Source organism: Maccoyibacter intestinihominis (assembly GCF_040096355.1).
GTDB lineage: Bacteria > Bacillota > Clostridia > Lachnospirales > Lachnospiraceae > Maccoyibacter > Maccoyibacter intestinihominis.
Genome location: NZ_JBBMEX010000008.1, coordinates 57672 through 170037, shown reverse-complemented (window position 1 = coordinate 170037; position 112366 = coordinate 57672). Strand labels below are relative to the sequence as shown.

94 protein-coding genes and 2 pseudogenes (1 of these 96 running past the window's edge) are annotated in these 112366 nt (G+C 41.3%); 9 read left to right on the top strand and 87 right to left on the bottom strand.

What is annotated here, in order from left to right; all coding sequences use genetic code 11:
• Positions 1 to 494 (top strand): DUF6040 family protein (locus tag WMO43_RS09315; RefSeq protein ID WP_195371723.1); only part of this gene is annotated, 494 nt, incomplete at its 5' end.
• Positions 495 to 622: 128 nt separating this feature from the next.
• On the opposite strand, the gene WMO43_RS09310 is transcribed toward WMO43_RS09315, so the two are convergent.
• The 7 genes from WMO43_RS09310 to WMO43_RS09280 all read right to left on the bottom strand — a co-directional run bounded on the left by WMO43_RS09310 (position 623) and on the right by WMO43_RS09280 (position 8676).
• Positions 623 to 3283 (bottom strand): ABC transporter permease, encoded by a 2661-nt coding sequence (locus WMO43_RS09310; RefSeq protein WP_008707471.1) that lies wholly within the window; start codon positions 3281 to 3283, stop codon positions 623 to 625.
• The gene (locus WMO43_RS09305; RefSeq protein ID WP_008707470.1) at positions 3277 to 3987 is read right to left on the bottom strand and encodes an ABC transporter ATP-binding protein; all 711 of its coding nucleotides are present in this window, start codon (positions 3985 to 3987) and stop codon (positions 3277 to 3279) included. Before WMO43_RS09305 ends, WMO43_RS09310 begins: the two co-directional genes overlap by 7 nt.
• Before the next feature lie 73 nt (positions 3988 to 4060).
• Entirely contained in the window at positions 4061 to 4966 is a 906-nt protein-coding gene (locus WMO43_RS09300) for a sensor histidine kinase (RefSeq protein ID WP_055066700.1), read from the bottom strand.
• 4 nt (positions 4967 to 4970) lie between these two features.
• Entirely contained in the window at positions 4971 to 5645 is a 675-nt protein-coding gene (locus tag WMO43_RS09295; protein ID WP_008707461.1) for a response regulator transcription factor, read from the bottom strand.
• 227 nt (positions 5646 to 5872) lie between these two features.
• Positions 5873 to 6112, bottom strand: coding sequence for a DUF6061 family protein (locus WMO43_RS09290; RefSeq protein WP_020994096.1), 240 nt, complete (start codon positions 6110 to 6112; stop codon positions 5873 to 5875).
• A gap of 286 nt (positions 6113 to 6398) precedes the next feature.
• Complete coding sequence (locus tag WMO43_RS09285) at positions 6399 to 7424, bottom strand: ABC transporter permease (protein ID WP_353530973.1); 1026 nt, start codon at positions 7422 to 7424, stop codon at positions 6399 to 6401.
• 109 nt (positions 7425 to 7533) lie between these two features.
• Positions 7534 to 8676 carry a GGDEF domain-containing protein gene (locus tag WMO43_RS09280; protein ID WP_353530972.1) on the bottom strand — a complete coding sequence of 381 codons (1143 nt, stop codon included), beginning with the start codon at positions 8674 to 8676 and terminating at the stop codon, positions 7534 to 7536.
• A gap of 280 nt (positions 8677 to 8956) precedes the next feature.
• On the opposite strand from WMO43_RS09280, the gene WMO43_RS09275 reads away from it, so the two are divergent.
• Both WMO43_RS09275 and WMO43_RS09270 read left to right on the top strand, forming a co-directional pair.
• Positions 8957 to 10927: a methyl-accepting chemotaxis protein gene (locus WMO43_RS09275; RefSeq protein ID WP_353530971.1), complete on the top strand. Its 1971-nt coding sequence runs from the start codon at positions 8957 to 8959 to the stop codon at positions 10925 to 10927.
• Between the two features lie 18 nt (positions 10928 to 10945).
• Complete coding sequence (locus WMO43_RS09270; protein ID WP_177963144.1) at positions 10946 to 11392, top strand: FMN-binding protein; 447 nt, start codon at positions 10946 to 10948, stop codon at positions 11390 to 11392.
• A gap of 183 nt (positions 11393 to 11575) precedes the next feature.
• Here WMO43_RS09270 and WMO43_RS09265 read toward each other — a convergent pair whose 3' ends face one another.
• The 6 genes from WMO43_RS09265 to WMO43_RS09240 form a co-directional block, all read right to left on the bottom strand.
• Positions 11576 to 12364: an HAD family hydrolase gene (locus WMO43_RS09265; protein WP_353530970.1), complete on the bottom strand. Its 789-nt coding sequence runs from the start codon at positions 12362 to 12364 to the stop codon at positions 11576 to 11578.
• 3 nt (positions 12365 to 12367) lie between these two features.
• The gene (locus tag WMO43_RS09260) at positions 12368 to 15028 is read right to left on the bottom strand and encodes a calcium-translocating P-type ATPase, PMCA-type (RefSeq protein WP_353530969.1); all 2661 of its coding nucleotides are present in this window, start codon (positions 15026 to 15028) and stop codon (positions 12368 to 12370) included.
• Positions 15029 to 15127: 99 nt separating this feature from the next.
• Entirely contained in the window at positions 15128 to 15715 is a 588-nt protein-coding gene (locus WMO43_RS09255; protein ID WP_177963141.1) for a TerD family protein, read from the bottom strand.
• A 10-nt stretch (positions 15716 to 15725) separates the two neighbouring features.
• The gene (locus WMO43_RS09250) at positions 15726 to 16307 is read right to left on the bottom strand and encodes a TerD family protein (RefSeq protein ID WP_353530968.1); all 582 of its coding nucleotides are present in this window, start codon (positions 16305 to 16307) and stop codon (positions 15726 to 15728) included.
• A 24-nt stretch (positions 16308 to 16331) separates the two neighbouring features.
• On the bottom strand, positions 16332 to 17477 hold the full coding sequence (locus WMO43_RS09245; protein ID WP_177963139.1) for a toxic anion resistance protein: 1146 nt from the start codon (positions 17475 to 17477) through the stop codon (positions 16332 to 16334).
• A gap of 2 nt (positions 17478 to 17479) precedes the next feature.
• Positions 17480 to 19753: a YceG family protein gene (locus tag WMO43_RS09240; RefSeq protein ID WP_353530967.1), complete on the bottom strand. Its 2274-nt coding sequence runs from the start codon at positions 19751 to 19753 to the stop codon at positions 17480 to 17482.
• Positions 19754 to 19882: 129 nt separating this feature from the next.
• Here WMO43_RS09240 and WMO43_RS09235 point away from each other — a divergent pair, with 129 nt between their 5' ends.
• The 3 genes and pseudogenes from WMO43_RS09235 to WMO43_RS09225 all read left to right on the top strand — a co-directional run.
• Positions 19883 to 20863: an HpcH/HpaI aldolase/citrate lyase family protein gene (locus WMO43_RS09235; RefSeq protein WP_353530966.1), complete on the top strand. Its 981-nt coding sequence runs from the start codon at positions 19883 to 19885 to the stop codon at positions 20861 to 20863.
• A 41-nt stretch (positions 20864 to 20904) separates the two neighbouring features.
• Complete coding sequence (locus WMO43_RS09230; protein ID WP_177963136.1) at positions 20905 to 21756, top strand: AIM24 family protein; 852 nt, start codon at positions 20905 to 20907, stop codon at positions 21754 to 21756.
• A gap of 306 nt (positions 21757 to 22062) precedes the next feature.
• Positions 22063 to 22426: pseudogene (locus WMO43_RS09225) on the top strand (IS110 family RNA-guided transposase); the annotation flags it as partial.
• A gap of 53 nt (positions 22427 to 22479) precedes the next feature.
• On the opposite strand, the gene WMO43_RS09220 reads toward WMO43_RS09225, so the two are convergent.
• From WMO43_RS09220 to WMO43_RS08900, 65 genes are all read right to left on the bottom strand, one after another.
• Entirely contained in the window at positions 22480 to 23529 is a 1050-nt protein-coding gene (locus WMO43_RS09220; RefSeq protein WP_353530965.1) for a cysteine protease StiP family protein, read from the bottom strand.
• A 1-nt stretch (position 23530) separates the two neighbouring features.
• Positions 23531 to 24718: a phosphoribosyltransferase domain-containing protein gene (locus WMO43_RS09215; RefSeq protein ID WP_353530964.1), complete on the bottom strand. Its 1188-nt coding sequence runs from the start codon at positions 24716 to 24718 to the stop codon at positions 23531 to 23533.
• Between the two features lie 484 nt (positions 24719 to 25202).
• Positions 25203 to 26099, bottom strand: coding sequence for a PGAP1-like alpha/beta domain-containing protein (locus WMO43_RS09210; RefSeq protein ID WP_353530963.1), 897 nt, complete (start codon positions 26097 to 26099; stop codon positions 25203 to 25205).
• A gap of 196 nt (positions 26100 to 26295) precedes the next feature.
• Entirely contained in the window at positions 26296 to 26928 is a 633-nt protein-coding gene (locus WMO43_RS09205) for an ABC-2 transporter permease (RefSeq protein WP_353530962.1), read from the bottom strand.
• On the bottom strand, positions 26925 to 27431 hold the full coding sequence (locus tag WMO43_RS09200) for an ATP-binding cassette domain-containing protein (protein ID WP_434784176.1): 507 nt from the start codon (positions 27429 to 27431) through the stop codon (positions 26925 to 26927). Before WMO43_RS09200 ends, WMO43_RS09205 begins: the two co-directional genes overlap by 4 nt.
• A 75-nt stretch (positions 27432 to 27506) precedes the next feature.
• Positions 27507 to 27890, bottom strand: coding sequence for a DUF6262 family protein (locus WMO43_RS09195; protein WP_055247040.1), 384 nt, complete (start codon positions 27888 to 27890; stop codon positions 27507 to 27509).
• Entirely contained in the window at positions 27859 to 29379 is a 1521-nt protein-coding gene (locus WMO43_RS09190; RefSeq protein ID WP_117688050.1) for a tyrosine-type recombinase/integrase, read from the bottom strand. The genes WMO43_RS09195 and WMO43_RS09190 overlap by 32 nt, the downstream gene beginning before the upstream one ends.
• Complete coding sequence (locus tag WMO43_RS09185; protein WP_349084383.1) at positions 29369 to 31123, bottom strand: tyrosine-type recombinase/integrase; 1755 nt, start codon at positions 31121 to 31123, stop codon at positions 29369 to 29371. Before WMO43_RS09185 ends, WMO43_RS09190 begins: the two co-directional genes overlap by 11 nt.
• 6 nt (positions 31124 to 31129) lie before the next feature.
• Positions 31130 to 32260: a tyrosine-type recombinase/integrase gene (locus WMO43_RS09180; protein WP_055155865.1), complete on the bottom strand. Its 1131-nt coding sequence runs from the start codon at positions 32258 to 32260 to the stop codon at positions 31130 to 31132.
• Positions 32261 to 32417: 157 nt separating this feature from the next.
• On the bottom strand, positions 32418 to 34385 hold the full coding sequence (locus WMO43_RS09175) for an ATP-dependent DNA helicase (RefSeq protein WP_055155864.1): 1968 nt from the start codon (positions 34383 to 34385) through the stop codon (positions 32418 to 32420).
• Between the two features lie 517 nt (positions 34386 to 34902).
• Positions 34903 to 35337 (bottom strand): helix-turn-helix transcriptional regulator, encoded by a 435-nt coding sequence (locus WMO43_RS09170; RefSeq protein ID WP_055155863.1) that lies wholly within the window; start codon positions 35335 to 35337, stop codon positions 34903 to 34905.
• Positions 35338 to 35651: 314 nt separating this feature from the next.
• Positions 35652 to 36350 carry a winged helix-turn-helix domain-containing protein gene (locus WMO43_RS09165; RefSeq protein WP_015513358.1) on the bottom strand — a complete coding sequence of 233 codons (699 nt, stop codon included), beginning with the start codon at positions 36348 to 36350 and terminating at the stop codon, positions 35652 to 35654.
• An 81-nt stretch (positions 36351 to 36431) separates the two neighbouring features.
• The gene (locus tag WMO43_RS09160) at positions 36432 to 36839 is read right to left on the bottom strand and encodes a metal-dependent transcriptional regulator (protein WP_055155862.1); all 408 of its coding nucleotides are present in this window, start codon (positions 36837 to 36839) and stop codon (positions 36432 to 36434) included.
• 48 nt (positions 36840 to 36887) lie between these two features.
• Positions 36888 to 38630 (bottom strand): amino acid ABC transporter ATP-binding/permease protein, encoded by a 1743-nt coding sequence (locus WMO43_RS09155; protein WP_349084386.1) that lies wholly within the window; start codon positions 38628 to 38630, stop codon positions 36888 to 36890.
• Positions 38630 to 40369, bottom strand: coding sequence for an ABC transporter ATP-binding protein/permease (locus tag WMO43_RS09150; RefSeq protein WP_353530961.1), 1740 nt, complete (start codon positions 40367 to 40369; stop codon positions 38630 to 38632). The genes WMO43_RS09155 and WMO43_RS09150 overlap by 1 nt, the downstream gene beginning before the upstream one ends.
• A 20-nt stretch (positions 40370 to 40389) precedes the next feature.
• Positions 40390 to 40728, bottom strand: a complete 339-nt coding sequence (locus WMO43_RS09145) for a nitrous oxide-stimulated promoter family protein (protein WP_055155911.1) — start codon at positions 40726 to 40728, stop codon at positions 40390 to 40392.
• A gap of 4 nt (positions 40729 to 40732) precedes the next feature.
• Entirely contained in the window at positions 40733 to 41143 is a 411-nt protein-coding gene (locus WMO43_RS09140; protein ID WP_055155859.1) for a YbaN family protein, read from the bottom strand.
• A gap of 68 nt (positions 41144 to 41211) precedes the next feature.
• Entirely contained in the window at positions 41212 to 42066 is an 855-nt protein-coding gene (locus tag WMO43_RS09135) for an ABC transporter ATP-binding protein (protein WP_229092161.1), read from the bottom strand.
• On the bottom strand, positions 42056 to 43129 hold the full coding sequence (locus WMO43_RS09130; RefSeq protein WP_434784175.1) for a FecCD family ABC transporter permease: 1074 nt from the start codon (positions 43127 to 43129) through the stop codon (positions 42056 to 42058). The genes WMO43_RS09135 and WMO43_RS09130 overlap by 11 nt, the downstream gene beginning before the upstream one ends.
• Positions 43130 to 43143: 14 nt before the next feature.
• A complete protein-coding gene (gene isdE / locus WMO43_RS09125; protein WP_055155857.1) occupies positions 43144 to 44319 on the bottom strand; it encodes a heme ABC transporter substrate-binding protein IsdE in 1176 nt (391 codons plus the stop codon).
• On the bottom strand, positions 44309 to 45313 hold the full coding sequence (locus WMO43_RS09120; RefSeq protein WP_055155856.1) for a heme-binding Shp domain-containing protein: 1005 nt from the start codon (positions 45311 to 45313) through the stop codon (positions 44309 to 44311). The genes isdE and WMO43_RS09120 overlap by 11 nt, the downstream gene beginning before the upstream one ends.
• An 80-nt stretch (positions 45314 to 45393) precedes the next feature.
• On the bottom strand, positions 45394 to 52065 hold the full coding sequence (locus WMO43_RS09115) for an NEAT domain-containing protein (protein WP_353530960.1): 6672 nt from the start codon (positions 52063 to 52065) through the stop codon (positions 45394 to 45396).
• Positions 52066 to 52281: 216 nt separating this feature from the next.
• On the bottom strand, positions 52282 to 52794 hold the full coding sequence (locus WMO43_RS09110) for a hypothetical protein (protein ID WP_268805010.1): 513 nt from the start codon (positions 52792 to 52794) through the stop codon (positions 52282 to 52284).
• 336 nt (positions 52795 to 53130) lie between these two features.
• Positions 53131 to 53967, bottom strand: a complete 837-nt coding sequence (locus tag WMO43_RS09105; protein WP_349085160.1) for a hypothetical protein — start codon at positions 53965 to 53967, stop codon at positions 53131 to 53133.
• A 19-nt stretch (positions 53968 to 53986) separates the two neighbouring features.
• Positions 53987 to 54805, bottom strand: coding sequence for a metal-dependent transcriptional regulator (locus tag WMO43_RS09100; RefSeq protein ID WP_055155853.1), 819 nt, complete (start codon positions 54803 to 54805; stop codon positions 53987 to 53989).
• Positions 54806 to 54842: 37 nt separating this feature from the next.
• Positions 54843 to 55685 carry a helix-turn-helix domain-containing protein gene (locus tag WMO43_RS09095; RefSeq protein ID WP_055155852.1) on the bottom strand — a complete coding sequence of 281 codons (843 nt, stop codon included), beginning with the start codon at positions 55683 to 55685 and terminating at the stop codon, positions 54843 to 54845.
• A 191-nt stretch (positions 55686 to 55876) separates the two neighbouring features.
• Positions 55877 to 56689: a class B sortase gene (gene srtB, locus WMO43_RS09090; RefSeq protein WP_055155851.1), complete on the bottom strand. Its 813-nt coding sequence runs from the start codon at positions 56687 to 56689 to the stop codon at positions 55877 to 55879.
• A 72-nt stretch (positions 56690 to 56761) separates the two neighbouring features.
• Positions 56762 to 57178, bottom strand: a complete 417-nt coding sequence (locus WMO43_RS09085; RefSeq protein ID WP_055155850.1) for an MmcQ/YjbR family DNA-binding protein — start codon at positions 57176 to 57178, stop codon at positions 56762 to 56764.
• Between the two features lie 166 nt (positions 57179 to 57344).
• Positions 57345 to 57968, bottom strand: a complete 624-nt coding sequence (locus tag WMO43_RS09080; RefSeq protein ID WP_055155849.1) for a hypothetical protein — start codon at positions 57966 to 57968, stop codon at positions 57345 to 57347.
• Between the two features lie 7 nt (positions 57969 to 57975).
• A complete protein-coding gene (locus WMO43_RS09075) occupies positions 57976 to 58230 on the bottom strand; it encodes a hypothetical protein (protein ID WP_055155848.1) in 255 nt (84 codons plus the stop codon).
• A complete protein-coding gene (locus WMO43_RS09070) occupies positions 58211 to 67342 on the bottom strand; it encodes a DNRLRE domain-containing protein (protein WP_353530959.1) in 9132 nt (3043 codons plus the stop codon). The genes WMO43_RS09075 and WMO43_RS09070 overlap by 20 nt, the downstream gene beginning before the upstream one ends.
• A gap of 191 nt (positions 67343 to 67533) precedes the next feature.
• On the bottom strand, positions 67534 to 67746 hold the full coding sequence (locus WMO43_RS09065) for a GHKL domain-containing protein (RefSeq protein ID WP_243187882.1): 213 nt from the start codon (positions 67744 to 67746) through the stop codon (positions 67534 to 67536).
• Between the two features lie 12 nt (positions 67747 to 67758).
• Positions 67759 to 68808: an ATP-binding protein gene (locus WMO43_RS09060; RefSeq protein WP_243187884.1), complete on the bottom strand. Its 1050-nt coding sequence runs from the start codon at positions 68806 to 68808 to the stop codon at positions 67759 to 67761.
• Positions 68805 to 69518, bottom strand: coding sequence for a LytR/AlgR family response regulator transcription factor (locus WMO43_RS09055; RefSeq protein WP_015513340.1), 714 nt, complete (start codon positions 69516 to 69518; stop codon positions 68805 to 68807). The genes WMO43_RS09060 and WMO43_RS09055 overlap by 4 nt, the downstream gene beginning before the upstream one ends.
• A 403-nt stretch (positions 69519 to 69921) precedes the next feature.
• Positions 69922 to 70482 carry a hypothetical protein gene (locus WMO43_RS09050; RefSeq protein ID WP_006426967.1) on the bottom strand — a complete coding sequence of 187 codons (561 nt, stop codon included), beginning with the start codon at positions 70480 to 70482 and terminating at the stop codon, positions 69922 to 69924.
• Positions 70483 to 70562: 80 nt separating this feature from the next.
• Positions 70563 to 72824, bottom strand: a complete 2262-nt coding sequence (locus tag WMO43_RS09045; RefSeq protein ID WP_007884642.1) for a glycoside hydrolase domain-containing protein — start codon at positions 72822 to 72824, stop codon at positions 70563 to 70565.
• 170 nt (positions 72825 to 72994) lie between these two features.
• Complete coding sequence (locus WMO43_RS09040) at positions 72995 to 74686, bottom strand: lysozyme family protein (protein ID WP_353530958.1); 1692 nt, start codon at positions 74684 to 74686, stop codon at positions 72995 to 72997.
• A gap of 29 nt (positions 74687 to 74715) precedes the next feature.
• Complete coding sequence (locus WMO43_RS09035; protein ID WP_151165045.1) at positions 74716 to 75066, bottom strand: hypothetical protein; 351 nt, start codon at positions 75064 to 75066, stop codon at positions 74716 to 74718.
• Positions 75066 to 77396 (bottom strand): VirB4-like conjugal transfer ATPase, CD1110 family, encoded by a 2331-nt coding sequence (locus tag WMO43_RS09030; RefSeq protein ID WP_229027113.1) that lies wholly within the window; start codon positions 77394 to 77396, stop codon positions 75066 to 75068. Before WMO43_RS09030 ends, WMO43_RS09035 begins: the two co-directional genes overlap by 1 nt.
• Positions 77389 to 77829, bottom strand: coding sequence for a PrgI family protein (locus WMO43_RS09025; RefSeq protein WP_015513337.1), 441 nt, complete (start codon positions 77827 to 77829; stop codon positions 77389 to 77391). Before WMO43_RS09025 ends, WMO43_RS09030 begins: the two co-directional genes overlap by 8 nt.
• A gap of 3 nt (positions 77830 to 77832) precedes the next feature.
• Positions 77833 to 78264 (bottom strand): DUF4313 domain-containing protein, encoded by a 432-nt coding sequence (locus tag WMO43_RS09020; protein ID WP_195257200.1) that lies wholly within the window; start codon positions 78262 to 78264, stop codon positions 77833 to 77835.
• A gap of 4 nt (positions 78265 to 78268) precedes the next feature.
• Complete coding sequence (locus WMO43_RS09015) at positions 78269 to 79111, bottom strand: VirB6/TrbL-like conjugal transfer protein, CD1112 family (protein ID WP_172590441.1); 843 nt, start codon at positions 79109 to 79111, stop codon at positions 78269 to 78271.
• An 87-nt stretch (positions 79112 to 79198) separates the two neighbouring features.
• Positions 79199 to 79516, bottom strand: coding sequence for a glutamyl-tRNA amidotransferase (locus WMO43_RS09010; RefSeq protein WP_044927371.1), 318 nt, complete (start codon positions 79514 to 79516; stop codon positions 79199 to 79201).
• Between the two features lie 87 nt (positions 79517 to 79603).
• Positions 79604 to 81328: a VirD4-like conjugal transfer protein, CD1115 family gene (locus WMO43_RS09005; RefSeq protein WP_154301185.1), complete on the bottom strand. Its 1725-nt coding sequence runs from the start codon at positions 81326 to 81328 to the stop codon at positions 79604 to 79606.
• 23 nt (positions 81329 to 81351) lie between these two features.
• Positions 81352 to 81630, bottom strand: a complete 279-nt coding sequence (locus tag WMO43_RS09000; protein WP_353530957.1) for a DUF4314 domain-containing protein — start codon at positions 81628 to 81630, stop codon at positions 81352 to 81354.
• A gap of 16 nt (positions 81631 to 81646) precedes the next feature.
• Positions 81647 to 81991: a hypothetical protein gene (locus WMO43_RS08995; RefSeq protein WP_007884627.1), complete on the bottom strand. Its 345-nt coding sequence runs from the start codon at positions 81989 to 81991 to the stop codon at positions 81647 to 81649.
• A gap of 49 nt (positions 81992 to 82040) precedes the next feature.
• The gene (locus WMO43_RS08990; protein ID WP_349084916.1) at positions 82041 to 83015 is read right to left on the bottom strand and encodes an ArdC family protein; all 975 of its coding nucleotides are present in this window, start codon (positions 83013 to 83015) and stop codon (positions 82041 to 82043) included.
• Between the two features lie 5 nt (positions 83016 to 83020).
• Positions 83021 to 83827, bottom strand: a complete 807-nt coding sequence (locus WMO43_RS08985; protein WP_007884625.1) for a PcfB family protein — start codon at positions 83825 to 83827, stop codon at positions 83021 to 83023.
• A 2-nt stretch (positions 83828 to 83829) separates the two neighbouring features.
• Positions 83830 to 85119 carry a relaxase/mobilization nuclease domain-containing protein gene (locus WMO43_RS08980; protein WP_007884624.1) on the bottom strand — a complete coding sequence of 430 codons (1290 nt, stop codon included), beginning with the start codon at positions 85117 to 85119 and terminating at the stop codon, positions 83830 to 83832.
• 6 nt (positions 85120 to 85125) lie between these two features.
• Positions 85126 to 85434, bottom strand: a complete 309-nt coding sequence (locus WMO43_RS08975; protein WP_024852688.1) for a plasmid mobilization protein — start codon at positions 85432 to 85434, stop codon at positions 85126 to 85128.
• Positions 85413 to 85583, bottom strand: a complete 171-nt coding sequence (locus WMO43_RS08970; protein ID WP_117482321.1) for a DUF3789 domain-containing protein — start codon at positions 85581 to 85583, stop codon at positions 85413 to 85415. Before WMO43_RS08970 ends, WMO43_RS08975 begins: the two co-directional genes overlap by 22 nt.
• A 138-nt stretch (positions 85584 to 85721) precedes the next feature.
• Entirely contained in the window at positions 85722 to 86045 is a 324-nt protein-coding gene (locus WMO43_RS08965; RefSeq protein WP_015513330.1) for a DUF7768 domain-containing protein, read from the bottom strand.
• Positions 86046 to 86126: 81 nt separating this feature from the next.
• Complete coding sequence (locus WMO43_RS08960) at positions 86127 to 86930, bottom strand: DNA-methyltransferase (RefSeq protein ID WP_330670155.1); 804 nt, start codon at positions 86928 to 86930, stop codon at positions 86127 to 86129.
• 20 nt (positions 86931 to 86950) lie between these two features.
• On the bottom strand, positions 86951 to 87697 hold the full coding sequence (locus WMO43_RS08955; protein WP_147591783.1) for a hypothetical protein: 747 nt from the start codon (positions 87695 to 87697) through the stop codon (positions 86951 to 86953).
• 6 nt (positions 87698 to 87703) lie between these two features.
• Positions 87704 to 88681 (bottom strand): DUF3991 and TOPRIM domain-containing protein, encoded by a 978-nt coding sequence (locus tag WMO43_RS08950; protein WP_147591781.1) that lies wholly within the window; start codon positions 88679 to 88681, stop codon positions 87704 to 87706.
• Positions 88681 to 89841, bottom strand: a complete 1161-nt coding sequence (gene metK / locus WMO43_RS08945; RefSeq protein WP_147591779.1) for a methionine adenosyltransferase — start codon at positions 89839 to 89841, stop codon at positions 88681 to 88683. Before metK ends, WMO43_RS08950 begins: the two co-directional genes overlap by 1 nt.
• 88 nt (positions 89842 to 89929) lie before the next feature.
• The gene (locus tag WMO43_RS08940; protein WP_353530956.1) at positions 89930 to 94300 is read right to left on the bottom strand and encodes a SpaA isopeptide-forming pilin-related protein; all 4371 of its coding nucleotides are present in this window, start codon (positions 94298 to 94300) and stop codon (positions 89930 to 89932) included.
• A gap of 73 nt (positions 94301 to 94373) precedes the next feature.
• Positions 94374 to 94865, bottom strand: coding sequence for a gamma-glutamylcyclotransferase family protein (locus WMO43_RS08935; RefSeq protein WP_329753537.1), 492 nt, complete (start codon positions 94863 to 94865; stop codon positions 94374 to 94376).
• Positions 94862 to 95824 (bottom strand): amidoligase family protein, encoded by a 963-nt coding sequence (locus WMO43_RS08930; RefSeq protein WP_349085843.1) that lies wholly within the window; start codon positions 95822 to 95824, stop codon positions 94862 to 94864. The genes WMO43_RS08935 and WMO43_RS08930 overlap by 4 nt, the downstream gene beginning before the upstream one ends.
• Positions 95825 to 95832: 8 nt before the next feature.
• The gene (gene dcm / locus WMO43_RS08925) at positions 95833 to 97122 is read right to left on the bottom strand and encodes a DNA (cytosine-5-)-methyltransferase (RefSeq protein WP_349085842.1); all 1290 of its coding nucleotides are present in this window, start codon (positions 97120 to 97122) and stop codon (positions 95833 to 95835) included.
• 69 nt (positions 97123 to 97191) lie between these two features.
• On the bottom strand, positions 97192 to 97710 hold the full coding sequence (locus WMO43_RS08920; RefSeq protein WP_349085841.1) for a hypothetical protein: 519 nt from the start codon (positions 97708 to 97710) through the stop codon (positions 97192 to 97194).
• 154 nt (positions 97711 to 97864) lie between these two features.
• Entirely contained in the window at positions 97865 to 98155 is a 291-nt protein-coding gene (locus WMO43_RS08915; protein ID WP_139010013.1) for a plasmid segregation centromere-binding protein ParR, read from the bottom strand.
• Positions 98152 to 99060, bottom strand: coding sequence for a ParM/StbA family protein (locus WMO43_RS08910; protein WP_186856092.1), 909 nt, complete (start codon positions 99058 to 99060; stop codon positions 98152 to 98154). The genes WMO43_RS08915 and WMO43_RS08910 overlap by 4 nt, the downstream gene beginning before the upstream one ends.
• 190 nt (positions 99061 to 99250) lie before the next feature.
• Entirely contained in the window at positions 99251 to 99589 is a 339-nt protein-coding gene (locus tag WMO43_RS08905; RefSeq protein WP_227209889.1) for a DUF5720 family protein, read from the bottom strand.
• 37 nt (positions 99590 to 99626) lie between these two features.
• Positions 99627 to 100022: a hypothetical protein gene (locus WMO43_RS08900; RefSeq protein ID WP_349084075.1), complete on the bottom strand. Its 396-nt coding sequence runs from the start codon at positions 100020 to 100022 to the stop codon at positions 99627 to 99629.
• A gap of 119 nt (positions 100023 to 100141) precedes the next feature.
• Between WMO43_RS08900 and WMO43_RS08895 the strand changes: the two genes are divergently transcribed.
• Positions 100142 to 100378 carry a helix-turn-helix domain-containing protein gene (locus WMO43_RS08895; protein WP_004614531.1) on the top strand — a complete coding sequence of 79 codons (237 nt, stop codon included), beginning with the start codon at positions 100142 to 100144 and terminating at the stop codon, positions 100376 to 100378.
• A gap of 215 nt (positions 100379 to 100593) precedes the next feature.
• Here WMO43_RS08895 and WMO43_RS08890 read toward each other — a convergent pair.
• The 3 genes and pseudogenes from WMO43_RS08890 to WMO43_RS08875 all read right to left on the bottom strand — a co-directional run bounded on the left by WMO43_RS08890 (position 100594) and on the right by WMO43_RS08875 (position 101733).
• Positions 100594 to 100990: pseudogene (locus tag WMO43_RS08890) on the bottom strand (ATP-binding cassette domain-containing protein).
• Positions 100991 to 101082: 92 nt separating this feature from the next.
• Entirely contained in the window at positions 101083 to 101460 is a 378-nt protein-coding gene (locus tag WMO43_RS08880) for a GntR family transcriptional regulator (RefSeq protein WP_353530954.1), read from the bottom strand.
• A gap of 93 nt (positions 101461 to 101553) precedes the next feature.
• Positions 101554 to 101733 (bottom strand): hypothetical protein, encoded by a 180-nt coding sequence (locus WMO43_RS08875; protein ID WP_177963129.1) that lies wholly within the window; start codon positions 101731 to 101733, stop codon positions 101554 to 101556.
• Between the two features lie 156 nt (positions 101734 to 101889).
• Between WMO43_RS08875 and WMO43_RS08870 the strand changes: the two genes are divergently transcribed.
• Complete coding sequence (locus WMO43_RS08870; protein WP_353530953.1) at positions 101890 to 102483, top strand: hypothetical protein; 594 nt, start codon at positions 101890 to 101892, stop codon at positions 102481 to 102483.
• Positions 102484 to 102599: 116 nt separating this feature from the next.
• Positions 102600 to 103835, top strand: a complete 1236-nt coding sequence (locus WMO43_RS08865; protein WP_353530952.1) for a 6-phosphofructokinase — start codon at positions 102600 to 102602, stop codon at positions 103833 to 103835.
• Between the two features lie 88 nt (positions 103836 to 103923).
• On the opposite strand, the gene WMO43_RS08860 is transcribed toward WMO43_RS08865, so the two are convergent.
• The 6 genes from WMO43_RS08860 to WMO43_RS08835 form a co-directional block, all read right to left on the bottom strand.
• Entirely contained in the window at positions 103924 to 106023 is a 2100-nt protein-coding gene (locus WMO43_RS08860) for a beta-propeller domain-containing protein (protein ID WP_353530951.1), read from the bottom strand.
• 2 nt (positions 106024 to 106025) lie between these two features.
• Positions 106026 to 106502: an RNA polymerase sigma factor gene (locus WMO43_RS08855; RefSeq protein WP_177963125.1), complete on the bottom strand. Its 477-nt coding sequence runs from the start codon at positions 106500 to 106502 to the stop codon at positions 106026 to 106028.
• A gap of 299 nt (positions 106503 to 106801) precedes the next feature.
• Positions 106802 to 107209 carry an RrF2 family transcriptional regulator gene (locus tag WMO43_RS08850; protein WP_353530950.1) on the bottom strand — a complete coding sequence of 136 codons (408 nt, stop codon included), beginning with the start codon at positions 107207 to 107209 and terminating at the stop codon, positions 106802 to 106804.
• 25 nt (positions 107210 to 107234) lie between these two features.
• Positions 107235 to 108515 carry an O-acetylhomoserine aminocarboxypropyltransferase/cysteine synthase family protein gene (locus WMO43_RS08845; RefSeq protein WP_353530949.1) on the bottom strand — a complete coding sequence of 427 codons (1281 nt, stop codon included), beginning with the start codon at positions 108513 to 108515 and terminating at the stop codon, positions 107235 to 107237.
• 249 nt (positions 108516 to 108764) lie between these two features.
• Positions 108765 to 111350 carry an ATP-dependent chaperone ClpB gene (gene clpB, locus WMO43_RS08840; RefSeq protein WP_353530948.1) on the bottom strand — a complete coding sequence of 862 codons (2586 nt, stop codon included), beginning with the start codon at positions 111348 to 111350 and terminating at the stop codon, positions 108765 to 108767.
• 260 nt (positions 111351 to 111610) lie between these two features.
• Positions 111611 to 112366, bottom strand: the 3' portion of a protein-coding gene (locus WMO43_RS08835) for an amino acid ABC transporter ATP-binding protein (protein WP_353530947.1). The gene runs 3 nt beyond the window's last position; 756 of the gene's 759 nt are visible here — the last part of the coding sequence; its start codon lies off the right edge, out of view — the gene reads right to left on this strand; its stop codon occupies positions 111611 to 111613.

The window sequence follows — 112366 nt, the reverse complement described above, 5'->3', positions numbered from 1 at the left end:
TGTTCCAAACAACCTTGTTCCTTCTTGCATGGTATTCGCTGACAACCACTCTTTTTCAGGCAGTACAGTCAGATGTGCTCCTTTCCGATTGTAAATCATTCTTCCATGATGCAGCGTCATTCATACAAACTTTTATCGGATGGACGATTGATGCTGGGCAATCTGTGGCACAGATCAGTACAAAAATTCCCAATGCGTTTATAGCCGGAATCATATATTGGTTATTGCTGATATTAGTTGTTGGAATATACGTAGCAGGAACAGGGATACTTGCGATACTGATAGAAATAAAGATTATAGAATTATATAAGAAAAACTGTTGGGATGTTATTACTCTACTAATGATACTGACAAGTGCTGTTGTCATCATTTATTTTGGAGAATCAATCAAAAAAGTAATGCCCATAAATCTTTTGTTTCTTTTATTATTTATACAGGGAATATATCTTGGAATCCGGTGTTATCTGAACACTCTTTACTGGACAAACCGATAAAAGAAAGGGCGGCAGTATTTTACTGTCGCCCTCTGGTTACTTATAAAGATTGGGTATTCTCTCTAATTCTATTGCTATATCCAATGATACTAACCACTAAAGAAATTCTAAAAATCCTGATTATAAATCTATCTTCTAATCTCACTTATGATATTCTCTTTTCCCATCTTCCAAGCCGGAAACATTACTGCCACTACTGCAATCACTACATTCAGCACCATAATTCCATTCAGAACCAGATTCGGAATATTAGTAGTATAATGTAAAAACTGCAGCACATGAGCCAGATAATAATTCATCACTCTGCGAAGAACTCTGTTATAAATAAGATAGATAAATACATCCGCCAACAATCCATACAGAATACCTGTCTGTAAAATCATCTTGTAAAATCCGCCGTCCGTAATCCCTATTGCTCTGATAATCCCGTACTCTCTTCTTCTGGTCAGAATCGTATGACTCATGCTGTTTACGATATGGAACAGGCTGATAATCAGCAGAATCACTGCAATACTGGAAAAGAAGATCTGCTGCTGTCCAAGATAACCTTTCTGTGTTGCAATTGCGGTCGTATAATCCTGCAATACTGCCTTGGGAACATCTCGGATTACTTGTAATAACTGATTGCTCACGATCTTTGCATCCGCACTATCAGCCGGCGATGCATTGATAAAACTATAATCTGTAATTCCAAAGTTTTCTTCCATCTGTTCGCCTGTCATAATCACACTCTGCGCATTTTTCCAGACTTCTGTATTCAGAAAATCTTTCTCCTGCGCCAACGGTCTGTTTACGATTGCCGCAATCTCAAACTCTTTTTCAATATAGTTTTCTTCGCCACTTTGGAATTTTAACAGTTCATCTGTATAGTTTTCTGTCTTTGGTACTCGAAGAGTAATGGTATCGCCCGGCTTCTTTCCATAAAAAAAGTAATTTCCCTGACCGTCCATATTCGCCGTCACAATCACTTGATTATTATTCTTTATTGTTTCCGGCTGAATCTCTCCCTCCAGAATAAAATCCCGAAGCTGTTCTATCATCGCTTCATCGTAACCGTACACATTATATTTAATCCGATAATTTCCATCTTCCTGCTGCTTACAGATCCCATCATATCTCTGGATATAATACGGCTCCTGATTTTGATATTTGAAATAGTCACTCCATTCTTCTTCTGACAAAAATTCGTTTTTGGAAATCTGTAATTCCCCCATCGTATACTTTGTCGCATATACATTCTCTGTTTCCGGCATGTTTTTAATCTTATCTGCTACCGCCTCCGGAATCGTATCCTTCAGCGAGTCAGATTTTAAAGAAATACGGTACTCAGAACCAAGCCCATCATCCGATATCAGCGAAAGTTCTGCGTGAACCTTCAAATTTTCTACCATATAGGTGGTACATAAGAAAATGCAACCGCCGATAGACAAGGATAATAAAATCCCTATTACCTTTCGTTTATTGGCAAACATGAATTTCCGCACCACTACATTTGCCATATTAACATTTCGCATAGCGTATATTTTTCTTCTTTTTACAAAAGAAGTATCTCCACTCATCACAGTTTTCAGCGAATCTTTCCGCATGGAACGAACCACGAGAAAGGCAACGAGTGCTAACGAAATCAGTAGAAATACAAAACCAAACACAACAGCTTCCTTTGAAACAAAAAACTCTACTGTATTTTCTCCTTCTGCTAACGTATGGTCCGCAACAGAAAGACCATTCCCTGCTCCACTGATTCCTTTTCCACCAAATACACCGCTAAATTTCTGATACATAAGGCTTAAAACACCATTTCCTAAAAGACATCCTAACGGATATCCAATGAAAAATAACGTCCAAAGTTCCAAAAGTAAGGTGCCACCAATCTGCGCTTCACTGATACCTAATGTCTGTAATATTCCGTACTCAGAAGTTCTCTTCGATACAGAAATACTGAATACGCTGTAAACTACGAAAAGACTGAACAGACATAACAGGAAAATCATTCCGTTGTAAGCCAGATTGTAGTCGCTCTGCAATTTCAAAACGATATAAGTGAAGTTTCCTTCTTCTTCAAACAGACCAAATTTCACGATTTCAGAAATGCTGCTTGGTGCTTCTCCGCCAAGATACTGTATTACTTCATCATTTTCTGCTACCGATTCAGAAGATAATTTATGTTCCTGTAAAAAAGCATCCAACTGTTTATATAACTTCTCATCTTCATTAAAACTGAGATATAAAAACGTCTGGCTTCCTCGACCTTTAAAAGAATCACTTACAAAAACTTCCATTTCACTGGAACTTGCCGCCCATTCGCTTTTCAGAACACCAGTAACAATATACTCTTTTTCACCAATGCGAAGGGAATCTCCTAAATTCCCTGAAAATCCAAGATTACTAAGCACAAATCCATCCGCTGCAATTTCATTTTCTTTCTCAGGGAATGTTCCTTCCAACAAGTCTCTGTGTGCCATTTGACGATAAGTTTCATCGGCATGGATAAAACAGATCATAAATTCTTCTGCCACAACGTCACGGATTTCCATTTTTCCACACTGTTCCAGCGTATATCCTTTTCCTTTCTCACCGCTTTCTACAGAATTAAAAAGTTCCTTATCCGTTTCAATATAATAATGCCAGTCTCCGTAAATAGTTTTGCTGTTCGCCAGATCACTTTTCTGACTGCTGTAAATCAAAGAAGAAATCCCGGAAAGCAATGATGCTGTTAATAAAATACTTGCAAAAATTGCAAATGTCTGGCTCTTGTAATACCGCATATATTTCCATGCCAGCTTTAACATACGACATCACCGCCTTTTGCCGGAAATCTTCTCTTTCCTGTAACAATCTGACCATCTTCAATATGAATTACTCTGTCGCAAGTCTGTGCAATGGCTTCATTATGCGTTACCATGAGAATCGTCTGATTGTACTTACGACAACTCGTTTTTAATAACCCCATAACCTCAATGGTTGTGGCTGAGTCCAAATTACCTGTCGGTTCATCGCAAAGCAGGATACTCGGTTTATTTGCCAAAGCTCTGGCGATTGCAACTCTTTGCTGCTGACCGCCGGATAATTCGTTTGGATATTTCTTGCGTTTCTCCCAAATGCCCAGTTCCCGCAACAATTCTTCGATATATTTGCGGTTAATATGTTTTCCACAGTCAAATGTAACCGGCAATGCCACGTTATCATACACATTCAACACAGGCATTAAACTATAATTCTGGAATACAAACCCTATATTTCTTCTACGGAAAATCGTCAGTTCTTTTCTTGAAAGAGAACCAATCTCTTTATTCTTTATAAAAATCTGTCCACTTGTCGGATTATCCAGACCACCGATTAAATTAAGACAAGTAGATTTGCCTGAACCAGATGTGCCTACAATGGCAACAAACTCGCCTTCTTCTACTTTTAGATTGATATTCCGTAGTGCCTTTACCTGATTATCTTTTTCTCCATATATTTTCTCAACATTTCGTAATTCTAAAATACTCATCCGTCATCACTCCTCTTTTCTTGATACATCCAGTATAACTGCCGTATCTTGCAATTTCTTTACAAACGGATGATTAGTTCTTACAGTTTTGTAAGAACACAGAAAAACAGCTTCCCTTTCCATACTCGGAATCTACCGTCATATATCCTTTTTCTTTTTCCAAAATCAGATTAGAAAGATACAAACCAATCCCAGAACCTTCCATATTCTCAACTTCTGGGCTTCTATAAAATCGTTTGAATATATCGGTCATTTCCTCCTGCCGGATACCACGCCCATTATCTGCAATCTGAATCTCTGTGTATAAATCATAACTTTTTACACAAATGGAAATAGTTCCTCCTCTATCGGTGTACTTAACAGCATTTTCCAACAAATTTACAAATACTTCTGCTGTCCATTTTCGATTATGATACAGTAATCTGTCCTCAAATGGTTCCAATGTAAAGTTGATTTCCTTTTTTTCCAGTTTCTCATAAAGCGTATCTACTGCGTCTAAAATCGTCTGCTTGATCCCTATTGCTTTTCCTTCAAAGCCATCAATATTTTGCTCCAATTTTACCATCTTCGATAAAGACTCCACAATCCAACTCAGCTTGTCAATCTGTCGTTGCATTTTTTCAGAAAACAATGTTTTCCGTTCTGATGTAATTTCCTCTTTACTTAAGATTTCTGCATAGAGAGAAATATTCGCTAAGGGCGTTTTTAATTGATGAGACATATTAGATACCAGACTTTTCACCTGCTCTTTTTCTTGTTCGGCACTATTCACGTGATTATCAAGCACTTCCTGTATCTGCTTGATTTTACTGACAAGGGCAGAATATTCTCCTTCTTCCACATCAGAAGCTGCAATCATTTCCCGATTTAACACACTGTCCAGCAAACGGTCAATCAGGCGATATGTTTTTCTTTTTTGATATATGCTATATCCAATCGACAAACACAAAAGCACTGCTAAAAGTATCGTAATCCACATCTCTTTATTCCTTCCAGATATATCCGATTCCATGAACTGTTTGAATCCATTTTGGTTTCGATACATCATCCTCTATCTTTGTACGAAGCCTGCTGATATTCACAGACACCGTATTGTTATCTACATATTTTCCATCACTATCCCATATCTTCTCTAAAATCTGCTCCTTAGAAAGGATATGATTCTTATTTTCAATCAAATACACCAACAGACGGTATTCCAATTTGCTAAGAGAGATTTCTGAACCTCTTTTATATACTTTACAAGTACTCTGGTCTATGCTTAATGAACCTGTAACAATCTTTGTACTTTCAGATTTTTCTTGAAGTATCCGCTTCATTCTTGCTTTTAATACACCCAGAGAAAATGGTTTTGACAAGTAATCATTTACCCCTAATTCTAAAGCCTTTATCTCATCCATTTCTGTATCACGAGCAGTCAGCATAATGATTGGGATATTGCTGTAGCTACGAACTTCTTTACAGAGTTCAAAGCCCGTTCCGTCCGGCAGGTTACAATCCAAAAATACAATATCATAACCACCGTTTGCGATTTCTTGTAAACCATCCTTTTTTGTCCCTGTCTCTGTCACATCATATCCATCACCAGAAAAGGAGAAGGAAAGTCCCTCTCTCAAATCAACATCATCTTCAACTATTAGAATTTTATATTTTTCCATCATGTATTTCCTTTATTGCTTCATATCAAATTACTGCTTTTTACTTCATATTTCATTATACAGTAACCACCCTCGTTGTAAAGCAAAAAGCAAGCCATTTCAGACTTGCTTTCCACCATACAGTTTTAAAAATTAAACTCTATTGTAAAATGCGTATTAGCAATCATCTTGCATCTTAAGAACCCTCAAGAAATGAGATAGATCTACAACAATATTTCACTTCTTGCTTAATAAAGTTCTAATGAATCTTCTGCATCCACCCACATCTGTAAATTGCCATCAAGATATAATCTTGCATATTCCAAAGGCTCATCCACAGCCAATGAAGTAAGCGCACATTCTGATCCATATGTGGTTTTTAAATTTTTTTCAGCTTCCCAGCAATCAATGCGAAGCATATATCCGGCACTTGTGTAAACATCAATACTATCGTGGTTTATGTTGTATTCTGCATAAATTGTTCTCATCGTATCTTATCTCCATTTTCTTTTGATAATCAGTTATAAAGTTAAATATCGAAAACATTTCAATCAGTTCACCATGTCGTTATTGTTATATGTTATATTGTGTTATGAAATTTTCTTTCCCTTAATTTTTCCCATATTAAGGTTCATAAAAACCAATGGGAGAATGTAACACAAGGGAAAGAGTAAGGGAAAGTTCACTTGCTACAAACTTAGTATTTTCAAGGGTTTGCGAAGAATTTGATAATCAAATATAACAGTTATTAAATTTCCTAAAATATGTGAAATATCAACTGTAATTTTCAAAATCGATCGAACCATCGGCTACCTCATAGACAGGTTCTTCCGGGTTCTTCAGACTGCTCTCTTCTTTCAGGACTTCCACGATACGATGTGCCGATTCATTTGCAAGCGTGACCATGACAAATACCATCGAAAGCATCATCAGACTGCTTAAGATCTGAAAGCTGTAGGTTAAAAGCGCGGAAAACTGTCCGACATCTAAATCCAGACCTTTCGTTGTAATGATCACATAAGAACCGACCGTCAGCACAAAGATCATGACGGTATACAACGAAAACTGCATTAATGGGTTATTCCATGCCAGGATTTTTTCTGCTTTTGTAAAATCCTCGCAGACATCTCCTGCCGCCCGGTCAAACTTTTCTTTTTCAAACTCTTCCCGCACATAGGATTTTACGACACGCATTCCTTTGATATTTTCCTGGATGGAATTGTTCAGTTCATCATACTTGTGGAATACTTTACGGAATAACGGCATCGCCGTACGGATCACCATATAGAGTCCAAATCCCAATACCGGTACTACCAGAAGAAAGATACACGCCATCTTTCCACCCATGATAAATGCCATGACAAACGCAAAAAGAAACATCAGCGGACACCGCACTGCGATACGCACGATCATCATATAGGCGTTCTGCACGTTGGTAACATCCGTGGTCAGACGTGTTACCAGTGAGGAACTTGAAAACTTATCGATATTTTCAAATGAAAATTCCTGTATTTTTGCATACAGATCTTTTCGTACATTTTTCGCAAATCCACAGGATGCCGTTGCACAGGCATTTCCTGCTCCGATACCAAACATCAGTGACAAAGTTGCCATAACGATCAGCAGCAGTCCATATTTCACTAATACGGAAAACTCTGCCCCTGCCTTGATCTGATTGACTAACATTGCGATCAAAAATGGTATGGTACACTCCATGACTACTTCTAGTGACACCAGCACCGGTGCTAAAATAGAAGGTTTTTTATATTCCCTGATACACTTCATCAGTTCTTTGAGCATGATCATTCTACTCCTTTTTCTTGTTTTTACTCTATTCTTTTATTTCATCTTTTTCTTTTTATGCTGTTTTTTATCCATTCTGTTTTTCTCCGGCTTTTGTCCTACTTTTTTACTTGGCAGACTCTCTGCAGATACGCTTATTTGCATACATATCTTTATCCGCGGCTGCGATAATATCTTTTAGCTGTGAATGTTTTCCTAATGCATAACCGACCGAGGCCGAGACCGGAAACTCATAGTTCTCCCGCTTCTTTTCCTCTTCTAAACGGACTTTCCACGTTTTGATCAACTGCTCTGCAATCTCTTTGGTTCCATTTGCTACATATAATAAGAACTCATCGCCTCCGTAACGGATGACAATATCCTCTTCTCTTGCAATGCTTTGAATGGTTTTAGCAACCTCCGTGATCAGGCGGTCCCCGCACAGATGTCCCCAGTTGTCATTGACATACTTCAACTGATTGACATCCCAATAGATCACGGCAATGTCCTGTCCATCCCGCTCTCTGTTGTTCAAAAGCTCGATCAGTCTGTTTTTGTTATATGCTCCGGTCATATCGTCCGTTAATGCCTTATATTCCATCTGTACGGCATTTTCTAATGATTTACGGACCACATAATTCACTTTGTTGCACAGATATTGAAAACAAAACGTTGTAAAAGAACGCGGGAGTACATAATATAGAAAAAGCGTAATAACCGGAGATTCATTTACTTTTGTTAACAAAAATGTTCCATCCTGCACTAAATGTCTATAAGAGGTACAGGTGATCAGTACCATATTGGCGTCACAGATTCCCCAGTAATAACCTGCATAAGTGCTGACCACAATACAAAATACAGTCAGCCAGAATGCATATTTTCTGAGCCGCATTTCATCATACATGCTTGCAACTACGATAGGAAATGTGAGAAGGATGATCACATGATATGTAAATGCTGTAGAGCTGACTAATACGATCAGCCCAATGGTTGTAATACTGATATACGGTATGCAGGTTCTCTCTATTCCTAATAGTAAGATCAGCACAAAATAAAGGATAGAAACCACACAGATTCCCATGTACCCCCAAGTCATAATTTTATGATCTACAATAAAAATCCTAGAAATATTCAGAATTACCATGCTCGTACAGATGACAAAGCAGAACAGTATCACGCGGAAAACACAAATATTCTGCATCACATTATTTTGTTCAGTTTTTATATCTTTTGAAAACAACCTTTTTAAGGTAACAATACTACGCTCCATTTGCAACCTCCTCTATTTAAAAAACAGTCTTATGATCCGTTTTCTTATTTTTCTATATCTATATAGTATAATATATACATTTGCAACAATCAAATTTTCTTCTTATTTTCTTCTTATTTTCTTCTTACATATTTCTCCAGAAAAATCTGCTGTTATTACTACTACACATTTCAAAATCTGTCCAATTTTTTTGTGAAATTCGCACATATTTCCATGGAATTTCAGTTAATTTCATGGTAAAATATGTAAAAGACGCATTTTGACCAAGAAGGAACAATCTATGAAAAAATTCCGCAATTTAAAGCAGAAAATTATTTTCTATGTGATGTCCGTCTCAATTCTATTGACTGTGCTGATTACTGCGGTTATGTCCTTTGGCAGCATCCGTTCTACGAATAAACTGCAGCTCGACAACATTCAGGTGACCACCCGGATCGCATCCCAAAGCATCAGTTCCAATCTTCATCTTCTGACGGAACGCATTTATAACATCTCGACAGATGCCGAACTGACAGATGATTCTCTGTCTAAAAAAGATAAGGCAGCATATCTGCAGGATTTTGAACAGGAGATCGAATTTGTCTGGCTTTCTGTCTATGATGCCGATGGTAAAAAACTTTACGGCGACAAAACCGCACCGGATTCCATTGCCGATACGAAATATTACTCCCAGTTAGCTGAGACTGCAAATACCGTTATCGGAGAACCTCACTATGATCAGGACGTATTACAGCTCTGTGTCGGTGCTCCGTTAAAAGCAAACGATGAGGTCTGCGGTTATGTGATCGGAAGTTACAAATACGATCTTTTAAACGACGTATTAAGCATGCTGATCTTAGGTGATACCGGAAGTGCATGTATCATTAATGAAAAAGGTACGATCATCGCTGACCAGGACGAAAAAAATATTGCAGATCAGGTCAGCATTTATGATAAGAATTCTTCCTCTAAAAATAAAGAGATTTATGACCGTATTTTATCCTATCAGACCGGTTCCGTTACCATGAAGCTGCACGGTGTCAGCCATTATGTCGGCTACACACCGATTCCGGGAACGAACTGGGTTCTCTTAGTGGATGCACCAAAACGCGAATTTATGAATTCCGTTTATCTGTCTATCGGAATTTCTATTGTTTTGGCAGCAGTCATGCTGATCATTGCCGCTTCGATCATTGTACCGCTTTCTAATGGTATTTCTAATTCACTGGCTTCTGCAACCAAACGTCTGCAGGATTTAGCGGATGGAAATCTTTCCGAAGAGGTTGTACACTTAGCTACCAATGATGAAGCAGAACTGTTAACGGAAGCATTAGCAAAGACCGTAGACAGTCTGAACAGTTACATTCAGGATATCCAGACTTCCCTTGGTTCTCTTTCTTCCGGTGACTATGCAATTGCTATCCCGGACAATTTTGACGGAGACTTTATTTCAATCCGGGATTCCCTGTCGGATATTACGGATTCCCTGAATAAAACCATGCTTCGGATGAATGATTCCTCCTCTGCCGTAAATCAGAATTCCACCGAGGTTTCTAACTACGCAAGACAGCTCTTTGACGGTTCCCAGAACCAGGCTGCCCTGTTAAAAACTCTTGAAAGCAGTATGCAAGATATCACTGCTACGATTGAAAAGAACAAAGAAAACGCCGTGCAGATTGAGAACTTCTCCAAAGAAGCTGCACAAAAGACTGCACAGGGTGACAGCTATATGCACAGCATGTTAGACACCATGAACCAGATTCATGCCGGCATGGAGGAGATCACTTCGATCAGCCAGCTCATTGCAAATATCTCAAAACAGACCGGACTGCTCTCTTTAAATGCTTCGATCGAAGCTGCAAGAGCCGGAGAAGCCGGCAGAGGCTTTGCTGTGGTTGCCTCCGAGATCGGAGACTTAGCACAACAGACTTCCGATGCACTCAACCAGTCCAGTGCTATCATTGAACGCTCTGCCGAGACGATCCAACAGGGACTTGACATGGCAATGCAGACTGCACAGTCCTTTAAGGAGATTCAGGATGTTACTGACCAGTACGAAGTCATTTCCGCACAGCTTGCTGAAATTGTAAAGGCACAGACCGACGCTGTTACGGAGGTTAACGAACAGTTAGACTCCTTAAAAGATATTGCCAGCCAGAATCAGAACCTTGCCGAAGAAACGGACAAGATGGCAACCAACTTTCTTGTACAGTCTGAGGAGTTGAAGGATTTCGTTTCACAGGTAAAACTAAGAGATCATGGCAATGCATAGCAGAAGGAGGTTCAACTTATGAAGAAAGCAATATGTGTTTCTCTCATTCTCATCGCTGCACTTTTAAGCGGATGCAGTTCAAAAAATGAAATGAAAGATGGTTTTTATACGGCAGAAATGTCCGACTATTCCTTTGGCTGGAAAGAATATCTTTGTATCATGGTAAAGGACGATAAGGTTGTCTATGCGGAATTTAATGCAAAGAATCCAAGCGGTTATATCAAAGCCTGGGACAATGCCTATATGAAAAATATGAAGCCTGTTTCCGGTACTTATCCAAATGAGTACACCCGTACTTATGTGTCAGAATTGATCGAGACACAGGATCCGGAAAAATGTGAGACCTTAACCGGTGCAACCTCTTCCGGCACGAACTTCTCCAAACTGTCCGTTGCCGTAGTAGAGCAGGCAAAAAAAGGAGATTCCAAGATTAAGATCGTAAAATCTGAAACAGCCGAAGAATAAACCGATGTCAGGACTCAACAGGAAATAATGCACGCATAAAATAGTGCTACTATAAAATATCACAACGATATGTCAAAAGAGGAGTATCACATCAACTTATCCCTGCAAAGGGTGTTGTTGACAGGATACTCCTCTTGTTATATTGTTTTTATTCTGTACCATGTACCGGATTCCGGCAGCCTGCTAAGAAAGACATTCTAAGAGATATGCTAACATCTGATCTGAAAAAATCTTCTTTTCTTCATTCTGTATCTTGTTCTCTGTCTTCTCTTTGAAATTTCCCGTCTGTGGCAGCTCGTACTGCTCTAACAATTCCTTTGGTGCCATTCCGATATCTGCCACCTGTATCATTGGAACATCAAATGCACTGTCGCCTGCTGCATAGACGGTTTCGGCTGCTACTCTTTTCCGGAAACGTCTTACGGCACTTCCCTTATTCAGCTTTTTCGGTAATACATAGACTTTGATCCCATTACAGAATACCTCTACCAAAGACAGGTTCAGATGTGCTTTTAACATAGCCACCGATTTTTCCGGCTCATTGCTTTTGGTAAAGAGAAATAAAGAGCGGATATTTCGTACCTCAAAGCATCGGTTTACATCCTCTGTCATCCACTGTTCTGCTCTTTGTAATTCGCTCTGCGCATCTGCGATCAATGCTAAGGATTCCTGATACCAGACCGGATCTTCCTTGCCCTGATGCAGCAGTACACCGCCGTTGCAGACCAATGCATACTCCGGCACTCCGATGCCAAGATCGATCCTCTGATACTGCTCTAAGGTTCTCGTCGTCGTTGGGACAACCAGAACTCCCGGCTTAGAACAGAGCTGCCCCAACAGCCTGTGGGAAGTCTCTGTCATGAAAGAGATTTCTCTTCCCTGATAGATTTCCACACAAGTTTTGGGGCCTCCAATCTCATGTTTATAAGAATAGATCAACGTATTATCTAAATCTGTATGAACAATCTGCATAAGTTAATTTTTCTTTCCTACAAAACATTTACGGATCAGGTCTACCGGGATCATGGTGACTGCCAATAAGATGACTGCGATCCAGCCTTTGATCCCAAACGGTACGCAGCTGAACATATTTCCGATCCAGGTAAATACCTGAAGTGGAACAAGCGGTGCGTTAACGATCAATGCCTGTACGAAAATAATTGCAAAGAATACTTTTAAGAATCCGGTATTCTCATTCAAACCTTTAAAGATTCCAAATCCATCATCGCGGACATTGAATCCATTGAACAATGCACTGACAATAAAGAGGACGAAATATCCGGTCAGGTGCTGTTCTTCATTTTCAAACAGTCCTGCAAAAAACGGATGTTTTAAATAGACAAAGCTAATAACCGTCAACCATGCTCCCATGGTCAAAATCTGTGCCATCATGGCTTTGCTGATGATGCTCTCATCTCTTCTTCTTGGTTTTTCTTTCATATATTTTTCTAACGCAGGCTCATTACCAAGCATAATTGCACCAAGCCCGTCCATAACTAAGTTTACGAATAACAGATGCGTAACCTTCAATGGTTCTTCCACTCCAAAGAATGGAGCGATCGCACTGACAATTACTGCCGTTACATTGATGACAAGCTGGAATTTACAGAATTTCAAAATATTATGGTAAATCGTTCTTCCATACCAGATCGCATCCTTGATCGATTTAAAGTTGTCATCTAAGATAACAATTTTTCCGGCTTCTTTGGCTGCTTCGGTACCACTTCCCATTGCAAAACCGACATCGGCTCTCTTTAATGCCGGAGAGTCGTTAACACCGTCACCGGTCATTCCGACTACTAAATTCATTTCCTGACAGAGTCTTACCATACGGGATTTATCTGTCGGAAGTGCTCTTGCGATCACACGGATATGCGGAATGATCGCTTTTACTTCTTCGTCAGACATCTCGTTTAACTGCGCAGAAGAAAGTGCCTTATCTGACTCATCCTTTAACAATCCTGCATCTTTTGCGATCGCAACGGCTGTCTCTAAACGGTCACCGGTGATCATAACTACCTGGATTCCCGCATTCTGAACTTCTTCGATTGCCTCTTTTGCCTCCGGACGGACATCGTCACGGATTCCGACTAAACCGATGATGACAACATCATCATTGATCGTATTTTCTACCAGTTCTTTTTCGGAGTATCCAAAGGCAAGAACACGCATTGCCTTGGTTGCTAACCCGTCAATTTTCTGATTTAAAACATCCAGATTTAACTCTTTTACATTGCCTTCTGCATCCAGATAATGCTTTGCAACTGCAAGCAGACGCTCCGGTGCTCCTTTGTAAAAAGTCTTACCGAGACTGTCGATCCTTGCCTGACTGAATTTATTCGTAGAGTTAAATCCCTGTGAACAGGAAACGACACAATCCCTGTCTGCATCAAGCACACGGAAAGTCTCTTCTCCGATAAACTTCATCAATGCCTGATCGGTTGCATTTCCACCGATCACCCTGTGGGTTGCATCGAACATAGACCGTGTATTTTTTCCAATTGCCAGATCTACCAGTCCGTTTACGGCACTGTGATGCTCAAGCTGTGACAGCTCGATCGACTGTCCGTCTGCCGTAAAGAAATCTACCACTTCCAGACTTCCCTTCGTGATCGTACCTGTTTTATCACTAAATAAAATATTTAAGGAACCTGCGGTTTCAATACCCTCTGCCTTACGCACCAACACGTTGTGGTCTAACATCTTGCTGGTGTTCTGCATCAGAACCAGGGAGATCATCAGAGGAAGTCCCTCCGGCACTGCACAGACGATGATAACGACTGCTAAGGATACGGCTTCTACAACATCTTTGATGATCTGCTCTGCACCCGCTGCAAAGTATAGCGACGGGCCGCCTGCGGATACGATAAAATATGCAAAATAGAGCACTGCAATGACAATGGCTCCGATGTATCCGAAAGTGGAAATCTGTTTTGCTAATTTTGCTAATTTGACCTTTAACGGAGAATCCGGTTCTTCTTCCTGCATCTCCTCTGCCATCTTACCCATCATGGTCTGTAAGCCGACTTTTCTGACATCTAAGATACCTTCACCGTCAAAGACCACTGCTCCACGGAACAGAGAATGCTGATCTACGAAAGTTTCTCCGGTAATATCATCTGCTAACTGAAAATCTTGTGGTGCTTCTGTCTTTTTACACTCTTCTGCTTCTCCGTTTAACGCAGAGTTGTCCACATGCAGATTCCCGGAGATCAAAATACCGTCTGCCGGAATCTTATCTCCTGCCTGCAAGAGTACCTTATCTCCTACAACCACATCGTCTACATCAATGACTACAACGACACCATTGCGGTGCACCTTACACTGGTCTTTTTTGGTACTGTCCTTTAATTCACGATATTTCGTATCACTTGCCACACCGGTCTTTGCAGACACAAATGCTACGATCAATACTGCAACGATCGTTCCTAATGGCTCATAGATTTCTGCATAGCCAAAGAAAAACATAACGATCATCAAAGCTGCGATCGCTAACAGGATCTTGATCATCGGATCCCCGAAAGTCTCCTTAAATTCCTGCCAGAAAGTGGTTGGCTCTGAATCAGGGATTGCATTTGACCCATGCTTTTCTCGGGATTCTTCTACTTCCCGGTCTGTGAGTCCGTTAAACTTCATTTCTTATACTCCTCCTTCAGTATGATTTTGTTAACTATATCATAGAAAAGAAGAAGAAACCAGTTATTTTTAGTCTCTCCTTCTTTCTTAGCAAAACTTTTATTTATATCTTGTTGCTAATTCTGCGATTCCGGGATCTTTGGTACCCTGACCGATGGCATTGAATTTCCACTCGCCATCATGACGGTAAACCTCTCCGAAGATCATCGCTGTCATATCGCTGTAATCTTCCGACAGATCATATTTACACATCTCACGGTTATTCTTTCCATCTACTAAACGGATAAACGCATTCTCGATCATACCAAAATGCTGCTTTCTCTGTACGGCATGATAGATATTTACCACAATGACGATCCGGTCATATTCGGCAGGGATCTTTGATAAATCTACCACGATCTGCTCATCATCTCCGTCACCCTCTCCGGTTAAGTTGTCACCTAAATGCTGTACGGTGCCGGATTTGTGATGTAAGTTTCCAAAATATACGATATCTGTCTTATCTGCTAATTTTCCATTTTTTAGAAGAAAGGCAGAAGCATCACAATCGATTGGCTTTGGCTTCAGTCCGAAGAGTCCGCCTCTTCTTTTTGCCTCATCCCAGCCAAGTCCGATCAATACGGTGGAAAGTCCTGCACTTTCTTTGGACAGGCTTACCTTCTGTCCTTTTTGTAAACTGATTGACATATTTTTCCTCCTATGCTACATCAATTCCATAGTGACCGCAGAGTGCTGCAAGACCACCCTGGAAGCCGCTTCCGATTGCGTTAAATTTCCACTCGCCGTCATGACGGTATAACTCGCCTACGACAACGGCTGTCTCGATTGAGAAGTCCTCACCTAGGTCATAACGGATCAGTTCCTGATTGGTTGTCTCATCGACAATACGGATAAATGCATTCGATACCTGTCCGAAGTTCTGTCTTCTTGTCTCTGCATCATAAATCGTTACCGTAAATGCCACTTTTGAGATATTTGCAGGGATCTTGCTCAGGTCGATCTGAATCTGCTCATCATCTCCGTCACCTTCTCCGGTCAGGTTGTCTCCCATATGTTTTACGGACTCACTTGGATGTACCAAGTTTCCATAAAATACGAACTCTTTTTCTGTCGGGCATTTTCCATTCTCCCCTACCAAAAATGCTGCTGCATCTAAGTCGAAATCGGCTCCTGAATCAAATGCATTGACATCCCAGCCTAAGCCGACCATGATATTTTTTAATCCCGGATTTCCCTTTGTTAAATCTACTTTCTGTCCTTTTGATAAATTAATTGGCATATCTTGTTTCCTCCTTGTGCAATCTTATTTGCCTTGATTCGGCATATGATACATCCTGTTGAACTCTGCTTTGATATTTTCAAGTCTTGCCTGATCCTCAATACGCTGTTTTCTCGCATTTTCCTGAATCTGCTTTGTCTCGTCAATACCATTGACAATGGTTCTCCAGGTTGTTTCTAAAGTCTCTATTTTTATGGAGCTGCCGGAAGCTAACTGTGCAGTCATCTTTGACTGCTCTACGGTATTGCGGGCATTTTTGATCAGCATCTCATTGGTCTTTTGATCCAGTGCTGACATTGCCTCTGCCTGGATTTTCTGGCGTTTTAACATAATTGCCTGTGCCAGTGCCTGCTTAAATACCGGAAGTGTTACGATAAATGCGGAATTGATCTTACGCACTAAATTCATATTGCTGAATTCCATGGTCTTTATCATAGGAACAGACTGCATCGCTACATTTTCCGCAGTTCTTAAATCCTGTGTTCTCTGCTCTAACATCATCAAAGACTGCTGCAGACTCTGGATCTCAAACTGAATGGAATTATCTCCGGTTGCTTCCATGTCTGCCTGGCGCTGTGCGATATATGCTTCTAATTCCCGACAGCCCTGCTCTCCGGCTAAAATATATTTTACCAGTTCGTGATAATAACCGACATTGGCTTCAAACATCTGGTTCAATTTGCGGTTCGACTGTTTGATCTCTGATTCATACTGCTTTAACTGCACATAGATCTTATCAACTTCGTCTCCCATGGTATGATACTTATCGAGGATCTTATCTAACTGTTTTCTCATATTTCCAAACAGTTTTCCGAAAAGTCCCGGATTGTCTTTTATCTCTTCAATATCGAACTTCGACATAATCTTTGCAAGTGTATTCAACATCTCACTTGAATCATCCAACTGAGACATATTCATACTGTTTAAGACGATATCCGACGCTTTCGAAATCTCTTCTGCCGCCTCTGCACCAAACGATACGATCGTCTCAAGATTATGTACCTCAATCGTACTTACTAAGTCATCCACCTCTTTTGAGTTTACCAAATCTGCATTCATCTGCTGTCTGTCAGCTACAATGTCATACTCTTTGACTACCTCAATCTCGTTTTTTTCCTCCGGCACGGCTGTCATTGTCTGCTGTGCGGTTTTTCCAAAATCAAGACCCATTGTCAACCTCCTCGTTTAAATAGTCTGTCACGCCATGACTGACGCGTTCCTGATGGAATCAGCTCAAAATTCGGAACCTGCAGATCATACAGGTATTCCCCGATCTGATGCTCTTCCATCACTTTTGTGTTAAAATACTTTTCCACGCTCTGATATCCGGTCGGTACAAAAAATACCACATCAAACCCGAGCAGGCTCAGAAACGCCGTCAAAATACTGTCCTCGAGAGATATTACTGTCTCTGTCGTATTGATATAGATAAGTTTCGGATTCTTCTTCGTAAAATCAAACTTCTGAATCATCCTTATTATATCCTTATTCATGTTCAGAACCGTAGAAATGATCGTATATTCCGTACCGTTCTCTCCTGTTCCCCTGATCGTCTTCTGTGCGATCAGAAGTCCTAATTTATCTAAAATATAATCCTGCATCTCTTCGCGTAAGACTCCATAGCGGTATACAGGATGCGATTTGATCTTTTCCCTTTGCAGTCTGTTGTTTTTATAAAATTCCGTCGCATGTGCCTTGATCGGATTGGCATCCGTTGACTCAATAAACGGTGCTTTGGAAATGACATATGTTTCTTCCGTCATCAGGCTTTTGATCCCTGACCAGTACGGTGCTAACTGTCCGTCTTTGACTCCCGACACTTTTGCAAAAATCACCGGGATATTGACTACCGAATCCGTAACACTGAAATTCGGACGGTACTTCACTTCCTGATCCCACAGAATCGGGATTTCTTCATACATCGTCCTTAACATGACTGCATTTGCTTTTCCATACTGCTGGTTGCGATAGATCCCGGAGTCCTGATACATGATGGTATCTAATTCCCGCTCCGCATGATAAGCGGCAGTGCCCATCTGCACTTCCCTGCCTTCATTTGGAAAATGCTCCACTGCTAAGGATTCCGTATAATGAATCTCATACAACAGCTTATCACTTAAACAGCAGGCGGTATCCTGATTCGGATTTAAGATCAGCACATCCACCGGCAGCCTTGCTAACATCCTTACAAACAGTGCTTCATTCTCATTCCTGCATCCACCCAGATAGATAAAACAGCCGATCTTGGGCATTTCCCAGCCTTCAAACAGCTCCTTTTGATATCTTTTTAACCAACAGAGCAGATAGACTGCTTTATTTGTCAGCCGGTTTACATTCATTCCTGAAATTTCCAACTCTTCTAACATTATATCAATGAAAGCCTGATTCATCAATCGCTGCAGCTCTATATTTTGTGAATATTTAATGTTTACAGACAGATCGAACAACATCTGCTCCACATTATTATAGGTATTTCTTCGGATCGCACTGATCTCTTCCATGGTCGGAACCGGAATTTCCCGCTCTAAGATCAGCATATTTCTGCCACTGTTTTTTAACTCTAAGCGGAACTGATACAGTTCATTCAGATAGGTCAGTTTATCCTCTACGCCTGTCATCCTACAAAAACAGTTGTAAAAAAATCCGGTATCTTCGCCACGCAGACGTGCCGCCATTTTAAAATCCTCTAAGCCCTCTCCGTGAATCCATGCATTCGTACATGCATGTACGGTCGGTAAAGTTCCATACAACCGTTCTTTGTCTTTTTCTTTTTCCATATCTTCCTGAAGATTTTTCAGGCTGAATCCCTCCGGAAACGGCTGCATATTTTCAAGCACCAGTTCCTTTGAAATCTTTGAGCCTGCATCTAGCTTCTGATACGGTGCATCTCCCTGATACTGCAACAGCAGAATATCACAGCCGGCACCCGCTAAAATATCCAATATCTTTAATTCATAATTACTGATCGTTCCTTCGTATAAAATCTTTGGCACATTGTTTTCACCCAGATTATTGACCATACACTCAAACTTATAATAAAACCAGCACATAAACTTGATATAGGCATTTTTCAGCATATTCTCGTTTTTGCCCTCTTTTCGCATTGCATCCAACGTATCGTAAAATGCTGCTGCCACATTTTCTCTCTGATAATCGTTCATGCGGGGAAGCCATTTTTTCAGACTTGTCAGTAAAAATCCCATGCTCATCTGAAAATCCATCCCCATGATTTCTTCATAATAGGAGAGATTCTGTTCAGTCGGATTTGCAATCTTTCCTTCAATGACAACACCGGATTTTCTCGCTTCTTTCGCATATTCTCCGATAAACTGTCTGCACTTGTCATTATATCCATTCATCCGGTAAAAATAAATGCACTTGTCCGGACGCTGATTTAATTCTTTAAAATAGTCCTCTGTATTTTGAATGATTCCGCGTGTAAACATACGGTTATCCCTTCCTTGTGTTATGCTTTACCTGCACTTATTCTAGCACACTAAATCTAAAAATAACACTGTTAATTTATTTCCGGGAATGGTACAATAAAAGTGATTATGTGACAAGGAGTTACTTACATGAAAGATTCTATTCTGTATTACAGCGTGGGGCCTCTGCTTTACTGTCCGGCCAACCACAAGTCACTGGCAAATTCACTGATCCACGAACGGTTTGGCAGGCATTTTTCTCTTGCGGTCTGTTTAGAAGATACGATCCGGGATGACCGCATTGCGGAGGCAGAGCATGAGCTGGTACAAACGATTCATACACTTTTTAATGAAAAAAAGAAACATCTTTTTTTTCTCCCAAAAATTTTCATAAGAGTACGCTCTCCACAACAGATTCCTGATCTGATGGAACGTTTTGGGGATGCCGGTATTCTGATCACAGGATTTATTATTCCAAAGTTTTCTTTGGAAAATGCAGATTCCTATATTTCTGAGATTCTTTCTGTAAATGAACGTTACAACCGTGCGATTTATATGATGCCGATTTTTGAAAGTCCTTCTATGATCCACTTACAACATCGTCATCAGATCTTATATACTTTAAAAGAAAAATTAGACGCTATCGAACCACTCGTTTTAAACATCCGTGTCGGCGGCAACGACTTATGCCATGTTTTTGGCTTTCGCCGCCACGTTACCCAGTCGATCCACGATATCCGTCCGATCTCGGATATTTTTTCGGATATCATTACCGTGTTTGGCATGGACTATGTGATTTCCGGTCCGGTCTGGGAATATTACAACGGCTCCGGCTGGGACCGTGGTTTAAAAGCGGAACTGGCACAGGACAGGCTTTGTGGATTTACCGGAAAAACCGTGATTCATCCAAACCAGATTCCTCTGGTCAACGATGCCTACCGCGTATCTAAGGAAGATTATGAGGATGCCAAAGCCATTTTACACTGGGAGGAAACTGCTCCTTCTCTGGTCCATGGCAACGTTAAAAAAGCCCGCATGAACGAATGTAAGACACATTCTAACTGGGCAATGCAGATATTGATGCTGGCAGAGGCTTTCGGAGTTGTCGACAGCGAATCTTCTGCACTCTGATGTCGTACCCAAAAACACCTATACTAGGAGGTTATTTACATATGAAAACAGCAACAGGAACAAGAGAAAACGTCAAAGTAATTGAAGAATTTACAAGTGGAGGATTAAAAGTTGAAGTCTTAGAATATGAAAAACTTCTCGGACTCTCAAATGCTTCCATGGCACAGCAGATTTACTTCATGGAACAGCAACACATCCATGTACGTCAGATCGCACTGTATCTGAACAACGAAAAAGTAACGATCGAGCGCGGTGCAATGAGCTATTTCCAGGGAAATATTGAAATGGTCAGTGGTGTCACTCTCGGAAATGCCCTTGGAAAATTAGTCCGTGGTGCCGTTACCGGAGAACAGATGGCACAGCCGGAATACTCGGGAACCGGACTTTTAGTATTAGAGCCTTCTTTTAAGCATTTCTTGGTGTTAGAGCTTGCAGCAAATGAATCCATTATCGTGGATGACGGCATGTTCTATTGTGCACAGGGCAGTGTTTCCGTAAAAGTGATCTCACAAAGAAACCTCTCCTCTGCTGTCGCAGGCGGTGAAAGTTTCTTCCAGCAGCAGCTTACCGGTCCTGGTATCGTCATCTTAGAATCTACGGTACCAATGTCCGAAGTGGATATCATTGATTTAGAAAACGACACCTTAAAAGTCGATGGCAATTTTGCTGTTTTACGTTCTTCTACGTTAGATTTTACCGTAGAACGCAGTGCCAAGACTCTGATGGGTTCCGCTGTCAGCGGCGAAGGTCTCGTCAATGTATATCGTGGTACCGGTCAGGTCTGGTTAGCACCGACGATCAAGGTTTACGATACACTCGATCTGGCACAGATGCTTGGTCTTTCCAGTACGAAGAGCATGAATATGAATACCAGTCATTCTAAAGTAAAATAAAGATTGCTGTTTATATCTTCGATATTTGATGCAGCAATGTAGTAAGCCGCTGCCATAAGAATCCTCTGTAATGGGATCTTACCGGCAGCGGCTTTGTTTTGCCTGCAGCTTTTATTTCTTATAAAACTCTACCCTTTTTCTTTTTTTCATATACAGTAACACCAACTGCTGTACCACTGCTGATGAGCAGCAGGGCTAACCATAGTGGATACCGCAAATGGCACAGACTGCCTTCTCTTTGCAGGTCGCTACTACAATATATTTATGGTTAATATCCCTTACAGCTAGTAAGGAATTATCCATTGCAATAATCTTATCGGCATCCTTGATCAGACCTATCCTGGTGTGAATACTTACTTTGACAGTCCTGCACGCAGTGACGGCAGCCAGAAATGGGTTGATTTTGCATCTACATACTGGCATGTGGACTGTGTCCGTAAAATGTCCCTGAATGCCTTTATCGACCATTATCAAAACTGGTGCAAACGTAAGAAGTACAACTTCAGCCGATCCAAAGCTGAGGAAATCTATGGAAAAGGCAAAGGAACTTGTTCCTGTACTTCCTAAGGATGACATTACAAAGCTTATTATCAAGCAGGCTGTAAACCAGCTTAACAGTACCTCTACAACAGTTGAATCACTACGCACACTTATGAATGAAACTAGATCCTGCCATAATAATTGGAATTTATTGAAAAAAACAAACGGTTTTTGGCGTCTTTTTTATGCATCTGCCACTTTCTTTATCAGTCCACAGGCTTTGTAGTTCTCCAGTGGATACCACTCCACCGGCACTTCTTTTTCTTCTGCTAACCGCAAAATATGTTCTAGGGATGCATCTTCTTTATATTTTTCATTGACTAAGACTTTCCACGGTACTCTGCGAAGCAGGACTCTGGTCGTTTCGCCGATCCCCGGTTTGACCAGATTGATATTGTCTATCCCATACTCTCCTGCGATTTTTCTTACCTCGTCAATTCCATGTCCTTGTGGCTGCCAGTCATCTTTTGGCACTTCTAAAATAAATTCTTTTTCAATCGCTTCTAAAAATTCATGCGACAGATCGGCTTTTTCCAATTCCCCATAATAAACAGCCCCATGAAAATCCTCTTTTCCTATGATATCGTCCCGCAAAAAAGTTCTGCTGATGAGTCCCGATACCGTACAGTTCAGACAGGAACTTGGGATCAGCAGATCGTGGTGGGTGCCACATAATTCCGTGATATTTGCCGGATCTGCAACTACGGCAAGCTCCGATGATACACCAAAATAAGGTGCCACATCTTTTTGCAGTTCCCCTAAGATCGCACCTTTTCCGATCCAGCCGTCCACAAATAATATCTGCTCTGCCGGGTAATGAGACAACAGATACTTCATCGCATTTTCATCAATCCCACGTCCTCTGATGATGGAAATGGAATAATGGGGAACGTCATATCCGTATTTCTTTTTGATATAATGTTTGACTAAAATGCCAATCGGTATCCCGGCTCTTGCAAGGGAAACTAACACCACTTCCCTGCCACGTTTTTTTATGATCTTATCTGCAAGCCTTCCTACCGCTTCTGCGGTCGGCTTCGCATAATCTTTTAATGCCATCCGATATGCTTCCATATATTTTTCACTTGGGACATATTCGATCGGGAGCATTTCACAGTAGTGACGGCCTGCCTGTATCAGTCGTTCCCTCTCTTCGGTTGGCTGCGGCTGTACCAGTCCGGTAATATCCTTTAACAGTAAGATCACATCTTCGTTCGAATAAGAACTTCTCATTTTAACACCACCTTATTCCTCTGATCTGACGGTTCTGGTTCAGGGCCAATGCTCTTTGCAAAGACTCCCAGCCTTCGGTTTCTTGATTTTGTGCATCCGTCAGCACCAGTACTTCTTCATACTCTGTCAGATCATAGACAAAAGTTATCCTGTTTTTGTCATAGAGACTTGCTAATTCATAACGCGTATGAAGCGGATATTTTTCTTCTTTACTGACTGCGATCGGACTTCTGGTTGTGGCATGCATCCGCACTGTATAGCCTGCCTCTTCTAATTTTGCCCCGACATATAATGCCGGATACATGAATTCTTCCGTGCCAAGGACCAGTATCCGTCTGCCTGTTTCTGTCTCTTTTGTGTATTTTGTGTAACCGTATTTTTGCTGTATTTCCTGCCAGAGCTGCTCGCACGCCTGTTTGTAGGTATCTGCCGTATGGAGTCTTCTTGCATTTATCCAGCCCGAAATCTCCTGCACTTCTATCGGTTGCTGTGCTTCTTTCGTCTGTTGCATCTCTATCTGCTGTTGTACTTCTTTCTGCTGTTCTACTTCCTTTTCCTGAGGTTTTGTACAGATATGACAGGTGCCGTCTGCCTGATACTGCTCTGCAATCTCCGTATAGGTGTCATGTGCTGTCTTTACCAGATAATGTACCGGGATTTTTAGGTTTTTATAATTCTCTAATGCTTCCTCATTCATTCCATTTAAAATGGATGCCACCGCAAACGAAACCGGCTGTGCGTAGGTCTTTTGGATCAGACGGACGATATTTAAGATCGTATTTCCGGTTGTTACCTCATCCTCTATAAAAACGATCCGGTCTGTCTTACCTATGATCTTATCTAAATCCGTCTTTACTAATTTCTGCTCAGTGGCATGGCTGTGGGATTCCGAAAAATAGAGATAGTCCACGCCATCAATGACTTCCCGCGTAGTCTGCATATAAGCTGCCTGACACTCGATCGCCACTGCTGCTCCGATCGCTGTTGCCGTTTCTGCAAATCCGACCATCAGAAGCCTCTCTGATGGATATGCCTCTTTTATAAGTTCTGCTAATGAGCGAAACATCTGTAATGCCTCTTTTGGACTGACCGGTATATGCTTTCCCTGTAACCGGTTCACCACTAAATATTTTCGTCTGGTATTATTTTCTCTCTTTGCGATCCTGACCAGTTCTGCTTCTGTATACATGCTTTCTCTCCTCGTTATGATCTCTGCCATCTATTATAAAATAATTCTTATAAAAAACAAAGCATTGCTTTATAACTTAGTAGCTGGCAACTTGCACAAAGCCGGAGCTGCTTTTGTGACTTTGAAAGAAAATTAGTAAATCTTAGTCTGGCTGTTCATGTCTAGTGTTTTGCTGCCATGGACGGCAGCAAAAGTCTTAGCACCCCATGGACGGGGTGTCTAAGATGTACACGTCACTCCATCATAACCAGGCTCAGCCAGACTTAGATTTTCTTATTTTCGTACAACGGAACAAAACAGACCCGGCTTTGTGCAAATTACCAATCCCAAAACTTGAAACCGTCTTTTGCTCCCCAATCCTATAGAGCAAAAAGATACCGATGCAAAGCAACCCCTTACTTTACATCGGCATCCATAGTATCCAGATTACAAGGTGTCTGTACAGACTTTTTTTACCTTCTTCTACATATATTATGAGCTATGCTTATTTTTTTAAATGCAGCCAGCTGATTCCAGGAGCTTCATAATAAGCTGCTGCTCCCATATCAAAGGTCATTGTTGCGTTACCACCTTTGATACCCAGCACATCATAGCCTCCCCAAACGTCCTGGCGCAGATAACTTTCGTTGTGTGCTGCAAGCCATTTGCTGTTATATCCACCATCCTCTGAGAAACGTTCGCTTCCCCAATACTGAATTACTGCAAGAGGTGTCAGTGAATATACGCTTAATACAGGAACAATATCAGATGTATCGCACATTCTTCTTACTAAGCCTTCACGTCTGCTTAACAGTTTGATCAACGGAGAACCGAATGTAACTGTATTTGTTACATTGTACATTCTCTTGATCGTCTTGTCCGCTGCTGCTTCCTGTGCGATCATTCCTCCAAGACTGTGTCCGTAGAACACTACATCAGAACCTGCCGGAATATTCTGTTTCATTGCTTTTACAACAGCTTTAATATATGGGTTATCTAAATTAAATCCACATAATAAATCTGTTACTGCACCAGTTGACTGCAATCCGGTGTAATCACTCCAGATTAATTCCGTTCCGGATAATGCCACGATATAGACATTTTTCTCTTTTCCATTCTGGTTTAAAACAGCCTTTACGATTCCGATTGGTCCGTTGTACTCGTCTCCCATAACGAAAGTCTTAAGAGTGTACTCTAAAAGTCCGAGTGTTGTGGTTGGAGTTGGCAGTGTTCCATTATTATACCCTTTAAATGTAAACTTTGCCATCTCTGATACGTTTGTATAGGTTTCTGTGCCATCTGCCGGTGTCTGCTCACTGGCAAATGCAGTCAGGGATGTTCCCAATACCATTGTTCCTGCTAATAAGATACAGATTGTTTTTTTGATTTTTCCAAATTTCACTTTGATTCCTCCATCATTGACAATCTGTACAAATCACCCTTCGTAACTGTAACCCTAGGACTATTTTACGCCTCTTTTAACAGATATATCAATACCCTTTTTCTTTTTCGTCAATACTGCTATCATTTTGTACACTTGCCTTGTTGTGTCCTGATGTTTTTTGTGCAGTTTTGCTAATATATTTTTGCATTCGACATTAAAATTCTTTTTTTTCGAAAATTTTCTGACTGATTAAAACGGAAATAATGAGTAGTGCAATAAATACCGGTGGAATACCCCATTGAAAAACTACCGCTATCTCGTCTGTGGAAATAGCACCAGTCTTTTCCGCTAAATACACCAATGCAACAATCAGGATTATCGGAATAAACACTGCTCCTAACAAAATGATCCTTGCCTTTTCTGAACCATATTTCAACAATAATGGAAGAAACAGGCAACCCACTGCCATGGAAATGCCGAATCCGAGCAGCCCTACCTGCCATAACGGACCTTTAAATCTCATTCCCTGGAACCAGTTCGCCACTACTGTAACTGTTGTACCGGCCGCTACTCCCAACAGAGAGAAGATCATATGCAAAACATATTTTTCTAACACATACGCTTTTTTTGAAATTGGCAGGATCATCGCATATTTTTCCCAGTGGCATTTATCATCAAAGGTAAAAGTCGTCGCCGTCATCATACCACATAAAGAAGCACACATAATAATGTAAGTGCTTCCATCGCGTCCCGGCAAAAAACAGACTGCCCAGATCAGCAATATCAACATCATCTGTTTTGCATTATGTCCAATGGTATAGAAATCTTTTAATAATAATCCGCTCATTTTCGTTCCCCCTTTATATATAGAAGCATAATCTCATCTAACGTTGCATGATCTACGACCATGTCCGGGTATTTTCTTTTGATCTGTTCTTTGTGATCTACTAATACTTCATACTGGTATTCCTGTTTGCGATATGTAAGTATTTCACTCTGATTCATCTGCAAGAACTGGCTTTCTTTGCACCGCGCAATGCCATATTCATAGATCAGTTCATCCTTAGGTTTGCTCATAAGTACCCTGCCGTTGTCAATAAACGTAATGTAATCTGCGATTTTTTCTAAATCACTGGTGATATGTGAGGATACCAGAATAGAATGTTCTTCGTCCTGTACAAAGTCTAAAAAAATGTCCAGTATCTCATCTCTCATCACCGGGTCTAAACCGCTGGTCGCTTCATCTATAAAATTGGGTAACTCTCCTTTATCCCTTGTAAACACTGGCTTTAACGGGAAACACATCCGTGTATTGTGTTCCTTTTTGTGAGAAGTCTGACCCTTTCTCATGGATTCGTGTTTTATTCCAACCACAACAACCGGGAGTATTTTCCCGGCTGTTGCAGATTATTTTCTTAATTTTAATTACAGATTTTTTAGTAGATTCAAATCTTTTTTATTCAATGCTTTTTGTAATCTGACGTTCTCTTTTTCCAGTTGTTCTTTTTCTCGTTTTAATTCCCTGACCTGTTGCTCCAGCAGTTCGATTCGGTTTTTCATCACAATGTCCCCGATATATCTTTTTGGATCAATCATTCCGGCCTGCTGCTCTAATGCCCGATCCATTTCTTTTCTGACGGTTTCGTTCTTGTAAAAGAATCCTCTGGATAATCCTGTCCGCTTTACTAACTTTGGTACACTCACCTTTTCTCTGTCTGTGAGCATTTGTCGGATTTCTGTCACTGCGCGGTTTATCTTTTCCTCACTCGTTTTCCGGTTACAAGCTATCATCGTGTCGTATTTGTTCATACTCTTCCTCCCATCCGTCCAGACATTCCAGGACCATCTGTGATAACCTATTTCTTGCTTTTCTGGTATCATTCGCCAGTATCTGGTTACTCATTTTTCTGTAATATTTTACGTTCTTTAGGCTTTTGTGTCCGAGCAGCCTTGCTATCGTCCAGTCATCCAGATGCATTTCTACAAGCTTTACTCCGTAGACATGCCGGTACATGTGCGTGCCGAATGTAAAATAATTTTCATTATCGTCCCTGAGATTTTCCCGATAAATTGCTGTTGTAATTCTCCCTTGGATCAGTGAGTAGGTCATCGGTTTTGTATGGTCATTTTCATTTGTAAAAATATATTTGCATTTTCCATACCTTTCTTCCGTATAACGGATGGCTTCTCTGATCAAAGCTGCCAGTTCCTGACTGATCGGTTTTTCATAGTAATGTGTTTTCATCTGGTAGATTCTGATCAATATCTCACCGTTTTGTTCCATCAGGCAGTCAGTCCGCAATGTCAGTGTATCTGAGATTCTTGTTCCCAGCATCTGATGAATCGTCATGACTCTGGCTGTCTGTATATCTACTTTTGCAAGGAATTCATTAAAACGCTTTAATTCTGCATCTGAGTAGACTTTAAATTCTGATCTGATATTGGGTGGGATGTCCCTGTTCAATATCAGATCTTTCACCTGTGGATACTGGTAAATATCTGCTACCATATTAAGGATTGATCTGAGTCTTGTTATTTCCGCCCGGTACTTCTTCGTCCCGGTATCTTCTGTTTTCATATATACCAGATATTCTTCTATGATCGTTCTGTCCAGATCAGCGCAGGATTGTATATTTTTCTTATGCTCATTCAGATATCTGGAAAATCTCCGGATGGCTGTCAGTTCCTTTTTTACAGTCTCCAGACTTTCTATTCTCAGTTGAAAATATACTGCTTTTTTAATTTCTTCCTTCAACTCTGGCTGACTGATTCCTGTAAAAGATATCGTTTTCCTTGGACGTATCAAATCCTGCTTCACCTGTATGTCAAGTTTTTTAATTTTCCAGACATCTTTTGTTATTTCGTTTACATCCACATCTCTTAAGTCGGTTAAATAATCAATCAGGCATTCTATATACCCCAGTGTTCTGGCACGTTGCGTTCCTCTTCCGCCACACTTATTTTTAAATGGTGCTGTTAGGGGCAATCCTTGCTGCAGGAGCCAGATTTTCATCTGCTGCATCCATTTTTCTTTACCCCAGTCCAGAAAACTCTCCGGCCGGTTATTTTTTTCTTTCAACATCCTGCATAAATGATGGTAAAATCTTCGTTCTGTATAAAATTTTTCTGCTACGAGGTTTTTACCTCTGTATTGCAGGAACTCCCACATTTCTTCCTGCATCTGCTTTGTCGGAAGAAGTTCCAGATCATAATTGGGGTTTGTTCCCATACGTTCTTTGCTGAGATCACTTGCTTTCTGATAAGAATCCAGTTCCTTGATATAAAATCTATTTTCCACGCTTGCACCTCTTTATTCCGGAAGCAAGACTACTTCCTTCTTTTGCGAAAAGTTCCTGATTTGCTTTGGAAATTCTCTTCGGCATATAGTCCACATATTGCTGTGTCATTTCTTCATAATCATGTCCCAGATAATCTCTGACACTTTGAAGCGGCACTCCATCTTCATAAAACATAGTTGCTATCGTATGCCTGAAATCATGGGATTTGAAATTATATTCCTGAAACAGCTCATGATTTTCATTAAATATTTTCTTCATACTCCATCGAAAACTGGAGTAATGATATGCTTTTCCCTTTTGATTCTGGAAAATATAATCCTCAGCACCAATTCCGTATTTTTTTATATATACTTTCATGATTTTATATAGAATTTCCGGGATGGGGATTCGCTTATATGTCCGCATTTTTATTTGATATACCTGTATCCAGGCGTCTCTCCCCTGCCAGTAATAAGCATTCCCTTTCAGGCAGCATACTTCACTGATTCTCAGTCCTAACAGCATAGAGTGCAGTAAAATCAATCTCGGCTTTTCCGGAAAATCTTTTAAATGTTTTAAAATACTTTCATAGGTTTCCTGTTCTACACTCCGGTCATTATGATGCAGGATTTCCTTTTTCAGATAATACTGGTAATTAAAAGGAACTTCTTTTATGATATTTTTCGTCTGCAGATATTCATAAAACTGATAGATTGCTATGATAATATCATTGAAATAGCTTGCTACCTTGTAGTCAATTATTTGAAAATATTTCTTTATTTCATTTTCTGACACTTGTTTCAAGTTGATTTCCGTTGTTTCTTCCAGCCAGACAACAAATTTTTGAATTCGATAAAATTCAGTATGTATTACACTTAATGCTAAGTGTGTGACTCCCAAACAGTATTTTATATATTCTTGAACAAGTTCTCTGTTATCTGTCCTTTCTATGCTCATAAAAGAAATCGTTTTTACAGGATTAGACGGATTCACCCGGTATTCTTCCAGATACAGTCTTTCCATAAACCAGACCGTGGAATCCCATGCAATATTTTTTGCATGGCAGAAAATATATTCCTGACACGCTCTAAGCTCCTGTTTTGCGCATTTCTTTTTATAATCCGTGTCCCCATAGTTTTCAATTTTGTCGAACTGCTTCTGTGTAAGATATCTGAGATCTTCAATCTGTTCCTGCATGCAAAATTCATATACACTTTTCAATCCGTTTAGATGTCTGGTGCATTCTTTCATAGTTATTTTCTGTTGCACGATATCTTCCAGAACCGTTAAAATCTGCTGTTTGCATATATCTGAACCTTTTACCCTGAAATCCCAGACCAGCTTACTAATATCTGTCGTATATTCATATCGTTTTGCAATCGCCGGATTGGGATGATACCGCAGGAACAGAATGTCATGGAGCAGCTCCGGATGATTCTGGGCATTCCACTTTCCTTTTAAGGTCTGCGCATTTTCTATGATCAGCCGCAACTTTACACGATCTATTCCGAGCAGATAATTACGCACCGTCGAATCCACATAATATTCTCTCAGATATTTTTGATATCCGGCTCTCACCTGATAATTGATCTCTGACAAGTGCCAGATCTCATTCTGAATCAAATATGTTTCCAGACTGCCTTTTCCACATTTTTGTTCATAATATTCATCTAATTCCCGTTTCAGTCCTTCAATCAGTTGTTCCCGCTCTGCATTGGATAGGTTCTGCTCTTCCGGCACAAAGGCATACAATCTTGCCGGCATTTATTTTCACCTCCTGCTTTCCAAAAATTGATTGACATTATAAAGATTGGAATATCGACGGTAAAATTCCTGACTTGCTGTCCTTAGCTTGTCATCTAAAACATTCAGATACCGTATGGTTGTGTCCAGATGTTTATGGCCTAATGCCTGACTGATCATTTCCAGTGGCCAGTCCGATTCCCATCTGGTATTTGCATAATATCTCCGAAGCATGTGTGGGGTGATCTTGATTCCGGTCTTTTTCTCCATCCTCTCAAACATATCGTAAACACTGTCTACCTTCATTGGTTTTCCTGTCGTATCCCCTTTGATGTTGATAAACAGATATTCCTGTTTTTGCAGGATGTCCCAGTATTCTCCGATGTAATAAAGCAGGAATTCAAAGGTGTCATTGCTGAGACGTCCTCTTCTTTCTTCTGCATTTTTTGCCCTTGCATCATTCTCGTTGTCCTCTCGGAAATTCACCCTGATTTCATGGGTTTCGTAGTCGATATCTTTTGTATAATCGATTCCTAAAATTTCACCGATACGAAATCCGAGTTCTGATGTCAGCAGAATCAATACCTGATCCCGGCAGTTTGTGCAGGCTTCCAGAATCGTAATGATTTCATTCTTTTCGGCTGCCCTCACATCCCGTTCCTCTTCTTTCAGATACCCTTTAAAAGAGCGGGAACGCAGCGTTCTTCTGACTCCGATAGCATTTGCTCTTGTAATAGGCTGGTTATAAGAAAGAACGGATAAATAAGAACCGTTATTTCTGACCGCTTCTAAAAAACAATAAAACCTGAACACTTCTTTTAAGTAAGCGTTACAGGTTTTATTCTGTGGTCCATTTTCTAAATTGTCAGTATGTTTTCCGGCTTTCAGCCATTTTAGATATTCTGCGAAATAATCATATTGTGTTTCGTAATCCATCTCATAGATATCTTCTGCTTTCTTTTCGTTTTCCAGCAGATATTCCCAATAATAGGCAAGGGCAAATGCATTTCTCCGTATTGTGTTCGGAGAACGATTCGCCCTGACCTGATGCATTAGATATTTGCTTGGGAGCAACACGATTTCCAACGATTCCATATCCCGGATAAAGAAATATTTTACCGAGCCTTCCCTCTGTGTTTCCACTTTGTATCGTTTCATGCTGCTCACCGCCTTTCCTCTAACGCTATACACAGTATACCCACTTCATGCCGAAATAGCTATTCATCAATACCAACAATCCCACCGAAAACGCCCTTGAAATACGACCAAACTTTTCGTGCTAAATCTGCTATTTCTGTAGCAGAACCACGAACGGTTACAGGTAGTATTCCACGCCTTTCCGGTTTCGGATAAAGTGCTGGATATCCTTGATGTCTTTTGCCATCTTGCAGCTTGGAAGCGCACACATCACTTCCTCATGATACCTGCCGCCTTCTCCTGCACGCTCGTCTAAAATGGACACGACACAAGTATCTGTCTCGGTGCGGAGCGCCCGTCCGAATCCCTGTCTTAGTTTTTTCTGCATGTCTGGAACAATCACTGCCTGAATATAATCTTTCAGGCTGGCATATTCCTTCTTCTGTGCTTCGCTGATGGGATCAGGAACAGCAAAGGGCAGTTTTACTATAATCAGCGAAGATACCATATCTCCAGGGAAGTCTACTCCTTCCCAACAGGAGCCGGCTGCAAAAAGGACAGCATTGTCCATCTGTTTAAATCTTGTGATCTCTTCCGGTGAATGTCTCCACACCTCTATCATCGGGAACGGAATTTCATCCCTTAACATCTGGTAAACGTTTCCCATCAAATGATAAGATGTGAACAGCACCAGCGTATGCCCGTAAGTCGAACAGATCAGTGAATGGATATGGCCTGCTATCATCTCCGCCTCTTCCTGACTTCCTCTTCTGGATTTTTTCAAATTCTTAGGCAGATATAAAAGACAGTTCTTCTGATATTCAAACGGGGAATCTGCCACATATTCCCGGACTCTCCGCACTCTCTGTAATCCTGTCATTTTCCGAATGTGGGAAAATCCCTGTCCGGTTTTTAAAGTTCCGCTTGTAAGAATCGCTCCCATTCCTCTGCTCCATAACATCTGGTCCAGATACTGTGGAATCCGTCTGCTGGATGCACACAATATAATCCTGTGATCATGGTCCTGCTTCAGATGCAGTACATACTTCTTATCCTGATGGAAAAAGTATTCCAACACACTTCTGGTTTCTTCCAGCTTGTTTCTGATCCACTTCGGAATCTTCTTTTCTAATTTTTCTATGATCTTATTCATGGTCTGTATCCCCTCACATAAATACATTGCACACTCTTCTGTCATGTGGAATTCTTCTTTTATCCCATATCTGGTTCTGTGGTTTTCTCCTATGATGTCCAGCACCATACGGATCGTCCCAGACAGTTTTCTTATCTCCGGGCCTTGGTACTCTTTCCCAAGATAAAAGCAGATTTCCCGGATATCGTCATAACAGAGGCTCTTCCCGAACATCTGCTTTGCCGCATCCGGCAGCTTATGTGCTTCATCGACAATCAATGCCCGGTAGTCTTTTAATAACGGGCGGTAATCCTGCAGCCTGTGATAACCATCAGCCAGCAGATAATTGTGATTACAGATCTGAATGAACATTTCACGATCTCTGGAACGCTCCAGATACTGCTGATACCTGCATGAGCCTCTTTTCGGGCAATCTCCCGAACAGAACTTCGGTACACTCACCATCCTTCTGTCAAACCCACTTAAGTTGGACACTTCGTCCATATCATAATGTTCTTTCAACGACAGCAGAGCTTCTTTCTGCAACGCATTTTTGTTTTTTTCTTCGATTGCAACGATTCGTTGCTCCAACCTCTCATCGCAGACAAAATGCTCTTTCCCTTTTCGTATCACAGCTTTAATAGGGGCCTGAATCGTCCCGTTCTCCTGAAGAATCCGGGAGAGAAAAGGGATATATTCTGTAAGAATTGCTTTCTGGAGTGTAATGCTGGAAGTGGATATCACGATCGGACGCTGCTCATAAGGGGAACATCCTTCTGCAAGGAGAGAATATTTTCTCATCAGAACACAGGCCACCAGATAGGCATACGTCTTGCCGATACCGACACCCGCATCACACAGTGCTATGTTTCTTCCCAGCAGGTTATCCAGCATTTCGTGGCATAACATAATCTGTTCTTCCCTTACTGCCATTCCATGTTCTGGAAACAGCACACGAAAGATTGTATCAATTTCACGATGCGCTCTTTTTAAATATTCTTTTGTGTAATACATAATTTGTTACCTGATATGCGTGCTGATACCACATCAATACGGCTGTAAAGGATTTCTCCCTACAGTCGCATGTATCTGATATCAACGACACATTCTCCCTTGATTTCTTATACTTTTGTTTTTTGGCGTTGTATTTGTCCTCGACTCCCCCATTGCCTTACGGGAACATTACAGGCGGGTGCTTGGCATTGCACCACTCATGGATTTTCTAAAGGTCTTGCTGATTACAACCCAAAGTCCATCCTCTGCTCACTGGCAGTTCCTATGTATCATTATCCCCTCGTAAGTGATCCTTGCAAAAGACCGCCACGGTCCTGTTTCAGTTAAAGTGGATTCGCTCGAAACAAAAACACCAGCAAAGAATTTTTTATATTCTTTCCTGTCATTTTCATTTGTCCTCGCGCCTTCCTAACACGCTTCTACTTACGGGAACGTACCTGTAATGCTGGTATAGGATTGTCAAAGTACACTGGCAAAATTTACCTGCCTATTAAATAGCCGATGAAAAATGCTGTTATTATTCAATTTTCGACAAATTATTTAATTTTTTTCTTAAACGGTTTCTTTTGGTATAAACGGTCTGTTCTGCCATTCCCATAATTTTGGCAATCTCTCTTCCTGAATATCCCCATGTACTAAGCAAAAGTATCTCTAATGTCTGATGTTCTGTGCCCTTTAATAATTCATAGATCCGTCGGTCTCCAATGTTGTCTAAAAGTTCTCGGATATCCTGTGCAAACCGTCCTCTGTCCCTTTGTTTTATGGAATCCATATCCTGCATCATTTCATCCAGATGTTCCCGGTATCTGCGCTCTTCCAGAAAATCTTCCCTGTCCATCTGGCGCAACTTTTGGATCTTCTCTTCTTCCATTCCCAGTTCACGCAGTTTCTTTTCTTCCTGTTCTTTCCAATAATTCCACTTTCGTTCTTCACTTGTCTTGTTATAAGCCATTTATCTTTCCTCCGATCTGATTTTTGGTATAGAAATCAAATCGGAGCATGGCGGTGACCGGATATGTACGTTATAATGTTCGAAAAATGTCGAATAAAAAAATGCTGCAACCTCTTCGATTACAGCACTTCTTTTTCCCTTACTCTTTTGTTTTTTTAAGGACTTCCATTGATGCAAATATAACTCTTCTCCTTGTCATGCCTTACTAAAACACCACAAAAAGAAGTATATAGAAAAAGACTGTCAGAACTGTGTAATGTAACAGTCATCTGCCAGTCACTTTTCGCATAATTCGACATTTTTCTACATTTTGCTCAATGTCTGTCTATATCTAAATAATATCCCACCTTTCGTATACTCTGAATTATCTTTGCAGCCTCCGGTTCTGTCTTTTCCATTTTTTTGCGGAGTCTGCGTACAAAACACCAGATCATGTTGGCAGAGTCATCTCCATATGGTTCTTTCCATAACTGTTCAAAGATAATCTCATGGGTAACTACCTGTCTGGAGGCATCTGCCAACAGATACAGGAATGCCTTTTCTCGCTCATTTAGGGTTGCAAGCTCATGCTTCCCCCAGTAAACAGTATGATAACGGCAGTCAATTAGAAGTTTTCCTTTCCTTATGATCTCCTGCTTTTCTCTTTTTCTTCCAGTGTTCCATGTGATATCGGAACGTCTGAGTAATGCATACAGGTACGTGTTGATCAAGCTGACCGAAGGATGTGGAAATACCAGGTCTGCACCCCATTCGATATACTTTTTTACCGCCTGAATCCCCGGTATCACTACAATAATCGGAGCCCTGCTGTACTGCCGGACTTCCCAAATCAGCCTGCCCAGCTTTCCGTTATCATTTCTCACAAGCATCAATACTGCGTCATAGACCGCTATGGTATGGAATTTTTCAAACACATCCAGATTAACGGTCGTACATTCCCACTCATTTTTTAACCCTTCACAAAGTTGACTCCACTTATCTACCTCATCCGCAGCAATCAATACTTTTTTCATTTGTATCCCTTTTCTTATGTTACTTCATTTTTAAAGCAGAAAAGGCAGTGAAATCTCTCCACCGCCTTTCCTGTTTTTGATTTAATTCGTTAATTTCATTTCTTCGTTTAACGTATTCTCTTCCTTCATCTTCCGTACCAATTCTTGAATCTTTTTATAAGATTCTTCGCTGATTGTATGTTCCATCCGGCATGCATCGTGATTTGCAGTTTCCGGAGATACTCCTATCAGTTCTAAGAATTCTTCCAAAAGCAAATGCCTTGCATAAACCTTTTTAGCAATCTTTTTCCCTTCCGCCGTCAGTTCAACATAGCCATGTTCATCTTTTATTACGTATCCTTCTGCCACCAATCCACGTATCGCAACTGAAACACTTGCTTTGGAATAGTTCAGATAATTACAAAGCAGAAAATTACGGACATATCCTTTCTGACGTTTCAAGATGTACATCGCTTCCAGATAATCTTCTCTGGATTTTCCAAGTTTCATCTACTACCTTCTCCCCTTTCGGAAAGTATTTCTTCTCCATTCCTGCTGTTAAGAAATTCTGCCGTTCTCCATTTCATATACCACATCTGCCACATTCATTGTGGATACTCTGTGGGATACCAAGACAACTGTTTTCTTCTCAGCCGATTCTTTCAATGATTTTAAGATAATTCCCTCATTTAAAGAGTCGAGGTTCGATGTAGGCTCATCGAGTAGAATGAGGGGGCATTCATGGAGAAATGCTCTTGCAATTCCGATTCTCTGTTTTTCACCACCGGACAGCGTATCACCCAGTTCTCCGACTTCTGTATCATATCCTTTCGGAAGTGTCATAATGAAATCATGGATAGATGCTTTCTTTGCGGCTTCCATAATCTCTTCTCTGGATGCTCCCGGCTTTGCGATGGCAATGTTGTTTGCAATGGAATCATGGAACAGGTGTGTTTCCTGCGTAACATAACTTTCCATATCTCTTAAATGCTTGGTTGGAATCTTGCGGACATCTGTACCGTCTACCGATACACTTCCATCCTGCACATCCCAGAACCGCATCAACAGCTTTAAGAGTGTAGATTTTCCGGAACCGCTCGCACCATGAATCCCTGTGATTTTACCCGGCTGTAATTTCCGTGAATAGTTATCTAAAATAACTTCTTCACCATAAGCAAATGTTACGTTCTCTGCCTCTGCTCCTTTAAATTCATATTCCATGCTCTCTGCACCGGAAGTTTCCACATCCCCCGGAATTTCTTCCACAAGCGGCGTCTCTTCCAGAAGGGAGAGAACACGTTCACCACTTGCCAATGTCTGGTTCAGGTTGTTGGAAAGGCTTGATAATGCTACTACCGGTCCGAAAGAACCCATCATTGCGATGGTACAGGTTAAGATTCCCTCGAATCCCATCGCACCTTTGTCGTACAGCCAGATTGTCAGTGCCAGCATTCCAAAGGATGCAAGCAGGATAACCATGTTCGTAAATGAACGCTGTGAGCCTTCCATTTTGCTTAATGACTCCTGCATTCCTGCAAGATTTTTGGAACGCTCAGACATCTGCTCTTTTCTCTTTTTACCCTGTCCGTACTGGATGGTCTCGTCCAATCCTCGTAAAGAGTCCAGAACAAAGCTGTTCAGTTCTCCGAAGTTTGTCCGAAATTCCATTCCCTTCTGGCTGCCACGTTTTCCATTCCACATCGGGATGGCTACTCCGACAATCAGATAAGCTCCCAGTGCAAGCACGCCTGCTAACCAGTGATATCTTCCGATAAAAATCACCATAATAATTGAGGTCAGTGTTGCAATCGCAATCGGAGAAATGGTATGTGCATAGAACACTTCCAGTAATTCAATATCAGTTGTAATAATCGAGATCAGATTTCCCTTATCCCGTCCTTCCAGTTTTGCAGGGCAGAGCTTTCTCAGTGCTGCAAACACTTTATGGCGGATGATTGCCAACAGCTTAAATGCGATAAAATGATTACAATACTGTTCCACATAATGCAGGATTCCACGAAGCACTGCAATTACGATCATGACTGTGATAATCGTTTTTACTGGAGTAAATACCAGCCACATATTGTCCACCGGAACAATCATTCCGGCTACTCCTGTCAGAAGACCATGCACGATGACCTGTCCTGCCAGTATCGTCAGGAAGATTGCACATAAATAACCCAATGTTCCAAGGATGATTGCTGCCAGCATGATATGGAGCAGGGGTTTTACCAGACCAATCAGACTTCCCATGATCTGGAGGGCACTTCTGCGTTTTGTTGTATTCGTATTTTCACTCATTATGCCACTCCTCCTTTTCCATAGTTTTCCAATGCCATCTGGCTTTCATACAGATGTCTGTACGCACCATTCCGGCACATCAGTTCGTCATGCTTTCCGCTTTCTTTGATTTCTCCGTCTTTTAAGAAATAAATCTTGTCAGACTTCACAACATTTGCCAGTCTGTGAGAGATCAGAAGCACCGTCTTTGTCTTTGCCAGTTCGTGAATCACATTCATGATCAGTTCTTCACTTTCTACATCGATATTGGATGCGGCTTCATCAAAAATATAAACCGCACTGTCTGTCCGAAGCAACGCTCTGGCAATCACCAGTCTCTGACACTGACCGCCGGACAGGTTACTTGCTTTTTCCAGCAACTGTGTCTGCAAGCCATCCTGTGTCTGTAAGAACCCTAAGAGATTCACTTTCTGAAGGACAGCTTCCATCTCTTCTTTCGTTGCGTCCGGTTTTGCCATCTTCAGATTTTCTTCTACTGTACCTTTGAACAGGTAGCTGTTATGGCGAACCAGAACAACCCTCTGCATCAGATTGGTTTCATTCACTTCATTAAGCGGTACGCCACCGATGGTAATTTCTCCGTTATATCCCCGGTTCTTTGCTGCAAGGATTCCGGCAATCGTACTCTTACCACATCCGGATTCACCAACCAGTGATACAAAACTTCCTGCCGGAAGATTTAAGCCTATTCCTTTTAAAATCTCTCTGTCCTCTTCATAAGAAAAGTGCACATCTTTTAATGTAACATCTAACGCGACCTCCGGCAGTGTTTTTTCTCCGGCCTGTGGTTCCGGCAGATCTAAAATCTTGAAAATCTTATCACTCGCTGCCATACCATTCATTGCGATATGGAAGAATGAACCAAGCAGTCTGAGCGGCAGGAAAAACTCGCTGGCAAGCAGAACGATACATAACGTTCCTGCCACACTGATATTTCCTTTTAAGAACTCGGACACCGCGACTGCCATACCGATCGCAGCTCCACCATAGGCAACAATATCCATCACGCTTGTGGAATTGAGCTGCATGGTCAGCACCTTCATCGTAATCTTACGGAAATTCTGGGATTCCACATCCATCTCATCTGCTTTCTGCTGGTCTGCCTGATAAATCTTCAGTGTGGTAAGTCCCTGTAAATTTTCAAGGAACGAATCTCCCAGTCCAGTATAGATGCTCCAATAGTTATTTAATAATCTCTTCGCCACTTTCTGTACCACCACAATAGAAATCGGGATCAGTGGTACACAGATCAGCAGGATCACACTCGCTTTCAGGCTCACTCTGCAAAGAATGATAAATAATGTCAGTGGTGCAATCAGGCTGTAAAATAATTGTGGAAGATATTTTCCAAAGTATGTCTCCAACTGCTCCACACCCTCAGTTGACACCTGTACGACCTCCGAAGAGGATACCTGCTCACTGTAGGAAGCTCCCAACTTTAACATTTTCTCATAAATCTTTTCACGCAGAATCCGCTTTACATCCACACACGCCAGATAGGAAGACCTTGCTCCCATCCGTTCACAGATAAATCGAATCACCACAACCAGAACTAAAATCAGTATTGTCCGCTCAATGATCGGTACGGTTACTGCCCGGTACACTACCCGTTCCAGTAAATCTGCGATAGAAAAGACTGCCAACACTTGCGACAGGAGGGCTGCCCACTGCCACAAAATCGTATACACGATATACTTTTTTGCGTGGGACAACAGCCCCACCAGTCTTGTTTTAATCATAGTTTATCTTACCTTTTTGTTTATTTTTTCGATTCTTTTTTACTGCATATCAAATGCCATACTGCAAGCACCGGATGATAAATCAGCATCCTTGGTCCTGAAAACCGCATAACCTGCCTGATCTGTTCTCTCACCTCTGGCTTATAGCAATGCACTTTACAGTTTGCGCAAAATGTCTTTTCTGTCATAAAAGGACACTTTTCACTTCGAAGTCTTGCATAATCCAAAAGTTCCTGACAGACAGGACAAATCTGCCCTGCCTGCCTGTCTTCTTTCGGATGTTTTTTCCGGCAATACAGCCGGATCATCTCTTCCACGACATGCTGTTCCTTCTGTCGTTTCTTTTCTACTTTATCCATCATATTATTCCACTTCTGCACCTTCCGGTAATTCTTCTCCCACTTTTAAAGTTTTCACTCGAAGTAAGAAGTATAACAGGTGGCATACCCAAACCACTGCGATACAGATTCTTCCGATTGGTACATTCTTCATGCAGATAAAGCCGATTGCCATGACTACCGTTACCATTCCGATAATCTTGCATTTTGTTCCTATTGTCATGGCTCTTTTCTGAACAAAACTGTCCAGATGTTTCTTATAAAGATTCGTTCCTACGAACCAGTCGTGCAGTTTCTTAGAACTCTTTGCAAAGCAAAACAGTGTTGCCATATAAAACGGAACGGTTGGCAGGATAGGAAGTACAATTCCTATCGTACCAAGTCCCAGGCAAAGAAATCCAAGCACGATCCATACTACTTTTAAAGGATTTTTCATCTTCTTTCTGTTCTCCTGTGGGAGTTTTCCTCCCCTTTATTTCTTGTCGTTCTACTACTATTTTCTTCTTACACCGCCAGCACAAACTTCCGTCCATCAACCCTTGTCACACCAAGCTCAATGCCATACAGTTCCCGGATGCTCTCTTCCGTAATCACTTCTTCCGGATCACCTTCCACCAGCACTTTTCCATCTTTCATGCCGATGACATTATCTGAATATGCGATTGCCTGATTGATGTCGTGCAGTACCATGATGATGGTTATTCCAAATTCCTGATTAAGTTTTTTCACCAGTTGCAGAATCTCAATCTGATACCGGATATCCAAATAGGTAGTCGGCTCATCGAGGAACAGCGTCTTTGTTCCCTGACAAAGTGCCATTGCAATCCATACACGCTGACGCTGTCCACCGGAAAGTCTTGACACTTCTCTGTCACGATATTCTGTCAGATTGGTTACTTCCAATGCCCACTGAATCATACGCTCATCTTCGGCACTGTCTCCCTGCATCATTTTCTTATGTGGGGTTCTTCCGAATGCCACCAGATTCTCAACGGTGATATCGTCTGATGCACTGTTATACTGCTGAACAATCGCAACCTTTCTGGCAAATTCTTTTAAATTCAGGTTCTGGATATTCTTTCCTTTGAGGAAAATATTTCCTTTTCTCGGATATAAGTTTTTCGTCATCAGGGAAAACAATGTAGATTTTCCACATCCGTTTGCTCCCATAATCGTTGTGATTTTACCTTCTTCAATCTTCAGGGATACGCCCTTTAAGACTTTATTTTTTCCATAGGAAAAGTGCAGATCTCTAACTTCCATCGCAGGCTTGTCTGCCCACTTATCCGCTTTTTTCACTTTCTTTGCTGCTTCATTCTCTGTAGAAGTCAAATCCATATTCTTTTCTTTACTTCGCATACTTCTTAGACCTCCTTAACAGAATGATGAAGAATGGGCCTCCGACCACACTCATAATGATGGATGCGGATACCTCATACGGAGCAGCTATCGTTCTTCCGATGGTATCTGCCAGCAGGAACGTAAACGCTCCGAACAAAGCACTAAATGGAACTAATGCCTTGTGGTCGCTTCCTACTAAAATTCTTCCGATATGCGGAACAATCAGTCCTAAGAAACTAATCACTCCGGCTACTGCTGTGGAAATACTTGCAAGCAATACTGCTATCAGTGAAATCACGATACGCATTGCATTGACATTGATTCCAAGGCTTCGTGCTGTCTTATCTTCCAGTGCTAACAGATTACACATCTTCGTCATAATCAGTGCCAGAACCAGTCCGATAATTACATACGGTACTAAGGTTTTCACATCATCCCAAGTTTTCATTGTGATATTACCATTGACGATGGCTGCCACGCCAGACATGTTTCCGCCATTCATTGAATTCAACGCACTGGATAATCCGGTGAACATTGCATCGACTGCCACACCGACAAGGATAATTCTTAAGGGACTTAATCCCCCTTTCCATGACAGGCTGTAAACTAAGACAAATGCGATCACACCGCCAAGAAATGCAAATAATGGAGTGAAGAAAAATAAAGTCGGTGCAAATGCGGTAATGAGTACCGCCGCAAAACTTGCTCCACTGGAAATACCGATGATTCCCGGATCGGCAAGTGGATTTTTTAATACCGCCTGAAATAACACACCCGATACCGCTATCGCAGCTCCGGCTAACATGGAGATTACAATTCGTGGGAATCGTAAGTCATAGATTGTTGCCACGTCTTCATTGTACTTTACAAATAATCCTTTCAGTAGTTCCGGGAAGCTGACTTTCAGGCGTCCGATATTCACTGCCGCAAAGAATAATGCAACCAGCAATACGATCATTACAATAAAGGAAATTGCTGCTTTTGCTGTTTTCCGATGCTTTCTTGCTTTATCCTGACCGGAGAGGTTCTGGACTTCCATTTCAGAAGTCTCAGAAGTATTGTTTAACTCTGTCTCTTTCATCTGCCCTCTCCTTTCTACTTGCTCTGCTGTTCGTTGTATTTCTCAGTTGCGTCAGAATCCTTTGCTTTCTTCTGTGCATTGTCACTGGCTTCTTTTGCTTTTGCTGTATCTTCATCACTTTCCGGATAAAGGATTGGCTGTAATTCTTCCAATGCCTCTGGATATTTGAACGTGGCGCTCATGCCGAAATACTCATAAGTCAGATCATAAACTCTGCCGTTCTTCACCGCATCGAAATGCTGCCAAATGTCATTCTCCGCAAAATCTTTATTGAACATCTCTACCACCTGATCCGGCAGTGCATGTGCGGCACGTAAGATAATATCCGGCTCTTTGGTTTTCATGTCCTCTGTATTTACCGTCAAAAATTCCTGATCGGTGTCAGAGTATACATTCTCTCCGCCTGCCAGTTCCACCAGACTTCCCACATAGGAATTCGGTGTTGCAATAATATAAGAGCCAGGAAGTCCCATCAGGATCATAACCTTCGGATGGTCTTTTCCTTCATTCTTTTTCTTATAATCATCGTAAAATTCAGTAAATTCGTCCACCAGTTTCTGTGCCTGATCTTCTCTGTCGAAAATCTCCCCCAACTCCTGAATGGAACGGTACATTCCCGGCACACTTCTGAGATTCAAAAACGCCCAGTCAGTATCGATTGCCTCATATTTCGGCTGCAGATCACTCTGCAATGACACCGGACTTAAAATCCAGTCTGGATTAAGTGAGGATACAATCTCCATATCCGGACTCATGGCTGTTCCGACTGTCTCTACATCTTTGTATCTGTCTGGAATTGTGGATACGGTACTACTGCAAACACCTACCAGATCCAGTTCCAGCTTATCGCAAATATCTGCGGTTGCCGGAGAAGTCGCTATGATTCTTGGGCTTTTTTTCATTGCCTGTACTTTTTTCTTGGCTGCTTCTACGGCTGCCTTTTCTTCCGGATCGTCAATCTCTAAGAGAGACTTGGCATCTTCATCGGAAGAATCCTTGTCCGATTTGCTGTCAGAAGTCTTTTTATCTGCCGTCTTACTGCTGGCTGTCTCATCTGTACTGCTCTCTGTCTGCGTAGCAGAATCACTGCTTTTCTTTCCCTGACTCTGGTCTACACAACCTGCCAGAGAAAAAATCATGGTCATTGCAAGGAGAACGGCCAATGCTTTTTTCAAACGCCTATTCATCATCGTCCTCTGCACCTCCCCAACGTTTCCAGTTCTTACGGAAGAAATAAATCACTCCGGATACTGCTCCAAGCAGAATCAGACCTGTTACTACAACTGCCAATGCAATCTGGAAAATCCGGTTGCCGGAAGAAGTATTTCCGCTATCGGAATCGCTGTCACTTGTTCCATCTTTCGCAGTAGAAAGACTTAATCCTTCTGAAGAATTTACTGGATTTTCTGTATCCAGTGAAGAAGAATCACTACTCGGTTTTGCTGCTTCCTTGATACTGCTTTCCAGTTTCTTTGATGAGCTGGAAGAACTGCTTTTATCAGATGAGCCGGAACTCTGAAGAGAAGAATTACCAGAACCCAAACTGCTGTTTCCACTTGAAGTAGAACCTGAATTATCTACTGAACCAGAACCACCGGACTCTGCCGCTGTTCCATTCGAGCTTTCTGTTACCATAGTTGCGTTCATATCGGTATTGTTACCCTCGCTGTAGTCACTCGGATACAGATAGAAAATAACATTTCTTCCCATCGGCTCTACATACATCTCGCCTCTGACAATACAATTTTCACTTGGCACACGCATACACACATCGGCTGTTGTACCGTTGCTGTCTGAACCATTTCCTGTAATACCGATTTCTGATGGTGTAGACCAGCCGGAATCTCCTACATTCTGTACCTGAAAACTATGTCCACTGGTGTAGTCCATCAGACTCATGCGGATTGTCAGATAATAAGCTCCATCGTCTGATACTTCCAAGATACCATTGCTGTATACACAACCTTCTACCATGCCCTGTCCTGTTGCATAAGAACTCTCTCCACCGGAATCTTCGATTACTCCAGTAACCGGGTGTGCGTAACATCTGTTAATTGTACAGCTATACACTGTCCCGCTTGCGGCATAAGCCTTAACAGCAGGAAAGCCTGCCATTAAAGTAATGGCAAGCACACAAGTCATAATGGCAGACAATATTTTATTTTTTTTCGCTGCTAATTTCATTCCTTATCTCCTGTTAAATGAGTTTGGCAGACTCCCAGTCCCGAAGGAATGGGAGGGTTCGTCTGCCAAATCACTACTTATTATTTTACGTTTGCTCTTTTATTTTTGTTGTACTCCATGATTCCTGCCAGTAAAGCGACTCCTCCGAGAAGAAGGATAGCTGCCCACAGGGTATTGTTCTGTACAACATCATTAGTCTTAACATTGGATGCTGATTTCAGGCTGGAACCTGATCCAAGGCTTGATGTTCCACTCTTTAATGATGAACCACTTCCAAGGCTTGATGTTCCACTCTTCAATGACGAACCACTTCCAAGTGAGGAAGAACCAAGTTTGCTGCTTCCAAGAGAATTGCTTCCAAGGGTATTATTTCCAAGTGAGCCGTTTCCAAGAGAAGAGCTGTTGTTGTTTCCGTTGGAATTATTATTGTTGTTGTTTCCGTTGGAATTATTATTGTTGTTATTTCCATTGTTGTCATTCTTATCAAAATCTGGATCATCAGCTGTTGTTGCTTTTAATGAGCTCCAATCCAGTTTCAGGAATACTGGCTGTGTACCTGTACCAGAGCTGATAGCGTCCATAATCGGTACGAATACCTGTAACGGAACATATCCATCCTTCAGAGCTTCCGGGATCAATTCGAATGTTACTTCATCTGGATAGTTTGTTCCGTACTGGTCAGAAACCAGTGAGCCATCGCTGTTCTTCTGATAGCTGTCAACTGTAGCATCCGCAAGTGTTCCCTGCGGATTACCATACTTATCAAGTGTGTAACCTGTTGTGAAGTATTTGAGCTGGCTTAAATATCCAAGTTTCTGGCTAATAGTGAGTCCATTGAAATTCAATGTAATATAATATTTTCCGTTTTTAACGGTTAATTTTATTGTATGATTGATAGCTGCATCTGACATAGATGCTGTAGTCTTATCAATTTTCACCATATTTCCGGTAATGGAATATACACCATCCGTAAGATTTTTTATATCTAATCCACTGCTATTTCCATTATTGTTATTACCGTTATTGTTATTTCCTCCGTTATTATTGCCACCGTTATTATTATTTCCATTATTGTTGGAATCCGATGGTTTTGCTTCCAGATTCATAATAGCAGAAACAAGTTCATTGGACTGTGCAACCACTTCATCCTGTGTTGCCTTTTTATTGTCATATACTTCTTCAGCAGCTTTTATTACTTTTTTCAATGCTGAAATAGATTCTTTAGTATAAAGATCTTCTCTTCCTGCTAAATTTGACGCCGTTACTAACAAATCATGTAATCCGCTCTTATCTACTTCTATTTCAGAAACTTCTGACATGTGATTCATCAGGTATTCTAATACTCGAACCTGTGAATCCACATCATCCTGTGAAGCATTTGCATCATCATAAACACCTTTTGCTGTGTCGTATGCAGATTTTAACGCTTCAATTGATGCTGCTGTATACTTTGATGTCTCCTGCAAATATTCTTTTGCATTTTTCAAGGCTTTTTTCAGATCAGTTTTATCTGCACCTACTGTTTCTAACGATTCGATTGCCTTGTTAATTGCATCAATGCACTTATTTACCTGTGTCTGAGATGCATTTTCATCATCAAATACTTTTTGTGCTTCATCTCTAGCCTGCTGTAATAATGCCTTTGATGCATCTGAATATGTAATGTCTGAATTATTCAGATAACTGTCAGCGGCCTTTATCGCTTTCTTTAATTCTGATTTGTCTGTTTTTACCTCATCTTTTGTCAGTGCATCAATAGCTGCCTGTAATGCTTTTACTGAATTATCTACAGAATCTTGTCCGGCATTCATACTATTATAAACATCTGTTGCTGCAAGGATCATTTTCTGCAAAGCTGCAAAACTTTCGTCAGATGCCTCGCCCTGTTCCAGTTTTGATGCCTCATCAATCAGTTTTTTCAGTTTAGACTTATCTGTTTCAACACCTGAAATCTGCTTTCTACTATCCCAGTCTAATTGAATCTTTGCATACTGACGACCACTTCCTGTATTAAGTGCTTCCATAACAGGGACATAAACCTGTACCCACACTTCGCTATCACCGAGTGAATCCAATGTCAGGTTCATAATATGCGGATATAATTTTCCTTTTACATTACTATCTGTTCCTGTCTTTGGATCATTATAGGAATCGTAAGTATCTTCATAGTAAGACTCTACAGTTGCTGGAACTGGTGTTTCACCATCTGGCATATCATATCCAGTTTTTCCACCTTCCCAACCAGGGAAATAATTTAATTCCGCTAAGTAACCTTCAAATCCACTTGTTGTTAATGGCGCATACTCCATACGCAATACTGCTGTCGTTTTTCCAGTCTCTTTATCTGTTGAAACAACTACCTGCATTGGTTTTAATAATGCAGCATTTCCCATAGACGGCTGGTCTGCTGATGCGTGCCACATTTTTCCATCAATTGTGTAAACACCATCGTAAACAACATTTTCTTTCTCTTTTTCCAACATAGCATCTGCGGCTGCCTGAAGAGCAAGAATCTGTTTATCAACATCATTTTGTGATGCATTCGGATTATTTACAACTGCCTGTGCTGCATCAATTGCTGCGTTAAATGCATCAACACTGCTTTGCATATATGCACTTGTATCCAATGCTTTTGCATTAGAAATCATTTTAATCAGTTCACTCTTATCTACCGATCCCTGAAGATTTGCAATTGCTGTTTCCAGTGTTTTTGTCATTGCATCAACCTTATCCTGTGTCGCATCTGGATTTTCTTTTAATGCTTTTGCTTCAGCTATTACTGTTTGTAATGCATCCCAGCCCGGATAATTTGCATCATTCGTAATTCCTGTTGCTTTTTCATACATTTCATCAAACGCTGTCCAATCTGATGCTCTTTTCACCAGACCTTTAATAGCAGCATTCAATTCTAACGTCATTTTATCAATTTCTGTTACTGAGGCACTCTCATTTTTAACCAATTCCTGTGCCTGATTCAGCAATTCTTTCATTGTATTGTAAGACGTTGCTGTATATTCTTCTTCATTTTTACTTTCAGCTTTTTCAATTGCTTTATTCAGTTTATCCAAACTTGCAACTTTAGCTAAATTATTAATTGCTACATTGATTGCATCAACCTGCTCATCTACTTCACTCTGAATAGAAACCGGATTTTTAAATACTTCTGTTCCATTTGAAACTGCTGTCTGTAATGCAGATACAGCTTTTGAATCATAATTTTCCGGATTTTCTGCAGCGTCTTTTAATTTTTCCTGAGCAGTATTAATAATTTCTTTTAAGGAATCTTTATTCACTTCCTGCTTAGACATATCTACAAATGTTAATAATCCCTGTGCAGTTTTACCATCTGCCGTCTGATATCTAATAGATACAGAATTTGCCATCTCATTTAAGCTGAACTCAATTCCAGCAACTTCTTCTTTGTCATTCTTAATCAGTTTAGCCTCTTTATATTCCTGAGATGTAAGATCATAATATTCAAACTGCTGAATATCTTTTGACTTCAGATATATGTCTGATTTTTTACCATCTTCCCCTACAAGGAATCTTGTATCAGTAATATATTCCGTATCATCAATTTTTCCAGTCGCAGTATAGACACCCTCTGTAAGCTCTGGTGCTTTTTCCTTTTCAAGGCTATCTATGGCTGTTCTTAAACTTATATAAGCATTTGTCAGTTCCTCTTCAGAGGAAGAATCATTTTTATAAATTTTTTCAGCTTCATCGTATGCCTTTGTCATGTTTGCCCATGAATCTGCTGTATACTCTGCCTGAATAGCTGTTTTTTCAATTGATAACAGTTCTTTTAATCCGTTCTTAATCGGGACATTTGGTACATCATCCGATGTTTTTTTCGCATTAGCCCAATCTAATGTGAGCCATGCGTCCTGTTCAAAGTTTCCACCACCAATAGCGTCCATAATCGGTACTTTAAATCTTGCCGGCCACTGAGCCTTATCACTCACCAATTGAACATATCCCGTCTTAGGATAGTAGTTAAGTGTTCCCTCATTAAAAGAATCCGTCAAATAGCTTCCATCTTCATTCTTATAATAAGATGTGAATACAACTGGAATCAACGAACCTGTTGGCTGATTACCCTTCATTTCCATGTCTGCACCATAAATCCACATCTTTGTCATATAAGAAGTAAGTGACATGTTTTCTACAGATGTATAATCCATATATAATGTTTTTACATCATCATTCACTACCAATTCTGCCGTTCCACCGAGGCACCTGTTTGCCATAGATAACTGCCCCTCTTTTGTCAAATGGTAAACCGATACAGGAATTTTATATGTACCATTTTCTAATTTGTCAGCATCCTGTGTAGTTTTTGTTTCATAAAGAGCATAATGACCTAATTTATTGGTTGATATTACAAAATAATTTCCATCATCTGTTTTTTCAACTGATCCACTTACATTTGGATTTGTTCCCAGATTGTCAATAAACGTTGCTAACTGAACTTTATCTGCATTCCAATCATCTGGAATTTTAAATTTCAAAGTAACCTTTTTACTTGTATCGATCAGTTTGCTGCCATTTTTATATTGAATTTTATATGTTGCCATATAATAATTTTTGTATAATCCATCAATATTAGCCATCAAACAATCATACGGATCTTCTTTGTTGTCTGGATCATCTACAATTTCTTCACTAATCAACGATGCATCTGGATTTACAATATCACTTGTCGTTTCCAATTTAGTTCCTGTTTCTTTATCAATTAAACTGACTTGTGTAATTTTGCCAGTTTTAGGAACAAGAGTAATCATGTAAGTTGAAATTGAATTTGATATTTTTTCTTGATATATGATAGATCTTCCACATGCTAACGTTGTATAATCATTCAAGTCGTATGTCAGTTCTACATGACCTTCGCTTAAATCGATTGTATTTCCTGCATCGTCCTTAATCCATCGAATATTTTGACTATGATTTTCTAACCAGTTTGTATCAATTGTATATGTTGCCGTTCCGACATTGTCAGTTACATTCCATTCTGCTTCTCCATCTGTAAACATAGAAAAGCTGTCTCCATTAGCTGTATAAGAAATTGTTCCGCTTGTCGAAATATTGTCTTTATCAATTTTTGTAGCATTCTGAGTATCTATTGTTAAATTTTCTCTATAAATTTTTGATGTTGCACCATTGTAACTGCTAGATACCGTTTCATAAATAAGAAGTTGTCTTTCAAGATCATCCATCGAAAATGAAATCGTTGCATTTCCATTTTCTTTATTTATTTTCCACTCAACATCTTGCCAATATTTATTATTTTCATCTGTTGCGCCATTTCTAACAGCTTCGGAATATTTTTTAGTATCCACAATTGCTGAATCATTCAACCAGCCTTTTGTTCCTAGCTTGTTTTGATAATTATCATCTTGATCGTATTCTTTATTAAGGACATCAAAATACTCTATTGTATTACCAGCAACCGCATTTAATGTGATTGTGTATTTATGATTTTTTGCAGTAATCAATGCTGTTCCACTAATTCCACCTGTTGAGTATTTCTCCAATAAATTCCCCTTTTGAAAAGTTCCACAAGTTAAATTAGCTATGTAATATCCATCATCAAGCTGTAATTTCGTATCATTTTCAGCTTTTTTCAATCCATCTATTGCATCTTGCAAATTCTGCAAAACTGTACCAACATATTTATCTGGAATCGCATCTACATCTTCAATCGCATCTCGTACTTCCTTAAATTCTACCCAGCTTTCTGCGGTATAATCACTTTCATTCAGTTTATCTGCTTTTTCAATCAGTGCTTTTAACTGTTTTCTTTCTTCGCTTTCTGCTTTCGCTGGCTCTAAATTTTCTATTGCCTCCTGCAGATTTTGTAATACTATCCCAACATACTGATCAGGTATTTCATCCACATCATCTATGGATTCTCGTACTTCTTTAAACTCTGCCCAGCTTTCTGCGGTATAATCACTTTCATTCAGTTTATCTGCTTTTTCAATCAGTGCTTTTAACTGTTTTCTTTCTTCGCTTTCTGCTTTCGCTGGCTCTAAATTTTCTATTGCCTCCTGCAGATTTTGTAATACTATCCCAACATACTGATCAGGTATTTCATCCACATCATCTATGGATTCTCGTACTTCTTTAAACTCTGCCCAGCTTTCTGCGGTATAATCACTTTCATTCAGTTTATCTGCTTTTTCAATCAGTGCTTTTAACCGTTTTCTTTCTTCGCTTTCTGCTTTCGCCGGCTCTAAATTATCTATTGCCTCCTGCAGGTTTTGTAATACTATTCCCACAAATTTATCCGGTATTTCATCTACATTTTCTATAGAATCCCGTACATCTTTGAACTCTGCCCAGCTTTCTGCGGTATAATCGTTTTCATTCAGTTTATCTGCTTTTTCAATCAATGCCTTTAACTGTTTACGTTCTTCATTTTCTGTTTGTACTAATTCCAGATTATTAATTGCTTCCTGTAAATTCTGTAAAATTACTCCCACAAATTTATCCGGTATTTCATCTACATCATCTATAGATTCTCGTACTTCTTTAAATTCTGCCCAACTTTCTGCGGTATAATCGTTCTCATTTAATTTGTCTGCTTTTTCAATCAATGTTTTTAGTTGATCTCGTTCAGAAACATTTTGTGTTTCATTTATCGCATTTACAGCACTAGCATAGCTTGTAATGGGTGTTTGAACCACTCCCGTTATCATTGTGCTCGCCAGAAGAATCGCAGTTAAACTTTTATAGATTTTTCTTCTCATATCTTTTTCTCCTTACAGAATTCATTTTTGTTATTTGCTCTTACTAAGTAAAAAGGCGATTCTTGTCGAACCGCCTTTTATGGTCATATCATTGCTTATTTTTCCCAAATCATTTGTTGTTATCACAATTACATGGACCATTTTTTAATCTCTCAGCTTTACTCGTAACAATTATTCAGACCTTCTGTATTTTTCTAAATAACCGGAAAATTATTCTTATTCTGTTACTCCTGGCAAGATTACGATATCTCCTTCTGCATTAACCGGCATTACATTTAATACATTAATCGAAAATTTCGCATCATATTTTGTATTTATAGTTGGAATAGAATCTGTTGTAAAAGTAATTCCAATAACGGCTTTGGAGCTGTCTCCATCTAAATGAACAACTTCATAATCATCATTTCCAAATGTACCATCCTGATTTGTATCCACATCCACTTCTTTCAGGTAGCCTTTCATTCCCATAGCCTTGAAAGATGATTTAAAGTTCAATGTAACTGTATATGTTCCATCACTATTCTCTACATACGTTGTGTCTTCAACAGCACCATTTCCCATAGACAGATTACTGTCAACAGCTGACGCATTATACTTTCCATCTTTATACAGATTTGTGGCTAATGTTGTAGTGTCTCCTGCCGCTGCAAACGCAGACACACTCATACCCATAGCCATTGTTGCCACAGTTGCTACCGCCGCTAATTTCTTCACAAATTTGTTCTTCATAAAATCCTCCTTCTGAACGCCGTCTTTGAGTACGTTCTAAAAATTCTAGTTTAAAGTCATCTAAGTTAGCCACAATATTGCTTTGGTTACTTGTATCTAACTCCTTGTCTGAAAGATACCATAATTTGCCATTCAATGTCAACACCATTTTTTACAAGTTTGTTGCCTGAATTGCAACAAACAGGCCGTTATTTCCTTTGATTTTGTTGTTATTCAGACAACAACGGACGCAAAAGTGCTGTTATTGATAGTATTTTATCAACAACAGCACTTTATTGAAATTTTTTCTTATTTTGTTACATGATATGCGTAAATGAGAATTTTTCTCATTTCAATTTATACCCAGAAATATAATAGTGCAGTGCTTTCCGGCATGTGCATTGGTCCTACACTGCAGGTTACGGTAACTGGTACAATTCCCATCGTGCCAATCCCCGTCCATCGGTGGATTCTGCACGCTTCCATCGGGATTTTCACTATATTATTCTCTATTCTTGCTTCTTCCAAAACTTCATTATGCTCATACTTCAATGTTTTCAGTTTTCCAGCCATCATTTCACCACTCACTCTGGAGTGTGCTGCCATCTCTTTCAGCTTTAATTCCAGATAGCTTTCTCCCTTCTCCTGAACGATTTTGGCTATATCTTCAAATCCTCTCATCGCCATAGAGTCTCTTCCCTGCCCCTGCTTTTTATTCATCCGGTAAAGCCGGAACACTACCGGATGCCTTTCACATTTCTGCAGATTGTGCTGTATCTCCTGATCCAGTTCATTCTCTTTTTTCTTGTATACTGATTTTTTCTCTGTATAGGCGTTAATCATCAGTTCCAGCATGTGGATGTCGATATTCTCCACCATAACATCCAGTGATTCCTCGATTTCTTCCGGTTTTGCACCGATTTCTTCCAGATATTTTTCAAGATTCTCATACAGCTTGGTATATCTTTCCAGCCATTCTTCACCTGCTGCGGTAAATTCCAGTGATTCTGTCAGGATTCCTCTTTCTATGCAGTTCTTAAAATAACGGTTTACCGTTGATCGATTCACGCCATAAGATTCTGCGATACTTCCCTGAGCTCCACGTTTCTTTTCTACTCTTGACAGGCGTTGTAAATATTGCAGTTGCAGCATTGTAGGTCTGTTCTGTCTCTTTAGATGTTCACCTTTTTCCATTTTCTTGTTCCTCTCTTCGTCACCATACATGAATATTCAATTCCCGATAATCGATTGGCAATGGCTTCTGATCAAAGCGTGTAATCGCAATGATTGCCACTGCTTCTGTAATCGGGATTCCTGTATTGGCAGTATAAGTACAGATGTCTGTCGGTAACTGATAAACACCTTTTTCTTCTTTCGCCTGTATCCATTCATCATCTCTTCTGTACCATACATAGCCGATGGATTCGTCCTTTTTTGTCCTGAGCAGGAAGCAGTTCTGGGACTTTTTCACTCTTAATATAACAGAATGTTCCAGTTTCCCGTACTCTGGTGCAAGGAATCTTGGATTGCGTCGTTCCGGTTCATACAGTCCGAATGCCATCGGGAACTCACCATCCTCATAAAAGGTATACAAGTCCATATCGTCATAAACTCTGTCGTATACGTCACCGTACTGCAGAAAGTTTTCAATTCCTTTTAACCCTTCCGGACTGATATAATGTTCCACTCTACAGGCATCTTCCTGCGCCCTCTGCTGATCCATTCCACTTACCATCTGGAAGAACTGTGTCAGTTTCTCATGGCGTGCAAGGCACTCCATACCTTCCAGTTTTCCCTTATCGCTCAGTTCCAGATGTCCGTTTTCCGGCTCACACAAAAATCCTTTTTTCACCAGACTCCGCACCAGGCCTGCCGCTTCATATCCGGTTATATTCACTTCTCTGGCATACTCTTTCGATGTGATCTGTCTGCCTTGCCTCCACATCCGGTAGACATATTCCAGAAGATCTTCTTCCAGTTCGCCTCTGGCTTTTGTCACATCAATATTTCTGTTTTCAATCTTTCTTCCCATGTTACCTTTCCTACCTGTCTTTTTTAATATCTATCCGCTACACGATATCCGGTATTTTCTGCAAAAGACTTCCATCCAGTAAGCATATCGTTTTTTTCTTGGAGCCTTTCTTTTTCTCTGCGACAAACCCCATATTACAGGTGAAATGTATTTCACCCAACCACTGCTGTTCGTACTCTATGTGAAATGCTGTGGCAGGAATTTTAATACTGTGATCATTTACTTCTTCCTTCTTCCAGATTCCATGCATGTTCTGATACCAGATTGTTCTGTCATCCTCGTTCTCTGGATGCTCTGTTAGTTCCAGCCATATCTCCCAAGGCTCTATGTGCAGCCAGCCATCCCGTTCAAACCGCATATCTTCGATAGCTGCTTTTCTCTCTTTTCCAATCTCTGTGGTGTAAAAGGAATACCACATCTGATACTTTCCCGGTTTCAACTTCTTCCAAAGCGTGTGGCAGTCTACACTTTTCGGAATGGAACTTCTTCCACCTTCATTGATAAATTTCCATAAATTGTCGATTTTGTCCGGATCGGATACTTCACACGCCATGAGTCTGCCGTCCCTGTCTGCTGTCTTTTCATCGACTCCGCTCATTTGCAAGAACTGATTCCAGCCTTCAGCTGCCCGTTGCAGTTGTCTCGCATACTCCGTTCCGCTTTCTGTCAGTGCCGGAATCTTCGCATCACTGTCCGTTTCCAGAAATCCTTCCTCTTGTAATTTCTTAATGTTCGTTTTCCAGTGATACTCGGTCAGGTCATAGTCTAATACGATGATTCTTTTGATCTGCTTATCATCCTCCTGCCTTTTCCTCATCTGAAAAATCGTACGCAGAATATCTTTTTGCAGGTATTCTTTTGCCACTTTCTTTGTTTCCATTGCTTTTTCCTCTGTTTCTCGTTTTCCGATTACGTTTTGGTTAGTTGGTTCAAACCATGTAATTTTAATTATATTGTCCTTTTTTCAGGTTTGTCAATGCATTTTCCTCTACAACATTATAATTCCATATAAAAATATCCAAAAACATGTTTTTGGATATTTTTTCGACATACTTTTGGATATTTTCATAGTTAATTTCCTGTTTCCTTTAATTTTGACTCATCCGTAGTCTGTGCGTCAACGCAGACTGCATGGATGGCAAGCCGCTTGCTGTATCCGTTCCCTGTACAGGTAGAAAGTGTCAGTATCTTGTTACTGGTCTGCGGCTTTACTCCTGTATCAACATCGGAATCTTTTATCATCTGGTCGATAAATTTCTGATACTCTTCGCCCGGCTGGTATCCTACTTTGTATACATCACCGCCATTGACTGCATCCTCATAAGAGAAGATTCGATAACGGTAGGCGGTTGTCTCAGAATATACAGTGAAGTATTGATTCTCTTTCCAGAAACCGTCATCCTTATATTTTTTCAGGCTCCCGAACATGCTTCCGTCATTCATATTGTGACCGTAAATAATGTTGTAATAATCCGAAAAATCAGATTTGTTAAGACCTTCCAAAAAGATACACCCCGCGATGTGGCTGTTGCCATGCAGGTCGGTTCTCAGATATTTCTGATTGTCACCTGAATACAGAATCGGATAATTGATGCCAAGTTCGTCCTGATTATCAAACCGTATCCACCCGATGGCATCTGGATTCTCGGCTTTCAGCTTGTCAAATTCTACTTTTACATCTGTAGCCCACCAGTCTTTTTTCTTCTGTTTTCCATCATTTGGTTCGGACTCATCATTTACATACTCTTCGGCAAGTTTGTCATAATCTCTGGCAGATTTCCATCGGTCGATGTATGGGGGCAGGATATGCATAAGTGCTACCCCGATTAAAACCACTGCCAGAATGATCCATATCAGCCATCGGTATGAGCTTTTTTTCTTCATGTTGTCTCTCCCATTTTTCCTGTTAGTTCTCTCGAACCACTATCGTCATTATGGAATGTGTGGTCAGAATTGTCAATCTTTTTCTTCTGGCGTACTGTCTGTTGCCTGTCCGTCTGCCCCTATCTGTCTATCTGCTCCTGTTTCTCCATCTGCTTCTGCCTGTCCGTCTACGAGGTCGTAGCTCATATCGAGTAAATCCAGAACTTTTGAATCGCTGACAGAACCGTCCAGCGGAACTGCCAGCCAGTGCTTCTTGTCCATGTACTTTGCCGGAGCAAGGTGATACATTTCGATGTAGTTGCCTATCATGTCCGGCTCTGCCTGAACCTCCATGAAAGTTGTTCTTTCGGCTGGTTGGTAAAAGATGGCATAAGGTGCGGCGGTTCTTGGGTTTTTGAAGATGGTGACGGGGTATCCGGATTTGTTGATGGTGTCTGGATGGGTGGGGTATTGCTTTTGGATGTATGTGAATATTTCTTGTTGGTTCATGTGGGATCCCTTCTTTTTCTCATAATGAATGGATGACCTCTGCCATCCATTATCATTTATTATAACTTTTCTGATTCGCTTATTACAATAGCTTTTTAACAAGTCTCTGTTTTTGAAACAAAAGAAAGCTACCAGTTTTTTTCCTCTGATAGCTTTCCATTCATTCTTATTCTGTTGGAAACATCGCTGTTTCCAGCTTACTCATCTCTGTATCCGAAAGACCATACTTTCCTGAATTATCTTTTTCCACTGATACTTTTACAGTAACAGTTTTTCCATAACTGTTCTTTTCAAGACTCTTCTGGACACTTTCTGTTAATACAGCTGCAAAGACTTCCGGATCATTTCCATCCAATCCCTGCTTTATTTTTTCATTGCTTACCTCTGTAGAGCTTTGTTGCAATGTCTGAAATACATTGGATGGTTCAACTTGTACACTTACTGTATAGACTCCATCCTCTTCTTTCACATCCTGTACTTTGTATTTTGCCAGTTTCTTTACTTCTGCCAGTTTTTCTGCATAATCAGCAATTCCTTTATCCGTAATGTTATCGGAATCATCAAATTGCTGTTGGATACTCTCATTAAAATCCTCTTCGATTTCTTTCTTGGCATCTTTTTCCGAGATTTCTAACAGATTCGCATAGTCCTTATATTCTCCATGATAGTATGCATCAAGAGAACTTTGGACGTAGGATTTGGAATCGAAGTCTGGTTGTTTGGTACAAGCATTTACTAACAAACTTACTAATAATATATTTGATATAAAAAATATCTTTTTATCTTTCATTATTTTTTCAGAATCGTGTTACCACAATAAAATCTGAATCCTCCTTATTCCATTTATTACTCCAGTCTCGGAAATGCGAATGGCACATATCCGTTTTTTTTGCCACCTTACTATGTTCTTCTTGGACAGTTTTTAAAAAATCAATCAAATCTTCTAATTCTTCTAAAGTTCCATCAAACGTTGCTTCACTCAACTTCATTAATTTTTCACTATCTTTTTCATATCCAAAAAATTTCATTTTTTTAATTTCCTTTCCAGCCATTTTCTTCCAGCCATTTTCTTGTACTATTTGTTAAATTAGGCGTTCCTTTATGTGCATCATGTACTGTTCCATCTTGATTTAATGATGTTCCATCTTTAAAATGAACATGTGGTTGCTGTCCTTCAGTATGAGCACCATCAACTCGATCCACCTCTTTTGGAGCTTGCCCCTTTTCTACTTGTTTTTGCATTTGATTTCGGCTAGTTGGTTTCTTGTTTGAATCTGTACTTCCCTTGTTTTTACTTGATTTCTGAATTCGTACATCAAACATATTAGATAATGCACTTCCAGCAATAGCTACACCTGTTCCTGCTACACCAACTCCTGCAACCGCTGCTGGGACACTAACTTCAGCGGCCAATCCGCCACTCATTACTGTTCCGCCTCCACCTAATATTGTTAAGCCCGCTCCGCCGATTATCATTGCTATACCGGTGCTTAATTTTAAACTGTCTTTTAATGTTCCAGTATACTCAATACGTATATTCGGGAATTTTTCTATTAATCGTTGCAATTCCATATTGCTCGTAAAAATAATGCTTAGTCCTGCAACTATAGCTCCAGTCTTTATTTGTTTTTGTATTCGTTCACTATCTTTACTACATAGCTTTCTTTTAATTTCCTGACGGATTTCGCTTGTTCGAGCCTCTGCATACGCATGAAATGAAGTATAAATTCCATTGGCTTTCCCATTACTATTAGTTTTTACAAATTTAGTACCGTTGGAAATTTTATTTCCACTATACCTACTCTTATTACCTTGATAAGAATTACTATAACCATTTCCAGTAAATTTTACTGAATTTTTCTTTGATGAATTACTTACCAATGCATTCTTTATTCTCTGATTTGGACGGCTGATTGCATTTTTTACTGTCTTAACAACATTTTTTACAGTTTTTATAACTGTTTTTGCTGCTTTTACAACCGTTTTTGCCACCTTCTTAGCTGCACCCTTAATCCTGCTCCACAGGGAATGTCCTGTCGGATCACTGTAATTCAGCGGATTATTGGTTGTATAATCGTAGCGGTTTCTGGTTAATGGATTTTCTGTCGTTCCAAGATCACTATCTTCAGTTGTAAAGGTTCCGTTCTCTGCGTTATAGTATCTTGCCCGCAGATACTGAAGTCCTGTTTTTACATTTGTGGACTCCCCATTGTAACCGTAGTAATTGACACCGTCTGCTGTTCCCGATGTAAGGTTACCGTATGAATCATACTGATAACTGTTCGTCAGATTAGCTGTTTCGGTCAGGATTCCGGTCACGCTGTTTCTTCCGTCATATAAATAATAACTGCTTTCTGTGGATTTATCAACGCTTATACGTTCTCCGATTCCACTTTCTCCATAAGTATAAGCCTGACGGACTTTCTCGTCTGCCCCATACTCTGCGAGGACTTCTGTATTTTCACGATTGATATCGTTGATATACTCTGTCAGTGTATAACCTTTAGCATTTGAACCACCTTTTACCAGAGATGCAAGCTGCTCTTTCGGGCTGTTCCCATCTTCGGTACGCTGGTTCTCCGGGATCAGGACTTCATCGCCATAACAGTCTTCCCATTTATAGGTGTTATCAAGTTCGAATACCCGGTTGTTATCTCCATCGTACATGGCTGCCATCAGGACTGTTCCACCCTGTTTTACGACTGCCAGACGATTCTCTGCTGTGTATTCATAAGTAACCGGATCTGCACTGTTTGTCTTATCACATTCCTGGATCAGATTGCCATCTTTATCATAGCTGTAGGTTGTTCCCGGATCGCCCCAGATCTTTGCATTGGTGCGTTTGATGAGCTGGTTGGAATCGTTGTACTTGTAGTTATATTTTGCTTTGCTGACACCATCTTCGATCTTCTCATAAGAAGTCCGGTTTCCGATCTTGTCATACGTATAATTATGGACTGTCTTTTTACCGCCCTCTGCTTTTTCTGTACAGCGTGTCAGTTCCCAGTTGTCATCATACTCATAAGTACGTGTTGTCTGGATCTCTTTTTCCTGATGCTCACAGTCTGCTTTGTCTGTCTCTTTCTGTGTATCGCCCCAGTTGTACCAGTCTTCCCAGCTTGGCATCTTTCTTGTTCCTGCTTCCAGTTCTGTAGCTGTTTCTCCCACTACATATCCCTGATCATTGTACTTGTACTCATAAGTACTGATTACTTTTCCACATGAACCACAGGTGTTGACAATCTTTGTAATATGATCTTCTGCATCGTAAGACACTTCCGTCTTTGTTCCGTTGCTTCTAACGACTTCTGTCACACGGTTCAGCGCATCATGCTTGTAAGTGGTTACTTTTCTATTACGGTCTGTCAATTTTACCAGATTGTCATTTAAATCGTATTCATAGCTGACCTTTGTCCCATCCGGGTATACGATTGCCTGCAGATTATCTGCGTCATCATAAACGTAGCTGACATCCTTTTTCGAACCGCTTGTCACTTTGGTGATTCTTCCAAGTGCATCGTATTCGTAGCTGCTCTTGCCTGTCTGATCCTTCATGGATACCCGTTCCCCGGCACTGTTATATGCGTAGGTCACGTCCTTTTCGGATGTCTCGCCTTTTGCGTCCTGATAAGATTTCTCCAACAGGTCATTCAGTTTGTCGTAATCATACGTGGTTTTCTTGCCGCTTGCCTGTGTATGTCCGGTCAGTCTGCCTTTTTCATCATAGTCGAATTTCTCCGTTCTTCCTGCCGGATCTTTGATGGATGTCAGGTTGCCTTCTAAGTCATAAGTATAATTCGTTGTCTTATTTGCTGCATTGGTGAAGGTCACCAGGTTATCCATGTTGTCGTAACCATAAGTTGTTACACCGCCAAGGGCATCAGTTACTTTGGTCAGGTTGTCATTCTTGTCATATTCCAGATGGCTCTTTAATCCGGTCTTATCTGTAACAACCTGAATATTCCCATGTGCATCGTAATCAAATCCCGTTGTGAATCCACGCTTGTCTGTAATAGAAGTTACCCTGCTGTCCTTATCATAGGTATAGGATTCCTTCTGCCCCAGTGCATCGGTCTCTTCTGTTACACGGTTGTCTTTATCGTAGACTGTCTTTGCAACATAGCCCATCGGATCTGTTACAGATGTCACATTATAATTCTTATCATATCCATAGCTGGTCTTTCTTCCACCCGGTTTGGTGATCTCAGTAATATTTCCTGCCGGGTCGTAAGTGTAAGCAGTTATCTTACCAAGCGGATCAGCTGCAGAAGTCATCTGACCTGCCAGGTCATAACTGTAGGTATTGCTCCGTCCAAGCGGATCTGTCTCCTTCACCAGATTGCCATACTTATCATAAGAAAAGCTGGTTGTTCCATCCAGTGCATTGGTAGAAGACTTCATGTTATGGAGCTTATCGTAAGTATAAGTGGTGGTACTCTTTAAGCTGTCGCTTTCTTTTACCACGTTGTCCACTTTATCATAAGAGAAATTTTTAGTATAACCCAGTGGACTGGTCATACTCTTCAGACGTCCGGCTTTATCATAACTGTAGGTATACTCTCCGCCATTCGCCTGTGTCATCTTTGTGACATTGTCATTCAGGTCAACACTGTACTGTGTCTCATTTCCCTTTGCATCCGTTACAGAAATGACATTGCCATGCTTGTCGTAATCATATTTGGTAACTGCTCCCTTTGGAGAGATCTGTTCCGTCAGATTACTTAAGCTGTCATATTTGTATTCCGTAATAAGTCCCATCGGATCTTTTGATTTGGTAAGATTTCCAATGGCATCATAACGGTATTCATTTGTTTCTTTTAACGGAGAAGTCTCACCGATCTTGCGGTCCAGTTCATCATACTGGTAGGTTGTCGTATTTCCATTTCCGTCTGTCTGGGATACGAGATTGTCATTTTTATCGTAAGCATACTTGGTAACCGTACCGTTTTCATCGACAGATTCCGTCACATTATCATTTCCGTCATACTTAAAGGTGCTGGATGCTCCCAGTGGATTTGTCTGAGAAATAACCCGGTCTTTCTTATCGTAAGCGTATTTATATGTGGCTTCCTCTTCTTCTGTCATGGATAACTGGTTGCCGACTTTATCGTAGGTAAAGGTTGTTTTATGACCTTCCGCATCCGTTACCGCTGTAATGCGGTCCATAACATCATATTCATAAGATGTGGTACTTCCGTCTGCTTCAGTAAGTTTCAGGAGTCTGCCGTACTGATCGTACTTGTATGTTGCTGTCCTGCCAAGTTCATCGGTCTGTGTCAGTACATTTCCGGCACCATCATAAGTATAATCCATGCTGTTTCCACCATTGTCGGAGGAATGGATCAGGTTGCCTGCTCCGTCATACTGATAGGTAATTACGAGTCCCTGTGCATCCGTACATTTTACAAGCTGTCCGATGGCATCGTACTCCATCAGCACCTTGTCCCCTGTCGGCAGTATTATGGATGTGTTATTTCCCTCTTTATCATACACATAGCTGTACGCATTGCCGAGGGCATCCGTCATCTTTGTGCTGTTGCCCTGTGAATCGTATTCGTAAGTGGTCTTTCCTTTCAGGGCGTCCACCGTCTGTTCCAGATTGTCGGTGGAATCATATTTCATTGCTGTAATGTTGCCCTTTGCATCGCTTACCGATGTCATGTTTCCATTACCATCGTAAGTCATGGTACTGGTATTTCCATTTTCATCGGTAGAGGATACCAGATTTCCATTTAAGTCATACTTCATGGATACGGTATATCCAAGGGCATCTTTGGATGAAGTCAGATTTCCTGCCTTGTCGTAAGCATAAGTATCTGTTCTTCCCTCTTCATCGGTAGAAGATACCAGATTTCCTGCTTTATCATAAGTATATGTGGTAGTTCCACTTTCTGGGTTGGTTTCACTTAAGCGGTTTCCTGTATTATCGTAGGTATAAGTCCAGGTTCTTCCACTGTCATCTGATTTTGATACCAGATTGTCTGCCGCATCATAAGTATAAGTGGTAACTGCACCTAATTCATCTGTCTCTTTAGCGAGTCTTCCGCAGTTATCATATTCCTTGGAATGGCTGCTTCCATCTCCATAAGTAATCTTGGTTTCATTTCCTAATGCGTCATATTCATATTTGGTTATATTACCAACTGCATCTTTGGACTGAAGCACCTGTCCAAGAGAATCAAACTTGGATACGGTTGCATTTCCATTTCCGTCGGTATATTTTTTCAGATTTCCTGCTTTGTCATATTCATAGAGCTTTGTTCCAAAATCTTTATTACTCTCTTCTATGACACGTCCCATGCTGTCATACTTATAAGTAATTGTATTTCCTTTTGCATCGGTTGCTTTGACCTGCTGATAATTCTTATCATAAACGTAGCTGATCTGATTTCCTTTCGGATCTGTACCACTGGTCATGTTGTACATCTTATCGTAAGTATAAGTGGTGGTATTCCCCAGTGCGTCAGTACTTGCTGTAATATTTCCCACGCCATCCAGTGTATAAGCGGTCACACCGCCATCGGCTGCTGTCTTAGAAGTCAGATTACCATTCGCATCGTAACTGTTCGAGGTTACATTTCCAAGTGGATCTGTCATGGTAACTGCACGATTCATCGCGTCATACGTGAATCCCCATGCTGCTCCATTTTCATCCACATATCCGGTCATGTTCGGCCCGTCATACGAATACGTTGTTGTGACACCTCTGCCGTCTGTCTGGGATACCATACGATGTTTGTCATCGTAAGTATAGGTAATGGCTGTTCCATCCGGTTTTGTAGATGTGACCATATTTCCATTACCGTCATAACTGTAAGTAACCGTTGCTCCGTTATATCCAGTTGCACTGGTCAGCTTATTCTGCTCATTATAAGTATAAGAGGCTGTCTTTCCATCCTCTCTTGTCTCCGTTGCTACATTGCCAAATGCATCATAAGTGTAAGTTTTTGTTCCGGCTGCTGTCGTTTCGGAAGCAAGTTGATTTTCTGCATTATAAGTCTTTTCACAGGTTGTTCCATCCGGATATTCAATGGATGTTGTGCGGTACTGATCATCATAATGATAAACGGTCTTATTTCCTTCGTTATCTGTTGTTGTAGTAGAACTCTTTCCGTACTTGAAAGTTGCCGTTCCTTTTTCTGCATCAGTCTGCTCTACAACTCTTCCTTCTTTATCGTAAGTATTCTTTACAACCGTATTGCCATTCTCATCTTTCCAGCTTGTCATACGGCTGTCATCATCATACTGATATTCTTTTGTTGTTCCATTCGGGTCTGTTACAGATATCAGGTTTCCCTGCTCATCATATTTGTAAGAAACTTTTCCACCATCTGGAAGAGACAGTTCCTTGATATGCCCGAATTTATCCTGTTTTACCCCGAATGTTTTTCCGGATGGTGTTGTAATCTTACTCAGATTATAATCATCGTCATAATCTAATACTGTCTTAAATCCATTCACATCCGTTACATAACGTAAAATTCCATATTTATCAAATGACCAGACGCTCTGATCCGCATCTGTCAGTTCCCATCCGATGTAGTCATGGTCTGTATCTTTATAGCTGACTGCTTTTAAATCATATACATAACCATCCGGAGTAGTGTAGCTTCCATCTTCATTCTTATCAAAGATCAGATAACTTCCGTCCCCTCTCATATACAGAAGACTTCCGTCCTCCATTTGAGAAAGTGACTGGTCATAGTTAAAGCTCCATCCACGTCCGAACATGGAATGCTGGTCTGTTCCTTTGGAATTGTAGCTTCTTGTAATGGAGAATTCTCCATTCAGTTCATTCATCGTCGCATCGGACTGATCCATGTAGAAGTTACCAGTATTTAAGTTGACTGGTTCAAATCCAAATTCACAGTGCAGGCCTCTTCCCATCAATGCTCCGTCAATCCGCATCTTATCCTGATCGGTAAGCGGTGCAGGACTATATGGAACATTTGTCTGTGGGTTACGGATAAAGATCGTGTTATTTGCGACTACCAGTGCGTCCATAACCTGATTGTCTTTCATAATGTTCTTAAGCGGAACACCATAATATTTTGCAATCTTCGGGAATGTATCAAACTGCTTCACTTCATAGATCACAAAGCTGTCACTGGTCACTTCTTTTCCTGTTTCCAGCTTTCCATCAATCTCTTTCGATGCTTTTGCTTTGATCTTATAAAGCTTGTCCTTCGTCAGCCCTGAATACAGTGCACTCTGCCAGTTGGAATCTTTGCTGTAATACTTATTCGCCTCCGGGAACTGCTTATTGTATTCAGTACTGTCTGGATAGGAATACAATGGTTTTGCATCTGTTTCGTGATGTTCTTCATTTTCCTCATCTGGAAGCAGATAATATTCTACTGTAGATTTGCTCTTTGCAATTCCGTCTGCAAATACGGCATCAAACTTCAGCTTTCCATTTGTATTCTTTTCTGTCATCGGGCGAAGCAGGATCGTTGTTTCATCCAGTGACATATCTCGCAGATATGGATCTTCAGCCGGTGACCACTGGATGCTGAGTTTCGGTCCATAAACGGATGCCCTGTTATTCAGTACCTCACACTGCATAGAAGCTCCAAGGTTATTTGCCTCGGCAATGGCTACCAGTGCAAATCCGTTATTCGCATGAGTTCCCTGCACCCAGTCATTGACCAGATCTTTGACGTCATAATTGATATAGCTGTTCCTGCTGGTACTTGCATTCTGTACATCCTGAAACGTAAGATTTACTGGTTTTGTTTTCCATGTGATGGAGGTGTTCCACGACTGATCTACACGATAAAGTCCAAACTGGGATGCACCACCACTGTATGCAGTTTTCTGACTGACTGCAAATGTTGCACTGTCAATTTTGGAATCTTTCGGAATCTGACTAAAATTTGAATTTACTTTGATATAAGTCCGGCAGTTCTGGTGTGCAGTACCAAATCCTGCAAGGTTCCCAGACTTAATACCATCATCAAATCCGACATACGGATAATTGTTGTCACCAATCTGACTGGTAGGACTTCCCTCTTCCACACCGATCATGTTAAAGGAACTCTTCTGAATCTCTACTGGTGTCGGATCGATCCTGACCGGATACTGACGTTCTTCTGCCGAAAGCCAATCCCTATCTGGTTTTACGGTCAGGATTGTTTTTCCATCTTCTTCCCGAAGTTCCAATGTGATCAGGAAACTGATTTCCCCGGCAGCATCTTCCATTGATGGCGTCTCCAGAAGATACTTCGCATCTTTGATTGTCTTCCCTTCCGGATAGATATAGACCTGATTGTCTTTTACTTCTGCCTGATACCCCGGAATCTGCAGCTCGTATTCATAGACTTCCCTGTCTGTTGGCTGCTGAAGTACGATATCTTCCTTAATGCTGGAATCCAGTACTGTATACTGAACATCTGCGCCCTCGTAAACTTCATTATAAAGGATCGCATTGTCTTTAATAACGGAATGTGTATAATCTCCATCTACCGGAATGATCCCGATTCTGGTCTTTCCATTTTCAATCGTTACACCATTCTCTTCTGACATCTGTTCCGGAAGAAGGATAGCATAATCGTTTGCCTTGTTCTGATAAACTTCTGTTTTCTCTTCCTTTTCTTCAGTTGCCACTACACTGCTGGCTTCCTGTGCTTCTTCGGATGCCGGAGTATCTGCTTCTTCTGGTTTTACAAGTGTATTATCAACCAGCTCGGTATCTCCATCCTCATTCTTATAAGTTCCGACATAACCTCCATAAACGGTTGTATACTGCTTGTCCCCTGTCTTATAAGTCTTGGAAATGGCATCATAATCAATCAGTTCACCTTCCGGTTCTTCTGGAATCGGATAGTAATCCTGTGGTTCTTTCAACTCCACTTCTTTTTCCTGCGGATTTTCTTCTGTTTCTTCCGCTGGAGTTGTCTGTTCTTCCTGCGTCTCTGTATCTTCTGATGGCGTCGTTTCATTTTGTACGTCCGCATCAGACTGCTGACTCTTATCTTGTTCTCCAGATGTGGAATCTGTAATCCCTGCTTCCTCTTCCGTCAAAGCCTCTGGTCTGGAGAAATCTGCATTCTTCTGTACATCCTCAATGGCCTCTTTTGCCTGTACAAAAATAGGCTCTGTTCCCTGTAGTGCCATCAGGAGTGCAAGTACTAAGGCTATAGCCGACTTTCGAAATCTCTTCATAGTCTCTTTCTCCCTCTTGTAATCTTTTTCTATAATTCCTTTACAAAATAACCGCTACCCTCCTTTTTTCTGACTTTGGCACTACTATAATCTAAAAAATCACAAAATTTTCATAAATGGTAAAAATGCCCCTTGAGGTGGCAAAAATAGACGAAATCGGTCGAAAAAAATAGTAAGACACCATCGCCTTACTATTTTTCATCTAATTTCATATATAATAATATTTTCACTTGAAAGGATTTCTCCGTATGGCAGATCTCCATCTGACCATGATATTTTTCTACTACGAGTTTCACATTTTGTAATCCTATTCCATGTCCTTCTTTCCTGCTTTTCGTTGTCAGATAAATTCCATTCCGCACTTTTGGTGTATCTTTTATGCTATTCTCAATCTGGATATTCATGATTCCTTTTCCTTAATACATCTGAAACGATAATCTCCTTTCATCTGAAGCTGCTGTCCCACGAATAGCATTATCCATAAGATTTCCCACTATTATACTTATATCAAATAATTCTTCCCCTATATGATTCGGTATTTCTACAGAAATCTCCGGATTTTCAATTACTGATTTCGAATCTTCCAAAATATAATTCAGCAGATTATTCATATTACGGTTTTCTGTATATAAATGATGACATAAGGCTGTTCCGGCTATATTCTCCATTTGTTTCAGATACGATAGAATCTCTTCATTTCCTCCCGTTTTTGCCATTGCCCCTATTGTTGTAAGATGGTGCTTGTAATCATGATGTATCTTATTCAGCCTGTCCTGTGATTTCATCATCATCTCCAGTTCTTTTGCATACTGGCTCATCTGAATTTTCATCTCTTCCTGTTTTGCTGTTTCAATATAACTTTTCTGAACCTCATCGTGCAGATAGAAAATAAACACATTGATAAACAGTAAGAATAATACAATCGTAGACCGCACACCTCTTCTGTCTGGCAGCAATATCCTGATACAGACTATAATGCTGATCACCGGGACAGAAAGCATAGCAAGCCAATGACGGTTCTTTATATAATAACTTCTCTTTACACCTACTTTTCTTTCAATAATGACTTCCAGTAAAAAGAATATAAAATTTCCCATTACAATAGTTCCCGGTCCCATGTGATGATGCACCGGATTTCTTGCTACCGCATACCGTTGAAAGAACACGATTGGAATCCCATCACATAAAATTCCCATAATATATACCATAAGTGTATTCCAGACATGATGTTGCCAGTCTGCCTGATATGCCACTGTTATAATTAACAGAGCTATCAGCTCAAAGATCAGATCTCCGTACATCGTTCCCCACTGCATGCTTCCCCAGCATGAAAGCAGATATGCACAAAAATATGCAAATAGCTTTTGTGTATCCTCATTTTTTGGATACAGGATGGTATTGTAACGGAACACAGTATAAATCCAGAATAATTTACTTGTCAGATAAGTGATCAAATGGATATTCATAATCTTTTCTTCTCCGTTTGTAATAGTCTTTCCCTGACCTTCTTGCGATTTGCTTTACTGATACTGAGACGTGTCTTGTCTTTCATAACCACGTTGTCATATTCGTAATGCTCCACGTGTTCCATATTGATGAGATAGGACTTGTGAATCAGTAAGAAATATTCTTCTGTTACATCCGCTACATCCTTTAATTTTCCTCGATATTCATATTCTTTTTCCGATGTCACGATATGTACTCTTTTTCCCAGACTATAAAAATACAGGATCTTGTCATAAGAAATCTTGTGGATTCCTTTTGTATCCGTATATTCAAATATTTTCTTCCGTTCTTTTAACAGTTCCCGTAATTCACCTATCACCCGGAAAAGTTCTTCCTCTCGGATTGGCTTTACAAGAAAATCAAATGGATGAATACGGAATAATTTCATAGCATATTCCTGATATGTTGAAATATAGGTAATCCGCAGTTCTTTTCCATAATTTTTCTTTCGTATCTCCGTTCCGATATCAATTCCATTCTCATGTTCCAGACAAATATCAAGGAATAACATATCGTAGGATTCTTCTTCCAGCCTGTTAAGAAGCTGCTCCGCAGAATAGTATATTTCTATAGATATCTGACAGTCATTCGCTTTCCCATAATGGAGCAGCTTCTGTTCTAACCAATTACATAGGATGATGTCATCATCACAGATTGCAAGTTCTAGCATATTTTCTTACCCTCAGTCTTTCGTAACACGACAAATGGGGAAAAGAATCCCCTTCAATTCTTTTCCCGAATGGACATCACTAATTTTGTGTCATTTTTCCGATGCAACAGCACCACTTCCTTTGCTGTCTTATTTTGTCCTCTATATAATAAACACTTGAACAAGAAAAAACTGTCGCCATTTTATAATTTATTTATATTTTTTATGTTTTATTTATATTTTATCCAAATATTACAGCGATAACTAATAATGTCACCCCCTGCATTATTCTTTTTATTTTTAGCGTCATTTGATAAAACATCAACGTTTTTGATGGCAAAAAGGGAACCTGCAAAACCAGATTCCCTTTAAAATACATGCTCTTCTCTAAAAGGATGATAAATCCACCATCCTCTGCTTATTTTTAAAAACTTTTTCCTTTTTTACAATACTTATAAATATTAAATGGTTTTTCTTTTTTTTCAAATAAAATCCCTGTTGTTTTAATAATTTTTATAAGTTCATCCGACTCCATATCTGTCGTTTTAAATATAAATATTTTCTTTTCATTTGTTATGAAAAAAAAGAAGTTTTTATATAAGAACATTCTATCAATATTTTTAAATTCATAAATTTGATCTTCATCTATTTTAATTGCGTTTTCATCGATATCCACCGTTTCATATCCTGATCTACCCCAGACAAATTCATGAACATTTTTTTCAAAATTTTTACCAATCATTTGATACCAAATAATCCAAGCCACACAAGCCACACAAGTTCCAATCCCTATTCCAAACATCAAATAACTTTCCGACAGATAACAATTAATCGACAGTAAAAATTCTACAGGTGTAAAAATATAGATAATCATTCTACTTTTCTGTCTTGTTTTAAATAATTGATTAGGAATTATAAACCCAAGCGAAAGCATTCTTTCTAATTCTTCCCTATCCTCATCTGACACAATTGATTTAATATGCATTCTTCTTAATCCCCCTTTTGCCAGAGGTCCTCTTTATAAAATCGAACCTCTGGCCATTGTCTCTTTTATTCTTTTACAATTTACAGTGCTTGAATCAACAAACCAAAAACAGTACCTGCTCCAGCTGAAAATAAAGCAATAATTGACGGAATTGCATTTACAACTAATGCACCCGCAAGAACTAATATTACGGCTCCTGCCAGTATATTACTATGCTCTTTTGTGAATTCTACAACATTAAATTCAAGACCACTATTAGAATTTAATGTCATTGTAAAAATCAAAGCAACCGATATTGTCCACTCTTTTTCCTCTTCTGGCAGCAAATCTGATGTACTAAATACAATGGAAAACTCTACACTATTGGCAAAAACATTATTTATTTCAAAAGCAATATTACCAGATTTAACCGATAAAGCAATTTTTTCTATCGTATTTCCAAAGTTATCTGCTCCCTCTATACCTGTATCTGATAAATTTGATGAAATCTCCATAATTTGATTTTTGCAAGTTTGTGTCAATTCTCCATCATTTCCTATATCCACTTTTATATTATAAATTTTACCAGTTGAACTTTCAAGCGATGTGGATATTTTAGTAGAAATATCAATTGCTCCTTGAGGACTCATCATTGTTCCCAGTGAAATTTCCTTATCATACTCCACACCCACATCCATAATTTTATTCAGATAACCAAGCGGCTCCATTACATTATAGACATATTGATTTCGTGCTATTTTTACCTTTGCCCGAAGATTTTCTTGCGCTATTTCCTCATCTGTTTTTGTCGATACGGCATCGAACTTTTTAAATCCAGTATCTCTCCCTGAATATGCATCTTTATCCAGTGGGAACGAAGGTGATGAAGAAAATGAGTTCAACTCACAAAATTGATCAAATGCCCAGTTCTTCGGCATCGAATATCCCAAATTACAGCTAAATCCAGTTGACATATCTGCCACAAATGATTTACTTGCCAATCCTGCTTCATAAACTTTAGTACATACATATCTTGGTGCATAAATGCCGACTTTATAATTTTTATCATTTGTCGAACTGAAAAAGATCATGTGAATCTGTTCAAAATAAGGTATAATAAATGTATCAATCTGATATGAATAACAATCAAAATCCACTGCAAAGTATATAGTCGTTCCACTTGGTATACCGATTCTCTCGGCTGCTAAAATTGCTGTCTGTGCATCAACACTTCCCTGGGACGGATCCTTAAAATAGTTTAATTCATATCCTCCATCCTGATATATCGGGAATACCGATAATCCTGCATTTTCAATGTTTTTCACTTCTGTTGATGTCAAATATTTCGGTGTATGTTCTTTTCCAACAGAACCTGTCAGATAACGTCCTACATGAGTATACCCTGCATTTTTTATATCTAATGCCTGTTGTTTATTTAATACTGTTGCACAGTCACACGCTTTTGCTGCCCTGTTTGTATCGCCTTTACTCGTAAGCAATGATTTCATAGTAGAAACATTTACTTTTCCTTTTGTTACAAGTCCAATTCCTGTCAGACCATAAAACTCCTGAAATTCTGACACCTTTGACTCTGTAGTCGAATCAAACACGCCATCGAATCTTCCCGGATTATATCCGTTAAAATATAGTCCGTATTGAGCAATCTTATTAAATGGAACATATTTCGTCGAGTTCTGTCCGTTCTGTAATGTACCCGGAAACGCATTTGTTGTTGCATCGCCAAAATTAACTGAATTCAAATCTGTAATTAATTCAGTTGTAACTCCTTCAGCCGCCTGCAATGCACCAACTAAAGACAAAATTGTCTGTCTTGAGGCAATTCCATCACAAGGTCCAACACCAATAACATCTGACCAGTCACTATTTAATTGCTGTTGAATAAGAACAATATTGGAATCCCCACCAGAAACCTTTGTAAACCAGTTTAGGGATAACAATCCAGACCAAACTTTCCAATCAATTTTGCCCGTAACTTCCAGTCCTGCATTTTCCTGCATCTTTTTAACTGCATTTACTCCTGATGTATAATAAATTCCAGTAATTCCTCCAGCAGCATATCCTTTGCAAAACAGAGCACACTGAATCAAGCATACATTAACCTGCGGAGTATCATTCGGATCCATTTTTGTAATAATGGCTAACTTCTTCATGGTATTAATAGTAAGTGGTCCAACCGTTCCTGTAATCGTTGAGATTCCATTCTGAATCTGAAATGCACGAATGATTCCCTGCATCACGGCTGTTCCGGTCTTTCCATCTTCATCCAGTTTTACCCAATCCTTATGTCCACCAAACATCGCATTTAAATATTTTTGTGCTGCTTTTACATTCTGATCACTCATATTCACTACCTCCTAATTCAAGTCAATTATAAAGATTTCTAACTCTTTATATGTCTATCACTAAAAGTTACAATAACAATTTATCAATCAACTGTGCCTATTTTGTGACTATTTTCCAAAGGATTCATTAACTCCCTTATAAAATCCTTAACAAATTATGAAAGAAACCATCAATTTATCACCCCATATCCCATTATAGAACTGTAATCTACTGCATAATTTCTCTGCCGTACCTGATCACTGGAATTTCCCTCAATCGTGTAAACTCTTCCACCTTCACACTTTTCTACTATTCCTACATGATCCGATGTTCCATCATGATCCCAGTCAAAAAAGATGATCATTCCAGCTGTCGGAGTTGTTCCGCCACTCTGCCACTTATTCTTTCCCTGAAACCAGGACACTCCATCACTGCACAATGAGAATTTAGGAACATTCCCACTTGCAATCAGACCGCTCTGATCCGCACACCAGCTTACAAAACAGGCACACCATTCTACCCGACTGTCAAATCCGTACCAGCTCCAGAACTTCTGACCGCCACTGTTTCCAAGCTGCCCCATTGCAACCGACACAATCTGCTGATTACCAAACAAACCAGCAAACAGGCTGCCACCGGAATAATACCGCATCACATGGGGAACGTATTGGGGATCTCCGTAACTGCTCCATCCATGCGAAGCTGCCTGTTCCTGTGAAAACTGCAATGCATTGGCTTCTGTATAACCGCCTCTTTGCAATGCCCATCCTATGTAGCCATTTCCATAGTTATATCCCTGCCATGCAAGTTTCAGCTTGTCCAGATCCTGTGGACTGCTGCATCCTGCCTGTCTGATACAGTCTGCAAAGGTCTGTACTCCAACCTCTATCGAATAATCCGGATCAGTAATAGAACCAGGAGTGTGTGGGAATCTTGTATTATATGGACTTTCCGAACACTGCATCGGGTCTGTTCCCCTGCCTCCAGATTCCTGCATCATGATGGCCTGTATCGCAGACACATATTCCGGAATGCCGTATTGGGATGCATACTGCTGTATCACAGAAGTATACGCAAGCACTTCTTCACTTAGGGATTCGGAGCTTTCCGAATTACTGCTGAAAGCTGCTCCTGCAATGATTCCCACAATCAGAATAAATACCAGAAGAAATGCACTACCTCCGGCAGCAATCCATTTTCCCATTTTTTCAAGAGCTACTACCCCTTTTTGAATCGCTGCTGTAATTCCCTGTACGGATAACTTTGAACCCTTTCCAGTTACCTGAAGGACTGCTTTTCCACTTTCTGCCGATGCCTGTGCTGACTTTCTTGCCATCTGGGCTGCTCTTGCTTTCTGCATCGCCTGAAGACTTTTTTCCATCTGCTGTTTCTGCATGGATGCCTGTGTCTTTATTTTTTCTTGAGACAGACCGGATACTTTTACCACTCTCGGTGCTGCTTTCACCTGCCGTTTACCATTCTCCTTGGCAAAGGCGACCTGCTCCGGTTTCAGCTTGATTAATTTCTTTCCGCTTTCTGCCCCCTGCTCCATTGCTTCTTCAGCGGCTTTCACTTCTTCCTGTCTGTTTTTTCTTTCCTTTATCTTCCTGTAGGTCACTCCGGCAAGTTTTTTTCCACCTTGATATGTGGTTTTCCCTATAGTTTTTCCTGCCACACTCGCCGCCCTGTACTGTACGGATTCTATTTTTTCAGTTCCATACTGTGTTGGGGAGTCTGACTGCCCACTGCTTTTTTCATGTTGTTCCCTTGGCTTTTCTTTTTCTTCCAGTACCGTCTGGCGAACCAGCTCTTTCGGAAGCCGGGCAGCCGGATTTCGAATCTTCGGATTCTTATCCTTTACCCGTTCCTTGATATCTCTCATCCGGTCACCCTCTTTCCGTATCTCTTATCTCATCGGGCAACATCCCGATGTTTCTTTTTTTCCTGCTGTTTCTGCAACTGCTCCAACTGTCTGATTGCTTCATTTACCAGTGGATGCTCGTTGTAATATGGCACAAGTTCCAAATCCCCCCTGTCTTTTGATGACAACGGTAATGGATATTCCATGTCTGAATAAATTGATTCTGGATCATGGATAGAAAACTCAATAGCAGGACACATATTGGCAGATGTTCTACAATACTTCTGGTACTTTTTATATGCCTCTTCCAGCGTTCTGCATTTTGTATATTCTCCTAAATCATGGAACTCACCGCACTCTGCAGCATAAAAAGTTATCGTTACTTCTTCTTTTTTCTTCATTATGATTCTCCCGGTTTTGTTGTCATTAGTTTATAAAGGTCTGTATTCTTTGGGAATGTATTCTCAAATGGTACGATATTCCCAGAGCAACGGATCAGACCACTGCCGACCGATACATTTGTAATATAGGACAGTTGGTTTTCGGAAATATTCAAAAGAGCTGCCAGTTCTTCCCTGTCTGTACTTGCCTGATTCAAAAGAATCAAAAACTCACTGTTTGCCAACATCAGTCTTGCAGTGTCCGATTTCAGAAGTTCCTCAACATTTTGGGTTAAACCTGTCACGAATCCATTGTATTTTCTGATTCTCTTGTACAGTCGGTAGAAGAAATTTGCACTGTATTCATAGCGGAATAACAGATAGAACTCATCGGCAAATATCCATGTCGTTTTTCCTTCTTTCCAGTTCTGAATTACCCTGTTGAAAATACTGTCTAAGGTAACCAGCATTCCAAGAGGCATAAGCTGTTCCCCCAGTTCCCGGATGTCATAATCCATGATCCTGTTCTTCTTATTCACATTGGTCGGCTGTGCAAAGGTGTTCAGGCTTCCATTGATAAAAAGTTCGGATGATAATGCCAGTCCTCTTGCCTCTTCTTCCGGCTGTAACATCAGCTGTCGGTACATATCTTTCAATGTCGGAACTTCTCCGGTATAACCACTTCGGATATAATCCCGGTACACATCTGCAGCACAGCGGTCCAGAATCGACTTTTCTTTTGCCGACAGGTTTCCTGCTCCAACCAACTGTTCAAATACAGACAGAATAAACTCCGATTTTTCAATCAGTGGATTCTTTTCATTTCCGTAGGCTGCGTCCATATCCATTGCATTCAAGTGATTGTCTGATGTCGCAGATACTTTTACAACCTGTCCACCCAAGGCCTCTACTAATTTTGTGAATTCGGACTCCGGATCAAGAATCAGGATATCGTCATCGGTACTCAATGCCAGATGCACAATCTCTTCTTTTGCTGAAAAGCTCTTTCCTGATCCACTGACACCCAACCGGAAACTGTTTCCATTCATCAGTTTCTTCCGGTCGGCTACCAGAAGGTTCTTGCTGACTGCATTCTGCCCATAATAGATACCTCCCGGCTGCAGGATTTCCTGTGTATGGAACGGGATTAAAACAGCCGTTGATTCCGTTGTCAGTGTACGCAGGGCATTGATCTTTCGCAGTCCATAAGGAAGCACTGTATTGAGTCCGTCCACTTGCTGCCACTTTAATGTTGCCATCTGACACAGATGCTTTCTTGCGATTGACAGAATCAGTTCCGTATCGGAATCCAGTTGCTTTTTGCTGTCTGCCAGATGTACCATTGTCAAAATCCCGAACATCATACGCTGGTCTCTGGTTGTCAGATCATCGAGCATTTCCTTGGTTTCTTTTCTCTGAAGTTCCATATCGTATGGTACGATTGCCGAGAAGTTATTATTAGCGTTCTGCCTTCTCTGCCAGTTGGTCACGTTAGTTTCCACACCAAGCAGTCGGTTCTGGATTTCCCTTACCGCTTCATCCGTAGGGACTGGCAGGATATCAATCGACAACATCAGATTCCGGCTGAAGTCACACAGTTCTGAAATCATGTCATCTTTAACATAACTTGCATAATCCTGCATATACAGGACTCTTCCGTACCTGTCACCGATTTTAAAATGGTCACGTTCAAATTCCATAGAATCCGGACACATCCAGTCCTTGAAACTTGTTCCCTTCTTGGCAAATTGTTTCAGATCAAATGGGAATGCCTGTGGGACATCTCCCTTGAAGAAATCCCTGAAAATCTGGAGCCGGCTCTCTGCGTCCAGTCCTTCTGCTGTGGACGATAACTTTGCCAGATGTGTTACGATGTCTGTTCCGATACGTGCAAAATAGGTTCTTGCATCATCAATCGATCTTTTATGTACACTGACGGTCAGATACCGTTCCTGATAGATGCTGTTGTTTGTTCCTGTAATCTTAGACAGGAGCATTTCGTTGTATTCTTCCCGATAGTGGTCCAGTCCATCTTCCTTCATTGGAAGCAGAATAGACTTTTCGAATTCTTCTTTATTGATTCTCCGGTTATTGATGGTAATTTTGGCAGAAATGCCGGAATCCAGTGAATTTAAGAGTTCAGAATAATCCAGAAACATTTCTGTCTTATTGTCCTTACTCGCAATATAATAGTTGATATCTGTAAAACGATATGTTTTTGAGAATTTCGTTCCCTGTTGAAAAATTCCATCCGGCCAGATTCGCTGGATGGGAATTGCCTGTTGGACGGATTTCGGAACTTTGAAGCGTTCCTTATCCATCCGAAGTGCCTGACTTAAGGTTTTAATCAAAGGCATCACTCCTTCCCTTGCGTTTCTTTCTCTGTTTTGCTTCTGCTTTTTGCTCCCGCTCTTTTATGATTTCTGCTCCATCCTTTTGATTCTTTTCTCCCAGCGAGATGGTCTCCTGCATGCAGGAGTAGTAGATATCTTCCGACTGAAACACCAGTTTCTTCGGATACAGCAATTCGGATTTGATCACTGCCCATAAAAACTGTTCGGCTGTCATACCATGATATTTGAAAAAGCCACAGGCAGCAAATGGAGCAGCACCAAGCACACACAGCCATCCGGTTATTTCCTGTCCGGTAATATCACGCATTCCAAAGTAAATTCCGACTGCTGTAAGAATCGCAAGAACAGAACACACACATTGTCTCAGGTCCAGTCCCATAAACATGGATTCCTGATAGTCCCTGATTTCTTTGTTCATCTTTACTTCCATAAATTATCGTTCCTCTCCCCTGTTTTGTTTCTTCGTTTTCTGTGGTTTTTCTTTTGGTACTTCTATCCCGGCAAATCTACAATGTTCTGCAACGCCTTCCGGATCAAATTCCGCAAGTCTTGCTAGATCAAACGCTACCTTCTGATAGGTTGCATATCCTGATCTTCCTGTTTCATTCAACACTTTTCCAAGTTTATGTTCCTTGATAAAATGAAGCATATCCTTGGTAAAATCTCCTGTTATAAAAGCCTCATTTGGCTCTAAAAACTGATAGGGCAGATTAATGGTTACATCTCCAAAATCTTCCCATTCTCTCCCTTCCTTATGGCAGAGTCCTACATATAAATTTCCATTGTTCCGATAAGAGCTCACTCGTATTGCTACTGTCTCACGTCCAAATTCCCAGTTATATCTTAATGTTTTCTTTATATCCATATTTTTAACCTCCAAGTCCCATCATTTCTCTGACAATACGGTCAGATGCCTTAATTGCTCCAACCAGCACCAGTAAATTAAATACCAGTTCTCCGACATAGTTCCACACGATTGTAACTGCACTCAACTCCGTATCTCCGACAGCCGGAGGGCTTGCTGCATAAGCAGAAAAGATAATACATGCCAGTGCAATAATTGCCCCTTCCAGACATACGCCTACATAAGAACGGATAAAGTTCTTTCCAATGGACTGCGTGGGTTCTCCTGCAAATGAGGAAATCGGAATCGGGGCGATTGCCGTATACATATAGATTTTGAACATTCTGCCATACACTGTCAGGATCATTACAAATGACAATACAGTGATCAGCAGACTGCCAAGCAGTGTAACAATCCACAACGGAATGGATTCCAGCATTCCCACGCTCTCAATCTTATCTACAATCTCCGTTGGCAGTTCCGTCACGCTTCCTGCCATACTGGAGCCACTCATTACGGTTGTCACGATTCCCTGCACAATGGAAAACAGTGCCTGCATAAGTTCCATCCCGTATGTAATTGCTCCCTGAGCAAGTGCAAACCGGATAAATGCTTTTAGCACATGTTCCGGCTTTTTCAGATCTGTAAAACTGCCACACGTTTTAATGATTCCGGCTGCGAAAAATAATACCAGTAATCCATAAGCAATGGCTGTCAGTGCATCATTAATATTTACCATAATCCGCCAGATGCCGCCGCCCTTAAAAGTTGCCGGATTTTCGGTCAGCAGAGTCCACAGTTCTGCCATCTTTTCACTCCATGTGGATAGTGCTGAGTTTAGATTCTGTACAATCCAGTTATCACTCAAAAACTCTCACCTCCTTAAACATATTTTTGAATACAGGAGTACCTTCCGGCACTCCTGCTGTTTCCTGATATATTTTTTCAAAGAGGCTTACGCCATAATCAAATCGAGGATTTCTTTGGCGAACGTAATAATTACCCCTCCGGCCAGTGTCAGAAATCCATTTGCCCTCTGGCTTGGATCATGGCTTTTTAAAGACAGACCAACCTGCACAACACCAAATCCAAGCAAAATCAAACCGATCGCACGAATCAGAGAAAAAATAAAGGTAGACAGGTTATTGATAACGGACAACGGATCTCCGGCTGCGAATGCGGTCGTTGCTCCAACCGTTACGGTCAGTACCAGTGCCATATAAAGGCTCATCCACTTTTTCTGTTTTCTCCCCATCGGCATCGGGGTTATCATTTTTTCAGTTGTATTCTTTTTTGTTCTATTTTTTTCTCCTGTGAGAAGTTTCTTCAATACACATCACTCCAATCCATCAAAAAACTGCTATTCACCAAGGATGTCCTCGGTAGACAGCAGTTCGTAATCGTCTAATCTGTTAATGTCAATCTTTAGGTCGTCGTGAGCCAGTGGTGTTTTCGCATAATCATAAGGCGATGCACCACCGTCCTCTGTGTATCTGAAATTCACATGCTTTTTTAAATCATATTTATCGTCCATGATCGGACGCTCCCCACGAATAAACAAAATCGCTTTGCGGTTATCTAAAAGCCGTATTTCATCCGGTGTTAAAAGTTCCCTTCCTGTCTGCTGATAATTCACCGAATAGCTGCCGCTACGCCCTTTTGTCTGTCCGTAGGTATTGGTATCCAATGTCTCTTTTCCCAATAATTCCGAGACATACTTATGTCCTTCTTTTTCATTTCCACCCAGATATAAAAATTCATCGCAGTTGCCGATCAGACTCTCATACGAGTCTTTAAATAAGGCTTTCATCTGTGCAATGTTCTGGATGATGATACTGCAGGAAATCCCTCTGGAACGCATGGTTGCCAGAATCTTGTCAAAATCATCCGGCAAGGCTACGTTTGGCCATTCATCCATAATGCAGTGTACCGGAATCGGAAGCCTTCCTCCGTACTTCCGATCTGCCACATAATACAGTGTCTGAAACAGATTACTGTAAATCATGCCGACCAGATAATTCATGCTGGTGTCTGCATCCGGAATACAGCAAAACAGTGCTACTTTTTTCTCCCCAATACTGTATAAGTCCAGTTCGTCCGTACAGGTCAGGTTGGCGATTTGTTTCAGATTGAACGCTGCCAGACGGACACCAACCGATATCAAAATAGACTTTGCGGTCTTTCCGGCCGCCTGCTTATAAATGGCATACTGCTTGACCGCAATACTCTCTGGGTCCCGCATTTCCAGTCTTTCAAACAAAATGTCCAATGGTGACTGGTAATCCTCATCATCTTCTTTGACCTGTGCGCTTCCAAGCATTTCCATAATCATCGGGAAGTTCTGTTCTTCCGGTGGAGCTTCATGCAGTAAATACAGCATAAGTGCCTGTAAAAGTGCAGTCTCTGACTTTTCCCAGAACGGGTCCGAGCTTTGTGCACCTTTCGGTGTCGTGTTGCGGATCAGGTTGTTAATTAGTTTCAGCACATCCTTGTCATCCCGGACATACGCAAACGGATTATAACACCAGGAAGTCTCCGGATTGATCAAATCAAAAACCCGGACTTCATATCCATTCCGTTCCAGAACACCTCCTGTTTTGCGCAGAAGTTCCGCTTTCGGATCTGTGATCACCATCGAGCAGTTGCACTGCATGATGTTCGGAATCGCATAGGTCCGGCTCTTTCCTGCCCCGGAACCTCCTACTACCAGCACATTTAAATTTCGTTTATGCTTATATCCATCCAGTCCCATGCGGAAATGCTGTGTCAGAAGCAGATTATTCGTGTACTGCTTTTCGCAGTAACGTCTGCAGATTTCGGACACGTTGCCCCATTTTGCGGAACCATGTTCCACGCCTCTTCTATAATTTCTTTTTTGGGATTCATAAATACCAATGCCTAAGAAATAGGCTGCTGTGAATATCAGAATACATTTGAACGTATACGGTGTATACGTGATAAAAAACGGCTGTTCGAGTTTTTCGCTCAGCGTTTCTAAGATTTGAATAAAATTCTTATCCGGTGTAATGGCACAAGCGGTAATCGCTGCCGCCCACCAGACAAATGGCAGAAAGACAAGATACAGAACCCAGTCCTGCTTTTTTGTACTTATCTCTGCAAGTCAGATTCTCTTTTCTTGCGTGGCTTTTCTTCTGGATGTCCCTGTCCTTCTTTCTTATGAAAGGAATCCACTCCCGGTATCAGTGAGAGACTTCTGCCGTTGTCCCACTTAACACCAAGCTGGCCTGCATCATCCACATACTGCACAGTTCCTTCCAGTCCCTGCGGCATACCCGCTTCTCCATCCATCGAATTCAGACAGATTCTTGTTCCTGCCGGATACTGTTCTCTAAATCTTGCCACTTTTTCTCTTGAATAAATGACCAATCAACCACTCCTTTCTCTACCAGAACATGTGTCTGCTAGTATTCGGTTTTGCAACCTGAATAATAACTTTATCTATTCCATCACTGTATCTTCCGGCTGCAAGATATTTACTTCTGAGTCTGTTCAGTGCCTTACGGATCTGCCTTTGTTCCCCGGCTGTAATCTGCAGTCGTTTCTGAGCGAGGTCGTATTCACTTACTTTTTTCAGAAGAGCTTTCGTTTCTTCCAAACATTCATCCTGCTCACTCTGCGCCTGTAGCTCATCATTCAGTGCCACCACGAACATATTTTTCATAATGTTATCCATCTTCAAATAGTATTTTGTCATCTGGCTGACCTCCTTTTTTGTTACACCAACCATATCACAAGACCTCCGTAATAGCTACTCCAACCGTCCAACTTTTTCACTTTTATCGTTCCGGCTGGTTCTTTGCTTTTTTCTCTTTTCCAGATGCTTTTTCATCCTTGGTTTCCGGTGTTTTTACAGGGTCTCCGATTGCGAACTCATCGGTTACATACTCCTGTTCCTTTGCACCAAAATTCCGTTCGATATGGTTTCGGATACTATAGGAAGCCTGACGGACATCATTTAAAAAGTCTCTCAGTTCCTGTGGATCTTTCTTTCCACATTCATTTCTCTGTGCAATATACTCCAGATTGAATCCGGTAACATCCACACCATAACGTTTCGCAATCACATAGGCTGCACAATAAGCCTGTGCACTGACTTTCTGTCGGCTGTAGGTTCCGGTATGCTGGTCCAGTGCTGCACACGCCAGTTCTCTGTTCAGTGCATGGAATGTCGTTACTTCACTCATTCCGTTGCGGATATAAATGGTACGGTATCTCGGATTGTACTGGGCCTGCACTTTGTCTGGCAGATCATCCTCAATCTGCACACGTACCGACTGGTCTTTTAAGACAGTTCCTATCAGTTCTGTCAGACTTCGCTGAGGGCGTTCTTCCAATGGCTTTCCAGACATCTGACTGATGTCAAATCCTTTTCCAATCGTATACCCTCTCCGCATTTCTCCGTCTTTTTCGTATTCAGTGGAAATCATATAAGTAATGCCATGTTCCCCGACTTTGACCGAACGGTGTTCTTCTCTCCAGCGTTCATAAGACCTTACCACCTTAAAATCTGGATGCTGTCCGTAAATCAAAAGCAGATTCGGTGTTCTCTGGGTATTACACTCTGCCATAAAGTCCAGAAAGCCTTTCAGTTTTTCTCCATCCTGAAAAACTCCCTGTGCCTGTGAATCTACTTCAGCCCATACCTCTTCTCTTTCCTGCTGTTTTTTGGCTGCATATTCTTCTTTCATCAATTTCTGTTCAGGAACCTGCTGTTCTTCCGTTCCCCCTGAAATCATATCTGTTAAATCCATATACATTACCTGCCTTTCGTTTTCATATTCTTACGTTTCTTCCGGCTCTCTCTGGCATTTTTCCGTCTGTCCGGCCTCTTACGTTTCTCTTCCTGTTCCTTGCGGATATCTCCGAGTTCTTTCCGCACAGATGGTTTTTCATTCTTTTCTTTCCAGCTAATTTCCCGATCGGAAGAAGTATTTCTGTTGCGCGAGAAAGGTTCGGATGGATTCTTTTCTTCCCCCTCCTGCGCCTGTGTAAAATTTCCTTCCGGGAAAGCCTCATCCCCGATCTGGAACATTTCTTCCGCATCGTCCAGTTCAAATTCTATCTTGCCTTCCGGCAGGACAACGGTCTCTGTCCGTACATTCTCCCCGGTTTCTTTTTCCATCTGGTTTTCTGCCTTTTCCGGTGCAGTCTCTTTTTCCACTGCTTCCGTAACCATAGAGCCTGATTCTGCTTTTACAAAATCCAGATTCATCCGGTCTAATACCCGATTCATCTTCGCTGCATCATCTGCAAATACCATGACCTCTGTCTGGTCCGGATTCACCTTATCTTTGATGACTACATATAAGATACCTCTCGCCTTGGCTTCTTTTGCAAATTCTTTTAAACGGTCACCCGGAACGGTAAAAAATTTCATCGGGCGCTGTTCCTTTAACATTCTGGTAAGTCTTGTTTTCCCTCTTGTCTTTTTCTGGTCCTTCAAGGCGGCAGCAATAAAGACTGCCACATGCTTTGCTACATTCCCGGTGATCTTCAGCGAATACTCCATCCCTTCCAGACTGTACCGTACCACCTGATCTGCCGGTTCTGCTCCGTAATTCATACTTATCTCACCTCCTGACTTTTCTGCATTCTTTCTTTATCTTCCACACGTTTTTCATTCTGGCTCTGTTCTTCCGCTTCCTGAAGTCTCGCTTCGATTTCCAAGGAATGTTTCTCAATCTGAACGGTCATACGAACTTCCTTACGGAGTCGCTTCAATTCCTCATTGATTTCGGACAATCGTTCTTCCCCAGTCTCCCTGCCCCCATTCCGATACAATCTTCTGCGTTCTTTCATAAGTTCCGCAATCTGCTTTTGCAATGGCTCTCGGTACGCGGCAAGCTGCTCTCTGGTTATGATGTCATGTTTCAGTAGAAATTCAATCTGTTCAATCCTGCGGTCCAGTTTCCGGATATCCTCTCTGACAGCGTATGGACTCCTTTTCGGTCTTTTTGGCAGTACCCCCATTTGATATAAATAGGAATAATACAGTGCCTGAATCCCGGTCAGTTTCTTTTTGGGATGAATCTGTACTGCCTTTTGATAGACTCGTTTCACCTTTGGCTGTAGTATCTGCCCACGTATTTCCTCTTCGGAATAGTTTTTTCCGAGAGAACGCAGACGGATATACCGCTCCATTCCCGGAGCTTTTAAAGAAATGTATTTCCTGTTCAGTTTCCATGTATAACCCCGCTTTTCCATCTCTTTTAGGAATTGTAACCAGGAGTAGCTTTCCTGTACCGATTCCCTGATATCCAAACGGATCGCCATTCTCCATGTCGGTTTTCCTTCCTGTTCTGCTTTCCACTGTACATAAGGGATTGATTTTTTCTGATTGGATTCAATGATAGACAGACCATATTTTCTGCACAGGTCATCGGAAATCTTACGGATCTCCGTATAATAACTCTTAGCATTACTATGGTACTTATGTCCGTCCACCATGCTTACAGAATTCCAGACAATATGATTATGATAGTGTCTGGTATTAAGATGTGTTGTTATGACTACTTCAAACTGTCCTTTTAAGAGCCGGTCTGCCAGTTCCTGCCCGATGAGATGTGCCAGTTCCGGTGTCACCTCACCTTCTGCAAAACTCTGTACCAGATGGTATCCTTCCACACCGCCCATCTTATGGAATCTCTTTTTCGTTGTCAGCATATCTTCATACGCATTTTCATTGGTGCATCCGATGGTATCTTCGAAGACCGCTTGTTCCGTCTTTGTCCGGTTCATGGCATAATCAATGGCAGCCTCCAGAGAGTCTGCTTTCTGTGTGGTTTTTTCTTTGTCTTTCACATATTCGATGGAACGGTCCAGGCGGTGGACGGGGATAACACTTGTATAAGCCATCTGTCATTACCACTCTTCCTTTACCAGATGCCATGTCTCTTTGGTAAGCCGGAGCATTTCCTGTACACTCTGCTCACTTGCCATTCCCGAAGCATTCGCAACATGGGCAAGCTGGTTCGCATTATTGCACAGACCCGCTATCTTCCTAAGCAGTTCCGGGTGATGTTCACAAGGTTTTGCGTGTACCTGTGCTCCTAAGATCAGCGAACGCATAAACTCTTCCCGACTCAGTCCGCTTTTTTCCACCTGTTCCTCCAATTCCCTGAGTTCCCTTGCATTTAACCGCACCGGGATCACATGGTTTCGTTTTCGCATTGCATCACCGTCCCTTCTCTTTTCTCTTTCATCATATCGCCAAGCTCCTCATCGGATTTTTTCGCTGCAACCATGCAACAGGTCACTATCACTCCTATAAATCCTCCGCTCATCAATGCGATTACAATCATTACTCCATTTCTTAACATGACTTGATCCTTCCTTTCCATTTCCGTCTGTGTCCGGGGGATTGGGGTTCTCCCCAAAGTGCGTTTGGATATCCAAACGCTATGCTTGCAAAACGAGTACCACCAGTTTCTGTAGCACCGGATTAACTCGATTCTGATTTATTTTGATTCTTTTATCTGCACCAGTCCATCAAGTGTCGTACAAATGATATGGAGCCTGTCTGCCATACTGATTTCGGTATTCATTGTTCCTGTCACTTCTTTCCCACATACAACTACCATCCGGCATCTCCGCAAAAGAATATGGGACATTCTTCCATATCCCTGCATATCTTCTGCATCGGACTCTTCCAAGAATGGTGAGAATACAAATCTCGGACAGATTGGTACATACCCAAGTTCATAGATTTTTCTGCAATATTTCTGCACTTTTACCCGGCTTTCTTCTGCTGAACAGCACACATAAGCCAGCGCCTGTTCCATACGCTCCATCTCCTTCCTGCATCCAGTTGGATGCCACTGATTTTCTCTATAAAAAACAAGATGTCCAATTGGACATCCCGGCTACTTTTCATCCTCTTTCTGCTCTGCTTCTAATGCAATTTTCACTCTGTCACTTCCCAGTTTGTAGTAGGCATCTGTTACCTCAATTCCCACTGCACGATAACCTGTCATAACCGCTGCAAGGACAGTCGTTCCTGCCCCGGCAAACGGGTCCAGGATCAGACCTCCCGGTTCGCAAATCTGGATGACATCTTTCATAAGCTGCAACGGCTTCTCTGTCACATGAATCCGGTTCTGCGGATTTCCATATCGGAAGACGCCCGGCAGACAAGATACTGGACGGTTGATTGGCATCGGTCCGTTACTGCCCCACACAATGTATTCAGCCTGCTGGCGGAAACGGCCTTTCTGTGGACGGGAGTTTCCCTTATCCCACACCGCTGTTCCTCGCCAAATCCATCCTGCCCACTGCAATGCATCGGTAATCGATGGATACTGACGCCAGTCAATGAACAGACAGATCGGAGCTCCTTTCTTGCAGGCTTTCCGCACATCGTAAAGCCACTCGGCCATCCAGTGAGTCCATGATCTCTGATCTTTATTGTCCCCATCAAAATCCGGAAGTGCATTTGCAGCACTCATACTGCTGTATTTCTGGTTTGTAGTACGATTTCTTTCATTCTGCTTTGTTCCACCGGACGCATACGGTGGATCGGTAATGACTGCATCAAAGATTCCCGGCTGGAATGCTTTGACCAGTTTCAGCGTATCTCCATGTAAAATCTTCCAGTTCTTCCCTTCGGCATATTCCTCCGGGTATGTTCCCTCTTTCATAAGTTCTTCCAAACTCAGGCCATTTGTCATAGGCATCATCCTTTCTTTTCTCAGCGTTCCGGCTGATTTTTCTTCTTTGTCTTTTTATTTTCTTTTGGTGGTGGACTCAACTCGGTTTCCACATATTCACTGATAATCAAAAGTGCTTTGTAATAATCCCCACTTTCCAATACTCTTTTACACATTTCTTTTGCTTCTGCTGTCTGTTTATTCTTTTTCAAAAGAGTTGAGGCATCGCCCATAATGGAAAAAATATTCCCATCATGTCCAAGGAGTTGTAACTTGGGACGTTGTTTCTCAAGCTTTATCGGGATCTGCTCTGTTTTCTTTTCATAGATTTTCGGCTGCTCCATATCAGGATGCCAGAAATGCACATTCAGCATTCCACCATCTACCTTGATATCCCTCTGCTCAAATCCTTCACCCCAACCGTCACTGTACTGCCCTGTAATGTATTCGGTGAATTCCTGTAGTTCTTCCTGACTTAAAAATTCATTTAATTCCAGTTTGGTACAGCCGTACAGGATTCCATCTTTGTTTTCTATCGTAACAACTGCACTTTGTATTTTTCCATGAATGGACTCACTTCCATCAAAATACTGCATGAGATCATCTTCCCCATAGCGTTCCAGTTCTTCTCGGATGGCATCTTCATAATCGGCAAGTTCTGTTCCATCTAACGGCATTCCATATTCATCACTCTCCGACCAATCTTCTTCCCATTCGGATTCTTCGGAAAAAAGATTTCCAGTCAGCTCCGTCAACATCTGTACGTGTATCGTTTCTTTTTCTTCCATTCTCTATCACCTTCTTTCTAATGGTCTGTCCCTGCATTTATTTTCCTGCTTTTTTTCTTTCGCAAGGTCTGCGTAATCTGCCCCTTCTTTTTCCGGCAGATTGCAGATAATCTGATACGTTCCCTCATAATGCTTTTTCATCTGTTCTTTCGCCCATCTTCCTGCAAAGTCATTATCGGTACAGATTTCAATTTCTTTGATTTCCGGATGGTTCTTCAAAAACTCTTCCAGTGCATCCGGCGGCTTTTTAAAACGTTCACCCTGTATCTGTGCGTTTTCTTTCGGAGCAGCGATTCCCCCAAGGGAAAGACGATATTTATCCCTATTTCCCTCTTCCAGTGTCATGTGTGCCAATGCATCAATACACGCTTCATATACGGCAACTCGCTTTGTTTCTCTTTCAGGTGGAATGCAAAAGCTGTACTTTTTTTCACTCCCGGTCTGCTCCATCTTGAATCCCTTCCCGTTTTTTTCATAGATTCCTCGCAGGAATGCATATCTTGCTTTTCTGGATTCATCTTTCCCAACAAAAACAGCGTTATGGTACGGGACACTTTCATAAAGGATTTCATGTGAAATACAATATGTGATCACTTCATCGCTGATTCCTCTGTGGTTTAAATAAGCCCTGATTCGTCTGCAATTACAATACCTCTCCGGCAACTTAAATGGCAGTTTTTCCCTTTCCACAGCCTGTGTCGGAATAAAAGACGGACTCTCTTCGCACAACAGTTTTACGGCATCTGTAAATTTCATTCCATCTACTTCAATCAGAAACCGCAGTGCGGACACGCCACCGATATCTCTGGATTTCCAATGCCATTTGCTGGACAGTTCATTGATTTTAAAACTGTCATGATCCGTCAACTGCCATTCATTTCTGGTCCTTGTCTTTTGCAGTCGCTGTGCCTGATGCGTTCGCAAATACTCATACGCAGTCATATTTTTTGCTGCCTGAATCTCTTCTTCCGTTACCCAGGGCATTACAGAATTGCATCCTGAAGAGCCAGTACCTTATCCGTCCGCTCCCAAGGAAACTCCTTTCTTCCAAAATGACCAAAAACTGCCGTCTGACGGAAAATCGGACGATTCAGTCGAAGGGATTCCATGATCTGAACGGGTGTCACTCCAAACACCAGTGGGATTGCTGCCGCCAGACAATCATCCGCACACACTTTTCCTGTACCAAAGGTGTCTACCTCAATCATAACCGGCTCTGCTACTCCGATTGCATAAGCCAAAGACACCTGACACTTGCTTGCAAACCCAGCAGCTACTATATTTTTGGCGATATACCTTGCCATATAAGCTGCCGAACGGTCTACTTTCGAACAGTCTTTTCCCGAAAATGCACCGCCGCCATGCGGAACCATACTGCCATAAGTATCCACCATCAGCTTTCTTCCGGTCAGTCCGGTATCTGCATCAAATCCTCCGCACACAAATTTTCCTGACGGATTGATCAGAATCTTCGTATCCTCATCCGGCGGCAGTAATCTGAGTGCTGAGCGAAGCACTTTCTCTCTGATCTCGGCATCTAACTTCTTCAGGTTCTTTTCTGCACCATGCTGGCAGGAAACAACAACACTTTCCAGTCTCACTGGTTTTCCATCTTCATATTCTACTGTTACCTGTGCTTTTCCATCCGAAAAGATATCTTTGATATATCCGCTTCTTCTGCAAGCCGAAAGTTCACGTGTGATCCGGTGTGCCAGAACAGTCGGCATTGGCATAAGCTGCGGAGTATCATCACAAGCATATCCGACCATAACACCCTGATCTCCAGCTCCCCTGCTTCTATCTCTTATCTTTGCACCAATATTATCCCGAAATTCTTTCGACACACTCACTGCTTTCGCAATATCTGGACTCTGCTGGTGTACAAACGTATCCATTTCTATTCCATCTGTACAATATCCGCATTCTTCCAGAACCTTTCGGATCACATCAAATACTGGCGGCTCATATCCGCTGCTGATTTCTCCTGCCACAAACACATTTCCTCTTGTGGCAAGGACTTCACATGCCACTCTCGAAGATGGATCATAACGCAGACATTCATCTAAGATTGCATCTGCTATCTGATCGCATACTTTATCCGGGTGTCCTTCTGTTACTGATTCTGCTGTATAAAAACGTCTCATCTTTCTTCTCCTTATCTACAGACAGGGCAGGAGCTGCTCTATGCGCATCTCCTGCCCTGTCAGATTGGTTTATCCTGTAATTTTTATTTTATTTTTCTTCTGTTTCTTCTTTGTTGTCTGTCATTTTTGACTTCTTTCTGCGGTATACAGTCACTCCTGTAGCTGTTCCGGCAGATGCCAGTGCAAGCAGAACAAACGGCCATACTTTCTGGTTATCACCTGTTTTTGGTGCATTTGTTTTTTCTGTTGTTTTCTCCGGTGTTCTGGCATCTTTCATTTCTACTTTCTGGACTTCCATTGTATCTTTCAATGTGAATGTAACATCTTCCGCAATCTCGTAACCATCCGGCGCTGTGATCTCACGCAGAGTAAGTTCTTCATTGACCGGGAGCTTTGCAACGGAATGTGGCTTTCCATCCGTAATCCACTCCTCCAAAACAGTTCCGTCTTTGCGGATGATCTGAAGCTTTGCCCCTTCCAGTTCTTTTCCGGTTGTTAGGTCTATTTTTGAAATTTCCACTTTGGAATATTCGTCTTTCATCTCAACCTTTGTCACACTGCCATCTTCTTTGACTTCAAACGTCACATCGCTGGCAGACACATAACCATCTTCATAAGGAGCCAGTTCTTCATGTAAGGTATAACTTCCTTCCGGCAGTCCGTAAATGACATGTTCTTCCTTCGTACTGATCCACTCTTCCAAAACAGTTCCGTCTTTATCAATGACCTGCATTTTTGCTCCTTCCAGCTCATTTCCGGTTGTTGCATCTGTTTTGGTAATACGTGTTTCTGTCGGCTGATTCTCAACTTCTTTGTTCAGTTCAATCTTTGCAAGATTCTGATTTTCATAGGTTGCATCTACATTCCATACTTCTTCATTTGGAAGATATCCGGCTTTTCTGACTTCCTCTTTGACATAGTATTTTCCATGTGGAAGATCACTGTCAAAAGTAAGTGTTCCCTTTGTATCTGTTGCTTTCTTTTCCAGCAGGGTATCTTTCTCTACGAGAACCTCTCCCTGATTAGAAACGATATCTTCCGCAGCATACAGTCCAAAAATAACACCTTCCAGCTTTTCTCCTGTGACAGAATCCTTCTTTTCTACCGATACAGAAACTTTCTGTCTTTCATTTTTATAGGTAACGCCTTCATAAACAACTGCCTGTGTATCATCCTCTGCTGTCAGGGTAAATTCTTTCTGTTCTGTATTCAGGACAAAATTCTCTCCTGCTACAACCTCTTTCAGATAATACGTTCCCAGTGGCAGATTGTAGATAACTGCTGTTCCATTTTCATCTGTAGTCAGTTTGGCTACCAGGTCATCTTTCTCATAACGGACAACTGGATTTCCTTCTTCATCCTTTGCTCCGTCCGGTGAATAGATGGTATCTTTGGCATATACTTCAAACTGGGCACCTTCTACTCCGGTTTCTTCATATTTAAAGTCTTTATAGATACCTGTTTCTTCTTTACCAGATACAGCATTTCTTACTTTAGAGACCAGTGCTTTTACTTTTGCCAGAACAGAATCTCCTGTTACTTCGGTAAGCTGTTCTCCCTTTTTCGTCAGGAGCAGGCTTCCTACCTGTTCATCGTTTTTCTGTTCTACCTCTACAATCGCTGCTCCTGTATCTGGATCAATCTGATGTGCAGTGTTTGAGGATACTGTAATTACAATACCGCTCTGTGGATTTTCTTTATATGTTCCTTTTGTAGTCTGCTCTAATGGTGAAATAATCGTTGTTCCATCATACAGGGACTCTTCGCTTCCCTGTCTTACAAATCCTTCCGGTGCTTTCACTTCTTCGATTCGGTAGGTAGAGCACTTCAGTTCCTGCGGTGTGATCAGATATCCTTCCTCATTGGTCTGGAATACGCTGATCTTTTCTTTTTTTGGATACTGAACGACCTGTTCAATGTATTTCTTATTTGTCACATCGTAAATCTTATAAGATGCCCCTGCCTTTAAAACAGTATTCCCAGTCTGTGCATCTTTCTTCACGATTTTTAACAGGAACTCAAACGGACGGTCATCAAACACTCTCCACTGCATAGGTTCTCTGCTGTCATTTTCCACATTTACAACAAATGGATCAATGGTTTTCAGATTCTCCGGGGTAGTGCTTTCCACTACAACATAACTTCCATACGGCAGTTCCGGGCTGACTGCATATCCTTTTGTATCCGTGATCAGTTCCGGCACTGGTACAGCTGTTCCATTCTCATAGGTGACTGCCACCTGCTCTTTGCTGAAGTCATAATTCTTGAAATCACTTGCCGTGTAGCTTTCTCCATTGGACGGTTTCAGTTTCCCATTTTTCACCTGTGTCAGGTCGCTGATCAGATATACCTTAAATCCTGCTCCTGCAACCAGGTCTGTTTCTGTCTGCTCTCCATCTTCACTGACTTTGATCAACTGGAATGCCTGTTTCTTTACCTGCTCTTTTACCGTAAGCTCTCTTGTCACTTCTGCAACGTCCTGACCTTCATAAGTTACGGATACTTCATATTTTGTAGTATCCCGTGTATATCCTTCCGGTGGAGTGATTTCTTTTACATACATTTCTCCAAGGTATAATTCTGAAAACTCCAGTGTTCCATCATCTCCGATGACTCCCTGCGCGATCAGGCTGTCCTGTTTATACAGAACTCCTGTTGTTCCATCCGGATGCACGATATCTTCTTTGGCATACAGACCATACACAGCACCTCGAAGAGCGCCGTCTCCCTGTGGCTGGAATGCAAATGTTTCCTTATCAATCTTTGCAATCTTTACTTTTCCAGTGACCCTCTCATCCGTTGCTGTTACCGTCAATGTCTTACCGGCTGCAACATCCACTTGATAGACTTCCTGATTCCGTTTATATCCGGTCGGTGCAGTCACTTCTTTTACATACACAGTTTTGAGTGCGGCATCAAAATAATCGCTGACTGCTTTTCCGTCTGTTCCGGTTGCAGTCATCGTCATTAGCAGATTTTCGCACTTCTTATCGGTGTAAATACCGTAAACTGCTCCAGATAGTGGGTTCTGTGTATTGATATCTTTCTTCATCAACTCAATGCGTGTCATATTCAGCCACTGTACACTGAAACTTACCGGAGCTGCTGTTTCGCTTTCAAATACACCGATATCCTGCTTGGAATCTCCGGTTGTCAGCACCAGCGTTCTCCATGTCTTTCCGACAGAACCATATAAGCTGCCGGAAGCATAACTGCCTGTCAGTAATAAATCCGCAGACAGATAGAATGTATCTCCACCATAAATCTGGATTTTTCCATTTGTAACACTTGTTCCTTTAGAAAGATTATGTGCAGTCACATTTTCCGGCACACTCAATGTCACATAGTTTCTGTGATCTCCAGACAGTGTGATATTTGGTGTTTTCTGGATGTTTCCATCCCGTACTGCATTCAGCTTTGTGCTTGAAAAGCTCAGTTCACCTTTTGGCGGTTCTTCCTGTCCGAACAGATAATTGATATATGCGATAACCCCTGCATTTACAAGGTCATTATAATTACATCCGGTAAATCCGGCTTCTCCTGCGTAAGCGTAGCTGGCTGCAATATGCGTATACACATACTTTTCATCCTCTGATTTCCCGGACAGATAACTTCCTGTCAGATCTCCTGCCCCGCCATAGCCATAGTAAAGGACTTTCTGCAAATTTTTATTGCTGTCCAGTACCTGTGCCACATAACTTCCACTCGGTGGGGATGCTTTCTGGGACTGGAGACAGTATGCGATCTTTCCGTTTACGGTAAACAGACACGTAAGATAATTTCCAAGATAACTTGGATAATAGATCGTTCTTCCTTTTGTCAGTGTGACTGTTGAACCGCTGCTTGTGGCTCTTTCAGCCGCAGACAGTACCATGACATTTCCTTCTTCAATATCCTCTTTGAGTTCTTTGACTGCCTGTGCAGATGCCTCTTCTTCAGATGTTTCAATTTCTACATCTGTGTAGTTCTGCACAGGCGAATCCGAATCATCTTCAGATTCTGTATCTGACTTCTGTTTCTCTCCACCATTTTCTTCGGAATGTGCCTGACCTTCTGTATCCGTCAGAGTCACTTTCCGGGTGATGGTATAGCTGTCACTCTGATCCTTTGGTACGACCATATAAGTGGCAATATATGTTCCTGATTTGTCAGAATGATACTCTCCACCATTCTCATCTTTGATACTTACAAGCGTAACATCCTCTTTTTCTGCATCATAATGGATTCCTTCCATACTGGTTTCCACTGCAAATGTTTCATCCGAAATCTCTTTCGTAATATCGTCTGCCGTAACTGCCTGTTCTTTCTGACTCGTAACCGCCTGTTCGGATGCCTGTACCTCCTGCCCCACATCCGTCTGCTCGGCAGCGAACGCATTGGCACTGCTTAAGGTACTGACGCCCATCAGGACAGCCAGTCCAAAGGCTGCGATTCTGGTTTTTAAATTCTTCACCTTCATGTGTGTTTCCTTTCTGATAATAAATACATTGTTCAGTAAAATACCGCAGAAGGTTCTCCCTCTGCGGTAACATTTATCTTGTATATTGCTTTTCTGCTTTTTTCATTTCCTGTCTGGTGCGTTTTACTGCATCCATCACTGCCTTTGTCGGCAAATCATTTTCCAGACATCCTTCCAGAATTCCATCCAGATAAAATTTCGATGGTCTTGCCGGAACATCCTTATGAGGGGAGTTCATCGTGTATACGAATACTTCCCTTAAAGCTCCAGCCTGATCCTTTACCTGAATGGTTTCTTTCCCATAAAAATTTGGAAATCCTTCATAAAAATCCAGATTCTTTTCACAAGCTTCTGTGATCCTCCATAAAACTCCATCCACACAGCTTCCTTTTTCCGGAAGCACAGTTGCAACGCCATTTCCCGGAGCTCTGCCACGAAATGCCAGCCGGTAATCTTCCAGCCGGACATTTCCAACCACTTCCGCATCCGGACAGCGGAATCTCATCTGCCCCAGGTTCATGTTACTGCCATATGCAAAATAATATCTCTCTTCTATTTTTCTCACCTCGATCTGACGTCATCCGTCCTTTGCTTTTTCTTCAGACACTCATACGTGCTTTTGTCATATCTCCATGCCAGATCACCTTCCAGATTTGCCAGCAGATGTTTCCGCACATTTTTATATTCTTCTCCGATTAATCCGAGCCGCAACAAAAACGTTCGGAATGTAAACGCCGGGTTTTCTGAGATCGGTGTCTTTTTCATCTGGGTGGATCTCTGATTGATCGCCTGTGCGGAAATGGCTAATGCCAGTGTAATGTTTGCTCTTACCTTTCCAGCATGTAGTGTGCTTTCAAAACAGCGCCATTCCAAAGTTCCCTTGGAAAACACAGCATGAAGATTTAGAGCATAATACCGGGTACTGTCATAATGATTATGACTTCCATCTCGGCCTCCATACCAGACATTTCTTACCCGGTCCATCGTAATGGATTTGTTTGGCATTTTTCGGATTTTTTCCAATACCTCCGGACGCACCTTCTGACAATAGCTGTACTCTCTTCTTTCCTGCACTTTCAGTGCTTTGAACAGGATATCTTCCTTTGCGTACATAATAGTCAGCGCATTTTTCAGACTCTGCGGTGTATGGTTCGCCGCATCTACATGAACATGCTGACCACAGGACTCATTGACAAAACCTCCATGCCTCCGCAGACAGCGTACAACTTCCTGTAACTTTCCCATTTCATCATAGGATAATTTCGGTGATACCATCTCTGTTGAATATTCTCTATCTGCTGATACGATTTGACCACCTGATTTTCTTTGTGTATCAATGCTTCCGTCAGACATGAACTTCCACTTTTTTCCTTCCCGATCTCTCGCTGACCATATTCCGTAATACGCACCTTCATAAACGGCTTCTGTCCCGAACAGTTCTGCTACAACTTCTGCAGCCCGTTGTCTGGTGATCCCAGTCATCTCGATTTCCGTACCAAAGTACTGATCCTGAATTCCAATCATCACCGACACTATCCTTCCTCAGACAGTTCCAGTTCTTTTCGCTCCGCATCTGCTTTTCGCAGTAATGCTCCGATTGCTTCGATCACCGTAACAGTTACCCCGTTCCCAGCCTGTTTATATAGCTGTGCATCCGATGTGCAGTCTATGATCTTATCAATCTGCCAGTCATAATATCCCTGCAGACGCAGACACTCTCTTGGAACCAGCCTGCGTATTCTTCCGTGATACAAGATGCCATGACGATCTGTTGCAGTAATTGTGAACATTGGTTCTTCCGGTTCCTTCATGCGTCTGCCGTTCTGCCGGACATTCTCTTTTGCTGGTGTTAAGACTGCTCTTGCTCCATCCTCTGCTAATACACCAGAACATTCTCCTTTATATTTGTGGACACCGCATTGTCTGGTATTCAGGCTTCTGCATTCTTCCGTTACCACCGGCGGAGGTGAAAGATCGACAAAGTGCAGCGTTCCCTGTTGAACACCTGTTGTCAGGGTATGTGCGATCTGATGTCCGACTCTTCCTCTCCTGCTGTTGAGATTCGCATAGCCCAGATCGATGCTGTCCCCTTCTCTTGCAAGTTTGTAGCCGAGCTTTGTATTCTCTTTGATTGGAACACCTACATCATATAATCCTGTCTTGCCGCCCATTCCACCTGCCTGTGATGTCAGGGTACAGCTTAGTCCTTTGGGACTGTAGACTCTTTTCCCCTGACTTCCTGCCCGGATTTGAATAAGAGCTGCTCCATTTGTTTCTGGTTCAGGTAATATTTTTCCGGCACATCGGAAATCAAGATATCCGACAATATACACCCGTTTCCTTGCTTGGGGGACTCCGAAATCCTTGCTGTTAAGCACTTTCCATTCGACATGGTACCCCAGTTGCGAAAGCGTACTGAGGATGGTGCAAAATGTCCGCCCCTTGTCATGCGAAAGCAGACCGGGAACATTTTCAAGGATAAAATACTGGGGTCTTTTAGCTTTAAGAAGCCGGGCAATCTCGAAAAAGAGGGTTCCTCTTGCATCTGCAAATCCTTCTCGCTTTCCGGCGATAGAGAATGCCTGGCAAGGAAATCCTGCACAGAGCAGATCAAAATCCGGCATTCGTTCTGGTTCAATTGTTCGTGCATCACTACAATACCACTCCCCTTCTGTGTCAAACAGCAATCGGTAGTTCTTATCCGCATAAGTATCCACCTCGCAGTGTCCGACACAGGTAAATCCCCCTGCACGTCTTAAGCCTTCTCGGAATCCGCCGATTCCGCTAAAGAGATCAAAAAATTGAATGGTTGCGGTTATCAACCTCCTTTGCTGATAAAAACAGGCGGCATGATTTTCTCATACCGCCTTGCATTTCTCTGTATCTGTTTATTACCATTCTGTTGGTTCTTCTGCTTGGGTTTCTTCTTCCGGTTGAATTTCCTCGTCCAGTTCGCTTTCTTCTTTCAGTTCGGTTTTCTCGTCCGGTTCGCTTTCCTCGCTTGGTTCGTTTTCTCCTTCCGGTTCGGTTTCCTCGTCCGGTTGAGTCTCTTCTGTTCCAGATTCTCCGGTTGCAGGTTCAGCTTCTTCCATGCTGTCTTTGTTCTGCCATTCGCCCTCTGCCTTTTCCAGTGCCTCTTCGATGATCTGAATTAAGAAGTCTTTCTGTTTCATGCCTTTTTTTGCGATGACTGTTTTTAATCTCTGGAATAATTCCTCTGATACCTGTACTGCGATTGTTCTTGCTGTTCCCATGCTCATTTCTCCTTTTCCTGCAAGTCTTTCAAAATGTTCTTCGATGACCTGCTGTATAAATTTCTGTGTGCTGCTTTCTGTCAGTTCAATCTCTTCTCTTACTTTTTCGTGTAAGTCCTTCGGGATCTTTCCGCATATGTTCTTCATCTCTGTCATAGCGTTTCTCCTTTCCGTTTCGCTACACACAACATACTCCAAAGATGCATGGAAAGCTATTCACAATACCTACCAAAGATATCGATGCTGTTTTGCTCCTGCCCCTAGCAGATCCAACAATGTATGTATCGCACAATCATAGGCCTCACCCCCTTTACATATTTTCCATCTGAGATAGGAAATCCATCATCTGATCCGGGATATCCTCAGCCGGTGGATTTGTTCCACTTTGTTCCGCACCGCCACAAATGTTTAATTCCCGAACACTTTCTTTGATCGTCTTTTGGATGATTTCTTCCATCCACTTTCGGTCCTCTTTTTCCAGAATCGCCTGAACAAGATACTGGTTTTTCTGTCCTTCCGGAACACTCTGGAATTTCTTCCATGCTTTCTGGTGTTCCGGATTTTTCAGGTTTGGACGGAACGAATATACCGGACGTGTCATTTTGCCCACATCTGCTCTACAATCCGTTCATACCCGGCAGCGTTCGCATGGACGTCCTCGATAAAAACAGGGCGGCAAATCGCGTCCTGTGCGGTCACGTGGCGTTTTAAAATCGCAGAACCTCCACCCATAAATACGCTCGGCACCGCCCTGAGATCAAACCCGGATTCCGTTACCGCAGACAAGATTCTCTCGATGTATTTCCGTCCGTTTTCCTGTATGACAACTCTTGCATCTTCTGCCATGCTGCAGGTTTCCCCACGAAGTACACGTTCGATCTGTGTTTCCGTTACAGACAGTCCGGTATTTCTCCTCACCTGTTCTGCCGTCTCATCAATACACCGGATCACACCCAGTTCCAGACTCCTGCAGGTTGCCGCATTCGGAACACCATTATCCAGTCTCATCAGATCAACCGTCCAGCCACCAACATCCACCAGAAGAACAGATGGTTCATTCTTCAGGTACTCTGGGTGCAGAGCCAGGGCAGAGTACCCCTGTGGGAACAGTTTCACATCTTTAATCTGTATCTCATACCATTCACTTTCATATAAAAAGCGCACTGGCTGTTCTTTCCGCAACAGATACTCCCGAAATCCCTGTTTCTCCCTTCCAAAGCTGGACAAAGGCAGTCCAACAGCCAGAATGACTTCCGTCTTTCGTTCCGCTTTCCGGTGCTTGATTTCTTCCGCAATTGCAGCCAACGTCAGCAGATAATAATTATCATTGGACGTTTTATTTTTTACCAGCGTCTGTCTCCCTGTACCGCAGACATAATACTTTCCCCGATACTGCAGAACATTCTGCATCGTATACGGCTCATAATCATACTTGATAATGCCACTGGGAAAAGACACATGTTTTGTCTTGATCGCATAATACCCATGATCAATTCCTACTATCATCACAATCACATCCTTCTTTCATTTTTTCGTCTGGCATAAAGCCAAGAACCCTTTTTCTGCTGCAACGGATCGTTGCAAAAGTGCCTGTTTTGAACACTTTTCTAAGTTTCCACACCCCAAAACCTGCGGAAACTCTGGAGTTCTCATACCGCTGCTGCTTGAGGAACACTCCCTGTTCTTTCCCAGCCGGTTAAAAAATATCCCTCTTCCGGCGGCTGTCCAGCCTGTCCGGGAGAGGGATATATCGCAATGTTCCTTTTTGAACAATGGCCTGTCTTTTTATTTTTATGAGATGTTCTTCCTGCTTTTGTAGCATGGAGGAATACTCATCTTCCGTCAAAAATTTCCGGATATATGCTCCTTTTTTCCCCAGCGTGTTATCTGTTTTTAACATCTCTATTTCTACCATGTAATGGGTATCCGGATGATATCTGGTTTCACATAAAATGCTTTCGCCTTTGATATAATCTGATTTCACCGCCTCCCTTGCTGCCGCTAAAAGTTCATGGATACTTACCTCCACCTGCATCACCTCCTTCAAAAATAGCGAAAGAAAAGCAGACCCCTTAATCGAAGTCTGCCTCTGTTGGATATGGTAATCCTCTCTTCTTATATTTTAAATCAATCATTTTTCGGAGCTTCTCTCTTTTCTCTTTCGTTGGCGCATGCTTTTGAAATTCAACCAGCCATCTTTCTAATCTTCCATCATCATCGATCCACGTATCGTTTTCGTGTTCCCATTCATCTAATAACTTGATCAGTGCATCCAATGGTTCTTCCACATCATCGCCAAACTCTTTCCATAAATTTAATCCATAACTTTCCAAGCCAAAGAATTCTGTTAGAAATGAAAACCTCTCCATATCCCCCAATGTCATCCTTTTTCTGCCCGTCAATAATTCCTGATCCCTGCTGCCACAGTAACTCAAGAAAATCTTTTTTTCTTTCTCACTTTCTCTCATAGATTGTCCCCTTTCAGAAAATAATTCTTTATTACGAAACATTATAAAATTTTAACTCATTAGAATCAATATATATGTTTCCAAATAACGAAACTTTCATTTTTTAAGGAGAACGTATTATGCAGAAAATCAGACCAGATATGGATATCGGTAAAAATATTCAATCTCTCAGATACAAAAATAATCTAACGCAAGACCAGGTCATTGCAAAATTGAATCTCATGGGTATTGTCATATCTAAAAGCACTTATGCCAAACTGGAAACAAACCGCATGAACATCAAAGTGTCTGAGTTAGTCGCTCTGGCAAAGATCTTTCATACCGATATCAATGCATTCTTTGACGGGCTGCTGTAATTCGACATTCACCTACTCCCTGTGTGTATATAATAATCTCTAAAAAAAGAACTAGTCTATATTCTTATCGGATATAAACCAGTTCTTTTTCTTTCCATCTATATTATTTTTATTATCTATATTAACCATTCAATATTCCCCTACTACATACACATATTTTTTCATTATCTGTGCATACAGTACCTATATTCTATTCCACATCAACTGTATACACTCTATATACAGGCTATCTTGTTACACCAGTTTACATCTAAGATCAACAGTTTTGCATGGTGTGACAATGCAACTGCCAAAGACAGCTTTACCTGCATGCCTTTTGAAAAAGTCTTAATCTCTTTTTTCTCCGGGAGCCGGAATTTTTTTAAATATTCCTGATACTGCTTCCTATCCCAGTTTTTATATATTTTGTTAAAAATCTTTCCCGTCTCTTCCGGGGTCAGTGTTTCGTAAAAGTTCATCTCATCAAAAACAACACCGATCTCTTCTTTCTTTGCAAGTGTCTCTTTTCCTGAAACACTTCCTAAGATTTCGATCTCCCCTTCACTGGAGACCAGTCCTAAAATGGACTAGTGTTGTGGTCTTTCCGGCTCCGTTCTGCCCTATCAGACCCATCACGCTGCCTTTTGGCAGTTCAAAGGATATATCCTTTAAAGAAAATCCCGGATAATCTTTACTGACATGCGAAACCCTTAATGCGTTTTCCATTATGTATCCTCCTCATAAAATATGTTCAGAAGTTCTATCAGCTTTTCTAATGAGATCCCACATCTGCGTGCCTTCTGCACCGCTTCTTCTAAATGATGTTCAATATCTTTTTGCTGTTCCTCCTGATAAAATTCTTTGCTATTTGCCAATATGAAACTTCCTCTGCCGACCGTTGTCTCTATAAAACCGTCTCTTTGCAGATCTTCATATGCCCTTTGCACGGTGATCACACTGACATGCAGGGATTTTGCCAATGCCCGCATGGATGGGATCGGGTCTCCGTTTTTTAATTCTCCACACATGACCATTGCTTTTATCTGCTCGGTGATCTGTTCATAAATCGGTTTATTTGTGTTAGAACTGATAATGATTTCCACTGTTTCACCTCCGGAATGTAATATAGTGTACTTATCATCTAAGTACACTATATTACAATTATCGCTGACTGTCAACACCTGTTCTTTTATTTTTTATCCTTCTAATTTTCCAAGGTCTTCCACCAGACTCCGCATCCCACTCTTGGTCTGTACGCTTCTTGCTGCTTCCATGACCTGCTTTTTCTCCTCTTCGGTCATTTTTGCAAAACTTGACATTGCTTTTTCATTTTCCGCTAACGCAAATCCGAATCCGATCGGCATCTCTTCTCTCATCTTTTCCCCTCCTTATCTCTGTTTTCTATTTCTCCTTACAAACACTTTTTAGTATGGGTCGTATGCCTTTCCTTTATTCGCTATCTGCTGATTTCACATCTTTTCTGTTTCGGCATATTTATAATAAGAATCTTATTTTTTATTGGAGAACACATTATGGATTGTGATCCCCGCGGAACCATTTCACAACAGGGAAATGTCATGCGTATTGATAACGCTTTTGTTGAGGATGTTGTCCCTGCAAACCGTTCTTCTAACGGTTATCTCTTAGTTTCTTATGCAACAGCAGGTGCCAACCGAACAACTTCGATACAGAATCTGAGATTAAATATTACAAGGAATACTGTCCTGTTAGATTCTTTAGGACGGCAGATACGGCTTTCCGATATACGAAAGGGTATGTGGGTCAACGTTGTCTTTTCTTCTGCAATGACACGCAGCATCCCGCCACAGTCGACCGCTTTTTTAATCGTTGCAAGAAGGGATTTTCAGACTTCTTCCTCTACCACTACAACCGGACGGATTGCCATGGTCGATCCGTTAAACGAGATTCTCTATACCGGCAACCCTTTTGATGTCAACAGTCAGACAAAATATCTTCTCTCAAATGCCACGATCACAGACCGCTCCGGCAGACCGATCAGCATCCGGGCACTGCAGCCGGGACAACGGGTCCGGATCACACATGCAAATTTCCAGACTTCGAGTATTCCACCACAGACAACGGCGTTTCATGTCCAACTGCTTTAATCTTTCTTCATATTTTGTGTAAAGGATGCATAAATAATATAAATAAACCTTGCGATATTCCCTGTTTTTCGCTATCATAAATATATAAATTTACAGTATTAGAGAAGGAGATTTTTATGGGTAAAAAGAATTGCATTGTTGCACAATCCGGCGGTCCTACCGTTGCGATCAATGCCAGCTTAGCAGGTGTTGTCAAAGGGGTAAAGGACTCTCAGGTTTTTGATACAATCTACGGTTCCGTCAATGGTATTTTAGGAATTTTAAATAATAATGTGATCAATCTGAGTGAGATTGTTGCCAACGAAGAGACGCTGAACAGGTTAAAACACACACCGTCTATGTATTTAGGTTCCTGCCGTTACAAACTTCCTACCGTGGAAGAATCACCTGAAACTTATGCACAGATTTTTGAAATGTTTGAAAGTTTAAATATCGGTGCTTTCTTCTATATCGGAGGAAATGACTCCATGGACACTGCGTTAAAATTATCACAATATGCAGCTTCTATCGGAAGTGATGTCAGAGTCATCGGTGTTCCTAAGACGATCGACAATGACCTTTGTCTGACAGACCATACACCTGGTTTTGGCTCCGCTGCAAAATACATTGCATCTACGATCTTAGAGATTGCACATGATACTTTCAGCTATCCGGTACCAAGTGTAACAATTGTTGAAATTATGGGACGTGATGCAGGCTGGCTGACTTCTGCTTCAGCACTTGCAAGAAATGAATACAATACGGCTCCGCATCTGATCTATCTGCCGGAAGCTCCGTTCGATACCGCTCAGTTCTTAGCAGATGTAAAGGAACTTTTGAAAAAGCAGAACACGGTTATCATTGCCGTATCCGAGGGTATCCGCGACAAAAATGGAAATTATATCAGTGCTGCCTCCCAGACCACCGATGGTTTTGGTCACAGCCACTTAAGCGGTGCCGGCAAAGCTTTAGAGAATTTTGTAACATCCAACATTGACATTAAGGTACGCTCCATTGAGATCAATGTTCTTCAGCGTTCCGGTGCACATATCTCTTCTGCAACAGATTTAACCGAGTCCTTCGAGCTTGGTCATCATGCCGTAGAATTAGCAGAGGAAGGGGTTACCGGCTGCATGGTTACCTTAAAACGTCTTTCTTCTAATCCATACAAGGTTGCTTACGGACACGAAAATGTAGCTAAGATCGCAAATGAGATCCGTTCCGTTCCTCGTGAATGGATCAATGAAGCAGGTAACGATGTTCTCCCTCCGATGTACGAATACTTACGTCCATTGATCATTGGAGAACCGGATATCCGGTATAAGAACGGTCTGCCTGACTATATGGATATCTCTCACCTGACTAAAGCATAAATGACAGAGAATATGCCATAAACGAACATCCCCGAATTTTCCTTTGATTATAAAGAATTTTCGGGGATATTTTTTTATTCTATTCTGATCATTCTAACGTCTCTGCCAACTCTCCATTATCCAGACTATATTTTTGTACCATTCCGTCTTCGTATAACAGATAAAAACTATCTCCGATATAGGTTCCGCGAATATAGCCGACCACATTTCCCTTTTCCTTGCAGTCCATCTTCATCCGCTGTACAAACTTTCCGTTCTCATAAGAATACAGCAGATAGTCACAGCGGTATTTATCGGTTTTGTCATATCCGCTTGCTAAAAAGCCTATCAGATTTTTTCCCTGATCCGCTAAGACCTCTTTATAATCATAAAGTGCTTCTGCGTAGCCATACTCTGTCAGATCTTCTTTTGCCGTTTCTTTTACATCGGAAGGATCTGAAATATCAAACATGGACAGTTTCATTCCTTCTATCGCTCCATCTTTTTCATCCGCTTCCATTCCAAGTCCTAACAGCATTCCTTCGCCGTATCCATGCAGATATTCGGAAAAACCACTAATCTTCAATTTTCCTAAAACCTTCGGTTTTTTCGGGTCAGACAAGTCTATGGAAAAAAGCGGATCTGTTTGTCGAAATGTCACCACATATCCGGTATTTCCCAAAAAACGGACTGCATAAATCTCTTCACCTTTTGCGAGATTCTCTATTTTTCCTTTGATCTTCAGATTTTTTCCTAAAATATAAAGCTGGTTATACGTTGTGCTTTCCTGCGTATCATATCCGATGATCTCTCCATCGATATCGTCCGTCACTTTCTCGATCCCGTATGCCGTCTTTGTGGTTGCGATCCGAAGATTTCCCTGATATTCACTCATTGCCATATCATCCGTCAAAACTCCTTCAACACTTCCGGATGCCTCTAATTTCATTTTTCCATCCCGATAAGAAATCCTGCTGATCTTCGTACTGTCGCTCTGCGTTCCTGCTTCTTCCCAGTCCGGATAACTGCTGTCTGTCACATAGATATTTTTTTCACTTACATAAAATAGCTCTGCCCCGGTCACTACTGCCTTGGTATCTTGAAACTTCTCCGGCTGTTTTAGATCAATTGATGCCATGACCAGATAGGAAGTGCTTAAACAGTCCTCCGGCAGAAAAATATCTTTTTCACTCAACAATTTTCCATCTACCACCGGGATATACTCCTCATAATTCTCCTCTTTATCCGGTTTCTGCGTCATGTTCTGCGCAAAAAAGTAGAAATATCCATCGGAAATTCTGGAATCCTCATAGCTGCCTTTTACCGTAAAAGTATGGATTTTCTTTGGTTTGTTGCGATTCTTCGTATCATAGATATGAATCTTACAATAAGCAGTTCCTGTATACATCTGTTTATTTAACAAAGCAATATCTTCTGTCGTACTGGTGTCACTGTTATTTAATTCACAGGATTCTATGACGATCAGCCGGTCTTTCCATATATAAAAATCAGAAATACTTTCAAAGCCACGAATCTTGCTCTTTCGCTTCAATCCGTTTTGGGTATCTGTGATCTGAATGGCATAATTCCCCGAGGTGGCAGTCTTCGTTTCTTCTGAAATCACCTGATAGAGGTATCTTCCATCGTTTTTTATAACATCTCCTTCATCCACATTTTTTTCCTGTGTATTAGTAACTCCATGCTCTGTCTGATCACTGCTTTCTTTTTTTGTCTCACCCCGAACAGCATCTGAACTTTCTTCGTTACCCGCTGTCGTTCTTGCCATATCGGCTGTATCCAGCGTTCCGATGGCATATTCCTGTACCTCTCCCTGTACATATTCTCCCTGCCAAAGTTCGGAAAACTGCTGATATATGTTGTGATAGGTTGTATGAGCAGCCGTGTCCTTCGTCTGTGACTTCGTACCATATGTCTGCTGATCTGTTCCCGCTTTTCTTGTGATCCCACTAACTCCTGCGAGCAGGATGATACATAGACATGCTGCGGTTACAGCAGGATACCAGTGTTTGATGTTTCCAGTTATATTTTTATGTTTCTTTTGCTGCTCACCGGTCGTTTGCGTTTTTATATATTTCCGCATATTCTCTGTCTCTAACTCCGGCGGGATCTCCTCTGCCTCTGCTGACTGTTCTAAGTATTTTTTTATTTCTTCTTCATCCCATGAATGATTGCTTTTTTTATGTTCCATTCTCATCCCTCCAGCTTCTCTCTCATTTTTTTCAATGCCCTGCGGTATTTAGAACGGATGGTGCTTGGATTTTTTTCTAAAATACCAGCAATCTCTTCACCGGTATATCCACCAAAAACAGACAACGCCACGATCAGCCTTTCCTCATCTTTTAATTCCCAAAATACTTCTTTTACGGCAGCCTGCATCGCAAAATCTGTTTCTTTTGATGTTTCTTCGCTCCGATTGCTCAAAATATCTTCGATATCATCCTCTTTACGAAACCATGTCCGCATTCGCCTTTTGCAACGATTCACAAGGATTTGCATCATCCATGCCGCATACTTTTCTTTTTCCCGCAACTGCCCCCATTTTTCATAGGAGATCAGTGCCGCATCCTGTACCGCATCTTTTGCCTCTTCAGCATTTTTCAGATAATAATATGCTGTTTTATACATCCGGGGATAAATCTCTTCATAACAACGGATGAATTCTTCCATAGTTCCCTCCTCCTGTGCTCTGTGAACATGCCTACTCACTTGCACTCATTATATCAGAGTCCCGGCATGGCGAAAATGTTGCATTTATTTTTGTGCAATGGAGATGAAACTCAAGAAATCGTGAAGCCCACTGGCGAACACGATTTCTGCTTTCAGAGGTTCATCGGAATGTTCTGCACAAGGAAACTTGGAATATTTCATCTGTGCCCCTATTAATTCCACCAGAAATAAATCCTAATATTTTAACTCTGATATCTAAATCACCATACTGACATTTTCCTATATTTTAAGGCAGCCGCTCAACGCTGCTGCCTCATCAGATCCTCTAACGTAATACCACGAAAATAATCTTTCGTCAGTTTATAATAATCTTCCCATACCGGCAAAGTCCTGCATGCTGCCGCCCGTTCACATACAGCCGCATTTTCCTGCAGGCAGGAGACCGGTGCCAAATCCCCTTCTGCAAGGATCAATATATCCCACAAAGTCACCTCGGATGGCTCTTTTGTCAACCGGTATCCGCCGCCAATGCCGTGCAGGCTGTCTACCAGCCCGCCCGTTTTCAGCACCGGCATGATCCGCTCGATATATTTTAGGGATATCCCCTGACGGGCCGCCACTTCTTTCATCGGGATAAATTCACCGTTACTATGCTCGGCAAGGTCTAAAAGAATACGGATGGAATATCGTCCGCGTGTCGAAATCATTCTTTTTCCTTCCCTTTCCTATTTTTTAAACTGCTGCAAATCCTTTTTCAAGATCTGCGATAATATCGTCAATATGCTCCGTTCCAATGGAAAGGCGGATCGTAGATGGTGTGATTCCCTGATCCGCAAGCTCTTCTTCTGACAACTGGGAATGTGTGGTAGTTGCCGGATGGATCACCAATGATTTTACGTCTGCTACATTTGCAAGCAGCGAGAAAATCTCAAGGTTATCGATAAAGCGGTATGCCTCTTCCTGACCACCTTTGATCTCAAATGTAAAAATGCTGCCGCCACCATTTGGGAAATAACGCTCATAGAGTGCGTGATCCGGATGATCCGGGAGGGATGGATGGTTTACTTTTGCAACTTTCGGATGGTTACGAAGATATTCAATGACTTTTTTGGTATTCTCGGCATGTCTCTCTAATCGAAGAGAAAGTGTCTCTGTTCCCTGTAACAGTAAAAATGCCGCAAACGGTGAAATTGCTGCACCCTGATCACGAAGCAGGATTGCACGGATATATGTTACAAACGCAGCCGGACCGGCAGCATCTACAAAAGATACTCCATGATAACTTGGGTTTGGTGCTGCGATCGGTGCATATTTTCCACTTGCTTTCCAGTCAAATTTTCCGGAATCTACAATAACTCCTCCAAGGGTCGTACCGTGGCCGCCGATAAATTTTGTTGCAGAATGTACGACAATATCTGCACCATGCTCGATCGGACGGATCAGATACGGGGTACCAAAAGTATTGTCTACTAAAACCGGAATGCCGTGTTTATGTGCAATCTCTGCGATCGCATCAATATCCGGAATGTCACTGTTTGGATTTCCAAGTGTCTCTAAGTAAACTGCTTTCGTATTTGGTAAAATAGCTGCTTCTAACTCTTTGAGGTCGTGGGCATTGACAAATGTTGTCTCTATTCCAAACTGTACTAATGTATGCTCTAACAGGTTAAATGTTCCGCCGTAAACTGTTTTCTGTGCAACAATGTGATCTCCTGCCTGTGCTAATGCCTCGATTGCATAGGTAATGGCTGCTGCTCCTGATGCAACTGCTAATGCTGCAACTCCACCCTCTAATGCTGCAATTCTCTGTTCAAATACATCCTGTGTGGAATTTGTCAGACGACCATAGATGTTTCCTGCATCACGCAGTCCGAAGCGGTCTGCTGCATGCTGGGAATTGTGGAATACATAAGAAGTGGTTGCATAGATCGGTACGGCTCTTGCATCTGTTACCGGATCTGCTTTTTCCTGTCCTACATGAAGCTGCAATGTTTCAAATTTATAATTACTCATCTTCTTTACCTCGTTCTTTCTTAAGATTTATTTGCTTTTTCTTTTATATACCTACCAAGTAGGTTGGTGTTATATTATAGTAAAAATTTCCACTTGTCAAGGACTTTTATTAACTTTTTTCTGACAAATTTATAGGAGGCACTTCTCTTCTGCTTGGGAAGAGAAGTGCCTCCTGTTTATAATATTCTAAAGTTTTATTCTATTATGAGTATCGCTCACTCATAATTCCGTTGCTCGCTGATCCATGGATCATGCTTTCACTTTTGCAGTCAATGCTCCATTTTCCACATCGATCAGGATGGTGTCTCCTGCACGGACACGGTCCGCTAAGATCAGCTTTGCTGCCTCGGTTTCAACTGTTTTTTGCAGATAACGTTTCATCGGTCTTGCACCGTAAACCGGATCAAATCCGTGGTCTACCACATACGCTTCTGCTTCTTTTGATAACTCGACACGGACTTCTTTGTCTACCAGACGGCTGTTCAGATCCTCCATTAACAGATGGATGATTTCTCCAATGTTGTTCTTTGTCAATGGCTTAAACAGAATGATCTCATCCAGACGGTTCAAAAATTCCGGTCGGAATCCGGCGCGAAGTTCATTCATAACGGCTTCTTCGGCATCCTTACTGATGTTGCCGTTTTCATCAATTCCATCTAACAGATGTGCAGAGCCAATGTTAGAAGTCATGATCAGGATCGTATTTTTAAAATCTACGGTCCTACCCTGTGAATCCGTGATCCTGCCATCATCTAATACCTGAAGCAGTACATTGAATACATCAGGATGTGCCTTTTCAATCTCGTCAAAAAGCACTACGGAGTATGGTTTTCTACGGACTGCCTCGGTTAACTGTCCGCCCTCTTCATAGCCGACATATCCAGGAGGCGCTCCGATCAGACGTGATACGGAATATTTCTCCATGTATTCGCTCATGTCGATCCTTACCATGTTGTTTTCATCATCAAACAGGCTCGCTGCGAGACTCTTTGCTAACTCTGTTTTTCCGACACCGGTTGGCCCAAGGAACAGGAAGGAACCGATCGGTTTCGTCGGATCTTTGATTCCTGCTTTGGAACGGATGATCGCTTCGGTTACTTTTGTAACTCCCTCATCCTGTCCGATGACACGTTTATGAAGTTCCTCATCTAAGTGCAGTGTTTTGTTTCGTTCACTCTCTGTCAGTTTTGCCACCGGAATTCCTGTCCAGCGGGAGATGATCCTCGCAATCTCTTCATCGGTAACACTTTCGTGCACCAGTGAAAAATCTTCCTTTTTCACTTTTTCTTCTTCCCCTGCAAGCTCATTCTCTAACTGCGGAAGTCTGCCGTACTGAAGTTCTGCTGCTTTCTCTAAATCGTAGTTCTGCTTTGCAAGTGCAATCTCTTTTTTCAGGGATTCTAATTCCTCACGCAGCTTCTGTACTTTTTCTACGGTCTTTTTCTCGTTGTCCCACTGTGCCTTCTTTGCTGCAAATTCATCGTTTAATTCAGCTAATTCTTTTTGAAGTGTCTCTAAACGATCCTTGCTCAGATGATCTTCCTCTTTTTTCAATGCGGTTTCTTCGATCTGAAGCTGCATGATCCTACGGTTCAACTCATCTAACTCGGTTGGCATAGAATCTAATTCGGTTTTAATCAGGGCACATGCCTCATCAACTAAGTCAATCGCTTTATCCGGTAAAAAACGATCCGAAATATAACGGTTCGAAAGGACTGCTGCACTGACTAATGCGGCATCAGTGATCTTAACTCCGTGGAATACCTCGTAGCGTTCTTTGATACCTCTTAAAATAGAGATCGTATCTTCTACGGTCGGTTCATCGACCTGTACCGGCTGGAAACGACGCTCTAAAGCTGCATCTTTTTCAATATATTCACGGTATTCGTCTAACGTTGTTGCACCGATGCAGTGAAGCTCGCCTCTTGCAAGCATTGGTTTTAACATATTGCCTGCATCCATGGCACCGTCCGTCTTTCCTGCTCCGACGATGGTATGCAGCTCATCAATAAAGAGAATGATCTGACCGTCACTCTGCTTTACTTCATCGAGCACTGCTTTTAAACGTTCCTCAAATTCTCCACGGTATTTTGCACCTGCTACTAATGCACCCATATCCAGTGCAAACAATTTTTTATCCTTCAGTCCTTCCGGCACATCACCACGCACGATCCTCTGTGCTAAGCCTTCTACTACTGCTGTTTTTCCGACACCCGGTTCACCGATCAAAACCGGATTGTTCTTCGTCTTTCGTGACAGGATCCGGATAACATTACGGATTTCCGTATCCCTTCCGATGACAGGGTCCAGCTTCTGGTCTTTTGCCCGCTCTACCATGTCATAGCCGTATTTTTCAAGCGTATCATATGTTGCCTCGGGATTGTCAGAAGTTACCCTCTGATTACCACGCACGGTAGAAAGACTCTGTAAAAATCTTTCTCTGGTAATACCATATTCCTTAAACAGTTCTTTCATTGCCTGATTCGGGTATTTTATCAATGCTAAAAACAGATGCTCTACCGATACATATTCATCGCCCATCTGTTTTGCTTCATCTTCTGCATGGATCAGAACCTTATTCAGATTCTGTCCCACATAAACCTGTCCTCCGGACACTTTGACTCTGGCTTCCAGTTTTCGTCTTGCATTATCTGCAAAATGCTGTTTCTGGATCTCCATTTTCTCAATTAATTTCGGAATTAGTCCATCTTCCTGCTGCATCAATGCAACCATCAAATGTTCCTGCTCGATTTCCTGATTTCCGTATTCATATGCTAATTTCTCGCAATCGTTGATCGCTTCTACTGATTTCTGGGTAAATTTCTGGATGTTCATACTTCTACGCCCCTTTCTATCGTCACATTCTATTTCCTAAAAATAAGAATGTCTGAAACCTGTTTTTCCTTTACAATATAAGGTATAACACCTTTTGTTAGCACTGTCAAGATGTGAGTGCTAATTCTTTTATAAAAAATTTTAACATAAAAATTCCCTGTTCCGGTATCATATTATACCCGAACAGGGAATTTTCTATGTTGAGATTTCTCTTCCTCCATACTTTCTCAAAGTATAGCAGAAAGAGGAAAAACATTCAATTATACCTCGCCTTCAATTCCACGGAATCTGCTTAAGAACTCCTTGGTCTTTTCGCTCTTTGGCTCTAAGAATACTTCTTTTGCAGTTCCTTCTTCTTCGATCACGCCGTCTGACATAAAGATCACATGACTTGAAATGTCTCTTGCAAATGCCATCTCATGTGTGACTACGATCATCGTAAGGCCTTCCTGCGCAAGCTGACGCATGATATTTAAGACTTCTCCGACCATCTGTGGGTCTAATGCGGAAGTCGGTTCGTCAAAAAGCAGGATTTCCGGCTCCATTGCCAAAGCCCTTGCAATTGCCACACGCTGTTTCTGACCACCGGAAAGTTGACGCGGTTTTGCATTGATGTACGCGTCCATGCCAACCTTTTTTAAGTATGCCATTGCTTTTTCTTCTGCTTCTTCTTTTTTTCTTCCAGCTACCTTGATCTGACCTACCATGCAGTTCTCTAAAACCGTCATGTTGTTAAACAGATTAAAACTCTGGAATACCATTCCAACCTTAGAACGGTATGCCGGTACATTGATCTTTGGATCTGTGATATCTTCTCCATGATATAAAATGCTGCCACCGGTTGGTGTCTCTAACAGATTCACACAGCGGAGCATTGTGGATTTTCCTGAACCGGACGCTCCGATCACGGAAACCACATCACCTTTTGCCACCTGAAAACTGATATCTCTTAACACATCGTGAGAGCCAAAAGATTTTTCCAGATGAGATACTTCTAATATTACATCTTCTGCATT

Coding starts and splice junctions, on each gene's coding strand:
- WMO43_RS08875 (WP_177963129.1), bottom strand. CDS start 101,733: ATGAGAGAAGAGATGCCGATCGGATTCGGATTTGCGTTAGCGGAAAAT.
- WMO43_RS09055 (WP_015513340.1), bottom strand. CDS start 69,518: ATGCTAGAACTTGCAATCTGTGATGATGACATCATCCTATGTAATTGG.
- WMO43_RS09020 (WP_195257200.1), bottom strand. CDS start 78,264: ATGGATATAAAGAAAACATTAAGATATAACTGGGAATTTGGACGTGAG.
- WMO43_RS08970 (WP_117482321.1), bottom strand. CDS start 85,583: ATGTTAAGAAATGGAGTAATGATTGTAATCGCATTGATGAGCGGAGGA.
- WMO43_RS09045 (WP_007884642.1), bottom strand. CDS start 72,824: ATGAGTGATCAGAATGTAAAAGCAGCACAAAAATATTTAAATGCGATG.
- WMO43_RS09175 (WP_055155864.1), bottom strand. CDS start 34,385: ATGTATTACACAAAAGAATATTTAAAAAGAGCGCATCGTGAAATTGAT.
- WMO43_RS08955 (WP_147591783.1), bottom strand. CDS start 87,697: ATGGAAGAAAAAGAAACGATACACGTACAGATGTTGACGGAGCTGACT.
- WMO43_RS09205 (WP_353530962.1), bottom strand. CDS start 26,928: ATGAGCGGATTATTATTAAAAGATTTCTATACCATTGGACATAATGCA.
- WMO43_RS08870 (WP_353530953.1), top strand. CDS start 101,890: ATGGATTGTGATCCCCGCGGAACCATTTCACAACAGGGAAATGTCATG.
- WMO43_RS09275 (WP_353530971.1), top strand. CDS start 8,957: ATGAAAAAATTCCGCAATTTAAAGCAGAAAATTATTTTCTATGTGATG.
- WMO43_RS09305 (WP_008707470.1), bottom strand. CDS start 3,987: ATGAGTATTTTAGAATTACGAAATGTTGAGAAAATATATGGAGAAAAA.
- WMO43_RS09035 (WP_151165045.1), bottom strand. CDS start 75,066: ATGAAGAAAAAAGAAGAAGTAACGATAACTTTTTATGCTGCAGAGTGC.
- WMO43_RS09040 (WP_353530958.1), bottom strand. CDS start 74,686: ATGAGAGATATCAAGGAACGGGTAAAGGATAAGAATCCGAAGATTCGA.
- WMO43_RS09130 (WP_434784175.1), bottom strand. CDS start 43,129: ATGAAAGAGACAGAGTTAAACAATACTTCTGAGACTTCTGAAATGGAA.
- WMO43_RS09260 (WP_353530969.1), bottom strand. CDS start 15,028: ATGAAGTTTAACGGACTCACAGACCGGGAAGTAGAAGAATCCCGAGAA.
- WMO43_RS08920 (WP_349085841.1), bottom strand. CDS start 97,710: ATGACAGAGATGAAGAACATATGCGGAAAGATCCCGAAGGACTTACAC.
- WMO43_RS09235 (WP_353530966.1), top strand. CDS start 19,883: ATGAAAGATTCTATTCTGTATTACAGCGTGGGGCCTCTGCTTTACTGT.
- WMO43_RS09070 (WP_353530959.1), bottom strand. CDS start 67,342: ATGAAGAGATTTCGAAAGTCGGCTATAGCCTTAGTACTTGCACTCCTG.
- clpB (WP_353530948.1), bottom strand. CDS start 111,350: ATGAACATCCAGAAATTTACCCAGAAATCAGTAGAAGCGATCAACGAT.
- WMO43_RS08845 (WP_353530949.1), bottom strand. CDS start 108,515: ATGAGTAATTATAAATTTGAAACATTGCAGCTTCATGTAGGACAGGAA.
- WMO43_RS09050 (WP_006426967.1), bottom strand. CDS start 70,482: ATGCATATTAAATCAATTGTGTCAGATGAGGATAGGGAAGAATTAGAA.
- WMO43_RS09095 (WP_055155852.1), bottom strand. CDS start 55,685: ATGGAAACAAAGAAAGTGGCAAAAGAATACCTGCAAAAAGATATTCTG.
- WMO43_RS08910 (WP_186856092.1), bottom strand. CDS start 99,060: ATGATAGTAGGAATTGATCATGGGTATTATGCGATCAAGACAAAACAT.
- WMO43_RS09100 (WP_055155853.1), bottom strand. CDS start 54,805: ATGGGAAGAAAGATTGAAAACAGAAATATTGATGTGACAAAAGCCAGA.
- WMO43_RS08905 (WP_227209889.1), bottom strand. CDS start 99,589: ATGCAGGTGGAGGTAAGTATCCATGAACTTTTAGCGGCAGCAAGGGAG.
- WMO43_RS08895 (WP_004614531.1), top strand. CDS start 100,142: ATGCAGAAAATCAGACCAGATATGGATATCGGTAAAAATATTCAATCT.
- WMO43_RS09025 (WP_015513337.1), bottom strand. CDS start 77,829: ATGGAAGTAAAGATGAACAAAGAAATCAGGGACTATCAGGAATCCATG.
- WMO43_RS09085 (WP_055155850.1), bottom strand. CDS start 57,178: ATGAACCAACAAGAAATATTCACATACATCCAAAAGCAATACCCCACC.
- WMO43_RS09010 (WP_044927371.1), bottom strand. CDS start 79,516: ATGATAACCCCGATGCCGATGGGGAGAAAACAGAAAAAGTGGATGAGC.
- WMO43_RS09185 (WP_349084383.1), bottom strand. CDS start 31,123: ATGCCGGCAAGATTGTATGCCTTTGTGCCGGAAGAGCAGAACCTATCC.
- WMO43_RS09280 (WP_353530972.1), bottom strand. CDS start 8,676: ATGGAGCGTAGTATTGTTACCTTAAAAAGGTTGTTTTCAAAAGATATA.
- WMO43_RS08965 (WP_015513330.1), bottom strand. CDS start 86,045: ATGGAACAGGCGCTGGCTTATGTGTGCTGTTCAGCAGAAGAAAGCCGG.
- WMO43_RS09200 (WP_434784176.1), bottom strand. CDS start 27,431: ATGAGAAAGGGTCAGACTTCTCACAAAAAGGAACACAATACACGGATG.
- WMO43_RS09115 (WP_353530960.1), bottom strand. CDS start 52,065: ATGAGAAGAAAAATCTATAAAAGTTTAACTGCGATTCTTCTGGCGAGC.
- WMO43_RS09065 (WP_243187882.1), bottom strand. CDS start 67,746: ATGAATATCCAGATTGAGAATAGCATAAAAGATACACCAAAAGTGCGG.
- srtB (WP_055155851.1), bottom strand. CDS start 56,689: ATGAAGAAAAAAAGCTCATACCGATGGCTGATATGGATCATTCTGGCA.
- WMO43_RS09215 (WP_353530964.1), bottom strand. CDS start 24,718: ATGTATACAGAAGCAGAACTGGTCAGGATCGCAAAGAGAGAAAATAAT.
- WMO43_RS09160 (WP_055155862.1), bottom strand. CDS start 36,839: ATGAAACTTGGAAAATCCAGAGAAGATTATCTGGAAGCGATGTACATC.
- WMO43_RS09230 (WP_177963136.1), top strand. CDS start 20,905: ATGAAAACAGCAACAGGAACAAGAGAAAACGTCAAAGTAATTGAAGAA.
- WMO43_RS09150 (WP_353530961.1), bottom strand. CDS start 40,369: ATGATTAAAACAAGACTGGTGGGGCTGTTGTCCCACGCAAAAAAGTAT.
- WMO43_RS09120 (WP_055155856.1), bottom strand. CDS start 45,313: ATGAAATTAGCAGCGAAAAAAAATAAAATATTGTCTGCCATTATGACT.
- WMO43_RS08960 (WP_330670155.1), bottom strand. CDS start 86,930: ATGACAAATGGCCTGAGTTTGGAAGAACTTATGAAAGAGGGAACATAC.
- WMO43_RS08995 (WP_007884627.1), bottom strand. CDS start 81,991: ATGGTTGGTGTAACAAAAAAGGAGGTCAGCCAGATGACAAAATACTAT.
- metK (WP_147591779.1), bottom strand. CDS start 89,841: ATGAGACGTTTTTATACAGCAGAATCAGTAACAGAAGGACACCCGGAT.
- WMO43_RS08915 (WP_139010013.1), bottom strand. CDS start 98,155: ATGACACGTCCGGTATATTCGTTCCGTCCAAACCTGAAAAATCCGGAA.
- WMO43_RS08855 (WP_177963125.1), bottom strand. CDS start 106,502: ATGGAAGAATTCATCCGTTGTTATGAAGAGATTTATCCCCGGATGTAT.
- WMO43_RS09060 (WP_243187884.1), bottom strand. CDS start 68,808: ATGAATATCCATTTGATCACTTATCTGACAAGTAAATTATTCTGGATT.
- WMO43_RS09245 (WP_177963139.1), bottom strand. CDS start 17,477: ATGGGTCTTGATTTTGGAAAAACCGCACAGCAGACAATGACAGCCGTG.
- WMO43_RS09140 (WP_055155859.1), bottom strand. CDS start 41,143: ATGAAAAATCCTTTAAAAGTAGTATGGATCGTGCTTGGATTTCTTTGC.
- isdE (WP_055155857.1), bottom strand. CDS start 44,319: ATGATGAATAGGCGTTTGAAAAAAGCATTGGCCGTTCTCCTTGCAATG.
- WMO43_RS09135 (WP_229092161.1), bottom strand. CDS start 42,066: ATGCGAAGTAAAGAAAAGAATATGGATTTGACTTCTACAGAGAATGAA.
- WMO43_RS08985 (WP_007884625.1), bottom strand. CDS start 83,827: ATGAATTACGGAGCAGAACCGGCAGATCAGGTGGTACGGTACAGTCTG.
- WMO43_RS09180 (WP_055155865.1), bottom strand. CDS start 32,260: ATGAAACGATACAAAGTGGAAACACAGAGGGAAGGCTCGGTAAAATAT.
- WMO43_RS09265 (WP_353530970.1), bottom strand. CDS start 12,364: ATGCAGATTGTTCATACAGATTTAGATAATACGTTGATCTATTCTTAT.
- WMO43_RS09110 (WP_268805010.1), bottom strand. CDS start 52,794: ATGAAGAACAAATTTGTGAAGAAATTAGCGGCGGTAGCAACTGTGGCA.
- WMO43_RS09295 (WP_008707461.1), bottom strand. CDS start 5,645: ATGGAAAAATATAAAATTCTAATAGTTGAAGATGATGTTGATTTGAGA.
- WMO43_RS08900 (WP_349084075.1), bottom strand. CDS start 100,022: ATGAGAGAAAGTGAGAAAGAAAAAAAGATTTTCTTGAGTTACTGTGGC.
- WMO43_RS08865 (WP_353530952.1), top strand. CDS start 102,600: ATGGGTAAAAAGAATTGCATTGTTGCACAATCCGGCGGTCCTACCGTT.
- WMO43_RS09310 (WP_008707471.1), bottom strand. CDS start 3,283: ATGTTAAAGCTGGCATGGAAATATATGCGGTATTACAAGAGCCAGACA.
- WMO43_RS09170 (WP_055155863.1), bottom strand. CDS start 35,337: ATGGCTTATAACAAGACAAGTGAAGAACGAAAGTGGAATTATTGGAAA.
- WMO43_RS08980 (WP_007884624.1), bottom strand. CDS start 85,119: ATGGCTTATACAAGTGTTATCCCCGTCCACCGCCTGGACCGTTCCATC.
- WMO43_RS09195 (WP_055247040.1), bottom strand. CDS start 27,890: ATGAACAAATACGACACGATGATAGCTTGTAACCGGAAAACGAGTGAG.
- WMO43_RS09290 (WP_020994096.1), bottom strand. CDS start 6,112: ATGAGAACAATTTATGCAGAATACAACATAAACCACGATAGTATTGAT.
- WMO43_RS09080 (WP_055155849.1), bottom strand. CDS start 57,968: ATGAAAGATAAAAAGATATTTTTTATATCAAATATATTATTAGTAAGT.
- WMO43_RS08975 (WP_024852688.1), bottom strand. CDS start 85,434: ATGCGAAAACGAAACCATGTGATCCCGGTGCGGTTAAATGCAAGGGAA.
- WMO43_RS08850 (WP_353530950.1), bottom strand. CDS start 107,209: ATGATTTCGACACGCGGACGATATTCCATCCGTATTCTTTTAGACCTT.
- WMO43_RS09105 (WP_349085160.1), bottom strand. CDS start 53,967: ATGGAAAAAGGTGAACATCTAAAGAGACAGAACAGACCTACAATGCTG.
- WMO43_RS09250 (WP_353530968.1), bottom strand. CDS start 16,307: ATGCCAATTAATTTATCAAAAGGACAGAAAGTAGATTTAACAAAGGGA.
- WMO43_RS09075 (WP_055155848.1), bottom strand. CDS start 58,230: ATGGCTGGAAAGGAAATTAAAAAAATGAAATTTTTTGGATATGAAAAA.
- WMO43_RS09155 (WP_349084386.1), bottom strand. CDS start 38,630: ATGAGTGAAAATACGAATACAACAAAACGCAGAAGTGCCCTCCAGATC.
- WMO43_RS09145 (WP_055155911.1), bottom strand. CDS start 40,728: ATGGATAAAGTAGAAAAGAAACGACAGAAGGAACAGCATGTCGTGGAA.
- WMO43_RS08940 (WP_353530956.1), bottom strand. CDS start 94,300: ATGAAGGTGAAGAATTTAAAAACCAGAATCGCAGCCTTTGGACTGGCT.
- WMO43_RS08930 (WP_349085843.1), bottom strand. CDS start 95,824: ATGATTGGAATTCAGGATCAGTACTTTGGTACGGAAATCGAGATGACT.
- WMO43_RS08860 (WP_353530951.1), bottom strand. CDS start 106,023: ATGGAACATAAAAAAAGCAATCATTCATGGGATGAAGAAGAAATAAAA.
- WMO43_RS09255 (WP_177963141.1), bottom strand. CDS start 15,715: ATGTCAATCAGTTTACAAAAAGGACAGAAGGTAAGCCTGTCCAAAGAA.
- WMO43_RS09220 (WP_353530965.1), bottom strand. CDS start 23,529: ATGAGAAGTTCTTATTCGAACGAAGATGTGATCTTACTGTTAAAGGAT.
- WMO43_RS09285 (WP_353530973.1), bottom strand. CDS start 7,424: ATGCTCAAAGAACTGATGAAGTGTATCAGGGAATATAAAAAACCTTCT.
- WMO43_RS08990 (WP_349084916.1), bottom strand. CDS start 83,015: ATGGATTTAACAGATATGATTTCAGGGGGAACGGAAGAACAGCAGGTT.
- WMO43_RS08950 (WP_147591781.1), bottom strand. CDS start 88,681: ATGCCCTGGGTAACGGAAGAAGAGATTCAGGCAGCAAAAAATATGACT.
- WMO43_RS09240 (WP_353530967.1), bottom strand. CDS start 19,753: ATGTTTACACGCGGAATCATTCAAAATACAGAGGACTATTTTAAAGAA.
- WMO43_RS09165 (WP_015513358.1), bottom strand. CDS start 36,350: ATGAAAAAAGTATTGATTGCTGCGGATGAGGTAGATAAGTGGAGTCAA.
- WMO43_RS09270 (WP_177963144.1), top strand. CDS start 10,946: ATGAAGAAAGCAATATGTGTTTCTCTCATTCTCATCGCTGCACTTTTA.
- WMO43_RS09300 (WP_055066700.1), bottom strand. CDS start 4,966: ATGTGGATTACGATACTTTTAGCAGTGCTTTTGTGTTTGTCGATTGGA.